Genomic DNA, 111,829 nt, shown 5'->3' with positions numbered 1-111,829 from the left:
GCCGTGCGCACCTACAACATCATGATCGGCGAACGGCGGCGGGTTGCCGCCGCGCTGATCGCCGTGCCATGAGCAACCCGGCGCCGCCTCCCGACTCCTTTGTTTTTTGCGCCGATCTCGTGCGCAGTCATGACTTTCCGCGCTACGCCGCGACCCTGTTCGCGCCGGCCGCCGAGCGCCGCGCGTTACTGGCGATCTATGCCTTCAACGTCGAGATCGTTCGCGTCCGCGATCAGGTGAGCCAGCCCTTGCCCGGCGAGATCCGCCTGCAATGGTGGACCGACATGCTGTCGGGCCACGTCCATGGCAGCGCCGAAGGCAATCCGGTGGCGGCCGAGCTGCTTCGCGCGATCCGCGATTTCGAGCTGCCGGTCGAGCCGCTGTCGCTGCTTGCCGAGGAGCATCAATTCGATCTCTACAACGACCCGATGCCGACCATGGCCGCGCTGGAAGGTTACCTCGCGGCGACCTCATCGGCGCTGTTCGCCCTGGCAGCGCAAGTGTTGGGACCGCCTTCGGAGGCGGCCGAGCATGTCGCCCGCCATGCCGGGCTGGCGCAGGGTATTGTGCAGGTCATCGTCAATCTGCCGCGCGATGCCGCGCGCCGGCAATTGTTCGTGCCGCAGCAGGTGCTGGAGAAGCACGGTTGCAGCATGGAAGATGTCTTTGCCGGCAAGGAGACACCCAATCTCCATGCGGCGCTTGAGCAGCTCGCGGGTGAAGCCCGGCAGCATATGACTGCGGCTTCATCGCTGCTGGCGCAGCTGGCGCCGCCGTTGCGGCCGGCGTTTCTGCCGCTGCGCCAGGCGCAGGCCGATCTCGAGCGCCTGTCGCGCCCGGGACGCAATCCGTTTGGGTTGCAGCCGACCTCGCGGTTGCGCACGCTCTGGACGCTGTGGCGCGCCTCGCGATCGCGTGAATTTACCAAATAGACGCCGGCTTATCGCCTGGCCCGCCCAAATGCTCTATGCTGTCCTATGGCTGACATGTCCCAAAGTTCGTTCGATCTCAGCGGCCTTCCGGTCGCCCCTGAAGACATTCACGCCGCCGCCAAGACCATCCAAGGCGCCGTCGTCGAGACGCCTTGTAGCCATAGCCGGACGCTGAGCAGCATCTGCGGCTGCGACATCTGGCTCAAATTCGAGAATCTGCAGTTCACCTCCTCGTTCAAGGAGCGCGGCGCGCTCAACCGGCTCACCGCGCTGACGCCGGAAGAGCGCGCGCGGGGCGTGATCGCGATGTCCGCGGGCAACCACGCGCAAGGCGTTGCCTACCACGCCAAGCGGCTCGGCATTCCCGCCACCATCGTGATGCCGATCGGCACGCCCATGGTGAAGGTCGAGAACACCCGGCATCACGGCGCCGAGGTGGTGGTCACGGGCGCGACGCTGGAGGAGGCGGCCGCCTTTGCGCGCAGCCACGGTGAAGCGCACGGCATGGTCTTCGTCCATCCTTACGACGATCCGCTCGTCATCGCCGGGCAGGGCACGATCGGGCTGGAAGTGCTGAAGGCGGTCCCGGAGCTCGACACGCTGGTCGTCCCGATCGGCGGCGGCGGTCTGATCAGCGGGATTGCCATTGCCGCGAAGTCGATCAAGCCGTCGCTCAGGATACTGGGCGTCGAGGCCTGGCTCTATCCCTCGATGTACAACGCCATTCACGACGGCAATCTGCCGGCGCGCGGCGATACGCTCGCCGAGGGCATCGCGGTGAAATCACCGGGCAAGATCACCACCGAAATCGTTCGGCGCCTCGTCGACGATATTGCGCTCGTCAACGAAGCCGAGCTCGAGCGCGCAGTCGCGACCCTGATCTCGATCGAGAAGACCGTCGTCGAGGGCGCCGGTGCCGCCGGCCTCGCCGCGCTGATGTCCGATCCGTCCCGCTTTGCCGGCGAGAAGGTCGGCCTCGTGCTGAGTGGAGGCAATATCGACACGCGGCTGATCGCCTCCGTGCTCACCCGCGAGCTGGCGCGCGAGGGGCGGCTGACGCAATTGTCGCTCGATATCCCCGACAGGCCGGGGCAGCTCGCCGCGGTAGCGGCACTGCTGGCCGAGGCGGGTGCGAACATCATCGAGGTCTCGCACCAGCGGACCTTCTCCGACCTGCCGGCCAAGGCGACGCTTCTGCAGCTCGTCATCGAGACTCGCGATGCCGCGCATCTCGACGAGGTCATGGCCACGCTCAGTGCGTCCGGATTGAGCGCGCGCTGCACCTGAGCGCCCGCTAACGTGATGCCAAATCCGCGACGTGGTCGATCAGCCGGTCGATCTCGGCTTCGGTGTTGTAGTAATGCGGAGAAGCCCGCACGAGATGGGGCAGCGCGCGGATCTCGGCATCGATACGGGTGCTCGACGGATCTGAAGCGCCGATCGTGATGCCCGCCGCCGCCGCGCTGCTGACAATGGCCTCCGCTTCAAATCCATCCAAAGTGAAGCTGACGATGGCGCCAGGCGTGCGGCCAAGGTCGTGAATGGTGATGCCGCGAATGGAAGCGAGGCCGCTGCGAAGGCGGCCCGCGAGCAGCCGGCAGCGCTCCTCGATGGCATCCATGCCGATGTCGAGCGCATAGTCGACGGCAGCGCCGAGCCCAAGCCGGGCGGCGTAATTATTCTCCCATGTCTCGAAGCGGCGGGCATCGTCGCGGAGCCGATATTCATCGCGCGAGACCCAGGGCGCTGCAAAATGGTCGATCATCGGTGGCTCGAGCTGCTGCAGCAGCGCCCCGCGCACATAGAGAAAGCCGGTACCGCGCGGCCCCCGCAGGAATTTTCGTCCCGTGGCCGACAGCATGTCGCAGCCGATGGCCTCGACGTCGACCTCCATCTGGCCGACCGCCTGGCAGGCATCGAGCAGATAGGGGATGCCGTGTGCCCGCGCAATCCTGCCGATGGCCGCGGCGGGATTGACTAGCCCGCCATTGGTGGGGACCCAGGTGATGGCGATCAGCTTCACGCGTCGGTCGATCATACGCTCCAGCGCGTGCACGTCGAGCTCGCCGGTGGGATCGCTCGGCACGACCTCGATGGTCGCGCCGGTTCGTTTCGCGACCTGAAGAAACGCAACATAATTGGCGGCGTACTCAGCCTCGGCGGTCAGGATGCGGTCGCCCTTGCGAAACGGAAGCGAATAGAATGCCATCTGCCAGGCAACCGTCGCGTTCTCCACGAGCGCGATCTCGTCGGGTGCGGCATTCAGCAGGCGCGCGACCGAGCCATAGACCGCATCTAACCGCTGGGCTTCGCGGTCAGCGGCGGCATAGCCTCCGATCTCGCTTTCGAGGTCGATATGCTGCTTCATTGCAGCGACAACGGGGGTCGGCATCAGCGCCGCGCCGGCGTTGTGGAGATAGGCGAGCCGGCTGGTGGCTGGCGTGTCGGCACGTATCCGGTCGAGGTCGATCACTCACGCCCTCCGCGTCTTGCGATGTCGTCCATGAATTAGGCGCGTTGCCGAGCGCGAGCAAGATAGGCTGGCGCGCCTCAGATGCAGAGGCCGAGCAGCTTGACGTGACAATTGCTGGACTTCGGCTTGCTTGCGGGCGCGGGCTCGCGCTTCACGGCAACGACGGGCTCCTTGTCCTTTTTCTTGCCTTTGCCCTTCTCGTAGTCGCCGGCGATCACCATGGCCCAATAGGTGCGCTTTCCACTCGCATTCTTCGCGCTGGCAATCCCGACGCGGGAGGCGTTGCGAAGCAACAGGTTCTTGCGGTGCCCGGAGGAATCGATCCACTGGCCCAGCGTCTTCTCGAAACTGTCGTAGCCGTAGGCGATATTCTCGGCGGCGCGGCCCGCGCCGGCCGGTGCGACACGGCGGTTGAACGGGCCGAGTGCGTCGTGGCTGAGGTCGTCCTTCGCCGCCATCGCGCGGGCCTGATCCATGGCGATGCGATCGAGGGTGGCGTCGCGGACGACGCGGGCCTCACCATGCTTGAGACGGAAGCTGGAGATCAGCTCCACCGGTGAGTCGGCCAGCGCAGGCGCCCCTGCCAGCAGCACAAGGCCGGCGATGGTTCCGCCAACCATACGATGCATCATCGTCCCCCGAGCGCCCATGATCTCTGCCAACCCTGCGTGATCCAAGCGCTTCTCGATCGCCATTGTGGAGGCTTCAAGGCGCGGATTCCGCGCTAGCTCGTCGGGAGCTTCGCCTCGAAATTGAAGCGGTCGCGCAGGTTCTTGCGCTGCTCCAGGATATCCTTGAGGAAGGCGCGATCCTGCTCGTTCTTCATCATCGGCTCGATCAGGTCGAGCTGGTTCATGGCGACCAGTTGCAGGACCTCGATGCGCGGCTTGCCGCTGGTGTTGCGTGGCAGGGCGTGCACGACCTGGATGTGCTCCGGCGGCTTCGGTCCCTTGGCGGCGGCAAGCTCGCTGCGGAGCTGGCCCTCGAGCGCGGCCTGATCGGCTTCGACGAAGGCGTAAAGCCCGACGCCGGAGCGACGGTCGGCAAAGGCGACGATGGCGGCGTCGCGCACGGCGGGATTCCGCCGGATCAGCTCGGCCAGCACCGGCGCGTCGTTGACGAGCCGACGGCCGCCGCCCTCGCGGTCGGTGAAGTTGAACAGGCCGCGGGTGATGGCGCGATAGACCTTCTTGCCGGTGGCGAGCCACAGGCTCGCGGCGAACGACTTCCTCGCCAGGATCTTTAGCTCTCGCGGCGTCAGCGCCTCGGGCGCGTAAGAGCGCTTGTGCTTGAGCAGATGCCGGAGGTCTTCATAGGCGAGGATGCGATAGAGCCGGCCGCGGCGCTTGAAACACGCGGCGAGCTGGAAGTCGGTGACATAGGCGCGGCCGTCGCGGCCGACCAGCCAGTTCTGCTCCTTGGCGAGATCGTTGTGGCAGATGCCGGCGCGGCGCAGCCGGCGCAGTGCGGCCTTGGCGGAGCGGAAATAGGCGAGATCGCCATGCGGCTTTGCCAGATGCAGCGCCACGCCGTCGACGAAGCCGCGCACCAGGGCGCGGCGCCCGGCCCACAGCAGCTCGGGGCCGACGTCGAGGCCTTTGGCCCGCACCAGGGCCTGCTTCTCGCGGGCGAACAGGTGGCGTGCCAGCAGGAGCGACCACCATGGCACCTCGTCGAGCCGGCGCAGCACCGCGTCGATCTCGCCGCTTTCGCTGCGGAAACGGCCGCGCTCGACGGTCGAGAACACGTCGCGCTTGAGCATCACGCCTTCGGTCCAGCGCGCCGACAGCTCTGCGGCGTCGTCTTTGGGCAAGCTCATTGCAAACTCACGCGGCGGCGGCAATGCGCAGGTGATCGGCGATCCAGCGATCGAGATCGGCGAGCGCCCGTGCGCTCAGCGCCTGCTTCTTGGCCACCGTCTTCTCGTTGCCGCGCAGCCGCGTGCCGTCGGGCTTCTTCGTTGGCACGCTCGTGAGCGGTGGAAACAAGCCGAAATTGATGTTCATCGGCTGGAACGAGCGCGTGCCCGGCTCGATGGTCTCGATATGGCCGCCGGTGATGTGACCGAGCAGCGATCCCAGTGCGGTCGTAGCCGGCGGGCTGACAAGCGTCTCGCCGCGCGCTTCCGCGGCTGCATAGAGACCCGCGATCAAGCCGACGCTGGCGGATTCCACATAGCCTTCGCAGCCCGTCATCTGGCCGGCGAAGCGCAGCCGCGTCTGTGCGCGCAGCCGCAGCTGGCCGTCGAGCAGCTTCGGCGAGTTCAGGAAGGTGTTGCGGTGCAGGCCGCCGAGGCGGGCGAATTCGGCGTTCTCCAGCCCCGGGATGGTGCGGAAGATGCGCTGCTGCTCGCCATACTTCAGCTTGGTCTGGAAGCCGACGATGTTGTAAAGCGTACCGAGCTTGTTGTCCTGGCGCAGCTGAACGATCGCGTAGGGTTTCGTGGTGGGATCGTGCGGATTGGTGAGGCCGACCGGCTTCATGGGACCATGGCGCAGCGTCTCGGGGCCGCGCTCCGCCATCACCTCGATCGGCAGGCAGCCGTCGAAATAGGGCGTGTTGGTCTCCCATTCCTTGAACTCGGTCTTCTCGCCGGCGATCAGCGCGGCGACGAAGCCCTCATACTGCTCCTTGGTCATGGGGCAGTTGATGTAGTCGGCACCGTTGCCGCCAGGGCCGACCTTGTCGTAGCGCGATTGGAACCAGGCTACCGACATGTCGATGGATTCGCGGTGCACGATCGGCGCGATGGCGTCGAAGAAGGCGAGGGCGTTCTCGTCGGTCAGCTCGCGGATGGCGTCGGCCAGCGGCGCGGAGGTGAGGGGGCCGGTGGCGACGATGACGCTGCTCCACGCGGCCGGCGGCAGGCCCGCGACCTCGCCGCGCGCGATCTCGATCAGGGGATGATCGTTCAGGGCCTTGGTGACGGCAGCGGAGAAGCCGTCACGATCGACCGCGAGTGCGCCGCCGGCGGGCACCTGGTTGGCGTCGGCCGCGCGCATGATCAGCGAGCCGAGGCGGCGCATCTCCGCATGCAGCAGGCCGACGGCGTTGTTGGCGGCGTCATCCGAGCGGAACGAGTTGGAGCAGACGAGCTCGGCAAGTCCGTCGGTGCGGTGCGCCTCGGTCATGCGGGTCGGCCGCATCTCGTGCAGCACCACGGGCACGCCGGACTTCGCAATCTGCCAGGCAGCTTCCGAACCGGCGAGGCCGGCACCGATCACGTGGACGAGGTTGGATTGGGGTCCTGTCATGGGGCGGACAGGTAGCGCTTTTCGGCGGAGAGTGGAATCGCCGAGATCGAGTTTTCTGCCACCAGATGCGACAACGCCCGCACGAGGCGGGCGCTATCGGTCCGTTCTAGTGAAGGGCTGAAGGATATCAGCCCTGATACTGGCCGGCGGCAACGCGCGGGATGTCCGAGCGATCGAGGCCGATATCGGCCAATTCGCGATCGCTGAGCTGGGACAGCTCGGCAACATTGCGCTGATAGTCCCGGAAGGCCTGGATCATGCGGATGAGCGAGAGCAGCATTGGTAGTCTCCTGTAGTTCGATTCAGCCTTTGCTTGAGGCCTCATCGTTGAAATGAATATAGGTGAGAGTGGTGCAGTGCGAAAGTTCCGATGTTGCGATGCAGCTAAGCGCTGTGCGCATATCGATCGTAACCAACGATTAACTGACAAGCGCTCCTGCTCGTCCGCCGGGCAATACGTCCGGTCGTGGACGACAAATCACCGTGAAGTCACGGGCTTATGCTAAGATCCTAGACGTGCCATGCACCCGTGAACATAGGGCGCTTTTCACAGTGCGCTAGCGAGCATGGTAGCGCCTAGACCCAAAGCACGTATGCATGATTCGCATGCATCCAAAATCTTAAAAGTGAGCATTGATTCATTCAATAGTCGTTCGGTACCGATGCTGTGCATCGGCGCAAATGAAGAACGAATTTCTGCATGCTGCTCTGTGCCGAGTGCAACATCACGCAGTTCTCGCGAGGAGTTGATTGCGGCAAGTTGCCGCGCCCTGAGAAAAGTCGTGCTGCAGATTCCGGCAATTTCGCTGGTCTGCCTCATCACAAGAAGGAAGTAACGTCATGACGAAGTTACTCGGGGTCATCGCAGTCGCCGCTGTTGCATTCGCCATCGCGCCCGCCCAGGCCGCCAAGCACGCCATGGGCGGTTGCAGCGGGGCCAATCTGGAGAAAACGGAAACCGCGATCGAGAACATGGCCGACGGCGACAGCAAGTTCGTCGCGCAGAAAGAGATCGCTGCGGCTCAGGACTCGCTGCTCAACGGCAAAATGGGTACGTGCGGCGCGCATCTGAACAAGGCGATGCATGCCACCATGGGCAAGTAAACGCACCCAAGTAAATTCACCCAAGAGGGCCGGTCGCCTTGCGATCGGCCCAAGCGTTTTGACGAGTTAGTCTAAGGGGCGCGTGCGAGCTGGGCGGCAAAATAGGCCACGGTCTTGGAGTAGACCTCGCTCTTGTTCCACTGCTTGAGCACCTCAAAGTTCGGGCTGCCCGGCTGCCAGTCCTTGCCCTTCTGCCAGCCATAGCCGACCAGATAATTGGCCGTGGAGGCGAGCACGTCGGGCACGTTATGCAGAAGATCGCGCTTGCCGTTGCCGTCGAAGTCGATGGCATATTTCATCCAGGATGACGGCATGAATTGGGTCTGGCCGAGCTCCCCGGCCCAGGCGCCTTTCATGTCGGCGGGCGCAAGATCGCCGCGCTGGACGATGCGCAGCGCATCCAACAGCTCGGCGCGAAACTGCTCGGAGCGACGGCAATCGTAAGCGAGCGTTGCAAGCGAGCGGATGGTTGCGAATTTGCCGGTGTTGACGCCGAAATCGGTCTCCAGGCCCCAGATCGCGACCAGGACTTCGCCCGGCACGCCATAGGCCTGCTCGATGCGCGACAGCACCGAGCCGTATTGCTTCATCCTATTGGAGCCGCGCTCCAAGCGTGGCGGCACCATGCGGCCGGAGAACTCCTCGAAGCTCTGGGTGAAGACCTTTTGCGAGCGGTCGCGGTTGAGCACGCTCTGGTCGAGCGTGACGCCGGCAAGTCCGGCAGCGATGGTCTGCTGCGAGATCCCCTTCGCCGCAGCGTCGGTTTTGAAATCAGCCAGCCAAGCGTCGAAATTGCCCGAGTCGCAGGCAACCGCGGCGGGCGCTGGCTGGACTGAGAGAAGGGACGCGGAGACGGCCAAGGCTGCGAGAGCAAGACGAGAAATCGTCGGAGTCATCAGATGAAATGGATTTCCGTGAATTGACCTGACCGGCAACATAATCTCGGCTGTAACCGCGGCCAAAGCAAGGCGTGCGGCCCTGTCCGAACCGGCCAGGGCCGCACGTCACGAGATTGTCAGACGTCAGTCCGATTCCGCCACGGGAAAAGGTTGGCCGGGAAGTCGGCGGCCGGCTTGCGCGGCCGATGCGGCGGAGGCGGGACCGGACGTGCGCCCGGATCGGACGCGATCACCTTGCGGTAAAGGTGCCACGTAGCGTGCCCGAGCAGCGGGACCACAACGGCGAGGCCGAGGAAGGCCGGGATTGTGCCGAGCGCGAGCAGCACCGCCACGATCAGGCCCCAGGCCGCCATCGGCACCGGGTTTTTCGCCACCACGCGCAGCGAGGTGCTCATCGCCTCGAACGCACCGGCATGGCGGTCCAGCATCAAGGGGAACGACACGGCACTGAGAGAGAGCGCGGCGAGCGCGAACAGGAATCCGGTGCCGCAGCCAACCACGATCAGCCACCAGCCTTGCTGCGTTGTCAGCACGCGCATCATGAAGTCCGAGAATCCGGTGACGCCCTCGTAGCCGAACGCCGCGACATAGATCGCCTGCGCGGTCGCCACCCAGGTGACGAACAGGGCGAACAGCAACGTACCGAGGCCGAGCATCGCGCCGAACGACGGCGATCGCAGCACCTCCATGGCATCCCAGGCGCTGGCCGGTTCATAGCGCTCGCGCCGGCTGGAAAGCTCGTAGAGCCCGAGCGCAGCGAAGGGCCCGATCAGCGCGAAGCCCGCGGCGAGCGGAAACAGCAGCGGCAGCACCGAATAGCCCATTACCACACGGGCGAGCACGAGGCCGAGCACCGGGTAGATCACGCAGAGGATGATGGCGTGGCTCGGAACGGCCTTGAAATCCTCCCAGCCGCGCCTGAGCGCGTCGTGCAGATCGGACAATTGAATGGTTCGGATCACCGGTCCAGCCGCATCCGTGGGCTGGGCCATCGTGGGGACATTGCCCTGGTAGAGTGTGGCCATGGTCGTCGCTAGCTCCCTTGCCAAGCAGCTGCACCCGGCGCCGGCAAACGGCGCAAGCGGCCGCCCATTCTCTTGAAATCCCGCGATCCCGACCAGACGCGAATTCCGGATGGCATCGCGAGCTGAACGGCAACCATACTCCCAAGTCCGAGTCCTGTCCCTCACGCTTGGGTGAAATTTCGATGCCGCGACGCAATCAATGCGGCGTCATTCTGTCGTCATTTCGCCGCAGATAAGCTGATGCTGCTGTCCGCTCGCGGAACTTCGCGGGCGCGGCGCACCAACTTCGTCTATAAGTGCCACGCAAGGCCCTTCCAACGGATTCCTTTTCGGGGAGCAGACATGAGCATTTTCGGGAAAATCATCAGCGCGATCTTCGGCGGCCAGCCGGCCTCCGCTGCGCCGGCCGGTGGCGCCGCTTCGCCGGGCGCCCCCGCAGGGTCGGCAAGTCCTTCGACGCCGGCCGCCGCACCCATGGCTGCGGTCGACGTTGCGGCGATCGTCGACAAGGCGGCCGCCGCGCACAAGGGCGAGAAGCTGGAATGGCGTACCTCCATCGTCGATCTCATGAAGGCGCTCGACATCGATTCCAGCCTCGCTGCGCGCAAGGATCTCGCCAAGGAGCTGGGCTACAGCGGCGACATGAACGACTCGGCGAGCATGAACGTCTGGCTGCACAAGCAGGTGATGTCCAAGCTCGCCGCTAATGGCGGCAAGCTGCCGCCGGAGATCAAGCACTGACCGGACCTGGGGTCGTGCCGCAGGGGCCCGCGATCACCGCGGGCCCTTTTGCATTCAGGCGACCAGATCCGCATCCTCCGGATGCCGGTCGAGATAGTCGACGACGAAGCCGCAGCCGGCGATCACCTTCTTGCCGTCGCGCCGGATCAGGTCGAGCGCTCCCTTGACCAGCTCGGAGCCGATGCCGCGCCCGCGCAACGCGCGCGGCGTCTCGGTGTGGGTGATGATTACGGCCGACGGCGTCAGCCGGTAATTGGCGAAGGCGATGTCGTCGCCGACATCGAGCTCGAAGCGGCTCCTGTCCTTGTTGTTGCGTACCGAAGCCGCCATGCGGGATCCCTCCGAACTGCAGATGCCTCCTGATCTAGGAGGCTGACACGGCCCTTGCCAAGGTGAGACCAGGGGAGATTGGCGCAGACGAGATATCTGCAAATGCGCGCCGCCCTGACCGCACTGCGGTATGGCAATGGCGCCCGGCGAGTATGGTCCCGCGGCTCGGCAAATAATTTCCGATACCGCTCTTGCAAGCCGGAGTTAGGTTCCCACGTCCTGGAAAGGACATACGCCCGAATGCGGCCGGCAGGGTCGCTAGACATTCGGAGTGTCATGATCGCCAGCCGCAGACGTATGCCTCTTTTGCAGGAGGGTACGATGTCGGACTCTGGTTTCTTGAATACTCATCGAACATGGGAAGACTGGTGTGGGATGCTGCTGGGCGCGGTGATCGTGGCCTCGCCGTGGTTCCCGATCCAGGATCAGGCGATCTCCGGTCACCAGACGGCCATCCTGAACACCGTTGCGATTGGTCTCGTCGTATTTGGCATCAGCCAGCTCGAATACGTCGCCTTGCAGCGCTGGCAGGAGGTGATGACGATCCTGGCCGGACTGTGGCTCATCGCCTCGCCATACGTGATCGGCTATTCAGGTGAAGGATTTCTCCGCATCTATCACACGACCCTCGGGGCGGTAGTGGTGCTGCTCGGCATTCTCCAGCTGTGGCAGGACTGGGATATGAATGACCAGGACTTGCTCAAGCACGGACAATAGATCCTAAGTTACGGCAGGCCCGCCGGCCACGAGCGGCGGGCCTGTGCACTCACCGTGTCACGAGATCCGCATAGTCCGGGTGCTTGTCGATCCACGCCTTCACGAACGGGCATTGCGGGATCAGCTTCAATCCCGCGGCGCGGACTTGGTCGAGCGCGCCTTGCACCAGCTTCGAGCCAATGCCCTTGCCGCCAAGCTCCTTCGGCACGTCGGTGTGCTCGAAGGTGATGACATCGCCGTCGAGCTTGTAGTGCTCGGTCGCAAGATGACCCTCCACATCGAGCTCATAGCGGTGATGGGCCTTGTTGTTGATGACGTCGCTCATATCGTTGCCTTGCAGCTGCCGGCCTCGCGCACGAGATCGTAACGCACGGTCCGGCCGGGGTTTCCAATCCGAAGCTGTTCCGTTCAATCGGTCGCGTTGGCGAGCCTGGAATCTTCGGCCTGTGGCTGCGGGCGGAGGCAGCCCTGGCAGATGACCAGGGAGCGGTTGACCTTGGCGTCCTGTTCGGCCTCGATGCCATCCTTGGCCTGCCACCATTCCCTAGAATAGGGCTGAGCCTCGGCTTGCGACCTATTGGGCTCGGAGCGGCCGGCAGTTCGCGTCGGCTGCGAGGCGGCGCGCGGCCGGTTGGGATCCTCGCCGGCGCCATCCCAGGCATAGCGCGCAGGCTTGAACGCGGTATCGGACGCCAGATGCGCTTGCGGAGTCGCGGCACATCCGGCGAGCGCCAGCGACAACAGGAGGAGGGCAGGCGCTTTGACCATGATGCGGTACTCTGTACACGAGAACTGAGCGAGGTTGCGTCGATCATGTTTAAGATTCTCTGAACGATAGCGGTTGTGGTTGCGACCAACGACCATGCGATATCTGATCCTTCTGCTCAGCTTGCTCGTGACCGGCGCGCGTGCCGACGACGCAAAGCCGTTCAATCCGGCCGATTATCCGCCCGGCGTGCAGAAGGCTGTGCGCTTTGCCAATGAGGAATGCGAGAGCCAGCAAGGCGGCGAGGTGACCTTCGCGCATGATACGGTGCGCAGGATCGACCTGACCGGCGATGGCCGCGAGGACTACATCGTCGATTTCCAGGACACCAAATGCGGCGACCGCGAGACGACCTATTGCGGAACCGGCGGCTGCGTCGTGAAGATCCTGGTGACGCTGCCGGACGGCAGCGTGCGCGAGGTGTTCGACGGCTACGTGCTCCGCTATAAGATCATGGCCCCGCCGGTGAAGCGCGGCGCCGCGCGCACGATCCGCTTCGATCTGCATGGCAGTTTCTGCGGCGGCTTTGGTCCGCAGGTCTGCTGGAAGACCAGGGCCATCACCGCGACGCCGTTTGCGTTCAAGCAGCCATAGGGCTGGTCCGCGGTAGCCGGCCTTGCGGGGGCAACGGCGATGGCGATAAATGGGCTGCAATGAACGGACGGCTTGCGTGCCGCCCGTCGCCCACGAGGAAGCCCGATGCAGCCCCTGCGTATGTCCCGCCGCGTCATGAATCTCGCCTATATGCTGACCCAGAATGCGCGGCGGCATGGCGCGCGTCCCGGCTTCGTCTGGGGGGACAAATCCTGGACCTGGCGCGAGATCGATGCGCAGGTCTCCGCCTTGGCCGCGGCGCTTGCCGCGCGCGGCATAGCCAAGGGCGACCGCATCCTCGTCCATGCCAAGAACGGCGATGAGATGTTCTTCTCGATGTTCGCCGCGTTTCGGCTCGGCGCGGTCTGGGTGCCCACCAATTTCCGTCTGATGCCGGATGAGGTCAGCTATCTCGCGCAGGCCTCCGGCGCCAAGGCGTTCCTGTGCCATGTCGATTTCCCCGAGCACGCCGCGGCGGTGAAGGACGGTGCGCTGGAGTTCACCTGGAGCGTCGACGGCAAGGCCGCGTTCGGCGAGCGCTCGGTGGCCGATGCGATCGCCTCGCATGCGGGCGCCGTTGTGGAGAATGTCGCCGTCGAGCATGACGATCCCTGCTGGTTCTTCTTCACCTCCGGCACCACCGGACGCTCCAAGGCGGCCGTGCTCACCCACGGCCAGATGGGATTCGTCGTCACCAATCATCTCGCCGATCTGACGCCCGGCACGACCGAGCAGGATGCCTCGCTGGTGGTGGCGCCGTTGTCGCACGGTGCCGGCGTGCATCAGCTGATGCAAACCGCGCGCGGCGCGCGCACCGTGCTGCTGCCGACCGAGAAATTCGACATCAACGAGGCGTTCCGCCTGATCGAGGCGCATCGCGTCAGCAATCTCTTCACGGTGCCGACCATCCTGAAGATGATGGTCGAGCATCCCGCCGCCGACAAATACGACCATTCCTCGCTGCGCTACGTCATCTATGCGGGCGCGCCGATGTATCGCGAGGACCAGAAGGCGGCGTTGAAGAAGCTCGGCAAGGTGATCGTGCAGTATTTTGGCCTCGGCGAGGTCACCGGCAACATCACGGTGCTGCCGGCGGCGTTGCACGATCCGGAGGACGGCCCGCACGCCAGGATCGGCACCTGCGGCTTCGAGCGTACCGGCATGCAGGTGTCGATTCAGGATGACGAGGGCCGCGAGCTCAAGGCTAACCAGAGCGGTGAGATCTGCGTGATCGGTCCTGCGGTGTTCGCCGGCTATTACGACAACCCCGAAGCCAACGCGAAGGCGTTTCGCAACGGCTGGTTCCGCACCGGCGATCTCGGCCACATGGACGAGGAGGGGTTTGTGTACATCACAGGACGTGCGTCGGACATGTACATCTCGGGCGGCTCCAATATCTATCCGCGCGAGATCGAGGAGAAGATCCTGACCCATCCCGGGATCGGCGAGGTCGCCGTGCTCGGCGTGCCCGACGCGACCTGGGGCGAGGTCGGCGTCGCCGTCTGCGTCGTCCGAGAAGGCGCGAAGGCGGTGACCGAAGCCGAGATGGCGGCGTTCCTGTCGCCGAAAGTGCCGCGCTACAAGATGCCGAAGCGCTTCTTCTTCTGGGATGCGCTGCCGAAATCCGGCTATGGCAAGGTGCCGAAGCGCATGGTGCGCGACGAGCTCGAGGCGCGCGGGTTGCTCGACCTCGACAAAGCCAGGACGGGCTGAGCGCACCAGATGCGGAGTATCAAGCAGCCGGGGGCGCCGCCTCCCGAACGTATTCAATGGGTGGAGGCGAGGGGGCGCGCCTTTTCCTTCACGCTTCAGGCCGGCATGCCGCTGCTGGAGGCAGCGCGGCGCGGCTTTGCGTCGGAGGGCTTTGCCGGCGGCGTGCTGAACTTCCGCCGCGGCGCGCTGGGGCCGTTCGCTTATGTCATGCCGGCGCTGTCGAAGACCGGTGAGAATGCGGCATTCTACAGCGATACGTTCCGGCCCGCCGGCGTGACGCGTTTGAGACTCGGCAGCATGACGCTCGGCACGCGCGACGGTGCGCCGTTCTTTCATTGCCACGGACTGTGGACGGAGGCTGACGGCAAGACGAGCGGCGGCCACATGATGCCGGACGAGACCGTCGTCGCCGAGCCGTTCGAGGTCGAGGCCTTCGGTCTGGACGGTGCGATGTTCACGGCCGAGCCGGATGCGGAGACCAATTTCAAGCTGTTCGGACCGGTCGCGGTTGCAAGCACCGGCGCGCGCACGACGAGCCGCGCCTTCGCGCTGCGGCTGCGGCCGAACCAGGATTTTGCCGGCGGCCTCGAAGCGTTCTGCCGCGCCCACGGCATCGCGCGTGCGAAGATCCATGGCGGCGTCGGCTCGACCATCGGCGCGCACTTTAGCCATGGCGGCGTGACCGAGCCGTTTGCGACGGAGCTGGCGATTACGGCAGGGACAATCGCGCCCGGCGCCTCCGGCGCGCTGGAAGCTGCGCTCGATGTCGCCCTGATCGACTATACCGGCGGCGTTGCGGAGGGGCGTCTGATCCGTGGCGACAATCCGGTGCTGATGACGATGGAGCTGGTGCTGGAGGCAGGGGCTAGCTCGTGAGCCGTGACGTGGCGGGTGCAAGATAGCGCTTTTGCAATCCGAATGTTCCGGTTATGTTCCGTTGCGGATGGGAGCAGCGGCAGGAAGTCATGGCACGAAGAGGCAATCGAACGATCAACCTGCCAGCGCCGTATCTGAAGCGGGTATGGCTCGACCCGTCGCAGGTTCGCGACCGCGAGGTCTATCCGTTTTGCTTGCCCATCTTCCCTGATGATTTCGAGCTTAGCTTCGATGCCGCCATCACGATCATCGTCGGAGAGAACGGCACCGGGAAATCGACCATCCTCGAGGGCATCGCTGCGCTGGCCGGCTATGACGATGCCGGCGGCGGCAAGGGCTACAGGCCGGTCGATCATTCCGAAGCGCGCGAGGAGATGGGCGGCCAACTCTCCGAAGCGCTGCGCGCAAGCTGGCTGCCGAAGATTACCAACGGTTGGTTCTTTCGTGCGGAGAGCTTTTTCTCGGTCGCGCGATATCTGGACAAGGCTGCGCGCGACGCCGGCCAAGTCGGCCCCGATTTCCTGTCGCACTCCCATGGCGAAGGTTTTCTGCGTTTCTTCGAGGAGCGTTGCCAGCGTCAAGGCATCTTCATCTTCGACGAGCCGGAATCGGCGCTGTCGCCGGCGCGTCAGATCGAGTTCCTGAAGCTGCTGCGGCGCATGGAAGAGTCCCGCATCTGCCAGGTCATCATGGCAACGCATTCGCCGATGCTGATGGCCTATCCCAACGCGCGGCTGCTGCGGCTCGGCAAATACGGCCTCGAGCCGGTCACGGTGGAGCAGACCGACCATTACCGGCTGATGCGCGAGTTTTGCGCTGATCCGCGCGGGTTCGTGGAGGCGACGCTGGCAGATTAGTTGACTGCAATCGTCACACTCTCCCGTCGTCATTGCGAGCGGAGCGAAGCAATCCAGAATCTCTCCGCGGTGGCAGTCTCGCGGTGGCAAGGCCGGCATAAAACTGCTTCAGATCAGTGCGGCCGTACTCCTCCGGCGCCAGCTCGCCGGCTCGGTGGAGCGTTCGGGGATGCGCAGGCCCCGGATGTCAACGGTCGCGTTCTGCGCCGGCGCCACGTCGAGCGTGACGATGAGTTCGCGGCCGGCAGCGCGCCGAGGCCGGAACGGCGGGCGTCACCGTGTATTGCGAGGGGTCGAGCGTCGCGGCGAAATCGTCGCCGGGATTGGTGATCCGCACCGAGACGTCGGCAATATCCCAGATGACGAACGGGACGGGCCCGTAAACCGTCTGGCCCAGCCCGGCCTGGTAGGTGACCTCGCGGGTGCCCCGCGGCAGCGGATAGGCGATGCTCATGGCCCGGAAGATGGGCCAGAGGTGCGGCGTTAAGTGAGCGCGCTCGGCGCAAGGCGCCGATGCGCGACCTGACGGCCCGTTAGGCCAGCAGGTACGGCCGATGCGAAGCGCCGCGCCATATGCGCGGTACAAAGATGCCGATTAAGGGTATCGCAAAAAAACACTAGCAACGGTTGTCTGTCGGCCCGTGGCATGGCAGATTTCTGACGAAATGGGGGTTGGTCCGTGCGTGTGATGGGTGAAGAGGCCAAAGAAAAGCGCGAAGAAGACGACTGGCGCATCGTTCTGAAGTTCTTCGCCCTGTTCGCGCTCTTCGCCGGCGTGATCAGGCTCGGCGCCGAGGTGATCTATCTTCAGCAAGATGTCAAACAAGCTCAATGCCGCGCCGCTTACTGGTACGGCCGAGCCAACGGCGAACCCAAGACCTACTTCCCACCAGGATGCTGGACGTGGTGATCAGCTCAACGGTCCCGCCGGCGCCCGCCGCGGCAGCACGTCGCCCGGCGCCCAGCAATAGCCCTGCCTGAACGAGCCCTTCGGCTGCGTGCCCACGAAGAACGAGCGCGAGCGCGCCGTCGACACCGCGCGCTCGGTCTGCGGCAGGATCGCTTCGAGATATTGCTCGGCAATCCGTCGCACGCCGGCCGCGGTCTGCTCGGCCGCAGTCGCCCGGTCGGTCGTGTCGATGCCGAGCAGCTTCTGCACCTTCGGCATAGCCGGGCCCTCGGCGAGGCTAGCGACGTCGATGGGGCGCAGGAAGCCGGCGCCGCCTTCGGGCGCGTGCGCCAGCGTCGACCGGATCACGTCCCATGCCGTGCGGTCGATGCCGAGGCTTCGTCGCAAGGGCGCCTCGCAATGACGAAGTGTGGAGTGGCAACACTTTCCACTCTCGCGTCCCCGACCAGCTGCAACGCATGAAACGCTGCGCTACTTACTTGGCACGACAGTCAAAATTTATCTCGCATTGCTACCCGCACATGCGCGGCTTCGCATTCTCGCGGCAGATCATGCCCGAGCTTTGCTTCAATCATTGCCCTCGAAAGTGCCGAGGGCACAGGGAAGGCCGGGTGCCGGCCGGGCACCCACGGTCCACTGTGCGAAGCGTGTGCTTGAAAAAGCTGCACAGCGGCATACAGGTGAAGCCAAACATCCGGCCTTCCCTGCGCAGTGGGTTGACGGCTTATGTCGTGCTCTCCCCGGGGAGCGATGCACTATTGCCCCCGTCGCCTTGCGGATGACTGACGGTGCGGGCCCGGTCGGGCCGCAACGTCACCGCAAGCCTTGGCGCACAGACCCCGGGCGCCAGGACCACACGATTTTGCCGTACGCAGACTGCGCCCGTCGTGTGCGCGCCTCGCCTGCTCACGGAGTGATCCGCCCGGCAAACCGCTTGCGCGCGACGCTGCCTGCGTCCACCACCTCCCATCCCGCGTTCGTGACGATCGCGATGCGCCCCTCGGCCCGGGTTGGGGTGGCCGCAACATGCGATAATTCCGAATTCGCGTAAAGCGAATTATTTCAGCTTGGCCGGGTTGACCCCGGTCTGGTGTTTTGCCCATCCGCCAACCCAATCAATGGTGTGCATTGGCTTTGCCACCGCCGTGCCACGAACGGGTCTCCCCATGGCCCAAAAATGCGCTAGCATGACCTCAGCGCGCGTTCCAAGTCGCGCAGATTGAGAAACGAGGAAACGAGATGAGGATGAGAAGCGGACCGGCGATCGCCGGGGTGGCGGCGCTGGCGGTGGCGGGGATGGCTCTGATGACCGCCTTCGAGCCGGTCTGGGCCCATGGGCCGACGCGACAGAAGGTGAGGGAATCCATCGAGATCAACGCGGCCCCCGCCAAGGTGTGGGCGGTGATCGGCAATTTTCAGGACATGAGCTGGCTTCAGCCGGTCACCAAGACCGAAGGCGAGAAGGGCAACGAGATCGGCGCCACGCGCAAGCTGACCCTGACGGGCGGCGCCACGGTCGAGGAGGAGCTCTACAAATACGAGCCCGACATGCAGAGCTATTCGTACCGGATCACCAAGGTGGACGTGAAGGTGCTGCCGGTGACCAATTATTCCTCGACGCTGACGGTCTCGCCCGCGCCTGATGGCAAGGCCAAGCTGGAATGGGCCGGCGCGTTCTATCGCGGCTATCCCAACAACGACCCGCCGCCGGAGCTGAGCGACGAGGCCGCGATCAAGGCCGTGAGCGGGCTGTACAAGGCCGGGCTCGAGGCGCTCAAGAAGAAGATCGAGAGCGGCAGCTGATCGTGCGGGCGCTGGTTCTGGCGGCGCTCGCCGCCAGCCTTTGTCACGCCGGCTTTGGAAGCGCGCGCGCCGACGAGGCGTTCGTCACCAACCAGCTCAGCGAAGATCTGATGGTCGTGGATATCGCTGGCGCGCGCAGCGTTGCGACCATCCCGATCGGCGGCAAGCCGGCCGGCGTCGCCGTCAGCGCCGACGGGCGCTTTGCCTATGTCACGAGCCCGGATGCCAAGGCGGTGACGGTGGTCGACGCTGCCACGCGGCAGGTCGCCGGCCACGTCGAGGTCGGCGGCGGGCCGCTCGGCATTGCCGTGGCGCCCGATGGCAAGACGGTCTATGTCGCCGATTGGTACGCGGCCGCGGTGCGGGTGATCGATACGGCCTCACGCAGCGTTGTCGCCAGCATCGCGGTCGGCGCCTCGCCGTCGGGCCTTGCGGTGACGCCCGACGGCAAGCTGCTGCTCTCGGCGGACCGCGACGACGACAGCGTCTCGGTGGTGGACACGGCGACGCGCCAACGCAAGGCCGTGATCAAGGTCGGCACTCGTCCATTCGGCGTCACCATCGATGTCGAGGGCAAGCGCGCCTACACCGCCAATGTCGGCTCCGACGATGTTTCCGTGATCGATATCGCGGAAGGCCGCGAGATCGGCCGCGTGCAAGCGGGGATGCGCCCCTATGCGGTGGCGCTGACGCAAGGCCGAGGCTTCGTCACCGACCAATATGGCGGCACCGTCAGCGTGTTCGACCTGGCAAGCCTCAAGCCGGTCAAGCGCATCCATGTCGGCGACTACCCCGAAGGCATCGCGGCGACCGCCGACGGCAAGCGCGTCATCGTCGCCTGCTGGGAAAGCAACACGCTTCATATCATCGATGCGGCGGAGCTCAAGGTGATCGGCGAGATCAAGACCGGCGACGGCCCGCGCGCGTTCGGGGCATTCTTGCGCAGGACGGAGTAGGGGGACGGCCCCATCGAACCGGATAACGCGTCGCGGCGACAAACGCTTTCCAGGATATATGGGTGCGCAATATGCGCGCCGCGTGGAGCCGGTTGCAATGAATAATTGGGTCGAACTTGCAGTGGCGTGGGTGCCGTTTGTGGTGCTGCTTGGGCTATGGTTCTGGCTTTCGCGGCGGAACGGCATGCAGGCTCGCGGATCGTCAGGCGCGACCCTGATTGAGCTCTACGAACAGCAGGTAGCCGAGACCCGGCGCATGAACGGCTTTCTGGAGCGGATCGCGCGGTCGATGGAAAAGCACGAGCCTCCGCGCCGCGCTTCGTAGCCCGCAAGAGCGTAGCGACGTGCGGGCAGGTGGTCCTCATTCACTGACGCTCCCGGATGTCGCTTCGCTCATCCGGGCTACGGCATGGGGCAGAGCGTCGATGCAATCTCGTCCATGCCCTCGAACACATGATCCGGCCCCAGCGCCCGCAGTGCCGCCGGCGCCGCATAGCCCCAGCACACCGCCCCGCAGGCAATGCCGACGGCTCGCGCTGCCTCGATGTCGCGGACCTCGTCGCCGATCGAGATGACCTTGCCAGGCTCGACGCCCGCGCGCCGGATGACCCGGCGGAATTTTGCGGCCTTGCCGAACAGCGACGCGGAGCAATCGAAATGCGCGAACAGCGCCGCGGCAGGCCCAAGCTTCTCGCGCGCATTGGCCTCGCTGTCGGACGTCACCAGCGCCAGCTGCACGCCGTTCTCGGCCAGCGTCTGCAGCATCGCCTCGACGCCCGCAAACAGCGGAATCTCAGCTGCCGCCTCCGCCTTCAGCCGCCGTGCATGCCGCGCGATCGCCGGCAGCTTCCACGAGGGCACCTCCAGTCGGGCGAGGATCTCGCGGCTCGACGCATGCCGCAGCTCTTCGACATCCCCATCCCTTACGCGGCGAAAGCCGAAGCGATCGGCGACATCGTTGATGGTGCGCAGGAACCAGGGGAAGCTGTCGGCGAGCGTGCCGTCCAGATCGAAGATGGCGAGAGCGTAGGGCATGAGGAGACGGAAGCACCGGGGGCCGGCACGTCGTGTCCAGCCGGCGACGCGCTGACAGATGTGATTGGAAATGCTGTATTGAGATCCAGAGGTGACAGATGTCGGAGCTACTGGCAAGGATTACGGTCGATCCGCAGCGTATGCATGGACGCCCCTGTATTCGCGATCTGCGCATTCCGGTCGCCGACATTCTGGGATTGCTGTCCGCGGGACAGTCGAGCGAGAGTATTCTCGAGGATTATCCATATTTGGAAGAGGCCGACATCGACGCGGTGCTCGCCTACGCCGCCCGTCAGGTCGACCAACCAATTATAGCGGCCAAATAGCTTGCCATACTTGATCGATGCTCAGCTTCCTCCGGCACTCGCGGAAGCCATGCGTCGCGCCGGATACGACGCGGTTATGTGGCCGAGTTCGGGGTGGCAAATGCGATCGACGGGGTGATCTGGAACGAAGCCATTTCTCGATCGGCTGTTCTCGTCACCAAGGATCGCGACTTTTCGCTCCTCCGCGTTGCAAAGGGTCAGGGACCGATCGTGCTATGGGTGCGCGTGGGCAACATCGATAATCGCGCGCTGATCCGCCAGTTTCTAGCCGCCATGCCTCAAATTGCCGAAGCCGTCGCGCGGGGCGAGGCGGTGATTGAATTCGTCGGAAGCTGCCAGCGGCCATCCTGCGCCCGGGCACCACTGACATTGGCCAGCTTCAGGCACCGCCATTGCGGCAGCGGTCCGCTGCTTTCGCCTGCAAACTGCCAGGCCAGCACGGCTTCCTCGCCGGACTTGTTGGTGCCAATGATATGCGGACAGAGCTCGCGACGGCGGCCCTCGTAGACGCAAATCACCTGTTGCTCGGCGAGGATCGCGTTGCGGAAGAGTTTGTAGGTCCGGCTGGGCATTGCTCCCTCCAGATCGCCTCATCTGGCCTTGTCGAACGCTCAAGTGTAAAAGTGCGGGACTGGAAGGGAAACCATGCCGATTAGTGACACCCAGCTCAGCAAATTTCTGAGCCTCATCCTGCGCCACCAGCCGGAAACGATCGGGTTGGTGTTGGATTCGCATGGTTGGGCTGGCATCGATGACCTCGTCGCCAAGGCAAATGCCGCCGGCACAAAGTTTGGCCGCGACGATCTGCTGCGCGTCGTCGCAGAGAGCGACAAGAAGCGTTTCTCGCTATCCCCTGAAACTGATCGCATTCGCGCCGCGCAAGGACATTCCGTCTCGGTTGAACTTGGCTTGGCGCCGCAGGAGCCGCCATCGATCCTGTATCATGGCACGGCGACACGGTTTGTCGAGGCGATCCTGTCCGAGGGCCTGAAGCCGCAGGCGCGCCAGCAGGTGCACCTGTCCTCCGACGAGGCAACGGCGCAGCGTGTCGGTCAGCGCCACGGCAAGCCGCACATCTTCAAGGTCGATGCCGGCAGCATGCATGCCAAGGGATTCAAGTTTTTTCGCGCAGAGAACGGTGTGTGGTTGACCGACCATGTGCCGCCGGAGTTCCTGGCGTAGCTTACGTCCTGGATTTCCAAACAGTCTCCTCGGTCCAGCCGAGTTCGGCGAATTCGGCGACCCGCAGCGGCGCTTCGCCTTCCGCGAAGAACTCGTCGAGCTGCGGGGGCGCGACGTCCGTTTCGCACAGCATGGCATGCGCCTGTCCGCGATGATGAATTTGATGCTGGAAGAGATGCATGAGCAGTCGGTCGCAGCGTTCGGTCTGCACGGTCGTGTCGCGGTTGATCCGGACGAAGGCGTCGAGCCGTTCAGCTGTCAGCGTATCGCAGATCGCAATCAGGCGGTTGTCCATTGCGGCCTGGGCAGCTTTGAGCTCGGCTAACGAGGGGTACGGCACCTCGTTCTTCCAGGCTGACGGTCCGAGCCAGCCCCCCTCAAGCGCATCGATGTACAAGAGGTCGATGATGTAGATGTGGTTCAGCGTACGCTGCAGGCTTGGAAAGAAGCCGGTGCGGTGGGCTTCGAATTCCGTCTGAGATAGCGCGGTGCAGGCGGTAAGCAGGCGATGGTTCGCCCAAGCGTTGTTGTGGGCGAAGGCGCGGTAGGTTTGGACGAGTCCAGCGGACATGTCGGTTTTTTCCCGATCGAATAGTGGCGGATTACACTCCGCTAATCCGCCCTACAGCCCTGTGGCTTCGATGCAGCGCAATCTACTCCGCCGCCTCGCTGGCCGCACGCCTCCGCTTCGGCTTTCGCGCCTTCTCCAGCACCGGGGCCAGGAACTTGCCCGTATAGCTCCGCGGCGCCTTGGCGATGTCCTCCGGCGGGCCCCAGGCGACGATCTCGCCGCCGCCGTCGCCGCCTTCGGGCCCGAGATCGATGACCCAGTCGGCGGTCTTGATGACTTCGAGATTGTGCTCGATGACGACGACCGTGTTTCCTTGCGCGACCAGCTCGTGCAGCACCTCCAGGAGCTTCTTGACGTCATGGAAGTGCAGGCCGGTGGTGGGCTCGTCGAGGATGTAGAGCGTGCGGCCGGTGGCGCGTTTTGACAATTCCTTGGCCAGCTTGACGCGCTGGGCTTCGCCGCCCGAGAGCGTCGTCGCTTGCTGTCCGACGTGGATGTAGTCGAGGCCGACGCGGTGCAATGTCTGAAATGTCTCGCGGACGCGCGGCACCGCCTTGAAGAACTCGGCGGCCTCCTCGACGGTCATGTCGAGCACGTCGGCGATGCTCTTGCCCTTGAACAGGACCTCGAGCGTCTCGCGGTTGTAGCGCTTGCCCTTGCAGACGTCGCAGGTGACGTAGACGTCGGGCAGGAAGTGCATCTCGATCTTGATGACGCCATCGCCCTGGCAGGCCTCGCAGCGGCCGCCCTTGACGTTGAAGGAGAAGCGGCCGGGTTCGTAGCCGCGCGCCTTCGCTTCCGGCAGGCCGGCGAACCATTCGCGGATCGGCGTGAACGCGCCGGTATAGGTCGCCGGATTCGACCGCGGGGTGCGGCCGATCGGCGACTGGTCGATGTCGATGATCTTGTCGATGTGCTCGAGGCCCTCGATGCGGTCGTGCGGGGCGGCGCCTTCGCTGGCATTGTTCAGCTTGCGCGCGATGGCGCGGTAGAGCGTATCGATCAGCAGCGTCGACTTGCCGCCGCCGGAGACGCCGGTGACGCAGGTGAACAGGCCGAGCGGAATTTCCGCCGTGACGTTCTTGAGGTTATTGCCGCGCGCGTTCACCACCTTGATGGTACGGCGGTGGTTCGGCGGACGCCGCTCCGGCACCTCGACCTCGAGCTCGCCGGTCAGGTACTTGCCGGTCAGCGATTTCGGGTTGCGCATGATCTCGGCGGGCGTGCCTTCGGCGACGATGTTGCCGCCGTGCATGCCGGCGCCGGGGCCGATGTCGAGCACGTAGTCGGCGAGGCGGATGGCGTCCTCGTCATGCTCGACCACGACCACGGTGTTGCCGAGGTCGCGCAGCCGCTTCAGCGTATCGAGCAGGCGGGCGTTGTCGCGCTGGTGCAGGCCGATCGAAGGCTCGTCCAGCACGTAGAGCACGCCTGTGAGCCCCGAGCCGATCTGCGAGGCGAGGCGGATGCGCTGGCTCTCGCCGCCGGACAGCGTGCCGGAGGAGCGGGACAGCGTCAGATAATTGAGGCCGACGTCGAGCAGGAAGGTGAGGCGCTCGCGGATCTCCTTCAGGATGCGGCCGGCGATCTCGTTCTGCTGCGCGTTCAGCGCCTCTGGCACGGTCTCGAACCACGCGCCGGCGCCCTTCACGGACAGCTCCGAGATTTCGCCGATATGCTTGCCGCCGACCTTGACGCAGAGCGCCTCGGGCTTGAGCCGAAAGCCCTTGCAGCCCTCGCAGGGGACGTCGTGGAAATATTTCGCCAGCTCCTCGCGGGCCCACTCGCTCTCGGTCTCGCGGTAGCGGCGGTTGATGTTGGTGATGACGCCCTCGAACGGCTTCTTGGTGTCGTAGGAGCGCACCCCGTCCTCGTAGGAGAACTTGATCTCGTCCTCGCCCGAGCCGTAAAGGAGCGCGTTTTGCGTCTTCTTCGGCAGATCCTTCCACTTGGTGTCGAGCGTGAACTTGTAGTGCTTGCCGAGCGCGGTCAGCGTCTGCACGTAATAGGGCGACGACGACTTGGCCCAGGGCGCGATCGCGCCCTTGCGCAGTGTCAGATCCTTCTCGGGGATGACGAGGTCTTCGTCGACATGCTGCTCGACGCCGAGGCCGCCGCAGGCGGGGCAGGCGCCGTAGGGATTGTTGAAGGAGAACAGGCGCGGCTCGATCTCGGGGATGGTGAAGCCGGAGACCGGACAGGCGAACTTTTCCGAGAACAGGATGCGCTCGGGGCCGCTCTTGTCGTGGATTTTCGCGGTCTTCTTCTTTTCCTCCGCAGGCGCGGCCGCCGCGGCCGCATCGGCGAACTCGACGACGGCAAGGCCTTCGGCGAGCTTCAGCGCGGTCTCAAAGCTCTCGGCGAGGCGCTGGCCGATATCGGCACGCACCACGATGCGATCGACCACCACGTCGATGTCGTGCGGGAATTTCTTGTCGAGGCTGGGAGCTTCCGCCAGCTCGTGGAAGGTGCCGTCGATCTTGACGCGCTGAAAGCCCTTCTTGAGCCATTCGGCGAGCTCCTTCCTGTACTCGCCCTTGCGGCCGCGCACGACGGGGGCGAGCAGATAGAGGCGGGTGCCCTCGGGCAGCGCCAGCACGCGGTCGACCATCTGCGAGACGGTCTGGCTCTCGATCGGCAGGCCCGTGGCCGGCGAATAGGGCACGCCGACGCGGGCCCAGAGCAGGCGCATGTAGTCGTAGATCTCGGTGACGGTGCCGACGGTCGAGCGCGGGTTCTTCGACGTCGTCTTCTGCTCGATCGAGATTGCCGGCGACAGGCCGTCGATCTGGTCGACGTCGGGCTTCTGCATCATCTCCAGGAACTGGCGGGCATAGGCCGACAGCGATTCGACGTAGCGGCGCTGGCCCTCGGCATAGATGGTGTCGAAAGCGAGCGAGGATTTGCCGGAGCCGGATAGCCCGGTGAACACCACCAGCTTGTCGCGGGGAATCTCGACGTCGATATTCTTGAGGTTGTGCTCGCGCGCGCCGCGGATCGTAATTGCGCGCAGGCTGGAGCCCGCGTTCTGTTGTTGGCGCTTCGCCTTGATCACTTCATCCATCCGAGTTGCCCTCAAGGAAGCCCAAAGGTGCGCGATCGCGCCAACAAAAAAGGCGCGCTGCGCCCGGAACCGGGATCGGCGCCGATGGGTATGGCAGCGAACGTAGGAAGAACGGCGGCGGATTTCCAGTGGGACTTGCGAATCGTCAACGGATTGTTGGCGTGCTGGCGGGATCTGGCAGCAGGAACGCGCGGAACCGATCCCGGAGCACCCAGCCAAAACAAAAAGGCCGGCGCGAGGCCGGCCTTTCGTGACGATGATGCGTCAGAGACGAAGCTCAGTACTTCGCGACGACCGGGCCACCGAACGTGTAGTTGAGGCGAACGGTAGCCATGTCCACGTCCTGCTTGATGCTGTCGGTGCGGGTGGTCACGCCGAGGAAGGTGAAGGTCTCGTTGTGCCTGCCCATGAACAGGTGGTTGTATTCGACACCGACCGACCAGTTCGGGGCGAAGCCGAATTCTATGCCGGTGCCGACGGTACCGCCCCAGCGCGTTTCGTTCGCGGTGTCGAGCGTAACGCCGCCAAAACTGCCACTGTACTTGTTGTGAGTGACGGCAGCGCCGCCCTTCACGTACCAAAGCACGTTGTTCCAGGCATAACCGACCTGGCCAGTGAAGAGGCCGATGGCGTCGATCCTGGTCTCGTTCACCAGCGGCGCGAGCGCGGCAGGCGAGCTGATGTTCGAACCCTTCAGGTCAGCCCAGTCGCCCTGGGCTTCGAGACCGAATACCCAGTTAGCGGACTGCCAGCGATAACCGATCTGGCCGCCGACGAGTGCGCCGGTCGCATTGTGACAACCTTCAGCCACCGCCGGAGCGATCACGATGGGGCCGACACTGGTGAGATCCCAACAGTTGCGGCTCCAGCCACCGCCGGCGTTGGCGCCGAGGTAGAAACCGCTCCAGTTGTAAACCGCAACCGGCGCCACCGGAGCCTTGGCGTAGGGGCGGGCTGCCAAATCGGCCGCCGAGGCCGGTGCCAACGCGCTGAGTGCGAACAAGCTGGCCGAAGCCAGCAAAAGCTTCTTCATATCCATTCCCCCCTTCCATTTCTCATTCCGGTCTTCCGGAGAGCGGAAGAGCAGCGGACCTTATGACCCAAGCAACATCGTTCCTTTACACCATTGAAGCCAAAGGTTGTGTCACCCAGCGGCCACATCCGTCCGAAAACGCGAGCGAACGGGCGGCCGCAACAAAACAAAAAAGGCCGGCGCGAGGCCGGCCTTTCGTGACGATGTGACGTCGGTCGTGATCAGTACTTTAGATCAGTACTTGGCGACGACCGGGCCGCCGAAGTGATAGTTCACGCCAACCTGCACGGTGTGGAAGTTGAGCGTGCCGGAGGGCACGGCGCCCGAGAAGTAGGTCTCGCCGCCGAGGCTGCGATAGAGGTACTCCCCCTTGACCGACCAGTTCGGAGCGAAGAACGCCTCGACGCCAGCACCGACGGTCCAACCTGAGTGGAACTTGCTCTCGGAGATGGTCGCGCCGAGCGCGGTGAAGCTGAGCTTGTTGTCGATCCAAGCGTAACCACCGGTGCCGTAGAGCAGCACGTTGTTGACCGCCCAGCCGATGCGGCCACGTACGGTGCCCATCGCGTCGGTCTTCGAGCTAGCCGTCGCCGCAACCGCGCCGACGCCGGGAACGAAAACGACGCCAGTGGCCGAAGCGCTGACATCAGCCCACGCGCCGTCAGCCTCAATGCCGAATACCACGTTGCCGGTCTGCCAATTGTAACCGGCAGTGCCGCCGACGAAGCCACCCTGCATCTTCGGGTCGCCCGAAGAGGCTTCCCAAGCGCCGCCGCCGACGATACCGAGGTAGAAGCCGGTCCAGTTGTAGACCGAGGCAACGGCCACAGGAGCCTTGGTGTAGGGGCGGGCTGCCAGATCAGCAGCCGAAGCGGGGGCAGCAAGAGCGAACAAACAGGCCGAAGCCAACAAAACCTTCTTCATTTTCAACTTAATCCCAGTCCCAGTTTCTGTTGTTGCCTTCCGTGACGGAAGGGCATCGGACTCAACGGCCCAACTGATGCTGCATTTACACCACCAAAGCCGCAAGTTGTGTCTCCGAAAAGCCACAACAGCCGAAAAGGTGATGGTTACTGACTTATTTAGGTCCAGCGTCGTGCCGCTAAAAAAAAGAAGGGCCGGCGCTGGGGCCGGCCCTTCGATTCGTTCACGAAGTCAGAGGGAATCAGTACCTTGCGACCAGCGGGCCGCCGAAGCGATAGTTCAACCGGACCAGACCCATGTCCACGTCCTGATAGATGCGATCGGATCCGAAGAAGGCACCGCCGGGCGTCGTGAAGTCCCGGGTCTGGTGGCCCAGGAAGAGGTGGTTGTACTCGACGCCGAGCGTCCAGTTCGGAGCAAATCCGAACTCCAGGCCGGCGCCGACCGTGCCGCCCCATCGGGTGTTATCGGCCGAGGCGAGCAAGGTGCCCGCACCGGGCGTGCCTGGCGCCGCGTAGACGTCGAACTGGTCGCTGACGACGGCGGCGCCGCCCTTGACGTAGACCAGGACGTTGTTCCAGGCATAGCCGACCTGGCCGGTGATCAGGCCGAAGGCATCGATCTGAGACCGGTTGCGTGTGCCGGTGACGAGCGCGGAGCCCGGGAAGACGAGGCTGACATTGTCGCCGGAGAAGTCGGCCCAGTTGCCCTGGCCTTCGACGCCGAACACCCAGTTAGCGGACTGCCAGCGGTAGCCGATCTGGCCACCGACCGTGCCTCCGGTCGCGTTGTGACATCCTTCACCGACGAGGGTGCCGGCGGCGCCGGTGACGAGGCCCGTGGTGTCGACGAAATCCCAGCACTTACGGCTCGTGCCGCCGCCGCCGTTGATACCGATGTAGAAGCCGCTCCAGTCGTAAACGGTAGCGACAGGGGCCGGAGCCTTTGTGTAGGGACGCGCAGCAAGATCCGCTGCACTTGCCGGCCCCGACAGCCCCAACGCCATTGCACCGATTGCACCAAACAGAACCTTGTTCATTACAGTCTCCCCAGTTTCGTCCGCTTCTTGAAACTCCCCGAAGCGGCTGATCAGGCGCGACGCCCATATGAATCAATTCCAAGGCGAAGGTAGCCTAAGAATAGAGCAGAGTCCGTCTCCGGAATGCCACACTCGCCACCCAAGTGAAATGGAACAAGTTGATGAATGTTAAACGGTTTTTCCTTGCTCGCGGAACCTAAAAAGGTTCCATCGGAGTGCTGCTCACTATTTTGGCAATGGGCCAGAATGGTTGCCCTATTGCGATGAAGAACAAATCTGGAACAAAATGGGAGGGGATGCTATATATGGGGATAACCCCGGGGGTGGCGGGCTGACCGGGGCCTGCAAGCGTATAGGGTCGCCCTAGCGGGCGCAGAGGAACGCGGGCAGCGGGATTCGCCCTTTTGAAATCAGTGGCATTCGGAGTGGAGAGCGGCGATGGCGGGAAGCGTCAACAAGGTCATTCTGGTTGGAAATCTCGGCAAGGATCCGGAAATCCGCCGCACCCAGGACGGGCGGCCGATCGCGAATCTGAGCATCGCCACCTCGGAGACCTGGCGCGACAAGAACACCGGCGAGCGCAAGGAAAAGACCGAGTGGCATCGCGTCGTGATCTTCTCCGAGCCGCTTTGCAAGATCGTCGAACAATATCTGAAGAAGGGCGCAAAGGTTTACATCGAAGGCGCGCTCCAGACCCGCAAGTACACCGACCAGAGCGGCGTCGAGAAATACTCGACCGAGGTCGTGCTGCAGGGATTCAACTCGACGCTGACGATGCTCGACGGCCGCGGTGGTGGCGGCGGCGGAGGCGGCAGCTTCGGCGATGAGCCCGGCGGCGACTTCGGCTCCTCCGGACCCGTCAGCAGCGCGCCGCGCCGTCCCGTTGCCGCCGGCGGAGGCCGCAACAGCGACATGGACGACGATATCCCGTTCTGAGGCCGGGGAGAGTCGGCTAGTCCCGGTGCAGATAACGGCCAACTCTGTTTTCAAGGATCTGGACCAAGACGGGATCCATGAATTCATAGTCGTCCGGAATGTCGAGGCAGATAACCCGCTTCTTATTCAAGCTGGCGCGGAATTTCCGATTGAGCTTGTTTCGGTGGGTTTTCTCCATGACGAAGATGAGGTCGGCCCACTCGATCTGTTCTGCGGACAGCAAGACGTCCGCGCCGTTCGAAATGCCGGCCGAGTCGGTCTCGTTGAGAACACCTGTTCGGCTGTAGGGCTGCGGAGGCGATTGGCGCTGCAGACGAAAAGAATGTTGGTCACATTACTGCTCTCCTCGATGATCGATCAGGCGTCCGCGGGAACGATCGGTTGATGCCTCTCAAGAAAGCTTCCAAGATTCTTGCTACATAAATCCCGGCCGGCGGTCGATGGAATCGACGCGTTCCCGTTTGACGCCAGATGGGGGAAGCTGCTGCATGAGTCTTGGACCACTGTTTGACGCTGCGCCGGCGATCCCGCTGCATGCCTTCGCCGCGATGGCCGCTTTCGTCCTTGGGATCGTCCAACTGACCGCCCCCAAGGGCACGCTGCCGCACCGGGCTCTGGGCTGGGTCTGGGTAGTGCTGATGCTTGTCGTGGCGCTCACCTCGTTCTGGATTCACGAGATCCGTCTGGTCGGTCCGTGGAGCCCGATCCATCTGCTCTCGATCTTTTCCTTGGCGATGCTCGTGCTGGGGGTGATGGCTGCGAGAGGTCACAATGTTCGCCGCCACAAGATCACGATGACCTCGATCTTCTTCGGTGCACTCGTCATTGCCGGGCTGTTCACCTTCATGCCCGGCCGGATCATGCACGCGGTGGTTTTCGGGCCTTGAGCAGGGCGAAATTCACTCTCCGGCGCAGGGGTCGCCGACGCCCGAAGGCGGTCCGGAAATGACTTCCAGTCATCGCGGTAAGTCCATGAAAAAACGAACGGAAAAAGCGCTCCCTGAGGCCCGCCAAGGGTGGTTATCAGGGGGGCGATGCGCTATATGATTCCCAGACAAAAATTCACCGGATTCCCCCTTGGCTGACGACGACAAAAAGCCCGGCGACCAGCCGGCGCAACCCTCGGACATTCGCCCCGTTTCCATCTACGAGGAGATGAAGAAGTCCTACCTCGATTACGCCATGAGCGTGATCGTGTCGCGTGCGCTGCCCGATGCGCGCGACGGGTTGAAGCCGGTCCACCGCCGCATCCTGTTCTCGATGAACGAGGAAGGCTACACGCCCGACAAGAAGCACAAGAAGTCGGCCGGTATCGTCGGCGATGTCATGGGCCAATACCATCCGCACGGCGACCAGGCGATCTATGATGCGCTGGTGCGCATGGCGCAGCCCTTCTCGATGCGTGAGCTGCTGGTGGACGGCCAGGGCAATTTCGGCTCCGTTGACGGCGATCCGCCCGCGGCCATGCGCTATACCGAGTCGCGTCTGACCAAGATCGCGCTGAAGCTTCTCGACGACATCGACAACGAGACGGTCGACTTTCAGGACAACTACGACGGCTCCACCAAGGAGCCGGTGGTTCTGCCGGCCCGGTTCCCGAATCTGCTGGTCAACGGGGCCGGCGGCATCGCGGTTGGCATGGCCACCAACATCCCGCCGCACAATCTGGGTGAGGTCATCGACGCCTGCCTGGCCCTGGTCGACAATCCCTCGCTGACCATCGACGAGCTCAATGCCATCATTCCGGGCCCGGATTTCCCGACCGGCGGCATCATTCTCGGACGGCAAGGCATTCGCAGCGCCTACCATCTCGGCCGCGGCTCGATCGTGATGCGCGGCAAGGTCACCTTCGAAACCATCCGCAAGGAGCGCGAGGCGATCGTCATCACCGAGCTGCCGTATCAGGTGAACAAGGCGACGATGGTCGAGCGCATCGCCGAGCTCTACAAGGAAAAGAAGATCGAGGGCATCTCCGATCTGCGCGACGAGTCCGACCGCGACGGCTACCGGGTCGTGATCGAGCTCAAGCGCGATGCGGTTCCCGATGTGGTGCTGAACCAGCTCTACAAGTTCACGCCGCTGCAGACATCGTTCGGCGTCAACGCTGTCGCGCTCGATAGCGGCCGTCCGCAGACGATGAACTTGAAGGACATGCTGACGATCTTCGTCGGCTTCCGCGAGCAGGTCGTCACCCGCCGGACCAAGTACAAGCTGCGCAAGGCCCGCGAGCGCGCGCATGAGCAGGTCGGTCTTGCCATCGCCGTCGCCAATATCGACGAGATCATCAAGGTGATCCGGCACTCGCCGACGCCGGCTGTGGCGCGCGAGACCCTGATGACGCGCGACTGGCCCGCGCGCGACGTCGAGGACATCATCACGCTGATCGACGATCCGCGCCATCGGCTCAATGCCGACGGCACCATCCGCCTGTCACTGGATCAGGCAAAGGCCATCCTCGAGCTGCGCTTGGCGCGGCTCACGGCGCTGGGGCGCGACGAGATCGGCGAAGAGCTCGCAAAGCTCGCCGGCGAGATCGGCGAGTATCTCGCGATCCTGCACTCGCGCGCCCGCATCCTCGACATCATCAAGACCGAGCTTGCCGAGGTGAAGGCCGAGTTCGCCTCGCCCCGCCGCACCGTGATCATGGAGCAGGAGGGCGAGGTTGAGGACGAGGACCTGATCCAGCGCGAGGACATGGTCGTCACGGTCTCGCATGCCGGCTACGTCAAGCGCGTGCCGCTGTCGGCCTATCGGGCCCAGCGCCGCGGCGGCAAGGGCCGCTCCGGCATGCAGACCCGCGACGAGGATTTCGTCAGCCGGCTCTTTGTCGCCTCGACCCATACGCCGGTGCTGTTCTTCTCCTCGCGCGGCCAGGTCTACAAGGAAAAGGTCTGGCGGCTGCCCATGGCCGCGCCGAACGCGCGCGGCAAGGCCATGATCAACATCCTTCCGCTGGAACAGGGCGAGCGCATCACCACCATCATGCCGCTGCCGGAGGATGAATCGACCTGGGGCCAGCTCGACGTGATGTTCGCCACCACGGGCGGCAACGTCCGCCGCAACAAGCTGTCCGACTTCGTCGACGTCCGCCGCTCCGGCATCATCGCCATGAAGCTCGACGACAACGAGGCGATCGTCGACGTGCAGATCTGCACCGAGCGCGACGACGTGCTGCTGACCGCCGCCGGCGGCCAGTGCATCCGCTTCCCCGTCACCGACGTGCGCGTGTTCACCGGGCGCACCTCGATGGGCGTGCGCGGCATCGCGCTCGGCGAAGGTGACAAGGTGATTTCGCTGGCGATCCTGCGCCACGTCGACACCACCTCGGACGAGCGCTCGGCCTATTTGAAGATGCGCCGCGCGGTCGCGGGCGAAGCCGCCGCAGACGAGGCGCCGGCCGATGCCGAGGCCGAGGAGACCTCGGGCAGCTTCCAGCTCCCGCAGGAGCGCTATGTCGAGATGTCGGCGCAGGAGCAGGTCGTGCTGACCGTCTCCGTCAACGGCTACGGCAAGCGGACCTCGTCCTACGAGTACCGCACCACCGGCCGCGGCGGCAAAGGCATCGTCGCCATGAGCGTCAACAACCGAAACGGCAACCTCGTCGCCTCGTTCCCCGTGGAGGAGGCGGATCAGATCATGCTGGTCACCGACAAGGGCCAGCTGATCCGCTGCCCGGTCGAAGGCATCCGCATCGCCGGCCGCTCGACGCAAGGCGTGATCGTGTTCGACACCGCCGAGGACGAGCACGTCGTCTCGGTCGAGCACATCACCGAAGAGGCCGAGAACGGCAACGGCGCGAACGGGGAGTAGCACCGGTCTTTCGGATGTCGTCCGAGTGACGGTGGCGACCAATCGAACAGGGCCGCGTGGTCGCGACGCGCCAAGATCTATGATCTTGGAGTGCGCGAGCCCGATGCCTTCCAGCCGAGCACGGCCAACGGAATTGCCAACGCCGCCCAGGACAGCGCGTCCCAGCCGTCGTCTCCGAACAGCGCGGACGCCAGCCCGACGACGGTGAGCGCGCCGAGAAGGCACGGCCAGCGGAAGGTTTCGTCCGTGGTGTGGCGCTCGCGCTTCATGGAGGAATCCCTGACGTCGCTGCGACAGGGGAGCGGTCCTGCGCGCCCGTGGCGAGGCGAGGCGATCTGCGCTTGCCGAGCCAGAGATAGATGCCGCTCGCGAGCACGATGATGGCGGCGAGGTCGAGCAGCGCCCAGATGATCTTGAGCGGCAGGCCGCCGTAATCCCCGAAATGCAGCGGGCGTGATACCTGCAACGCCCTGAGATACCAGGGCAGGCCGCGCGCGGTGACGAGCTGTCCGGTCTCGGCGTCCAGCATCGCGGGCGTGAATAGGCGCGCGGTGATCGGCGTCGATCCCTTGGTCCAGACGATGAAGTGCCGTGGTGTGCCGAACCGTGCTACCGTCGGGAAAATGATGCTGGTCGGCGTATTGTCCTCGAGTGCCCGGCGTGCGGCGGCAACGACGTCGTCGACGTCGGCCCATCCCGCAGGCGGCGGCTTGCCCAGATGCGGCGCGATCAACTCCGGCATCACCTCCGCGCGCCAAGCCGAGAACAGTGGCAAGGATATCGTGTTGATGACGCCGGTGACACCGACCGCAAGCAGCCACACCAGCGTCACCGCACCAGCCAGGTTGTGCAAATCGAGCCATTTGACGCGGGGCGCGCCGTCGCGACGGACCGTGCCGAATCTGAGCCGGCGCATGAAGGGGGCGTAAAGTACGACGCCGGAGACGAGGGCTGCGACGAACAGCAGTCCCATGAAGCCGAGAAACAGCTCGCCCGGCAACCCCAGCAGCATGTCGCGATGGAAGATGCGGATGGTGCGCATCAGATTCCCGTCTTGCTGCGCATCCTCACCGATCAGTTCGGCCGTCCTGGAATCGAACGACAGCTTCAGAAAGCGTTCTCCCGGCGGCGCTTCCGGGGTCTTCGACAGGAATACGTTGACGATGTTGGCACGATCATCGTCCCATCCGAGCACCTGGACGTAGCGCTGAGGATGGCGCGTCCTGGCCGCTTCGATCAGTCGGCTCAGGGGCGCCTGCGGGGTGTCGACGGGAAGGTCGCGCGCCGAGACTTCGGACTTGAAGAGTTCGTCGATCTCGTCATGGAAAATCAGCGGCAGTCCGGTGATGCACAACATCAGCAGGAACAGCGTGCAGATCAGGCTCGTCCATTTGTGGACGAGCGCCCACCATTTGACGGAACGCGCCGTCATCCCCTCACCACCGGTAGGTCAGCGTGGCCAAGACCGTGCGCCCGAGCGCCCAGCGGCAACCGCCGCCCGTGCAGAACGAGACATAGGTCTTGTCGAACACGTTGTTGACGTTCACCGCCGCGCTGAGGCCCTTCCACTGCCGATACCGCATCCCGAAATCGTAGGACATCGCCGCATCGAACACGGTGCTGGCCGGAACCGTGGCGGCGGGCAGGAAGACGCCCGGCGCGATGGTCGGGACCGTCAGGTTGTTGGCGTCGGTCGTGTACATCTCGTGAATGTAACGCACGCCGCCGCCGAAGCCGAAGCCGATTGCAGGTCCGTCTTGCACCACGTAGTTGGCCCACAGCGAAGCGGTGTGCATCGGGGTGTTGGCGAGCCGCTTTCCGAAATTGACGTCCGGGGCGAACTGATCCGGTTGTCGAGATAGGAGTACTGCCCGCGCAGGCTCAGGCCGGGCAGGGGGCTGCCGACGACGGATCCTTCGAACCCGCGCGAGCTGACCTCGCCAACCTGCGCCGTCGTGTTGGGCGGAATGCCGGGGCCGCTGATGACCGTCGCCACGTTTTGCCGCTTGAGGTCGTACACCGCGGCCGTGAACAGCAGATTGGTTCCGACCGGCTGATACTTCACGCCGCCTTCGTACTGCTCGCCGGTGGTCGGCTTGTACGGCTGGCCGTTGAGCAGCGTTCCGACCGAGGTCGGCTGGAAGGAGGTCGAGTAGCTGACATAGGGTGCGATGCCGTTGTCGAAATTGTAGATCGCGCCGATGCGCCCGGTTGGCTTCTGGTCGTCGTTCAGGACGCGAACACCGGTGTTTTGGGCCAGAGTGTTGCCCTCGGCCCAGTCGTAGCGGAATCCGCCAAGCACGGTGAGCCGACCGAGCCTCGCCTCGTCCTGGATGTAGAGGCCGCGCTGCGACAGATGCTGGTCGAGGTTCTGGAACGTCGACGCGGGGACGGCGATGTTCTGCGTGTAGTTCGGCGCCAGGATATCGAGCGTGTTGGTGGGGGCAAAGCGGGCAAGATTGTTGAAGTCGAACCGCTGGTAGTCCAACCCTGCAAGCACCGTATGCTGCAATGGGCCCATGTTGAACTTGGCCTGAAGCTGGTTGTCGGCCGCGAAAGTATCGAGGTTCTCGTTGGTCGAGAAGTAGTTCCGGTTGATGGTGCGGCCGTTGACCAGCCGGAGGGTGGCGCCGGCGCCTGTCGTCGTGAACCCGCTTGGCTGCACTTCGACGTAGCTGAGCTCATTGTGCAGGTAGCGCAGGTTCTGGCGCACCGTGAAGACGTCGTCGAAACGATGCTCGAATTCGTACCCGGCGGTCGCCTGCTTGTATTTGAGGGTCTCGTAGTTGAGATCGCCGGCAAAGAAATTCCGAGGGATCTGGCCGAAGGTGCCCGGCACCAGCGTGCCCTGGATCGGCAACAGCGCGAACGCACCACCCTTCGGGTCCTGCCGGTAGCTCGTCAGGAACGTGATGGTGGTGTCGATATCCGGACGCCAGGTCCAGGCCGGTGCGATCGAAAACCTCTGCTCGCCGATATTGTCGACCTGGGTGTTGGCGTCGAGGCCGATCCCGGTGACGCGATAAAGCAGCGTCTTGTCCTTGTCGACGGGCCCGCCGACATCGAACGCTCCCTGGATCCGGTCGAACGAGCCGGTTTGCAGCGAGACTTCGCCGAACGGATTTTCGGTCGGGCGCTTGCTGACGAGGTTGAGGATGCCGCCCGGCGAGGCAGCGCCGTAAAGAACGGATGCCGGCCCGGTGATCACCTCGGCTCGCTCGAGCAGGTAGGGATCGACCCGCGGCGCACCGAACGGTCCGCCCTGGAGCCGCAGCCCGTCCAGATATGTTTCGACGGCGAAGCCGCGGGCGCTGACGTTCTGAAAGCGGAAATCGGTGTCGTTGCTGAAATAGATGCCCGGCGCGTAGCGCAGCAGGTCGCGGATGCTCTGAGCGCGCCGCACGTCCATTTCTTCCCGGGTGATGACGGCAACCGAAGCCGGCGTCGAGATGAGCGGTGAATCCGTCTTGGTCGCGCCGGAGGCTCGCGTTGCGAGGAAGCCTTTGGTCCCGGCATTGACGCGTGCTGCGGTCCCCACCAGTGGGGAAGGCACAGGCTGCTGCGATGAGCTGGTCTGCTGGGCGGGTCGCCGGCTTGCATTGCCTCGCGCCGTGGCGTCGCGGCGCGGCTGGACCGGACGTTGTGCGCGTTGAACGGGAGCGTCGACCGTCACCGGCGGCAAGGTGGATGCACCGGACGGGCCGGTGTTCTGCGCGTTGCCAGGCGTGACCGCCATCAGCAAGCAGCCGAGTGCGAGCAAGCTCGTGGTGTTCTTGAAAATGTTGCTTGAAAGATGATCCGCACGACCATGCAGGTCGCGTTCAGCGCAGTCCATGTCAGCACCCCATCCGGCGATCGCCGCGCCGGCGGGATGATCATTCTGATCTCACGCGACCTCGCACCCACGCGCGTGTTAGATGGCCGACATCGGGAGTGTCGAGGCGATCGAACTTTGAATCGCTCGAAACGTCACAATTGGAAGCATTCTTAGAATTTCTAAAAAAGCGAAGCTAACTGATCGACACAACGTTGGATTTGTTGCTGCGCATGTCTGGTGGCGGAGCCAGAAACGATTCAGGTGCGCTCGAATGTCGCACACGCTTAGGACGCCGTCCCGTGGAGCTCTATCTGTCGGTGCTGAGTATCCGACACGCCTTTGCGTGAAGCCACATGCCCGGAAAGTCCTCGTTCGGGATGATGGTCTCGCGGCCGACGTAGCAGGTGATGTCGGAGAGATCGATGTCGGGCGGCTCGCCCTGGCGGCCCCGATCGGATCGTACCCGACGGGGCCATGACGTCGCAAATATCAGGGGCCCAGCATGGGCGAGCTGCCCAAATTTGACCGACCCGGCTACGGCGTACGATTGGCGGTCACGAGGCGCGCCTCGCGGACATTGGCCTTGCTGTCGGCGCGGCGCAGGCAGGACGCCTCGAAATGCGGCCAGGCCTGCTGCGAGCAGTCACGGCCGATCGTGCGGATGTCGAGGCGGTCGCTCTTGGCGAGCGGCTGCGGCACGCTGGCTTCGACCTTCGGGGCAAAGCCGGGCAGGAGGGTGAGGGCCGCGGCAACACACGCAGACAGAGCGATCGCTGAAAGAGCCTTGATCATTGACAGTCCCCTGTGATGCGGCCGCCTACGCCCAGTGTGCGGCCCGTCATTCGTTGGCTGGATTAGTAACCATGGCCAGTTTCCGGACGTCTTCGCCGATGCGGGAAATGGTTTCGTTCGCGGTCCGTTTTGTTTCGTGGCGGTCCCGAGGACGAAACAAACCCGCTGCTGCCGACGCCCGGCGGGACATTTTCGGAGGGGCTGGACCGGAAACGGGCAAGGAACCTACCCGGCTTGCCGGCCCGGGCGGGGCGCGGTAGGACGGGGCCATGCCGCGCATCGCCTTCTACCCAGGTTCCTTCGACCCCATCACCAACGGCCATCTGGACGTGGTCCGGCACAGCGTTTCCTTGTGCGACAGGCTGGTGGTCGCGATCGGGGTGCATCCCGGCAAGAAGCCGCTGTTCTCGACCGAGGAGCGCCTCAAGATGCTCGAGGACGTCTGCGGTCCGATCGCGGCGCAGGCCGGCTGCGTGCTGGAGGCGACGACGTTCGACGATCTGTCGGTCACCGCAGCGCGCAAGCACGGCGCGACCATCATGATTCGGGGCCTGCGCGACGGCACTGACCTCGATTACGAGATGCAGCTCGCCGGCATGAACGAGGCCATGGCTCCCGAGGTGCATACGGTCTTCCTGCCGGCCTCTCCCATGGTCCGCCCGATCACCGCCACTTTGGTGCGCCAGATCGCCGGCATGGGCGGGGACGTCTCGGCCTTCGTCCCGCCGCAGGTCGCGGCACAGCTCAAGGCCAAATACGCCTGAAAACGGCGCGCTTCCTCTACTCTGATCCGGAGTTGTCATGATCCGAATTCTCGCAATTCTTGCCGCGCTTCTGTTCGCGGTGCCGGCGGTGGCGCAGCAATTGCCGGCAAATCTCGACAAGGCCAACGCCATCGTCATCGACAGCACCAAGGGCCGTATCGTCATCAAGCTCAGGACCGACATCGCGCCCCAGCATGCCGAGCGCATCAAGCAGCTCGCGCGCGAGGGCTTCTACAACAACGTGCCGTTCCACCGCGTCATGGACGGCTTCATGGCACAGACCGGCGACGGCCAGAACGGCAACGGCACCGGCGGCTCGAAATACCCGAACCTGAAGCAGGAATTCTCCAAGGTGCATTTTGCCCGCGGCATCGTCGGCATGGCCCGACGCGGCGACAGCGTCGACAGCGCCAACTCGCAGTTCTTCATCATGTTCGCCGACGGCGGCAGCCTCGACGGCCAGTACACCGTGATCGGCGAGGTGGTGCAGGGCATGGATGTCGTCGACAAGCTCAAGAAGGCGCCCCCCGGCTCGCCCGGCGGCTCCGTCACCGACCCCGACAAGATGGTGAAGGTGCAGGTCGCCTCCGACATCAAATAGGCGGGGGCCATGGCGCGGCGCGGTGGCAGGCTCTTGCTGGTTGCCGCGATGCTGCTGCTCGGCACCTCCCGTGCCGCGGTGGAGGCCGCCGAGGTCGACACGATCCAGGACGTCTTCCGGCACCTGCGCAGCTGCTGGAGACCGCCGTCGCCGGCGAGGGCCCGCCCACTCGACATCACCGTCCTGGTGAGCTTTAACCGGGCCGGAAACATTCTGGGCCATCCGAGGATTACCTATGAATCCGCGGAGGCCTCCGACAATGACCGGCTGCAATACCGGATCGCGGTGATGGAGGCGTTGCAACGCTGCACGCCGGTGCCATTTACCGATGCAATGGCCGGCGCCGCCGCGGGACGTCCATTCGCGATCCAGTTCCGCAGCCGCAAGACGTCACCCGACAAGACTTCACCCCCAACGCAAGAGAGACGAGCATGAGCGTCACCGAAAACACCCTGATCCTCGAGACCACGCAGGGCCCCGTCACCATCGAGATGCGACCCGATCTCGCGCCGAACCACGTCGCTCGCATCAAGGAGCTGGTGCGCGACGGCTTCTACGACGGCATCGTGTTTCACCGCGTGATCGAGGGATTCATGGCGCAGACCGGCTGCCCGCACGGCACCGGCACGGGCGGCTCCGGCAAGAAGCTGAAGGCCGAGTTCAACAAGGAGCCGCATGTGCGCGGCACCACCTCGATGGCCCGCGCCGCCAATCCGGATTCCGGCGACAGCCAGTTCTTCATCTGCTTCGACGACGCCCGCTTCCTCGACAACCAGTACACGGTTTGGGGCAAGGTCACCGAGGGCATGGAGAACGTCGACAAGATCAAGCGCGGCGAGCCGGTGCAGAACCCCGACAAGATCGTCAAGGCGCGGATGGCCGCGGACAAGGAATAGTCACCTTGTCATTCCGGGCGCGCCTGGGTGCGAATCCGGAATCTCGCGCCACACTCTCGGGATTCCGGATCGCCGCGCTTGAGGCGCGGCGTCCGGAATGACTGTGCTAGTGAGACATGCGCACCGAGCTCTTCGATTTCGATCTGCCGCCCGAGCGCATCGCGCTGCGCCCGGCGAGCCCGCGCGATTCCGCGAGGATGCTGGTCGTCGAGAATGGCGCGCTGCGCGACCAGATCATTTCCGACCTGCCGCAATGGCTGAGGCCGGGCGACCAACTCGTCGTCAACGACACCAAGGTGATTGCGGCGCAATTGAAGGGTCGCCGCATCGGCCGCGACACCGAGCCGAAGATCGAGGCGACACTGATCAAGCGTCTCGACGGCTCGCGTTGGCAGGCGCTGGTGAAGCCGGCCAAGAAGCTCGCCCCCGGCGACCGCATCCGCTTCGGCAACGACGGCAAGGTCTGCCTGCTCGGTCATCTCGACGCCGAGGTCGAGGCCAAGGGCACCGAAGGCGAGGTCACGCTGTCGTTCTCGTTCCACGGCCCGGCGCTGGACCAGGCCATCGCCGATCTCGGCAGCCCGCCGCTGCCGCCCTACATCGCCTCCAAGCGCACGCCAGACGATCAGGACCTCGCCGATTACCAGACCATGTTCGCGGCGAACGAGGGCGCTGTCGCGGCCCCGACCGCCGGGCTGCATTTCACGCCGGCGCTGGAGCAGGCGCTGCGCGCGCGGGGCGTCGGCCTCAACCGCGTGACGCTGCATGTCGGGGCAGGGACGTTCCTGCCGGTGAAGGTCGACGACACCGAAACCCACAAGATGCATGCCGAGTGGGGCACAATCTCGGCCGCAACGGCGGCGCGGCTCAACGCTGCGCGGAAGAACGGCGGCCGTATCGTTGCCGTCGGCACCACGTCGTTGCGGCTGCTCGAAAGCGCCGCGAGCGAGGACGGCACGATCCAGCCATTCGCCGCCGAGACGTCGATCTTCATCACGCCCGGCTATCGCTTCCGCGCGATCGACATTCTGATGACGAATTTCCACCTCCCGAAGTCGACGCTGTTCATGCTGGTGTCGGCTTTCTCGGGGCTGGAGACGATGAAGCAGGCCTATGCGCACGCGATCGCACAGGGCTATCGCTTCTATTCGTATGGCGACGCGTGCTTGCTGTTTCGGGCCGAGCGGTAGGGTGGGTTAGCCGCAAGGCGTAACCCACCACTGCTCGTCTCCGCGGAAGCACAAGAGGTGGATTACGCCTTCGGCTAATCCACCCTACGCAACCTTCGTTACGCCATCACCCGCTGCGGCAACAGCTCCGCGATCTGCACCGCATTCAGCGCCGCGCCCTTGAGCAACTGATCCGCCGCCACGAACATCGAGATCGAATGGCCGGTGGGATCGCTGAGATCCTTGCGGATGCGGCCGACCAGGACGTCGTCCTGGCCCGAGGCGTCGATCGGCATCGGGAAGTAGTTCTTGGCGCGGTCGTCGACCACCTTGACGCCGGGCGCCTGCGCCATGATGGCACGGACCTGGTCCTCGCTGATCGGCTTCTCGCATTCGAAGGTGATGGCTTCGCAATGGGCGCGCAGCACCGGCACGCGCACGCAGGTGACGCCGACGGCGATGCTGTCGTCTTCGAAGATCTTGCGGGTCTCCTTGATGACCTTGGTCTCTTCGTCGTTGTAGCCGGTCTCGGGGTCGATGGCGGTGTTGTGGTTGAACAGGTTGAAGGCGTAGGGGTGCGGCATCACCTTGGGCGTATGGACCTGCCCGTTGAGGTTGGCGCGGGTGGACTTCACCAGCTCCTCCATCGCGGCGGCGCCGGCGCCGCTGGCCGCCTGATAGGTCGAGATGATCACGCGCTTGATGCGGTTCTTCTGGTGGATCGGCCACAGCGGCACCAGCGCGGTGATCGCGGCGCAGTTCGGGTTCGCAATGATGCCCTTGTGGTCGCGGATGCGGCTCGCGTTGATCTCGGGGATCACCAGCGGCACGTTCGGATCCATGCGGAAGGCCGAGGAGTTGTCGACCACGACGGCACCCGCCTTGACCGCGATGGGGGCGAACTTCTTGGAGATGCTGCCGCCGGCGGAGAAAAGGGCGATGTCGACGCCGTCGAAGGAGCGCTCGGTCAACTCCTCGATGGCCACGCTCTGCCCGCGGAACGACACCGTCTTGCCGGCCGAGCGGGCGCTCGCCAGTGCCTTGAGCTTGCCGACGCGAAAGCCGCGCTTGTCCATGGTGGCGATGAATTCGGCGCCCACCGCACCGGTGACGCCGACAATCGCGACGACGGGATCGTTACTCACTTTGTCCTCCGTTGCATTGAGAATTTAGACAACAAAAAAGCCCCGGACCATCGAGGGCGGGGCTTGCCGTAGAGCTGATGCGTTTAAGTCGACGACTTACGCGCGCACGCCTCCCCGGGCCCCTTCGGCCGTGGTGGTTTTGGTCGTGCGTTTGGTGGTCGTGAACATGGCGGCGACTTATGCGGGAGAGTTTTGCGGCCGTCAATGGCTTTTCGGCCCGGCCGATGCCGGGGGCAGACTGCCGCTATTTGGCACCCGCTATTTTCTCTTGGCGCCCGGCGGCTCCAGGGTGACCTCCTTGAGGTCGTCGCCGCTGACGACGACGATCGAGAAGTTCAGCCGGCCGCGTTCACGGACCAGCCCGCCGCTGATGGCCTTGCCCGCGGCGGCACGCTCGGCGACGCGCACGGCGTCGGAGAGGCGGTGCCTGATCGCACCCAAAGCTGCGAGGTTGCTGCGGTCCTCGCGGTCGAGCTCGGCGAGGGGTAGGGCGGCTTCCCCGCCGACCAGTTCGCCGGTCGAAGCATTGATGGTGTGGCGCCAGATCCGGTCGTTGTGCAGGGTCTTCACCCGGTAGACCGGCACGCTCGAGCCGCCGTCGAAGCTCACATCGGCGGTGGTGGCGCCGGCATGGCGGGCTTCGGCAATCGCCATGGCCTGACTGATCGTGATCGAGGAGCTGCGGAATCGCTCTATTTCGCGGCTGACTGCCTGGCGGTCCGCTTCGGCATCACCTTCTGTGTCGCTGTGAAGCGCGGTCGGCGTGCTCGCGGTCACGACAGCCTGTACCGGTGCGGCGATGAGCAGCGCGGGCAATGCGATCGCAAGCAGGTGCAAGGTCCATCGTTTGGCAGTCGTCATGCTCGAACCCTCGGCCAGCGAGTGTGCCGGATGATCGTAAAGAATTCGCGGCCGGCCTTGGGCATCGGCCGGCCGCGGAGCGCCGTGGCAGGGCTGTACCCGTCGCGGCGATCGAAGCGGGTCCGGACCTCTTTGGGGCTGGTGAAAAAAGCGGCCCGAACCGACTGTAATGAAACCATACCGTATCGTTTTATTTCGGTCAATGACGCCGCATCGTCGCCCCCTGGGGAAAGCAGGCAAGCTCACGGAATTGTCAGCGGGAGGAGCGGCGCCGTGGCGCGAGTTTCGAGGTGTCCTGGACGCGGTCGGCAGGCCCCAGCGCGCCGGCGAGGAACAGTTTGATCGCCGCACGCATGCGCTTTTCCGCGGCCTTCGGCTCCAGCGCCGTTCCGAACGTCGCCATGCGGTGGGTGTGACCGACGACGACGTCGAGGAACACCTCGGCTGCGATGGTGGTGTCGTCGACATCGAGCGCACCTTGCGCCACCAGATGGTCGAAGAAGCGAGCCGTGGTGGCGACGGCCTTGAGCCAGCCTTCCTCCTTGCCGAGCTTGGCGACGTCGGGGAAGTTGATGGCCTGCGCCGTCATCATGCGGCTGAAGGCGACAGCATCCGGGCCGCAGGTGAAGGTCAGCATCTCGCGTCCGATCTCGACCAGCCGCTGCTCGACCGGGATGTTCGAGGCGCTGGAGAGCTGCGTCTCCGCCGCCGCCGACAGCGGCGCAAGCCAGCGCTCGATCTCGCGCCTCAGCACGGCCGCGAACAGGCCGCGCTTGTCGCCATAGCGGGAATAGACGGTGGGCTTGCTGACCCGCGCAGCTTCCGCGACCGCATCGAGCGAGGTCGCATCGAAGCCGCGATCAAGGAACAGGCGGGTGGCGACCTCGATCAGCCGCAGATCGCGCTCGATCGCAGCGGTCTTCGTCGGCCGGCCACCGCGGGATTTCGGCACCTCGCGCCGTGGCGCTGCCGGTCTTGTCCTGGTCGCAGTCAATCCCATGCCCAATGATTCCTGCGCGGTCGTGATATCGGTCATTCGCTCTATATCGCGCAGGAGCGGAGGCGTCATCGCGAATCTGGCCGAATTGGCCATATCGTCAACGGTTTCGGTATTGCCTCGTTCCGTCGCGAGGGATCACGGCAGCGTCGAGGTCCAGGCCTGGCCGAATGCAGCCTTCTCGTATCCGTACTGATACAGCGCCCGCATATAGCCGGTATCGAACCCTTCCGACGGCGGGGCGGGATAGTCGCGCGCGATGTAGGAGAGATGGAAGCCCAGCCGGTTACGCTTAGCGAAATCGTAGGTCGAGAAGATGATCGAGCGCGTCTGCGATTGGGTGATCGCCGACAGGCTGCGCGAGGCGACGTCGATGGTGCCGTTGGAGACGAGCTCGAAGTTGCGTTCGATCTTCTTGTTGACGAGGATGTAGATGTCCATCTTCGCATCGCCGGGCAGACGGCCGCTCTGGAACAGCAGAGCTTCGGGCAAGGTCAGCACCGGCGCGGTCACGCCGCCATCGACATGCATCTCCTGAAACTTGCGGCCCCCGCCTTCGGCATCGATCATGATGGGCGGAAACACCAGGGGAATGCTGGCGGAGGCCGCCATCACGTCGCGAAACAGCTTGAGCGCCTCGGGCGTTCCGACCGTGGCAATCCTGCCCATGTCCCAGATCGCGGTGCGCTGCGTGTCGAGGTCGGTCGTCACCACGAGCAGCCTGCGGCCCTTGGCATGCTCGCGCGCGACCTGCGCCATGATCTCGGGCCCGACATAGCGAGCGACGAGCTCGCGCAGCCTGGTGTTGCCGAACAGGCCGGATCCGAATAGCACGCGCATGATGCTGGGGTCGTTCAGGAGGCTCTCCGCGATGCCGCTGGTGTAGACCTCCTTCAGCGTGTCGTCATATTGCGGTCCGAGAAACGCGAACGGCGCGATCAGGCCGCCGGTGCTGACGCCCGAGACGACCGAGAAGCTGGGGCGCGTTCTCGCTGCGCTCCAGCCGTTGAGCACGCCGACGCCATAGGCGCCGTCAGCGCCGCCGCCGGAGAGCGCCAAATAGGTTCTCGTCGCAGTGTTGTTGTCCTTCTCGAAGCTGAACTTGGTGACCGGCTCGTCGGCGTAGCGCCTGAGCCCATCGATATCCAGCACGCGCGAGGCGCTGGCTTCGGCGGCCGTGTAGGGCGTGCGGGGCAGGGAGGTGCAGGCGCCGAGCGCCAGGCTGCAGATCAGGACCACCAATCGGATCAGGCTGACGCCAGTCTGCCTGATCCGGTCACGCGAGGAGACGGATGCGTCGGTCGAACACGAAGGGTACGGCATTGTCGGTGGCTGGCGATCACGCATCTACCGCCGCCGGCAAGTTCGCCGCGGCATCTCGTCCAGCCCCCAAGGACAAAACTACACTGTATCGTTTCGTTTGGCAAGGGCGCGCATCAATCCTTGTGTCGGTCGGTGTCCCAGTCTGATGCACAAACCGGCCCGGGCGCGGTCGGCGGGTTGATCAGCCTGCTCCGACACGCAATAAGCACCGCCATGAATCCCGACAATGACCTTCCCAATCACTTTGAGTTGCTCGCCACCGACGGGGCCGCGCGCACCGGGCGGCTGACCACCCCGCATGGCGTGGTGCGGACCCCGGCCTTCATGCCGGTCGGCACCGCCGGTGCCATGAAGGGCATGCACTGGCGCGAGGTGCGCGATGCCGGCGCCGACATCGTGCTCGGCAACACCTACCATCTGATGCTGCGTCCAAGCGCCGAGCGGATCGCGGCGCTCGGCGGCTTGCAGACGTTCACAGGCTGGAACGGACCGATGTTGACCGATTCCGGCGGCTTCCAGGTGATGTCGCTGGCGGATTTGCGCAAGGTCAGCGAGCACGCCGTCACGTTCCGCTCGCACATCGACGGCGCCAAGGTCGAGCTGTCGCCGGAGCGCTCGATCGAGGTGCAGCGCTTGCTCGGCTCCGACATTGCCATGCAGATGGACGAATGCGTGCGGCTTCCGGCCGAGCGCGCCGACATCGAGCGCGCGATGCAATTGTCGCTGCGCTGGGCCGAAAGAAGCAAGCGCGCCTTCGCGAGCGCCCCGGATGGCTACATGCTGTTCGGCATCGTGCAGGGCGGCGACGTGCCCGAGCTGCGCCATGCGAGCGCGCAGGGCCTGGTCGAGATCGGCTTCCACGGCTATGCGATCGGCGGGCTCGCCGTCGGCGAACCGCAGGCGGTCATGCTGGCGATGATCGACGAGACCGCGCCGCTGCTGCCGAAGCAGCGGCCACGCTATCTGATGGGCGTCGGCACGCCCGACGACATCCTCGAAGCGGTGAAGCGCGGCATCGACATGTTCGACTGCGTGATGCCGACCCGCAACGGCCGGCACGGCGTCGCCTTCACGCGCTACGGCCAGGTCAATTTGCGCAACGCGCGCCATGCCGACGATCCGCGGCCGCTCGATGAAGAGAGCTCATGGCCGTCGACGCGGAACTGCGCGCGCGCCTATCTCCATCATCTCGTCAAGGCGGGCGAGACGCTGGGCGCGATGCTGCTGTCCGAGATCAATGTCGCCTACTATCAGTGCCTGATGCAGGGCATCAGGGACGCGGTCGCGCGCGGGACGTTCGACGAGTTCTATCAGAAGACGCGCGAGGATTGGGCGGGGGGTGATATCGCCCCGCGCTGATCAATTGCGCAACCTCAATTGCACACGATCCGCCGCTTCACAGCGTGCTTGGTCACGAAGCCATACCCGCAATTGTCGCAGGTCCAGAGGTAGCTGATCATGTGGTCCGAGACGTAAGCGGAAGCTTCGGCGGCGACCATGGAGTCGGCGCAGACCGGACAGGTAGGCAACTCGCTGCAGCGCGGATCACGCCTTAGCGCTACGGTCGACATCACTTCAGCAACCGCTGACATCGTGGTGACCTCCCTGCTTTGAGACCTAAGTCTAACATAAGCAGAATCAGTTGACGAGGTCGCAACACAAATGCGTTGGTTTTCTGCTAATTAAAGCTCACGCGATTTTGCGATGCAGCGTATTTAACATGTGCTGCATTGCCGCTTGCGTGTCGCCGCAAGCTGTCCGTAACTGCGCAAGGCCGCGACAGACGTGCAGATCGTCGCCACAGGGAGTTCATCATGGACGCATCGTCCAACACGGGTGCAGCGCACCAACCCGGCCGCGGCCGGATTTACGACTCGATCGTCGATGCCTTCGGCAACACGCCCATCGTGCGCTTGCGCCGGCTGCCCGGCATGCAGGACGTGAACGCGACCATTTTGGCAAAACTTGAATATTTCAATCCTGCCGCAAGCGTCAAAGACCGCATCGGCGCGGCCATGATCATCGCGATGGAGAAGGCGGGCATCGTCAAGCCCGACACCGTGCTGATCGAGCCGACCTCCGGCAATACCGGCATTGCGCTCGCTTTCGTGGCGGCCTCCCGCGGCTACCGGCTCAAGCTGGTGATGCCGGAATCGATGTCGATCGAGCGACGCAAGATGCTGGCCTTTCTCGGCGCCGAGCTGGTGCTGACGCCGGCGGCGCAGGGCATGAAGGGCGCGATCGCGGCCGCCGAGGAGCTCTTGAAGACGACGCCGAATTCGGTGATGCCGCAGCAGTTCAAGAACCTCGCCAATCCGGAGGTGCACCGCCGCACCACCGCGGAGGAGATCTGGAACGACACCGGCGGCAGCATCGACTTCTTCGTGGCCGGCGTCGGCACCGGCGGCACGATCACCGGCGTCGGCCAGGTGCTCAAGCCGCGCAAGCCGGGCTTGCGTGTGGTCGCGGTCGAGCCGGAGGAGAGCCCGGTGCTCTCGGGGGGACAGCATACTCCGCACAAGATCCAAGGTATCGGTGCCGGCTTCGTCCCTGACATCCTCGACCGCTCCGTGATCGATGAGATCGTGAAGATCAACTCGACCACGGCGATCGAGACCTCGCGCGCGCTGGCGCGGCATGAGGGCATTCCGGGCGGCATCTCATCCGGCGCCGCGATCGCCGCTGCACTCGAGATCGGCAAGCGGCCGGAAGCTTCCGGGAAGACCATCCTGGCGATCGTGCCGTCCTTCTCCGAGCGGTATCTTTCGACGGCTCTGTTCGAGGGGATCTAGAACATGGCGGATCAACCGAGGCGGCCGCGCACGTTGGGCGATGCCAGGACCGAGGCCGAGGCGGCGTTCAAGAAGGTGACAGCGAAGGTCGCCGCGGCGCCACCCAAGCCGAACGCTGTTCCCGGCGTCAAGGAGCAGGTCACGCTGCGCATCGATCAGGACGTGCTGGAGTTCTTCCAGGAGGGCGGTCCCGGCTGGCAGGATCGCATCAACGAGGCGCTGCGGAAAGCTGCGGGGAAGTAGGAGAACTCGTCATTGCGAGCGTAGCGAAGCAATCCAGAATCTTTCCGCGGTGACAGTCCTGGATTGCTTCCTCGCAAGAGCTCCTCGCAATGACGGAGTATGCGGCGCCACCGTCGCATTAAAAAAGCCCGGCGCGAGCCGGGCTTTTCTCGTCTGATATCCATCTCGCTCTCAGCGGCGGAACATGCCGCCCATCATGCCGCCGACGACGCCGCCGACGAAGGCCGCACCGGCAGCATCGCCGGGATTGCTGCGCGGCTGGGGAGCCGGCGCGCTGCTCTGAGCCGGGGCGGTGGCGGCGCGCCGAGCCGGCTTCTGGCTGCCGTCGCTCGCCGTCGCCGGAGCAGCCACGATTTCCGAGAGCAGGGCCTTGTGCTGATGCTTGTTCAGATAGCCTGACGACGGGTAGCCGCGCGCCGTCTGCCAGCGCTTGAGCACGGCGCGCGTTTCGTCGTTGAATACGCCGGTCTGGTTGGTGTCGAAGCCGAGTGCCGTCAGTCGACGCTGCACGTCGCGACGCTTGTTCTTGTCGAGACCGATTTGGTCCTCGGTCACTTGGGTAGCCTCATCCGTGAAGGTGGCGGGATCGACGCCGGCATTGAGCGTGCGGGTCGCGGTCGAGGGGCCGCTCTTGATCGCCGCCAGCCGCGCCAGCGCCAGCGCCTTGAACTGGCCGTTCGGGTAAGCGGTGAGGTAGGCGTTGAGCTCCTCGGCCTTGTTGGACTCCTTGACCGAGCGCCAGTATTCGAGCTCGACACCGTCCGAGCTTCCGGTCGCCGCCGGCACGATGCCGGTCGCGGTCGGGGCCGCGGCGGCGACCTGGGTGGTCGGCGCCTGATTGAGATAGACGGAGCCGGTCAGGTTGGTGTGGCCCCAGGGCAGCTGGCCCTTGCGGGTCTCTTCATTGACCTGAGCGCGCACCGACGTCATGGCCTGCTGGATCTCGACGCCGGGCCTGGTGATGTTGTCGATCAACGCCCGCGTGAACGGGCTGTTGTTGCCCTCCTGGCCGTCGAGTGCGGTCTGGCCCGGGCCGGTGGCGAACGCGATCAGCGTGCCTTCGCCGGACTTCATCTCGGCGAGGCCGCTCTGGACGTTGACGCTGCGAGTCGCCGAATTCGACTTGATCTTGGCGGCGAACGGGTTGTCGCGGCAGGCATCGAGGAAGACGAGCTTGACCTTGGCATCGCCCATGGTCTGCTCGAGAGTCAGGTCGATGTTGATGGCGGCGCCTAGCTTGACGTCCATCTCCGACTTGATGTCGGCGTCGACGGGCAGCAGGTAATTGGTGCCGCTGACGGCGATGCCGTGGCCGGCATAATAGAACAGCGCGATATCGGAGCCTTGCGCCTTGCGGCCGAAATCAAGCAGCTTCTCGGTCATCTGGTCGCGGCTGAGATTGGAGCCTTCGATCACCTCGAAGCCGACATTGCGCAGCGTGGCCGCCATCGCCTTGGCGTCGATCGGCGGGTTCGGCAATTGCGCGACGTTCTTGTAGGAGCCGTTGCCGACGACGAAGGCGACGCGGCGGTCAGCCTTGGCGGCACTGATCGACAGCGCCATGCACATCAGCGAAGCGAGGAGGGTGAGATAGCGCATTCTGAAATCCCCAGAATCGAATTGCAGGCAGCAACAAATCGACAACGAACCTACACGAAGTGCCCGACTTCGCGCCACCAAAACGGCAGTCCGTTGCGTTCAACCCGCTGCTGTGTGGCCGAATGTGCACGATGGAGTGTCGCTCCAACGTGATCCAAATCACACGGCCACTTGGTTTTGTCGCGCGAGGCGGCGCGAGGTTCACCTAGCCCGGGCGGGAACCGACGAAGCGGGCTTCAAATTGAGTAAATTGCCAAACAGGATCAGCGCGGCGCCGAGCACGGTCCAGGCGTCGAGCCGCTCGGAATACAACAGCCAACCGGCAGTTGCAGTCAGTGGAACCCGCAGGAAGTCCATCGGAACCACGATCGTCGCGTCGGCGTAGCGCATCGCACTGGCCAAGCAATAATGTGAGAACGTGCCGCAGACGGCGATCACGCCGACCCAGGCCCAGACATAGAGCGACGGCCAGGTCCAGACCAACAGCGTCGGAATAAAGCCGGCAACCGACTGCACCACCAGCATCCAGAACAGGATCGAGAGCGCGCTCTCGGTGCGGGTCAGCGATTTCACCAGCGCCATCGCGACGCCAAATCCCATGGCGGCGCCAAGCGCGATGAGCTGCCCCGGATTGATCTCCCCGGTCGAGGGGCGGACAATGACGATAACGCCGACGAGGCCGAGCACGATGGCGGCGATCTTCCATGGCGTCATCCGCTCGGACAGGAAGCTCGCCGCGAGGACGGCCGTCCAGATCGGCATGGTGAACTCGATTGCCACCACCTGTCCGATCGGGATCAGTGTCAGTGCGAAGAACCAGCCGAGCTGGGCAACATAGTGCACCAAATTGCGGCCGACATGCTGCGGCAGGCGCGAGGTCTTGAGCACCTTCCAGCCGCCGGCGCGGTAGATGATCGGTGAGAGCAAGACGAAGCCGGCCAGCGACCTCATTTCCATGATCTGAAAAACATTCAGCTCGCGCGTGGTCTCGCGCCCGGCCACCGCCATGATCAGCATCAGCGACAGCCAGCCGGCCATCCACAGTGCAGCCATCATTTTCGACGGTGTGGTGCTCATCTGCGGCGGATGCGGAAAGGGATGGATCAAGGAGGGGCGGCCGGTATCGGCGACATTGCCGCCGTTTGCAACGGCCAAATCTGCGGATGCAGCGATGCTGGGCGGCATGCTAAGGCATCAGCGAACAACGACAAAGACCGGGAGACATTGCCCATGCGCATCTTGCAGCCGGCCGAGTGGAAAAAACCGCGCGGCTTTTCCCACGGCGTCGTGACCGAGGGGCCGGGCCGGTGGGTGGTACTCGCCGGCCAAACCGGGGGCGACGAGGCCGGCAGTTACGATCCCGACATGGCAGCCCAGGTCGCGACGGCGCTGAAGCGGATCGTCAAGCTGCTGGGCGACGCCGGCGCCGGCCCCGAGCACATCGTCCGCCTGACCTGGTACCTGACCAGCCGCGCCGAGTACGAAGCCGCAGGTGCCGGCATTGGCGCGGCCTGGAAGGAAACGCTCGGTCGTAATTTTCCGCCCTCGACGCTGCTCTATATCGGAGGTCTCGTGGACGAGCGTGCCAAGGTCGAGATCGAGGTCACCGCGTACGTGCCCGGCCCATAAAAAAATCGATCCGGCGCGGGCGCCGGATCGATTGTCGCGTGAACTTGCGTCTTATTTCGACATCGAGATGTTCGCGCCGCGGAACTGACTGTCCGCGCGCATCGTGACGTTCTGCTTGTTGCCGGACGTCCTGAGAGAGATGTTGGCGTTGAAGCCCGCGGTGGAGGCCACCAGCTCGTAGCTTCCGCCGCTGCCGCGGCCCTGGAGCGAGCCGGAGATGTTGCGGCTGGTCTCGGACCAACTGCCTGCAATGGCGCCGCCTTCGGCCTTCACGTTGGCGCCGAGGTTGAATTTGTAGGCATCGCTGGCGCAGGTCAGCGACATCTCCATGGTCGGTCCGATCGGAGCGTATTTGGCCCGGCAGCGGATCCGCTCGGTCGAGCCGTCATCCAGCGTGACCGTGCCACTACCGCTCCAGCTGCCCGCCAGCGGGGCGAACGGGCCGGACTGGGCCTTGCTTTGGGTGGTGACGATCCCCGCAGCAAACCAAACGGTGGCCGCGATCAGCAGCCGCCGATTCCGGGCGCGGGCCTCAATTGGTTTATTGGCGCGATGCTTCCCACCGCCCGCTGCACGGTATGCCTGCAGATGCTCCATTCCATTTCCCCGATCCGGCGTTGCCGCTGAGTTGACCGTTGGCATATGCACCATTGATCGAAACTTTCACAAGTCCCCCGCTACCGATGGTGCCGGAAACGTTAGCGCCGGGCGCGGTGATCTTGCCGTCGGCAACCGTCAGCATCGAGCTTGCGGTCGGCTCGCACGAACCGCTCTTGGTCACGATGGTGACTTGCCAATTGCCGTCATAGGGATTTTGGGCAAAGGCGGGGGCGGCGAGGGTGCCAGCGAGAACTGGGGCGGCACAGAACACCGCAATGCGACCAAAACGCATGAATTCGTCCTTGAATGTGTCTGAGACGCTGACGCTTATTCGGACGAAATGTGACGGAAATTTGTTGCGATGCCAAAGCGAAAATTGTTCCTTTGGGAACAATGGTTTATTTGCGCTTTTGGCTTCAATTTCCGAAGCAGAATCAAGGGCGCCGCACGTTAAGGGTAAACGTCAGGACGACTCGGAAATGCTCCAGGAGACTTTGGCGCAGAGGGCTGGTTCAGAGGGGCTTGGCTCAGGAGAGGCTCGGCGCGGAGGTCGCGAACTGCTCGTCCTGGGCTTTGGCGGGTAGCGCCTTGTGGACCTTGGCGTAATCGATCACGTCGGCCAGCAGCTTGAGCCCGAGCGGCGCCAGCGCGCGCTCCCAAAGCTCTCGTGCGGTCTCGCCCTTCTTGACGAAGCACCAGTCCTGGGCGGCGATCGCGCCGGCATCCATGCGGTCGGCGAGATGGTAGATCGTGCCGCCGGCGATCGGGTCGCCTTCCTTGATGGTCCATTCCACCGCGGCCTTGCCGCGGTGGCGCGGCAGCAGCGAGGGATGATAGCCGATCCCGCCGAACCTGGCGGCGGCGAGCGCATCCTTGCCGATCCTGGCATGGCTGTGCGCTGTGATGATCAGATCGGTGTCCGGGGCGATCTCGGAGGCCACCACCAGCTTGGGATTGGCTTGCACCTGCACCTCGATGCCCGCCGCCTTGGCCGCCGCAGCGAGGCGGTCGTCGGCGTCGGCCACCACGACCTGGGCGACCGAGACGCCGTGCTCCCGCAGCATGTTCAGGGTGGTCACGCCAAAATGGCGGGAGCCGACGAGGGTAATGCGCATGGGTGTCCGATCTGTCTCGCAACTGCGTCATCCCCCGATAACACGTCCGCATGCCCTGTCACCACCCGCGCAGCGTTTGCGTGGGTTATCAACAATGCGCCGGGCGCGGCTTGCGCGAACTTCAGGATTGCGCCGTCAAGCTCTGCGGCATCGGGTTTTCGGTCGCGATACTGATGGCGGCCACCTCGGCCTGAGCTGGAGGGCCTTACCCGGCGGTTCCGCCCGAGACCGTCGTCGTCCCATCAGTGGCGCCGACCTGCAAATTGCGGGTTCCTGTGTTTCGTTCCTGACAGAGATGGCTCGGATCAGCTGATAACGTGCGCCCAACCGGGGCTGGCGACATTTCAATCCGCATCCGTTTTCGAACCCGGCTTTGGCCGTCGGCTTGACCGCCGGCGGCCTTTTCATGCGACATCATCGGACGGTAACACGATCTCAACCAGATTGGCGTATCGACGAATCCGTCGCGGATTTGTATTGCGTACCGCGACACCGATATCGTCCGCCGGCGTGGACGCGCCGCCGGGCCTTTTTCGCCGGGACAGATCCCATGCCCAACGCGATCGAGCAGATCGTCGATGCCTATGTGCGTCTGAAGAACCGCCGTGGACTCGACGAGCTGATGATGCACAGGCAGCGGCTCGCGGTCGATCTGAAGAGCCGGTCCGGCTATGATTTCAGCCTGCCGATCGGTCAGATCGACGAGGAGATCGCGATCATCGAGGCGGGGCTCAGCCGGCTCAAGGCGGACAATTCCACGATCTAGATGTCGGCATCGTGCGCGGGCTTGGCGTTGTCGCATTGTCGCAGTCCGAGCCCGGTTCATGCGGGGTTCAGGCCAGCCTCGCCTCAATTGTCATGTCGTTTCGTGGGACGCGAATCCTGATAGGCTTGTCCACGTGATTTGGAGGAATCGTTATGATCGAGCTTGCGCTAGCCGGTTTGCTCGCGTTTGCAACCGTGCCTGCGGGACCGACAGCGCCCATGGTTGAGCAGGTACAGTTCAGGGGCGGTCCGGGCGGGCAATGTCCGCACGGCTACGATTACAACCACTCGAACGGCCGCTGCTATCCCAACGACCATCACGCGCCCGGTGTGTACACCCGGGATCCCGGCCCGGGCTATGGGCGCCGTGGCGGCCTGTGCCCGCACGGTTACGACTATAATTACTCGACAGGCGAGTGCTATCCGAATCGTGCACGCGCGCCCGGCGCTTACGGTCGCCCTCAATATTATGGAGGGCATGGCGGGCTCTGTCCGCACGGCTATGATTACAATTACTCGCAGGGACAGTGCTACCCGAATGGCGCACGTGCGCCGGGCATGTATGGGCGGTAATTATCGCCGTGCTGAGGCGGGCGCTCAGTCCCGCCGGCCGCCGTCGATTACCGTGAACAGCGGCCGCGCCGGGGTGGGTTCGACCAGCAATTCCTCGACCAGTGCGGTTGCCGCATCGACATATTTTCGGGTTGGCTTGTCGAGCGGGCGCTTGGCCTCGTCGTCGAGCGCGACTTTTGCGGCCTCGACCAGCTTGCGCATGCGCGCGGCATGGTCGTCGCCCGCGGTCAATGTCGCGCGCGCCAGCGAGCGCAGCACGAACAGCTCGCCCTCAAGGCGCAGCAGACGGTCGTTGAGCCTGGTCAGGACGGCGTTGAGGTCGGCCATGGCGTTCGAAGCTGAGGTTCCGTCCTGATCTAGGCGCGATCGGTGAACGGAGTGCAAACGGCGCCGGCGCAATTCGGCGGATCCGGCGTCACCGCAGGCGGCTTACCATTCGACGCCGGCCCAGCGCCGCCCGAACACGGGCGGCCTCGTCTTCACGGCCTGCCAGCCGAAGAAGTGGTGCTTGCCGGACCAGGCATGCACGATGCCGCTGCAGATGCCGCATTTGAAGCTGCCGCTGTGAGCCTCGCTGTGCTCCTCTCTGGTCGCAGTGTAGTTCATACCGCAACTCGCACAGGTGAACTGTTCGATCGTCCAGATGCTGTTGGCCATGGTCCAGAATGCACTTCGGTGACTACGGATGGAAGGTAGTCACCAGCATTTGCAGCGGCGTAAACCGGCGCGGGGAAATCCGGTTAACCCGCGTTAGCCAAGCCGGGTTGGGGCGGGCGATGCGGTATCCGGCAGCCGGTCGTCTTGACGCCAGATGCGTTGCTGGCAATAACGGCTGAGCCCGCAAGCGCGGAAGTTGCGTTCATGCCGCAAGGAAAGCTGTGCCCGTGAAAAGCCTCCGTCAGTTGCTGACGGGCGAGGACGTCATCCAGCTCGTGATCCGCCTCGGCCTGCTCGCCCTGCTGATCATCTGGACCTTCCTGATCATCCGCCCATTCGTGCCGATCCTGGCCTGGAGCGGCGTGCTGGCGGTCGCGTTCTATCCGGCATTCAGCTTGGTTGCCAAGATCCTGGGCGGCCGGCCCAAAACCGCAGCAGCAATCCTGACCCTGATCACGCTGGGTATCGTCATCGGTCCGGCGACCTGGCTCGGCATCAGCGCGGTGGATGGCGTGCGTGAGCTGGCGCACCAGCTCGGCACCGGCGACCTCGTGCTCCAATCGGCCCCGGAGCAGCTCAAGTCCTGGCCGCTGGTCGGCCCCTGGCTCTACGAGCTCTGGGATCAGGCCTACAACAACGTTCGGACGGCGGTGCGCGAGGTGGCGCCGTATCTTCAGCCGCTGGCCGGCCCGCTGCTCTCGCTCGCGGGCGACGCCGGCCTTGGCACGCTCCAGTTTCTCGTCTCCGTGTTCGTGGCCGGCTTCCTGTTTCCGCATGGGCCGCGCCTGGTCGCGGCCGGCCGCAACTTCCTGTTTCGCATCGTGCCGGAGCAAAGCGAGCATTTCCTCTCGCTCGCCGGTGCGACCATCCGCGCCGTGGCGCAGGGCGTCATTGGCGTGGCGATCGTCCAGGCGCTGCTCGCCGGAATCGGCTTCAAGCTCGCCTCGGTGCCGAGCGCGGGCCTGCTTGCCTTCATCGTGCTGCTGCTCTCGATCGTGCAGATCGGTGCTTTCCTGGTGCTGCTGCCGGTGATCATCTGGATCTGGACCGCCAAGGACGTCACCACGGCGCTGCTGCTCACCGTATTCTTCGTCCTGGTCGGATTCATCGACACCATGCTGAAGCCGCTCGTCATGGGCCGTGGCCTGACCACCCCGACCATCGTGATCTTCGTCGGCGTGATCGGCGGTACGCTGGCCCACGGCATCGTCGGACTGTTCATCGGACCGATCATCCTGTCGGTGGCCTGGGAAATGATGATGGCCTGGATCAGGACCGAGGACCGGGCGGAGACGGGGAAGGGGTGATCTCGCGCCCGCCAGCGCGCGGTCTGCCCGCCACGCCGCACCGGGATCGGGTACGGCTCGGCCTGTGATCAAGCTGCGCCGCTAACTTGTCTGTTCGACTAGACAAGTTACCATTGGGTCGATTCTGTTTTCGACAACGGCAGCAATGGCAAAGTCTTCCAAGCTGGTTGCCGCCAGGCGCGGCAAGGTATTGTTGGTCAGACGCCGGTCGGACGGCCTGTGGATGTTTCCGGGCGGCCGCAAGCGTGCGCGCGAGTCGGAGAAGGACTGCCTGCGGCGGGAGATCAAGGAGGAATTGCCCAAGCTGAAGCTCGGCAGGATCAGCCTCTGGAAGGAAGTGAAGGCGAGGAACAAGCGCTCCGGCCGCAAGATGAGCGACGCGATCTTCATCGCCAAGTCCGCCAAGGGCAGGCTGGCGATCGGCGACAAGAAGGAGATCGACCGCGCCGCCTGGCACAAGCCCCGCGGCATCCGCCTAACGGCGACCTCGCGCTACATCCGCGACCGCCTGTTTCCGCGCAAGCGGCGGCGAAGCTGAGCCGCTAGTCCTCCCGCGTCGCCGATCGCGTCCTGCCGGCAAATCTCCTCGACTGCGCCACGTCCGGCTCGGGTGCGGCGAGCTTCGCCGCCTGGCGCTCCCGCATCTCCTTGCGGGCCTGGCGCGCACTGCGCATCGCCCGCTTGATGAAAGGATGCTGCGAGTCCTCGGCGAAGAACAGCACGACTTCGCAGCTCGGACATTGCCTGGAATAGCCGTCCTGCAACCGCCCGGCGCGATCGCGAAACACGTTCTTGCACCGCGTGCACTGAACCTGGACCGAACTCATGCGCGGATGACAATCACTTTGGAATGGATCGTCAGCTGATCCGAAATGTCTGAAGAAAGCTTGAATGCCGGCGTGGCTGGATGCCGCCAGATATCGCCGAGCCAACAAGGCGTGTGAACCAGTTCACAGGCGGGCGGCGAAACCGCTGCTATGAAGACGTCATTGCTTAACCGATTCATTTCGAACGAAACGCCCCAGCGTGGCTCCAAGCGCTGGGGCTTTTTCGTGCCTCCATTCTCACAGCCAAGAGCAGATCGAAAGGGATCGCGCCGCCGCCCCGAACGTTGTCGAGGAGGGGTGCGTTCGCAGGGCAAATCCCATATGCATGGCGGCGAGCCGCCGATTCGAGGGGCAAGGCGGCTCGCATTCAGTTTGCGGCGGTTCAAGAGCAGAAACGGGTCCAAGTGAGGCTTTCCAGGAAGGCAAGGGTGGCCAAGAAGCCGCCGAAGAAGAGCAAAGGATCGCAGCGCGTCACGATCTCGTCTTCGTCGCCCCTCGGCATGATGGCCCTTCATCTGCTTGGACAATGGAAGCAGTCCGGACGCAGCGGCATCGTCTTCCTCGCCGAAAGCGAGAACAGGGCGGAGCGGCTCGGCAGCGTCATTCACGCGCTCGACCCCGCCTGCGAGGTGCTGGTGTTTCCGCGCTTGAACACCTTGCCGTTCGATCAACTGGAGCCCTCGCACGAGCTCGCGGGGCGCAGAGCCTCCGTGCTGAGGCGCCTTGCGAAATCCAAGAAGCCGGTGTTTCTCGTATCGACGGCGGAAGCGGTGATGGAGCGGATGCCGCCGCCGGCCAGCCTGTCGCGCCTGAGCCTGAGCTTGAAAGTGGGCGGCACGTTCTCCGAGCACGAGCTCGAGACCCGCCTCCAATCCCTCGGTTACGATCTCGACGATGAGCCGGATTATCCGGGCGGGGCGCTGTTCCACGGCCAGACCTTCGAAATCTTTCCCGCAGGCGCGCTGGGGCCGTTCCGGATCGAGCATTCGCAGCACACGATCAAACGGATCGTGGCCTTCGACCCGCATGAGCACAGGATCATCTTCGAGACCAGGGAGCTGCTCGTCGATCCCATGTCGGAGCGGCTCGGCCTTGCCGGCAAAGGCGGCAAGCGCGCGAGCCTGTTCGACTATTGCACGGGAGCCAAATGGATCGCCGATGCAGGCGTCCCTTCGCACGCCGACGGATGGCTCGATACCATCGAGGAGGCCGCGCCCCGCAGCGAGCGGGAGCGCGAATATCTCGGGCGCAGCGATTGGAAGCGGCTCTCCAAGGGCATCAAGGTGCTGCCGCGGACGGCGCCGTTCCAGGCCATCCCGGAGTTTTCGAAGCTGACATCCTCCCGCAAGGCGTTGCGTGGCTTCGTCGAGGAGACGCGCCGAGCCGGGTCGCGGCTGATCCTCGTCGCCGCGCATGAGGACGATCTGCGCGTGATGGAGCGGATGAGCGGCGTCAGGGCGGAGCGCTGCGAAGACTGGGAGGAGGCCGCGCGCGGGCGGGGCGGTGAGATGGCGCTGCTCGCCGATCTCGATGCCGGTTTCGTCGTGCCGGCGAAGAAGCCTCTGGTCGTGGTGACGGCGTCCGACGTGCTCGGCAGCCGCGCGCATCATCCGCAGCCGATGGCGCGCGCCTGGAGCGCGGCCTTCGACCATGCCGATGCGCCGGAGCAGGGCACGGTGGTCGTTCATCTCCAGCGCGGCCTTGCCGTTCTCGACGGCCTGCAGACCGTCAATACCGGCGGGGGCGCGATGCGCGAGATGATCCGCCTGAAGTTCGCCGGCGACAATGCGGTGCTGGTGCCGCCGCCCGATCTCGCCTTGATGTGGCCTTACGCCGCCGAGCTCGGCAGGCTTTCGCTCGACAAGGCGGACGGCAGCACGTGGTGGGCGCGCCGCAGCGAGGCCGAGCGCGAGATCCAGATCGCCGGCAAGGCGCTCGCCAAGCACATCAGCCAGCGCCGGCGGCGGCGCGGCGAAAAGCTGGTGCCGCCGGGATCGGCCTACGAGAAGTTCGTCGCGCGTTTTCCCTACTTCACGACGATCGACCAGGCCCAGGCGATCCGGGACGTGCTGGACGATCTCGCATCCGGCCATCCGATGGATCGGGTGATCTGCGGCGACGTCGGCTTCGGCAAGACCGAGGTCGCGCTGCGCGCGGCGGCCGCGGTGGTGCTGTCGGGCAAGCAGGTGGCGGTCGCAGTGCCGACGACGGTGCTGGCCCGCCAGCACGTCGCGACGTTCCAGAAGCGCTTTGCGCCGTTCGGCATCGAGGTCGGCAACCTCTCGCGCGCGACCTCGGGCGCGGCGCTGCGGGAGACCAGGGAGGGTCTGCGCAGCGGCCGGATCAAGGTCGTGATCGGCACGCAGGCGCTCACCGGCAAGGACGTCAGGTTCGACGATCTCGGCCTCGTCATCGTCGACGAGGAGCAGCATTTTGGCGCGGCGGAGAAGGCCAAGCTCGCCGGGCTCGCCAAGAACGTCCACGTGCTGATGATGAGCGCGACGCCGATCCCGCGCACGCTGGCAGCCGGCCTTGCCGGCTTCCGCGATCTCAGCGTGATCGCTTCGCCCCCGGTGCACCGGCTTCCGGTCGCGACGAGGATCGCGCCGCTGTCGGACGCGGCGATCGCCTCGGCGCTGCTGCGCGAGCAGCGCCGCCACGGCCAAAGCTTCCTGATCTGCCCGCGCATCCAGGATCTCGATCCCATGCTGGCGCGGGTGCGGGCCGTGGCGCCGGACCTGCGCATCGTCTGCCTGCACGGCAGGCTGGCGGCTGACGAGATCGACGACCGCATGATGAGCTTCGTCGAAGGCCATGCCGACGTCCTGCTCGCGACCAACATCGTCGAGAGCGGCCTCGACATTCCCCGCGCCAACACCATCGTGGTGTGCTGGCCGGAGAAATTCGGCCTCGCTCAGCTGCACCAGCTGCGCGGACGCGTCGGCCGCGGCGGCATCCGCGCCTTCGCGCATCTGTTGACCGAGACGGAGTCCGGACAATCCGAGAAGCGCCTCGCCGTGCTCGAGGAGTTCAGCCGGCCGGGGGCGGGCTTTGCCATCAGCGAGCGCGACCTGGACCTGCGAGGCGCGGGCGATTTGTTCTCGGAGCAGCAATCCGGCCACGTCCAGGTGTTCGGGCCCGTGCTCTACAGCCACCTCTTGAAAATGGCCTCGGAGAAGAGTGACGAGCAGCAGGCTGCACTGTGGGTGCCCGACCTCAACCTGCCGGTCGGGGACATGCTGCCCGAGAGCTACGTGCAGTCCGAGCCGGTGCGGCTCGAGCTCTATGCCCGCGCCGCACGATGCAACGACGAGGACGATCTCGACGACCTCGAGGAGGAAACCTCCCGCCGCTTCGGACCGTTACCGAAGCTCGCGCGCGACTTCTTCGCCGCGGCCAAGCTCAGGATCGAATGCAAGCGACGCGGGATCATCCGCCTCGACGTCGGCCCGGAAGCTGCGGCCGCGACGTTTCTGCCCGGACGCTTGCGCAAGTCGCGGGGCAAGTCGCTGCAACGCGACGGCGACCGCGTCGTCTATCACAGCCCGATGCGCGATGCGCCGTTTGAGCGGGTGGAGGAGCTGTTCGAGCTGCTGGACGAGGGGTAGGGGCTTGCGCGCTCGTCAGCGCGCACAACTGCGAATTCGTAGCGGAAACCCTGCTTCACCATTATGGTTAATTTGGGCGTGGCGAAGGAGATCGTCCGATGTCACATGCCATTCGTCCAGTGATTGCCACGATTGTCGCAAGCTCATGTCTGTTGGCCCTGGTGCAAGCAGGCGGCGCAAATGCCGGCTCCGCCGGAGCGGGCGTGGGAACGGGGCAGGGTAGCTCTGGCGGCTCGGCGCCTTCCGGAATGGGGACGAGTGCGGGCAATGCAGGTCCCTCAGCACCCCCAGGGATGGGGACGAAGGACACCGCGCCCGGCGGAGATCTGCGCACCAACAGCGGAGCGACCAATCCGAACGTCCAGCCCGCCACGCCTGCGAGGTCGCGGGCGGCAGCTCAGGCCGCGAGAAATGCCGGGGCTGGTCGCGCTCAAAATGGCCTGCCGATCGGCGCGATTGGCAGCGGCACGAGCAATGAAGATCAAAAGGCCGCTGGTTCGGCGTTCTCCCAAAGCAGATTCCGACCGGCAACACAGGCTCAAGGAAACGCCAGTGTTGGTTCAAATGCTCTGTCAGGGAGAGGCTCGAGCCTTTCGGACCAGATCAGTCGGCCGCGAGCGGCACGAGCGGGAGACAAGGTGCTGGATGCCAAGGCCCAGGTCCAGCGACGAACGACTGTGTCGCCCAAACGCGTTGAGAGCCCGATAGGACCAAGTTTGTAATCTGCGAGCGACGGGGAACAGGTCGACTCGGTGCATCGCGCCCCACTACAGCCCGATGCGCGATGCGCCGTTCGAGCGGGTGGAGGCGGTGTTCGAGCTGCTGGACAAGGGGGCACATCAAAAGTGCGAAAACAACCCCCATGCACAGTAGCTAAGTCATCGTGCGGTCATGCGTCCTGCACCGGAGACGACGGACCCCGACGTTTGAGCCTTGATCCGTCGGGCAAAACAGTGGCATGATGCTAAACTTCGGAAAATCCGCTGCTGGCATGACCGTTGCCGGATGCTCGCCGAGGAGATTGCACAGGATCCGTAATCGGCCGGGGGCACCGGGCCGTTTGCCGGCCTGGCCGCTAACGTGGAATTAATCCGAAAAGCTCACAATTTTAGACAGTTGTGTCGATGGGTGCTGCGTAAGGGAGGCGTCGCGAGGACGTTCCGGCGACGGCTTCCTGTCGCTCGCTCATTGGGGTCAAGCACGTGACCACGTCCTTCGAAACAGCAAGCTTCGCCGAAGAGCTCGACGCCGTCGCCCTTGCAGCCGCTGCAGGCGCGCAGGAACCCGCAGGCCTGGAAGCTGAACCGCCGCCGATCACGCCCCGCCGCAAAACGATCCTGCCGCTGGCGGTGTGTGCGCTCGCCATCAACGGCGCGGCGGCCATCTATACGTCGCCCTCCGGCATGCCCTCACTGGATGTTGCCAGCCTGGCTGGGCTGCTGCCGCGGCAGGAGGCACCGGCGCCGAAACCGGATCCGGTCGTCACCGCGCTGAAGGAGATACAGTCGGCGCAGCAGCAGCACACGGCTTCGCTGCAGGAGAACAACCAGACCCTGCAGCAAAATGCAGCCCTGCTGCAGCAGGATTCACTCTTGCTGCTGTCGCTGCGGCAGAGCATCACGGATGAGCGGGTCGACGTGAAGAAGATCTCGTCGCAGCTCTCCACGCTGATCGCCAAGGTCGACTCGCTGCAGAACGTGATGATGTCGGACGTGACATCGTCCGTTCGCAGAGCGAATGCGCGCTACGGACTGTCCGCCGCGATGCGCAAGCGGCTGGTGCGTGAGCCCAAGCCTCTGGGGCCTCTGGGCCCGGTGTCGATCGGAGGGGCGCCGTTGAGCGTGCCGGCTGCGGTGGCGGGGCCGGAGAGCTGAGGATGCGTCCTAGCTAGGCCGCTTCCTCCTCGAACGAGGTATAGACCCGGCCTGTGGGATCAACGACCTGAACGTCCCAGCACCCGTCCTCGACCAGCTCCCTGGCCTTTTTGAGGGCCGCGGCGAGTGAGGACCGCTTGAGATTGACGACGCCCGCCGTGTCGAAACCGTTGATTTCAAACATGCCGTTCCTCCGGTTTTGGGGAATCCTACACGTTTCCGGCGCGATGTCAGCGGGTTTGTCAAAGTTTCAGTTGCTGGGCCTTGGCCTCCAACCGTATTCCTGATGGGAAATCGTGGCGGTGATGTCGGCCTCTTTGTCTGCGGAGAGGCGCCAGGCCGCCACTCCGAAGCACAACGTCAGGACCAGGGCCGTCGCAAGCAGAAGTATCGAGACGAAATGGCTCACGCGCGTCACCAGCGGTTGGAAGCTAGGAGAGAGCGAACACGGGTTCCCGATTCGGAAAATACAGACGGGCTGACCTAAAGCCCTGGTTTCCACATCAAGTCAAACAGGACCAAAGGCGCTCACGATTCCGATCGCGATCGGGACCAGCGCGATGATCGTCCATAAGGCGGGCGAGCTGGACGACAGGCCGGCGAAAAAGATCAAGAGACCGAAGCCCACAAGGGCCGCCGAGATGGCATAGGCGAGTGCTTTTTCCATCGTTCGATCCACGAGGAAACGGGACGGATTGCGCCTGTAGGACTCACCGCCGATCGAAACGTTCCCATGCTGATCTGGATTGGCGGTGCATCAGCATCTCTGCAGCTCCGCTCAGCATGTCGACCACCACTGCGGCTCCGACTGTCGAACACTTCGCGCTTGGCTGGATCGGTAGCCAAGTCGCGGATCAGGGCGCGTTCAGCCGCATCTTTGCGAAGTTTCTCGATCTGCGCCAGATAGTCCTTCATTGGCAACTGGCTCCGTTCTGCGCGAACGAAACGTACAAGCAATGTGCGAAAGCGAGCAGAAGTGATTGCCGATTTTTCCTAGTCTTCGGTGGCTTTGGCCTTCCCCAAAGGTCCAAGCACCTCCAGCGGCCCCGGCCTCACACCCCAAAAGCCCCCACGGTCGGGGCCGTCATCGGCGCTGGGCGCGATTTGCGATCGTAGCCGTGACGCCTGCCACTGAGCGTTCGCGGATGGAGGAGCCCAGTCGCATCGCACGAACTGCGACAACGGCGCAGCACTCTTCAAAGGAACTGGCTCCACGCCTCTGCATTCCTCGATTGCATGATTTTCCCACTTGTCGGTCGGCTCGGGTGACGGAGGGGGCGTACATGGGCACTTTCGATCGCACCGCTGTTCTGAAGCAGCGTTTCGATGAGCTTGCTTCTGGGCTTTCCGAATTGGAAGACCTGCGCTCGCGCGTAGTCGCAGCCGAGCAAATGCAAGAGAGGCACATTCACGAGGGCAAGCCGCCCCCGAAAATTCGCAAGGGTGGCAACCCTAAATCGCGATCCGCAGAAGCCGATCGGCCAAAGAGGCGCTAGGCCGCTCTGGAACAGCGGCCCTGCGGAGCATTGACCGCGGCTGGCTGCAGCTAATCGCCCGCGAGCGACTGCATCGCTTCCAAGAGGCGTTCAAGCCCGAACGGCTTCTGGAGCATGATGCTCCCGGACACCGGACGCGGAGCGGCGTGCGTGTAGCCGGTCGCGTAGATCACAGGCATGCGCGGATTGGATTGCCTGCACTGGATGGCAACATCCCAGCCCGTCAGCGAACCTGCCAACCTGATGTCGGTGAACAAGAGATCAGGCGCGGCTTCGGCACATAGTTGAAGCGCACGCTCACCGCTGGCAGCTTGCATGACCTCGTGCCCGTGCGTCTCCAGGATGTCGACCACCACGTCTCGGATCAGGTCTTCGTCTTCGGCTACTAGAACCCGCAAGTCGTCCTCCGGTCGCGCTCTTCGTCCACGACGTGAGGACCCATGCGCAAAAAACGTGGTGTCGGCTGGTCGGGGCCGCCTCCGCCAACTCGGCCGACGAGCCAGCGAGACTAACAAGCTAGAGCAGGGGCCTTTGTTCCTGCCCACCTGCTGAGCCGGACGGCATTTCAATTCTTGCTACCTGATTTTAGTGGTGAGCGCGCTGGGGCTCGAACCCAGGACCCCGTGATTAAAAGAAAGGTGGCCCCAACAATTTATCTAGCGATGTCAATGGGTGAAGTTTACAACTTCGCCTGAAAGTTGAGCTGAAACGAGCCGTAAGAAGCGGGGTTTGTAAACCGTCCTCACTGTCTTCAGGCCTTCTAGTCCATGCTCAAGCGATTCACACCATAGCGCCCGCTTAAGCTTGGCCCGAGTTGGAAGCCGCACAGCCGCTGTTTGCAACTCCGCAGAGCCTATCGACGTTGAAGGAAGCCTTTTCACTCACTGTAGCTCCCGGATCGGCGATCCGTTGAGCCACGCTTCGATATCTTCAACCGCTTCGCCAGAAAATATTCTGTAATTGCTCTCGGAGACGTAGCCGAGGTGCGGTAACGCCAAAACGTTCGGCAGTTTTCGGAAGGGGTGATCCGCTGGAAGCGGCTCCTGCTCGAAGACGTCAAGCCCGGCGCCCGCAATCCAGCCCTCTCCAAGGGCTTTCACGAGCGCCGTTTGATCGACGATGGCAGCGCGCGAAGTATTGATCAGAAAGGCGCTCCTGCGCATGCGGCGCAGGTCATTCTCGCCAAGAAGTCCTCGCGTCGTAGGTCCGAGGACCAAGTGAATGGTGATGAAGAGCAAGCTGAAAGAGGCTTCCGCTGGGGCGTGTTAGACGATGGAAGATCCTGTTATGGCGGCAATCCGCGAGCAATGCTGCGGACTCGTCGATACGGATCGGCGGCGACGGTTGCCAACCATTCCCTAAGCGATTAATCTGTAAAGCGAATTTCTCGGAATAGCTTTTCCGCAAAGAGGCGCAGGTCGTGGATGTCGGGTACGGATAGCAGGCATCCAGCCAACGCTCGCGCAGCGACAAACCACGAACCAGAGGTCGCCTCGTTTGGCCCATTCTCACTTAGGACGCGGCTGCTCGAGAAGAACGGCGTGCCTGTCAAGCTGGGCGGTCGGGCAACGGATATCTTGCGGCTGCTGCTGAGCCGCGCGGGAGAGGTAATTCCAAAGGAGGAAATTCTAGCCTTTGCCTGGTCGGGCCTTGTCGTCGAGGAAATCAGCCTGCGGGTCCACATCGCCGAGCTGCGCAAGGCGCTCGGAGACGGCAAGGACGGCGCACGCTACATCACCAACGTCCCAAGTCGGGGATATTGCTTTGTCGCTCCCGTCCAGCGCAGCGTGCCGACCCTGACCCCGGCGCTGCACTCTCGTCCATTGGCGAACACTGCCCCGGAGAAACCGACACCGATCTCGCTGCCGCATCGGCTGGAGCGGATAGTTGGAAGGGAGGACATTCTCAAGGATTTGTCGGCGCGCATGCTGCGCGATCGCTTCGTCACGCTGAGAGGTCCAGGCGGAATTGGCAAGACGACCGTCGCCATCGCGCTGGCCCATGACATGCTGGCGGCATTCGAAGGCCATGTCTATTTTCTTGACCTCGGTCCTCTGAAGGACGCGACGCTTGTGGCGAGCAGCGTCGCTGCGGCGCTCGGCCTTGTGGTGCACCACGCTGACCCGACCGACAGTATCATTGCGTTTCTGCGCGATCGTCGTCTCCTGCTAGTGCTCGACGGCTGCGAGCACGTCATCGACGTCGTCGCAGGGCTTGCTGAAAACATCCACCAGCGGGCACCCAACGTCAGCATCCTTGCGACCAGCCGAGAGTCGCTGTTGGTGCAGGGTGAGCAGATTTTCGAGCTTGTTCCGCTGCAAGCGCCGCCTCAGGGAACTGGGCTGAGTGTCAGCGAGGCACTGAGCTATCCGGCCGTACGGCTGTTCATGGAGCGGGCTACAGCCGCAGGTCATCGTGCCGACCTTACCGACGACGATGCGGACGTATTGGCGGAGATTTGCGGCAAGCTCGATGGCATTGCGCTGGCGATCGAACTCGCCGCGGTCCGTGTCGGTGTTCACGGATTGCGAGAGGTCGCAACGCTGCTCGATGGCCGCCTGAAGCTGGAATGGCGTGGAAGGCGAACCGCGCCGCCGCGGCATCAGACGCTCGGGGCCACGCTGGATTGGAGCTATGGTCTGATCGACGAGAGCGAGCGGACGGCACTGCGGCGTCTGGCTGTTTTCGCCGGCCAGTTCACGCTGCAAGGCGCGCTTGCCGTGGCGGGCGATGGGCGCGCGCCGGCGGATCAAGTCGTCGACGCGCTCGGGCAACTCGTTGCCAAGTCGCTGGTCTCGGCGCGGCCAGATGGCGGCTCAACACGCTATCGTCTGCTCGACACCACCAAGGCTTATGCCATGCAGAAGCTGGTCGATTGCGGCGACGCGCCGGACACGCTTCGCCGGCATGCCGGCTACGTTCAGCAGGTCCTTGAGGCAACCATGGCCGAAGCGAGCGGAGGCGGCCAGGCATCTCGTGCGCAGGAGCGCGCGAGTCTGCTCGCCGACGCCCGGGCCGCGTTGAGCTGGGTCTATGCCAATGACGACGGCGCGGACCTCCGCGTGCCGCTGGCGGGTGCCTGCGCCAGACTGTTTGTCGAACTCAATCTGCTGAACGAGGGACGTATCTGGTGCAGTCGCGCGCTCGCGGATCTCGATGACAGCAGTCGCGGAACCGCATGGGAGCTAGAACTCCAGTCGACGCTGGGTCATGCCTTCATGTTCACCGAGCGCAACAGCGAGCAGGCCGAGGGGGCGCTCCGCCGCGGTCTCGAGATTGCGGAAGGTCTCGATGACTTGTCCCACAAGTTCAGACTGCTTGCACGGCTGAACATGTTCTATCGCCGGACTGGCGAGTATCAGCATCTGCTGCCGGTGGCCCTCGAAGCCGAGAAGGTTGCGCGGGCGATCGGCGACCCTGCCGGGCTCGCGGGCGCCAAGGCTTTGGTCGGTGTTTCCTACCACCTTGTCGGTAATCAGACGGAAGCGCAGGTCCATCTGGATGAAGGCGTGCAGGGAGATGCCGCGCTGCGCAGCGCCCAGCCGGGGCATTTTGCCTACGCCAGAACGCCACAAATTCCGCTCGCGCGGGTACTGTGGTTGCGCGGCTTTCCCGACCGGGCAGTAGAATGCGTTCGACCGCTGACGGGCACAGCGACACCGCGTGATGTCGTGATGCACAGCATCGCATTGTGCTGGTCCGCATCCCTGTACGGATGGGTTGGCGACTGGGAGGCGGTCGAATCCCTGGCCGGCCGGCTGTCCGCCCATGCCGGCATTCACGGCCTGACACCCTATCAGGCCGTCGCCGCGGGGTTCCGCGGACAGATCATGATTGCGCGCGGTGAGCTGAAGGCCGGCATCGAGCTGTTGCAGTCCTCGCTGCCGCGCCTGCATGCCGACCGCTACGAACTCTATGCATCCGCTTTTGTTGCGGATCTGTCGCAGGGGCTCGCGGCATTGGGCCGGTTGCCGGAAGCTCTCAAGGTGCTGAACGAGACCCTCGCGCGCGTCGAGTCCGAGGGAGCGGCCTTCGACATGCCCGAGCTGTTGCGTTTGCGTGGCGAACTCGAAGCGCGCGCCGGCGATATCGAGGCTGCAGAATCCTGCTTTGCGGCATCTGTCGCGTTGGCAGAGCAGCAGGGGGCATTGTCCTGGCGGCTGCGAACGGAGATGTCGCTTGCCCGGTTCCGGCGTCGGAAAGGTCTTCCGGATGCGCTGACGGGCGTGGCTGAAACCTATGCCCGGTTCTCCGAAGGCTTTGAGACCGCCGACCTGAAAGCCGCGCGGCTCATGCTGGATGAGACGCCTGCGCGATAGCGGCGACTCAGCCGAAGCGAAAGCCTGAGAGATCGATCGACACCATCAAGGTATCCAGCATCGGCATCAAATTTTCATCGCGCAGGTAGACTCTCCGCCTGGTCGGAATCTTGATGCCGTCGATACTCACCAATTCAGAGATGTATTGGGCAGCCGAAAAGTTCCCAGCGATTTCCACGTGGTAATCATGCCGGCGAATGAGCATGTCTGGTCCGAAATAGAAATCCTGCTCAGTGCTATGGCTTGCGATCGCGGCAGGAAAGGTCGCTCGGAGGCCGCGCCAGATCTCCGAGCCTTCGCACCATGGTTCGATCTCCCGGATCTGAAATCCTTCCATCGCCAGCAGAAAGGGCGTAGTCAGGCAGGTCCACAGCGCGTAGCCGTTGAAATAGCCGCGATGCAGCGGATCCCAATGCGTGCGCATATCATGCTGTGCAAATGACGCGCGCGGGCTGTTTCTTTCCGCGATGACGCGCTCGTCTTCGGTGACGAGGGCGATGTGTCCCGGCGTGAAATCCATGCGCTGACCGGGTCGTCCGAACGGTGCGATGGATGCCGACTCACGATGCAAATCAATCCGGATCGTTCGCGGCGTTTGATCCTGCTCGATTCCCTTCAGCGCCCACAAATCACCTCCGCACCTGATCGTCGCCTCGAGATGGTTGTGCGTCTTCCATTGGTGCAGCCCACCATGGGCCTCGATCGCATCTGCCAATAATGGAATCATCGGCTTTACCTTGTGCATGGGTTGCCTTCGCCCACTGAGGTAAGCTCAAATGACGGCAATCGCTCGTTAAGCGTTGTTATCCGCTGTTGTATTTGCCAGCTAAGTCCGTAAAAACACGGGCAAAACGCCGTCTTCATTTGCCTCGACGCTCGTCGCGGAGGGTTTGAGCGGAGGTCTTGCCGTACGGATAGAACCGCTCTTTGCCGCCCTGCTGCCACGCCGCCTTCAGCTCGGCTGTCATGATGTCCCAGTCCAGCCGGCATTTCCTGGTGACGGCGCGCAGGTCCTGCCGGAGTTCCTCGACGGTCGGACGACCGAAGAACCAGTAGCCGTTGTAGATCTTGTGAATGACGAGGCCCGGCTCCAGCACAATCACATGCGGGATTATCGGGTCGTGAACGGGATCGGTGTATTCGGCGATGTCGAGATCCTTCTGAACGATGCGCCGGGAGTCGGAGAGAAAGGTCCAGTGCGCGTCACCGTCCAGGTTGAGACGGCGGGCCATCCGCGGCCCGTCGACCGGCGTCTTCCAGATGCCGGTGTGCACCGTTTTGCCCTGCCAAACGATGTCCCGCGGCAGACCAACATTGACTGAAACCAATCGTGCCATCACAGCCGGCCCTATCCGAACAGGAATGATGGCGCAAACTGAATCAGTGCGACCAGAACGATCGCAACCAATGCCGCGATTGTGGCTACCCTGCGCATTCTTGTTCTCCCTTACTGGCGCCAGGCAACCTGCGGGCCGCGACTGGCCAGCCCGCAGGTCCCGCTCTGGCGTCCCGTCAGCTGTTGGCGACGACGTCGATGATGGCCTCCGCGAATGGGCGGGGCGCTTCCTGCGGCAGGTTGTGCCCGATGCCACCCTTGATGGTCCGATGCGCGTACTTGCCGGTGAACTTCTTGGCGTAGGCCGCGGGCTCGGGATGCGGTGCGCCGTTGGCGTCGCCCTCCATGGTGATGGTGGGAACACCGATGACCGGAGCGTCGGCAAGTTGCTTCTCAAGCGCGTCGTATTTTGCTTCCCCTTCGGCAAGGCCTTGCCGCCAGCGATAATTGTGAATCACGACCGCGACGTGATCCGGATTGTCGAAGGCTTTTGCGGTGCGCTCGAAAGTGGCGTCATCAAAATTCCATTTCGGTGAGGCGAGCTGCCAGATCAGTTTTGAGAACTCGCGACGATACATCTCGTAGCCGGCCCGGCCACGCTCTGTCGCGAAATAGAACTGATACCACCATTGCAGCTCGGCTTTCGGCGGCAACGGCTTCTTGCCGGCTTCCTGGCTGCCGATCAGATATCCGCTCACCGAGACCAGCGCCTGGCATCGCTGCGGCCAAAGCGCCGCCATGATGTCGGCTGTTCGCGCGCCCCAGTCGAAGCCGGCAAGGGTCGCCTTCTGAATATTGAGGGCATCCATCAGCGCGATGATGTCGGTTGCGATTGCCAATGGCTGTCCGTTCCGCGGCGTCGCATCGGAGAGAAAGCGGGTGGTGCCGTGGCCGCGCAGGAACGGAGTGATGACGCGGTAGCCTTCCGCCGCGAGTAGGGGGGCAACGTCGACAAAACTGTAGATGTCATAGGGCCATCCGTGCAGCAGGATCACCGCCGGCCCTTCCGCTGGACCAGCTTCGGCATAGCCGACACTGAGCACGCCGGCGTCGATCTGCTTCAGTGGCGCGAACGACGTGTGCGTGCCCGGCTTGACCGGCCCCATGTTCGCCGGCTTCGCTTTTGATAGTTGGGCTTCGGCTGCGCCGCTGAGCGCGAACTGGCTGGTGACGAAGGTCAAAGCTGCAGCGCCGACCAGGCGGCGGCGATCGTGGTTGATTTCATTGGACATAGGTCTCTCCTGCGATTTTGGGCTGAAGCAAAGCGGCGCCGCCGGGCACGTCGCTCAAGCCTTCCTTTCGATGCCGGGTTTGAGGGCGGACGCCCCCCGGACCACATTCGTCAGTTCCGGGGTAAAGCTTGTATCGCCTGGCGCGATGTGTCCGGTCAGTCGCGCGGTGACCTCCTGGAATACCCAAGCATTGCCGTCGGGATCGCTGTATGAGGCGTAGGAAGCGTAGCTCTTCCGCTCCGGGTTTGGGCCGCTGCGCAGGTCTTTCGAAACGGCATGATGGAACACGCCGCCAGCGTCATGGAACAGCTCGCTGATGGCGACGCCACGACGGAGCAGGTCGCGACGGGTGGCCTCGATGTCGGACACGATCAGATGCAGGCCCGTCGCCGAGCCCGGCGCCGCGGTCGTGACGTTGGTGCCGAAGATGATCGAGCAGCCGGATCCAGGCGGCGTGAATTGAATCACCCGATAGTCGTTACCCGTCGCGTAATCGATATCGAGCCTCCAACCAAGGCCGCCGTAGAACCGCTTGGCGCGATCGACGTCGGAGACCGGAATCACGACGACTTCGAGTGTCATGTCCGGAATGCGCGCGGCGGCGGGCTCGCGGAGACCCGCTTCCAGTATCTCGACATCCTGGTCGACGGTGCCCCCGCTGACGCCCACGCCCGCCACCAATTGGCCGTCGACCTTGAGCGGCGCGCCGCCGCCCATCGAAAAATACTTTCCGCCGGATACCGACATCATCGGGAACAGGGGTTGTCCGGGTTGGACCAGCGGCGACATGTCAGCAGTTCGAATTCCGACCAGCGCGGACGTATAGGCCTTGCGCTCCGACAGGTCGGCGGCGAACACCGGTGCGCCGTTCATGCGGTGCTTGAGGATGATGTTGCCGTGAACGTCGATAATCGAGATGGCAACCAGGACATTGACGCGCGCCGCCTGCGCTTCGATGCGGCTTGAGATGTCTTTTGCGTAAGCGAGCAAGTCCATGAGATGTTTCCCTTCCGAAAAATTGTCCGATTTAAAGAGGGATAGGTTCGTACGGTTCGATCGCCTCAACCGCTCCGGCCGAGTCGCTCCAGATAAGATCAAGGCCTCCCTTCGGCATCGCCAGGCTTGTGGAAGCCTTGTTCGAACAGCGCCTTGATTCTCGCTTGCGCCGCCGGGCGTCTCCATTGTGATGGCTCTGAATTCGCGTTTTGGGCGGAGAGGCGCCGGTTTGCATGCACCTCTCCAGCGATTTCGGCTGCGGCTGCAATGTCCGCTCGATCTTGGCACTCAGGCAGCCGACCTGACGCGCTGCTTCACAGCGGCGAGCAGGGTGTGCGCAGCCGGACCCGACGAGTGCGGGTTTTGACCGGTGATCAGCAAGCCGTCGCTGACGACATGGACTCCCCAGTTTGCCGTTTTCGAAAAGACGGCGCCGAGCTTCAGCATCTCGTCTTCGACAAGGAACGGGACTACCTTGGTAAGGCCGACATCTTCTTCTTCGCCGTTGGTGAAGCCGGTGACTTCCTTGCCTTGCACCAGGGGCTTCCCGTCGGGAGTCTTGACGTGGCGGAGCGCACCGGTCGAATGACACACGACAGCGATCGTCTTGCCGGCGGCAAGGAAGGACTCGATCAATTTGACCGAGTCATTGTCCTCGGCGAGATCCCACATCGGGCCGTGACCGCCCGGATAGAACACCGTGTCGAAGTCTTCCTGCTTGACGCTGTCGAGGCGAACGGTCTGGTCGAGTTGCGCTTCCGCCTCTTCGTCGTTTTCGAAGCGGAGCGTGAGTTCGGTGCGGTTTTCAGGCTCGTTGCTCTTGGGGTCGATTGGCGGCCGGCCACCCTTCGGTGATGCCAGCGTGATCTCGACGCCGGAGTCCTTGAAAACGTAGTAGGGAGCCGCGAGCTCTTCGAGCCAGAAGCCGGTCTTCCGTCCGGTGTTACCCAGTTGGTCGTGGGAAGTGATAACCATCAGCACCTTCATGATTGCCTCCTTTGTTTGCGTCGTTGAGTGAAACGCCGCTCCTGATCTTTGTTGAGTAGTGTCGGCGCAATCCCGTTCGAGCTCGTGCATTCGGCCGTTGCCCGCGAAGACACCCTGTACCCAAACGCCGCCGTTGGCTCGTTAGGCGTTGTTAGGCGTTGCAAGTGGGCGCGAGGATAGTGTGAGGAAGAGCAGGAGCGACCGCGACGCTAATCGAACGCGGCGTCCAGGACTTCCACGTCGAGCAGGATCGGTTTGGCGGTGGCAGCTCCATCGGGCCGCAATGCGAGCGAGCGCCGGAGCGTGGGAACGATGACACCGCTGAAGGCTCGATGCGCCCAGGAATAATCCGCGACCTGAGTGCCGAGGAGATCGTGGTCGACCCGCCGCTGCAGGCTGTCCTCATCGAAATAGAAAATCTGTTCCGGAGATGACGTGACGATTTCCGGTGGGAAGCGTGCACGCAGCCGCCGCCACGCCTGGTCGTTCTCCTTCCAGGCAGGCAACTCCTCCAACGTCACGTCCGGGCGCGCCAGAAGAAAAGGCGTCGTCAGATAGTTCCAGATCGAGATGCCGCAGAAGTAGACCAGATGCAGATCGTCGGCGAGCGGATCATTACCGTGATCCAGGAATTGCAGGCTTGGGTTCAGCCATGTCCGCAGCACCTGGCCATCTGGATTCTCGATCGTGACTGAATCCGGCTGATAGGTACCGCTCTTCTCGCCGCGCGTCAGACCCGTGAAGCGTACCGATTGGGTTCGCGTCGCGCCCTCTGCAACGAGATCCTTGAACTGACGAGTCCGCCGGGCGCGTGAAAACAGCGTTCCCCCGATTGATAAATGCAGGGTGAAGCGCTGCAGCCTGTTCCAGCGTGCCATGCCACCGCTGGCTTCAATCGCGTCGTCGAGGAGTGCCATGCTCTGTCAAGTCCGTCACGCAGCGGGGTCACCATGACGCGATCTAGACGGCTTGGCGCGTTAGATGTTGTTAGGATTTGCGAGGGCCATTCGGTTGCTGCATCTCATTGAAAAAGCAGCAAAATTGACTAGTCGAGAAATTCCATCCCTCGGTCAGTAGGGGTCGATCGCTTGGTGTTGAGGCGTCAGGCCGCAACCAATGCTGGTGCATCACCGAAAGAAAGCGAACGCGGTCTAGGCGGAGAGCCGTAGGAGAATTGTCGTTACTGCCCGCATTTAGGGCAGCTTCCAGGTCGTTTCTTTTGGGATTGTGATGTATTAACGGCCCGCATCAGAACAAGAAATATTTGACCTGTGGCGAACCGCGGCGGACCAGGGCCATCGATTGCGGCCGAGGGGATCCCGGAGGCATTTTCCTTCGGGCCATTCTGCGTTTTTCCGAACGCTCGCCGGCTGGAACGCGACGGCACGCGGACCCAGCTCGGTGGTCGGGCATTCGACATTCTCTGCATCTTGATCAGCCGCCAGGGTGAGGTCGTCAGCAAGGCGGAGCTGATGGAGAAGGCCTGGTCCGGCCTGACCGTGGAAGACAGCAGCTTGCGATTCCATATCGCTCAGTTGCGGCGGGTGCTGGGTGACGGTGAGGGCGGCGAATCCTATGTCACGAATGTCGCTGGGCGGGGCTACTGCTTCGTCGCACCGGTGAATCGTACGGCATCGCCGGCTAAGCGCGCCGACTCCGTCGATGAAACGCCCCACCCCAATCTTCCCCCGCGGCCGACACGGATCATCGGACGGGAACAGGATGTCCTGGCGGTAGCGGATCATCTCGTCGGCCGTCGCTTCGTCACGCTTCGCGGACCTGGTGGCATCGGCAAGACGACGCTCGCGATCGACCTTGCCTATAGGATGGCGGCCCGCTTCCCGGATGGGGCGCGATTTCTCGACCTCGGCAGCCTCAAGGAGCCGAACCTCGTTGCGATCGCCGTGGCATCGGCGCTTGGCCTGCTCATCCCCGTTGGCGACCCGACGCCGCGGCTCATTGAATCGCTCCGTGACCAGCAGATGCTGTTGGTGTTGGACAGTTGCGAGCACGTCATTGAGGCCGTCTCGCACCTCGCCGAGCAGATCTACGGGCACGCTCCCGGCGTCTCGCTCCTGGCCACGAGCCGCGAATCGCTCGATGCGGAAGGCGAGTCCGTGTTTGAGCTGGCCTCGCTCGGGCTTCCACCGGACAATGTCGCGAGTGAAGTCGAACTCGGCAAATACTCGTCCACCCGCCTCTTCATGGAGTGCGCCGTTGCCGCAGGCTATAGCGCAGACATCACCGACACCGACGCCGAGATCATAGGGCGGATCTGCCGCAAGCTCGATGGCATGCCGCTGGCGATCGAGCTGGTCGCCAGCCGGCTCTCGGCGCACGGACTGCTCGAGATCGACGAGCTTATTGGCGGAAGGCTTCGCTTGGCGTGGCGCGGGCGCCGCACCGCGCTGCCGCGTCATCAATCGCTGAGTGCGGCGCTGGATTGGAGCTATGAGCTGATCGCGCCGGAAGAGCGAACCCTTCTGGAGTATCTGAGCATCTTTCCCGGTCCGTTCACGCTACAGGGCGCCCGCGCGCTCGCAGGCGATCTTGATGATCCGGACGCAGTCCCCATTCGTCTCGAACAACTCGTCACCAAATCACTGGTCGCGAGCAGTCCCAGGAGTGCACAGACCTCGTTCCGCCTGCTGGAGACGACAAGGGCTTATGCGATCGAAAAACTCGCGGCCTCGGGAGCATCCAGCGCAGCGGCCTTGAAGCACGCAAGCTACGTGTTGCAGGCCCTGAAACCGCGATCCTACGAACCGGGGGGAGAGCGTCCGGGCGGCTGGGCCCATCGCGGCGATCTCCTTAGCGATGCCAGGGCGGCGCTCGTATGGGTCTATTCCGACGCGGGCGACACAGATTTGCGGATTCCTCTTGCTGCTGCCTGCGCACGGCTGTTCGTGGAGCGTAATCTGCTTGAGGAATGCCGGCTCTGGGCCATGCGTGCGCTGGCCTTGCCGGAAAATGCGCCCGGCGATCGGACAGCGAGAGTAGAACTGCTGTGGGCGTTCGGCCACGCAGCGATGTTTACAGAACGGAACAGCCAGGAATGCGAAGCTGCGCTCAGGCGTGGTTTGGCATTGGCGCAGGAAGTCGGCGACCTGGAGAATCAGTTTCGCCTGCTGAGCCGTCTGCATGCATTGTACCGCCGTACGTACGAGCGAAGGAAATTGCTGGAGGTGGCCCAGCTTGCCGATGCAGTCGCGACCGAGATCGGACATCCGGCCGCGCTCGCCCGTGCGCACACCTATCTCGGGGTGGCCCGCCATTTAAGTGGCGATCAGCGGCTTGCCCGGGAAAGGCTGCAGGCGGGCGAAGCTGGTGACGCTGCAATTCCCGCCTTGCCGGTTGACCATTTTGCAAGCCCGCGCGGCACGCACATCATGTCGTGCACCAACCTTTGGCTCCTTGGGTTGCCCGATCAGGCCGTCTCGGTGGCAAATGGCCTCATGGATATCGGATCGAACCCCGATCTTGCGATGTATTGCGCGGGATTGTGTTTTGCGGCCCGGGTCTACCGCTGGGTAGGCGATACCAACGCTCTGGAAGAGGCCGCTGCCCGACTGGCTGACCATGCGCGCAAGCATGGCTTCGGACCATTTTACAATGTTTCGCTCGCACTAAAGGGAGAGTTGCAGGTCACAACAGGGGCGGTAGACGAAGGGATTGAATTGCTTCAGCAATCCTTGCCCCGGATGATCGCCGATCGCCTTGAACTCTACAGCGGGGCTGCCGCCGTCGCATTGGTCGAAGGTCTGGCAATCCGGCAGCGGCTGGATGATGCGCTCGACGCGATACAGACTGAAATCAAGTCCGTCGCTGACCAGGGCGATAGCTGGGAAATGCCGGAACTCCTTCGCGTTCGCGGGGAGCTTCGCGCACGCAGCGGTGACCGTTCCGGCGCAGAACAGGATTTCGGCGTTGCCATGGCATTGGCGGAACAGCAGTCCGCCTTGTCATGGAGTCTGCGGATTGCCGCGAGCCGCTTGCGTCTAGCGACCGAGCCGAAGGCAAGGGCTGCCGCCGTCTCCGATCTGAAACGCATTTACGCGCGTTTCGGAGAAGGATTCGACACCGCCGATCTGCGCCATGTCCGCGAAATCCTTCAACAATTCTGATTGCGCGGCCTGAAAAGGCAGCACGGGCCGGTGCGTTGTTCATCGCAACCGGACACTTTCATCGCTCGCAACGGCTAACGCCCCCTAACAACCCATAACGAGCTATTTCGCGACCGCTGCGCGAGTGTGACGGCGCACCAATCAGCCGGGTTTTGGACCCGGTCGCCGCAACACCAGCACGGAGGAGGTTGTTATGACGATGACTGAAGAGCGCAGCGAAGCCGCGGTCAGGATACCCGCGCGGGCGATCGACATGAAGCTTGAGATCGTTGTGATTCCGGTTTCGGACGTCGATCGCGCGAAGGCGTTTTATGCGAGCCTTGGATGGAGGCTCGACGCCGACTTTACCGCGGATGACGACTATCGCGTGATCCAGTTCACGCCACCCGGCTCCGGCTGCTCGGTGATCTTCGGCAAGAACGTAACCACGGCGGCACCGGGCTCCGCGCAGGGACTGTATCTGATCGTGTCCGACATAGAGGCCGCTCGCAACGATCTGGTTCGTCGCGGTGTCCAGGTCAGCGAAGCGTTTCACGGCGCGGTCGATGTCTATGCCGGAACCGACGAGCCGTACTTGTTTGGCCGGATTCGGGTCCCTGGCCCGGACCCCAAGCACGGCAGCTATCGTTCGTTCGCCTCGTTCAATGATCCGGACGGCAACGGCTGGCTGTTCCAGGAGATCACGACGCGATTGCCGGGACGAGTTGAAGGCGACACGACTTTCACTTCCGCAGCTGATCTCGCGAGCGCGCTGCGGCGTGCGGCGACTGCGCATGGCGAGCATGAAAAACGTTCGGGTGGCCAGCACGATGAAAACTGGCCCGACTGGTACGCCGAATACATCGTCCGCGAGCAGGCCGGCAAGCCACCGCTTTCATAGAGTTACGGATCCAGCGCTCAAGGGGGAGGTCGACATGAAGAAAACACGGCTGACGATTTTTCGAACCGCGGTATCGGCGACGCTGGTCGTCGGAAGCCTATTCGTTCAGCACGTCGCGCGCGAACAGGAGCCGCAACACAGGTATGCCGGCCTGCAGCTCCGCGACAGCGTCGGCGACGAAGTTGCGGATTACATCGTCGAAAGCGGCAAGGCGTTCTTCACGTTGATGAGGTGACCAGGTCTCGCGCGTGTCGTGCGAAACGTCGACACCAGGCATCACTCGCAACGGCTAACGCCGCATAACAACCCATAACGAGCTATCTCGAAGACCTTGAGACAGTATCAATTAGCAGCAAGTGCAACGCCCGGCGCAGCCCGGACAATCATCGAAACAGGGAGATCCAACATGTCCACGAAGTCAGTATCCGAAGTCATCGATCACGACCGCCGTCAGCTTCTGAGCAACGCAGCGATGGGAATTGCCGCGGCGGGTGCCGCTAGCATCTTTCCGACGTTCAAATCGAATGCAGCGCCAAGTGCCGAGATTCGCCCGTTCCGCGTCCATTTTCCGGAAGCGGAGCTGGTCGATCTGCGCAAGCGGGTCAACGCGACGAAGTGGCCGAGCCAGGAAATCGTCAAGGATGCAACGCAGGGCGTGCAACTCGCAACCATGCAGAAGCTGGCACGGTACTGGGCGACCGATTACGATTGGCGCAAGATCGAGGCCAAACTGAATGCCCTGCCGCAGTTCGTCACCGAGATCGATGGCCTCGACATACATTTCATTCATGTTCGCTCGAAGCACGAGAACGCATTGCCGATGATCGTGACGCATGGATGGCCGGGTTCGATCATCGAGCAATTGAAGATCGTCGATCCGCTGACCAACCCCACGGCTCACGGCGCGAGCGCTTCGGATGCTTTCCACCTGGTGATCCCGTCGCTCCCCGGCTACGGCTTTTCGGGCAAGCCGACCACAACGGGTTGGGATCCAATCCGCATCGCCCGCACCTGGGGCGTGCTGATGCAACGCCTCGGATACACGCGATATGTGGCGCAAGGCGGTGATTGGGGAAATGCGGTCACCGAGCAGTTGGCCCTGCAGCGACCTGCGGGTTTGGTCGCCATTCACACCAACATGCCTGCGACCGTACCAGCTGATATCGACAAGCTGGCCTTTGCCAACGCTCCAGCACCGTCAGGCCTCTCAGCCGACGAGAAGCAGGCGTACGATCAACTCAGTCATTTCTACAAGACCGGCCTGGGCTATGCCCAGGAGATGGCAGCTCGGCCACAGACGTTATATGGCATCGAGGACTCGCCTGTCGGCCTTGCTGCGTGGATGATCGACCACGACGAGCGTAGTTACGCGCTTATCGCGCGTGTGTTCGACGGTAGAGCCGAGGGTCTTACGCGTGAGGACATCGTCGACAACATCACCCTCTATTGGTTGACGAAGACCGCCATTTCTTCGGCTCGCCTTTATTGGGAGAGCAAGCTTGCCTTTTTTGCACCGAAGGGCATCACCCTTCCGGTCGCTGTGAGCGCCTATCCGGACGAGTTGTATCAGGCGCCGCGGAGTTGGGCGGAAAAGGCCTATCCCAAGCTCATTCACTACAACAGGCTCGACAAGGGCGGTCACTTCGCTGCCTGGGAGCAACCGGCGTCGTTCAGTGCCGAGATGCGCGCCGCGTTCAAGTCGCTGCGCCAGTCAAGCTGACGCCAATCGGGCGCGCAGTTACGTGCGCGTCCCATCCCCAGAAATCGTCGGAGTGTCCCATGAACCGCCCTGAGAAGACCTTTAGCGCCACGCAAATTCACCTCGAGCGGCGTCTGCCGTCCTACTGGCGCGTGACGTTCGATCATCCACCGCTCAATATCTTTGGCCCGGAGACGATTCCGCAGCTGGACGAGATCATCACGGCACTAGAGACCGACGCGCAGGTGAAGGTCGTCGTGTTCGACAGCGCGGTGAATGGCTTCTTCCTGACGCATTATGATTTTTTTGCGCCGCTGGAAGAATCCACGCGCATCCCGCCCGGAACCACTGGGTTGCAGGCGCTTCCGGACATGCTGGCCCGTCTCAGCCGCGCACCAATTGCATCGATCGCCTCGATCCGCGGGCGCGCCACAGGCGTAGGCAGCGAACTTGCGCTGGCAAGCGATATGCGGTTCGCAAGCCGCGAGAAGGCGATCCTGTCGCAATGGGAAGTCGGCGCCGGCCTGGTGCCGGGCGGCGGGCCGATGGCCCGGCTCCCGCGCCTGATCGGCCGCGGTCGCGCATTAGAGGTGCTGCTTGGCGCCGATGATATCAACGGCGAACTCGCCGAGCGCTATGGCTACGTCAACCGCAGCCTGCCGGATGCCGAACTCGACGGCTTCGTCGACGCGCTGGCGATGCGGATCGCCTCGTTCGACAAACAGGCGATCGCGGAGACCAAACGCCTCGTCAATGCGGCAAGCCTGCCGTCAGATGCCGAGATCGCTCCGGAATGGGATGCGTTCCTCGCTTCCGTGCAGCGGCCCGCCAGCCAGAACCGGATCCAAAAACTGATGGAACGCGGTTTCCACCGGGCCGGCGACGTCGAAAACCGGCTCGGCTTCCACGTCGGTCAATTGGGCGGTTGAGCTGGTCTGAAACTGCGTGGCTTGCGGCATGGTGCAGGTCACGACTGGCAACGAGAGGAATGATACATGGCCTTCACCATCAGCATCAACGGAAGCCCGCACAGCATCGACGTCGATGGCGATACGCCACTGCTTTGGGTTCTGCGGGACGTACTCGGCATGACCGGCACCAAATTCGGTTGCGGCGCGGCGCTGTGCGGTGCCTGCACGGTGCATATCGATGGCGTTGCGACACGGTCATGCATCACGTCGATCGACAGCATCGAAAAATCGGCTGTCACGACGGTAGAAGCGATCGGCACGACAGCGTCGGGCGCAAGAATCCAGAAGGCCTGGCTCGATCATGAAGTCGTGCAGTGTGGCTACTGCCAGTCCGGGCAGATCATGTCGGCGTCGGCGCTGCTTGCGAGCAATTCGAATCCCACGGATGCCGATATCGATGACGCCATGAGCGGGAATATCTGCCGCTGCGGGACCTATGTACGCATTCGCGAAGCTATCAAGCTTGCCGCGCAGACGAACACAAAGGGAGGCTGAGATGATGGTCGATCGTATTGCCTCGCGTTCCAATGAGACCAGCCTGTCGCGCCGGGGTTTTCTGGCCAGCGCAGCTGCGTTTGGTGGAGGACTGGTGCTAAGCTTGAACCTGCCGTTCGGTCAAAGCGAGGCCGCGGCTCCCGGGGAGTTCGGACCGAACGCCTTCATCCGCATCGGTAGCGACGGCCAGGTTGTCCTGACCATGCCCTATGTCGAGATGGGGCAGGGTACCTACACCTCGATCCCGATGCTGATCGCTGAAGAACTCGAAGTGAACCTGAAACAGGTGCGCCTTGAGCACGCCCCGCCGAACGAAAAACTCTACGCCAATCCATTGCTGGGCGTGCAGGCGACGGGAAATTCAAACGCGATGCGGGGTGGCTGGAAGCCGCTGCGCGAGGCCGGCGCAACGGCGCGGATAATGCTGGTTGCCGCGGCAGCGAAGCGCTGGAGCGTGGATCCGAAATCCTGCCGCGCACAGGATGGTGAGGTGATCCATGACGCGTCCGGGCGGCGCCTGAAATACGGCGAGCTGGCTGCCGACGCGGCGCAGATGGCGGTGCCTGAAAGAGTCACATTGAAGCGGCCGGAGGATTTCAAGCTGATTGGCACGCCGGCAAAGCGCCTCGACGTATCCGGCAAGGTGAATGGCACGGCCCGCTATGGCATCGATGCGCGCCCGCCCGGTGTGAAGGTTGCAACATTGGCGCAATCGCCGGCATTCGGCGGCCGGGTCATGAGCCTCGATGATACTGCGGCCACGGCTGTCAAGGGTGTGCGCCAGATCGTCCGGCTCGATGATGCCGTTGCGGTCGTGGCCGATCATATGGGCGCGGCCAAGAAAGGTTTAGCAGCGCTCAAGATCGAATGGGATGACGGTCCGCATGCCGGCCTTTCCTCGGAGACGGTCGCACGCGAACTGGAGCAAGCAACCCTCGGGTCGGGCGCGGTGGCGCAAAACATTGGTGACGCCGACAAGGCCATTGCAGAAGCCGCCATCAGGGTTGAGGCGGCGTACCACCTTCCATTCCTCGCCCACGCCACGATGGAGCCGATGAACTGTACGGTGCACTTCCGCGACGGTGAGTGCGAAATCTGGATCGGGACCCAGGCGATCGCGCGAGTCCAGACGATGGCCGCGGAGGCTGCCGGCCTGCCGCCCGCGAAGGTCATCGTCCACAATCATTTGCTCGGCGGCGGCTTTGGCCGGCGGCTGGAGGCTGACTGCGCGGTTCGCGCGGTCCAGATCGCCAGACATGTCGAAGGTCCCGTGAAGGTGGTGTGGACCCGTGAGGAGGACATCCAGCACGACATGTACCGACCCTATTGGTTCGACCGCATTTCAGCGGGGCTCGACGGGCAGGGCAGGCCGGTGGCCTGGAAGAACCGTTTTGCAGGCCCTTCGGTGATCGCGCGATGGCTGCCGCCGGGTTTCAAGGACGGCCTCGATCCCGACTCGACGGAAGGTGCGATCGATCTGGTCTATGACCTTCCGAATTTCCATGTGCAGTTTACGCGCGTGGAGCCTCCCGGGATCCCGACCGGCTTCTGGCGTAGTGTCGGGCCATCGCACAATGTGTTCGTCACGGAAAGCTTTGTCGACGAACTCGCAGCAACGGCAAAGCAGGATGCGGTGGCTTATCGTCGTGCATTGCTCGGCAAGTCGCCGCGCGCCAAAGCCGTGCTCGATCTTGCCGCGGAAAAGTCCGGCTGGGGCCAGGCCTTGCCCAAGGGCAGGGGCCGCGGGGTCGCCCTGCAATTCGCATTCGGCAGCTACATGGCGCAGGTGGCCGAGGTCGAGGTTTCCAAAGATGGAAATGTCCGGGTTCATCGGGTCGTCTGCGCCATGGACTGCGGTACGGTCGTCAATCCCGACACGGTGCAAGCGCAGCTGCAGAGCGGTGTCATTTTCGGCACGACCGCAGCGCTCTATGGCGAGATTACGCTGAAGAACGGGCGCGTCGAACAAGCAAACTTCGATACCTACCAGATGCTGCGCATGAACGAAGCGCCGGCGATTGACGTGCACATAGTTAAAAGTGCGGAGCCGCCTGGCGGAATGGGTGAGACGGGAACGTCATTGATCGTTCCGGCGATCGCCAACGCGATCTTCGCCGCCACCGGCAGACGCCTGCGCAAGATGCCGGTCGATAGTAATGTGCTGAAGCAACCGGCCTGACTGGAGACAGTGAAGCGGTCTCACACAATTCCGTGCGGGGATGCTGGCAGAATTAAAAGGGAGAACGACAATGATCCGCAAGGCAAAGGCAGTTTGGTACGGTACCGGGCGCGCGGGGAGCGGCCAGCTCACGAGCGATTCAGCTGTACTCGACGCCACCCCGTATTCCTTCAAGACCCGCTTCGAGAACGAGAAGGGCACCAATCCGGAAGAGCTGATCGCGGTCGCCCATGCCGGCTGCTTGGCATTGGCGTTCGGCTTGCAGGCTGCCGGGTTCAACCCGACAGAGCTCTCCACCGAGGCTGGGGTGACGTTGGATCCGGATGGCCCGGGATTCAAGATCAGCAAGTCGGCTCTCACCTTGCGGGGCAAGGTGCCCAACCTTGATGACGCCGACTTTGCCCGCATTGCCGGAGAGGCCGAGAGAAACTGCCCTGTATCGAAGGTGCTCAACGCCACGATCACGCTGGACGCCAAGCTCGTCTAGTCGGCCGGCAAAAAGGAGACAGCGTCATGGCTCGCAATCACCAACCAGACCAATCGACGTTCAGGGCAGTTCTCCCTGAGGATATCAATTGGGAACCGTTCCCTGCGTTTCCGCCCGGCGCGCGCTTGGCCGTGATGGTCGGTCATCCCGCCGAGGCCGGACCCTATGTGGTCCGTGTCAAGGTGCCCGGTGACACCAGACTGATGCCGCATAAACACCCGGAGGATCGCATCTACACGGTCATGTCGGGCGTCTTCTATATCGGGCTCGGCGAAACTTTCGACGGCGATAACGTGACGGCCTATCCGCCCGGTAGTGTCATCGTGCTGCCCGGCGAGACCTGGCACTTTCATTGGGCGAAGTCCGGCGAATACGTCACCCAGGTCTCGGCAATCGGCCCGCTCGGCCTCGAATATCACGATGCGCACGATGATCCGCGTGGACAACCTGCGTAAGAGCGGCACTCGCGATTGAAGCGTCTCTATTGAAGGCGCACAACACGGAGAAATATCATGACGGCACGATTGACCGAGGTGACAGGGCGCGAGGCGCGCAGTCACAATGGGGATGCACTTGATGCACTGATCGATTTTTACAGAGCCTTCAACGCACGGGATCTTAACGGTCTAGAGGCGAACTGGGAGCAGGGGGACGCACCCAGCATGGACAACCCAATGGGCGGCATCCGGCGCGGTTGGCAGTCCATCAGTGAAGGCTATTTGAAGCTGTTCGGAGGGCCGGCGATCGTCCAGGTAACCTTCCACGATTTCACCAGCCAGGGCGGCGACGATTGGCATCTGTTCGTCGGTCGGGAAAAAGGTACGTGTGTCACCCTCGAGGCGAATATGGAGGTCCGCTTCCGTACGACGCGCTGGTTCACGCGGCGTGGGGGTGTCTGGCGGCAGCTGCACCACCATGGCTCGATCGAGGAGCCCGGCTTGCTCGCCGCGTACCAGAAGACAATTCTCGGGGCTGCGTTGGGCCAAGTTGCGCCAACGAACGCATGCTGAACGACGTTTGTAAACTTCGGCTCAAACTTATAAACCAGAGCGGGCTGGGCGCTCGCGCTATTCGAAAGATGAGCTTTAATTTCAAAAGCTTCGTGGTGAGCGCGCTGGGGCTCGAACCCAGGACCCCGTGATTAAAAGTCACGTGCTCTACCGGCTGAGCTACGCGCTCCCATGGCCGCTGATGGCTCGAAGAGATCGCCATCGTGTTCGGACATTCGAGAGGCATGTCTTGCCGCTTCGCCTAGAGATCGCGTTGCGGGGAAAACCGGCTGTTTCCGGATCATGCCTTCGGCCCGCGCTGTGTAGGGGGAGTGGCTGCGGAGGTCAATAGTGCGGGTGGTTGCCGAAGATCGCGGCAGCAGCGGGGATTTGCTTGGGCTATCCGTCGCTTAGGCTGGAATTTTCACCTCAATTGGCGGCCGGTCATCCACGCCGAAGACCTCGTAACTTCAAAGCTCGAGGTCCAAACACCGGCGTGGAGCCGGATCAGTTCGTCTCGCGCCGCACCTCGCTCGGCACCGGCTGCGGCGTACCGGTCGGGTGGGGCAGCGCGACCGGGCGCAGGCCGATCAGCTCGGCGGTGCGGATCGCGCTGTCGCGCCAGAACTGGAACGAGTTGATGCGGCTGAGCTCGAGGATGGCAATCGCAACCGCGGCGAGGAACGGCAGGCTCTGCAGCACCAGGACGCCGGCGAAGATGTAGATCTCGGTGATCTGCTTGTAGCTGTTGGTGGCGATCAGCACGCCGGCGCCGACCAGCAGCAGGGTGCCGATCACGGCCTCCCAGAACGCCTGGAACTCGATCGACATGCGGGACAGGCCGCCTTTGGAGGTGCGGGCGAAGGCGATGTGCTCGGTGATCAGGCCCTGCGCCACTGCGCGCGACACCGTCCATTGCACGCTCATCGCCGCGATCATGGCGCCCAGCATCTGGCCGGGCTTGATGGCGACGCGGGCGCGGTACATCGACAGAAAGTGCACCAGCGAGACGATGAAGGCGCCGATGATCGGCAGCGTCAGGATCTTGTCGGGAATGGCGATGTCGGCGAAGGCGACGATCGGCACCCAGATGAGGTTGAGCAGCGCCACGACCACGCCGAGGCTTTCGGCGCCCAGCCAGTTCAGCCAGCCGAGGCCATATTCGCGCTTCTGGTCGGGCGTCAGCCGGCTCGCGCCGGGCAGGAAGCGGCGCCAGTGCTTCTTGACGATCTGCAGACCGCCATAGGCCCAGCGGTGCCGCTGCTTCTTGAAGGCCTCGTAGGTGTCCGGCAGCAGGCCTGCGCCGTAGCGGGTGTTGGTGTAGTGGGTGGTCCAGCCGAGCTCCTGGATCGCAAGGCCGAGATCCGAATCCTCGCAGATCGTGTCGGACGACCAGCCGCCGGCCATGTCCATCGCGGCGCGGCGGATCAGGCACATCGTGCCGTGCACGATGATGGCGTTGGTCTCGTTGCGCTGGACCATGCCGATGTCAAAGAAGCCGGCATATTCGCCGTTCATGATGTAGTGCATGATCGACAGGTCGCCGTCGCGGTGCTCCTGCGGCGCCTGCACGAGGCCGACGCGCGGATCGGCGAAGGCCGGCACGAGGTCCTTGAGCCAGTCGGGCTCGACGACATAGTCGGCATCGAGGATGCCGATGATCTCGGCATCGGCGGCGGTGCGGTCCATCGCGATCCGGAGCGCGCCGGCCTTGAAGCCCTGCACCTTCTCGGCGTTGATGAACTTGAAGCGTTCACCGAGCGCGCGGCAATGGTCCTGGATCGGCTGCCAGAAGGCGGGATCCGGCGTGTTGTTGATGATGACCACGCATTCGTAGTTCGGGTAGTTCAGCCGCGACAGCGCATCCAGCGTCTGCTTCAGCATCTCGACGGGCTCGAAATAAGCGGGGATATGGATCGAGACTTTCGGGCAGTATTCCTCGGGCACGTTCTCGACCGGCTTGTCCTTCGTGATCAGCCGCTGTGGCGCCCGGCCGAAGGCGACCGCGGCGATCTCGTCGATGCGCGCCATCGCGATGAGGACCAGCGGAACAAGGAGGATCATGCCGAGCGTCAGCGCGAAGGCCGAGCCGAACAGGAAGTAGTGGCCGTTCCAATAGGCGAACACGGTCGCGGCCCAGGCGCCGACGCCGTTGGCGGTCGCCGACAGCAGGAAGGCTTGCGTCGCGGTCGCCTTCTCGATCCGCAGGATCGGCAGCGACAGCAGCACGCCGACCAGCAGCGCGATGCCCATCAGCTTCCAATAGTCGGGGTTCTCGACCGGGCCGGTCCAGGCGAATTTCGGCTCGCCGCTGGCATTGAGGACGCCCCAATACGGACCGACGCCGCCTTCGAAGAATTTCCAGGGCCGATCGAGGGCTTCGACGATGTTGTAGTCCATGCCGAGCGCTTCGGCGCGGGTGACGAAGTTGCGCAAGGTCAGCGCCTGCTGGAACGGACCTGGGTCTGCGTTGCGCAAATTATAGCCTGCGCTCGGCCAGCCGAACTCGGCGATCACGATGCGCTTGCCCGGGAACTGATTGCGCAGGAGGTTATAGCGGTCCACGGCCTGGTCGACGGCCTGATCCGAACGGAAATTTTCCCAATAGGGCAGCACGTGCGCGGCGATGAAGTCGACGCTCGAGGCGAGGTCCGGAAAATCGCGCCAGATGTTCCAGATCTCGCCCGTCGTCACGGGAACACGGACCGCGCTCTTGACCTTCTTGATCTTGCTGATGAGGTCCTCGACCTTCATCTCGCCGCGGTAGATCACCTCGTTGCCGACCACGATGCCGATCACGTTGCTGTTCTTGCGGGCGAGCTCGATGGCGGCCTTGATCTCCCGCTCGTTGCGATCCTCGTCCTTGTCGATCCACGCGCCGATCGTGACCTTGAGGCCGAACTCGGCCGCGATCGGCGGCACCAGCTCGCTGCCTTCCGTCGCGGTGTAGGACCGGATCGCTCGCGTGAGGGTCGAGAGCTTCTTCAAGTCCGCGCGAATCTTGTCGGGGTCGGCGTTGAGGTCGACGACATGGCCCGGCTCGAACGGCGTATAGGACAGGCTCGGCACCAGGCCCTTGAAGTCCGGCGCAGGTTCCCTGTCGCGCAGGACTCCCCAGATGCCTGCGTGGAGCGCAGACACGAGCAACAGAACGGCGGCGACAACGCGCATCGCGGCTAAACCAATAGGGGCTGAGGTGGCAGGGAAGCGGATCCGACCCCGAGATCCGACCGTGTCCGCGGCAAGGGAAGCATATCTCTGCCACGCGGTTCCACAACTGTCATGGCCTCATGTCCTTATGAGGGCATGGCCTTTTCGAACGACGCGCGGCAGTGCCAACCGTCTCTATGGCCGATCGTTCCTGAACGGCAGCTGAAACGACCGGGGCTATTTTGGCTTGGGCTATTTCGCCGGCGTGGGGGACGGGCTTGCGGCAGGCGAGGGGCTCGCGGCCGGCTGCGGCTGCGCATTGGCGGCCGGCGCTGCCGGCTGGGCGGCCGCGGCCGCCGCCTGCTGCGGCTGGGCGGCCGGGTTGATCCAGCACGCGTGCACACGGCTATCCAGGGTTTCCGCCACCTTGGGATCGATCTGGCCGCCGAAGCGGGTCAGGCAGCGGAACGCGGCCTGGATGTGGCCGCCGGGGCAGCCGAAGCGGTCGTAGAGGTCCAGATGGCGGAACGCGGTATCGAGGTCATCCCGCCACATCAGCCGCACCACGCGCCGGCCGAGCCAGACGCATTCGGGATTGCCGGCCGGGCCGTTGATGACCTGGGCGGCTTCCGCGAACTCGTCGGTGCGGCGCTGATTCTGGGCGGCGTCCTTGGCGGCGTCGGCGGGCTGGGCGGCCGCCTTGCCCTGTTCGGGTCCCGGGGGACCGCTCTGCGCGGAGGCGCCGCCAGCACCGGTCAGAACGAGCAGGCAGGAGACGGCCAAGGTGGCGGCGAACTGCCGCAGGACCGCATTTCGTGACTCGAACACCCGTTGCCGCATGAATTCCCCAATGTATCCGCTGGCCGTCCGCGTCAGGAGCCCCGCGGACGCGCTAGCTGATGGCGTCCAAATGGGTCTCCAATGCGGCGGAAAAGTCTTTCGGAGTCCATGACCTGTATTTCGAATTTTGTCCAGCAAAGTCACGATCCTAGATCACGGTTGAACCGGCACAGTTAAATTCCTTTGGGGGCGCAAGGGATCCGCCGGACGTGCCCCCTTGGCAGACGGCGTGCGAGAAGGTAATCGACGGCCCTTCGCGGAGGACGGAACCGATTTCTCTTCGTACGCCACTGGCGCTTCTGCTCGTCTCACTGGGTGCGATCGCTGCCGTGTGGTGGTGGCTTGCCACGCCAATCACGCTCGCGCGCGCCCCGATCGACCCCGCCGACAAGGTTCAATGCGTCTCCTACGCGCCGTTCCGCGGCGAGCAGTCGCCGCTGGAGGCATGGACCCATATCGAGGCAGACCAGATCGAGCAGGACCTGCGCCAGCTCAAGGAGATCACCGACTGCGTCCGCACCTATTCGATGGAGAACGGGCTCGACCAGGTGCCGGCGATCGCCGCCAAGGTCGGCGGGATGAAGGTGCTGCAGGGCATCTGGCTCTCGAGCAACCGCACCAAGAATTACGAGCAGGCCGGGCTCGCCATTCGCCTCATCAAGCAATTCCCTGACGTCATCACCTCCGTCATCGTCGGCAACGAGGTGCTGCTGCGCGGTGAGATGACGACGGCGGACCTCGTCGCTCTCATCCGCCTGGTGAAGACCCAGGTCGGCGTGCCCGTCACCTATGCCGATGTGTGGGAATATTGGCTGAAGAACCGCGAGGTGTATGACGCCGTCGACTTCGTCACGATTCATATCCTGCCCTATTGGGAGGATTTCCCGATCAAGGCAAAGTTCGCTGCCGCCCATGTCGAACAGATCCGCGAGCGCATGGCGGTGGCGTTTCCCGGCAAGGAGATCCTGATCGGCGAAACCGGCTGGCCGAGCGCGGGCCGCATGCGCGACGGCGCGCTGCCCTCGCGCACCAATCAGGCGCGTGTCGTCTCGGAAATCCTGAGCCTTGCGAAGGCGCAGAAGTTCCGCGTCAACCTGATCGAGTCCTACGACCAGCCGTGGAAGCGCAGGCTGGAAGGCACCGTCGGAGGCTATTGGGGCCTCTACGACTCGGTGCGCCGGAGCCTGAAATATCCGCCGGGACAGCCGATCAGCAATTTCCCGTACTGGAAATGGTACATGGGCGCCGGCATGGGGCTTTCCGTGCTGGTGTTCGCGGTCGCGCTGATCACGCTGCGCCGCCGGCCGTGGACGCCGCGCTTCCCGGCCTGGCTCGGCGTCGGCATCTCGGCGACGACCGCCGGAATCCTGCTCGGGATCGGCGCCGACAAGATGTATTACGAGAGCTTCGGGATCGGCGGCTGGCTGCTCTGGGGCGCGTTGCTGCTGGCCGGCATCCTGTCGCCGATCTTCTGCGCGCAGGCGATGGTGATCGGCCGCAGCCTGCCGACCTTCCTCGACCTGCTCGGCCCGCGCGAGGGCCGGAAATGGTCGAAGCTCACGGCGGTGCTCGGCCTGACGCTGGCGGTGACCGCGGTGATCGCTTCTGCGACCGCGCTCGGCTTCGTGTTCGATCCGCGTTACAAGGATTTTCCTTACGCCGCGCTGACGATGGCTGTGGTGCCGTTTGCGCTTCTGATGCTGAACCGGCCGCAGATCGGCCAGCGTCCGATCGCCGAAGCGGTGTTCGCGGGGGTGCTGGCGCTGTCCGCCGTGTACGTGCTGTTCAACGAAGGCCGCGACAATTGGCAGTCGCTATGGACCTGCGCGATCTATCTGTTGTTCGCGCTCACGCTGTGGCGGGCGCGGGCCGAGCAAAGCCAAGAATAAGCAGGCCGATCGCAAGGCCCGACAGCACGACATTGTAGAGCACGATGCCGAGGCCGGCGGCGATAAGGCCGACGGTCAGCAGCACGATCGACGGTCGCATCAGGTTCAGCGTCGCAACCACCAGCGCCACGATGCCGAATACCGAATTCTTGAACAGCACGGTCGAGACCGAGCGCGACTTGCAGACCAGGGTCTGAAGCCCGGCGTCGCAGGCGAGCGCGACCTGCGAAAACTCGATCGCGAGATAGCGCACGTAGAGCGCGCAGCCGACGGTGACGAATCCGACCACGAGCAGGAACTGCACCTGGTAGGGCGTGAGGCGGAAGGGCTTCTTGGTCATGGCCGCAATATGGTCGGGAAGGCGCGGCCAGGCAACAGGGCAGGCGAGGTTTCTGTTGATCCGGCACGCCCGAGCACTCTCCAGGAACACGCGAGCCTCCCGCTGGTTCTCAACATTGTGTTGCCAACACCGCCTAGGAGTGAGGCATGGAGAAGCCGACGCAGGAGCAGCTGAGCGAGCTCAAGAGGCTGAGCAGGGAGGCGCGGGTCGAGGATTGGTCGGAGATCGTCCGCTCGAAGGACGAGGCGGAGATGCGCATCCGCGATCTGAAGGAAAAGGCGCGCATGGAATAGGTCATCGCCTGCGCCAAGGACGATCAGCGGGCGATCAGCTGCGACCTTGCGTGTTCCGGCTCTGCTCCGCCAGCCGGCGCTCGTATTTTTCGGCCAAGGCGAGCAGTCGCTTTCTGATGTGGGGATCGGCCCGCTCGGCCAGTTCGCGGATCAACGCGAGTTGCTCCCGCAGAAAGTTCGCGTCCGTCATCGCCGCTCCGAATCAAGTCGGGTGCGGAGTGTGCCGTGTCAGGTTGGTCTCGTTCGTATCATTTGGTACTTGGGCGGAGGCATGAAGCCGCTCACCGGCCGTGTGCGACTACCAGACTTACTTCAACCCCAGGCGACGTTCGAGCCAGCTGAGCGCGAACAGCACGAATAACGTGACTGCGATGGCGGCGCCCACCAGCAGCCAGGCGCCCAGCGCGCAGGCGATGCCAAGACCGGCAGCGATCCAGACAGTCGCCGCCGTAGTGAGGCCATGAACCGTCTTGGCCTTGACGTCGTGTAGGATGACGCCCGCACCGATGAAGCCGACGCCGCTCAGCACGCCGGTAACAATGCCTTGGACCACCCTCGAGACTGCATCCGGGTGGTCGCGCAAATTCTGAAACTCGATCACGGAAATCGAGATCAGCGCAGAGCCCAAGGCCACCAGCGCCAGGGTGCGCATGCCCACCGGCTTGTCGTTCATGTCGCGGTCGATGCCGATCACGAGGCCCGTAGCCGCCGCGACGAGTAGCCTCAGCACATCATCCAGTTCGTTCATCAAGACCCGCGTTTCTGGAGGGACGACGCTTCGCGCACGTCGACATGGACCTGCGAACTTGCTGCCAAGCGCGGCCGAGGTCCAAGCGTCCGTTGGTCGCATGCTGGCTGCGTGCGCGCAGGGACCGAGGCGTCATGGCCGCCTGAAGAACGACGACAGCGTCGATCCCGCGGACGACGCTGCCGCCTCCGGTTTCGCCGGCGCTGGTGCCGGCTGCGCGGCGGGAGCGGGGGCGGGCTCCTCGCGCTTGGTGCGTTTTGAGGAGTAGCTGCGGCGGCGTTGCGGCTTTTCAGGCTTCGCGCTCGACACAGGCGCCGTTTCGGCTGCAGGGCCAGCGTCCTGGCTCGTCTCCGAACCCTTGTCCGGGACTCTGTCCTGAGTCTTCTCTTGCGTCTTGTCGGAGCCACGCATCGACAGGCGCTGGCCGTCGAACACGGTGGTCTCGCAAGGGCGGCCGTTCTCGACGAGACCCGCGCAGAATTTTGCGGCGGCGGCGGCATTGACCAGGGGGCCGGCGCCCAGGCGGAGCTGCATGCCGAGGCCGGTGTTGCCTTCCTTGATCATGATGATCGGCCGCAGCGCTGCGATCTCCGGGTTGGACTTGGTCACGCCGCGCCAGAGCGCGCGCAGGCCGTCGATCGAGTTGGCGCCGCCGAGATCGATCGCAAAGCGCGTCTGCTGAACGGCGATGGCAGGGGATTCGCTCTCGGCGGCGTCCTGCGGCTTGGTTGCTGCCGCCACGATTTCGGCCGCAACGGGCGCCGGCTCGGCCTTCTGCTCGGCTGCCTCAGGTTGAATCAGTTTCGATGCGGCCGGATCAGGTGGCGCCATGAGCGACTTGGCGGGCACCAGCGGAATGGTCGGCAGCGCCGAAGTCATGGCTGGGGTCTGTTGCACGAGGGAGGCTGCGGCCGCGGTCTGCGGCGGCGGGCTCGGCGGCTCCTTCAACGTTTCCTTCTGAGCATCCTTTGGCGAATCCTTCTGAGCGTCCTTTTGACCATCCTTTTGACCATCCTTGGCGGCTTCGCTGCGCGGCTTCTCGCTCGTCGCCGTCGGCGTCGAGGCGACCGGCGCGACATTGGGAGCCGCGGGTGCTGCGTCCTGGGGCTTCGCGCCCGGCGGCGGCGTGGCCGCTTGCTTGGCAATGGCGCCGGTGACGGAATCGAGCCCTTGCTCCAGCACCGTGACGCGCGAATACAGCCGGTCGCGGTCGCTGTTCAGCGTCTCGATCGCGGCGGCGAGCCGGCGCGCTTCGTTCTGGCTCTCCTTGGTCAGCAATTGCAGCCGGTCGGCCTGGCGCACGAGATCGGCGGACGCAACCTGGTCGCGCCGCCAGCCGAGCTGGGCCTGGTTGGCCATCACGGCAATGACGACGGCGCCGACGGCCGCCACGGCCCACGAGCCCAGCCGCCACATCATGCGCCGGTCGGAGGCGCTTTCCTCGGCCAAAAGTCCGGAGAACAGTCCGCCGGTCTCCTTGGTGGAGAAGGCGTCCGCCAGTGGGTCGGAATCCTTTGCCATGAATATTAAGCGCCCAGCCCCGTCCGGCTTCCCCGAATCAATCAGGGAACATTAACAGGAAAAGCGCGCCGCACTTGAATTCCGGGCGTTTGCGGGGGTAGCAAGGCGATAGCTTCCGAGGGCGTTGCCGCCCGTCCGCGCCAATTTGATTCGGCCATAGCTGTCAGGATTTCGATGACCGCCCGTTCCAGCCTCACGATCGTGCTCGCCGCCGGCGAAGGCACGCGCATGCGATCGAGCCTGCCGAAGGTGCTGCATCCGGTCGCGCACCGGAGTCTGCTCGCGCATGTGCTCGCCGCCGCACCCAAGGGAACCGGCACCTCGCTTGCGGTCGTGATCGGCCCCGATCATCAGGCAGTGGCGGATGAAGCCAAGCGCATCCGCCCCGACGCGCTGACCTTCGTGCAAGCCGAGCGGCTCGGCACCGCGCATGCGGTACTGGCGGCGCGCGAGGCGATCGCGCGCGGCGCCGACGATCTCCTGATCGCGTTCGGCGATACGCCGCTGATCTCGGCCGAGACCTTTGCGCGGCTGCGTGCGCCGCTCGCCCGCGGCGCCGCGATTGCCGCGCTCGGCTTTCGGGCCGCCGATCCGACCGGCTACGGCCGCTTCATCGTCGAGGGCGACCGCCTGGTTGCGATCCGCGAGCAAGCCGACGCCAGCGAGCACGAGCGCAAGATCGATCTGTGCAATGCCGGCGTGATGGCGATCGACGGCCGCCGTGCGCTCGACATTCTCGGGCAGATCGGCAATGCCAATTCCAAGGGCGAATATTATCTGACGGATGCGGTCGAAATCGTCCGCAGGCAGGGATGGGAGTCGGTGGTGATCGAAACCAGCGAGGACGAGGTGCGCGGCATCAACACCAAGGCGCAGCTCGCCGAGGCGGAAAGCGCGATGCAGACGCGTTTGCGCAAGGCGGCGATGGAGGCCGGCGTCACGCTGATCGCGCCGGAGACGGTGTATCTGTCCACTGACACCGTGTTCGGCAAGGACGTGACGATCGAGCCGTTCGTGGTGATCGGCCCCGGTGTGTCGATCGCGGACGGCGCGGTGATCCACTCGTTCTCGCACATCGTCGAGACCACGCTCGGCAAGAAGGTCTCGATCGGACCCTATGCGCGGCTGCGGCCCGGCACCTCGCTCGGCGACGGCGCACGCATCGGCAATTTCGTGGAGACCAAGGCGGCGACGCTGGAGGCCGGCGTCAAGGTCAATCACCTCTCCTATATCGGCGATGCCACCGTCGGCGCCAATTCCAACATCGGCGCCGGCACCATCACCTGCAACTACGATGGCTTCAAGAAGCACAAGACGGTGATCGGGCAGGGCGCCTTCGTCGGCACCAACTCCTCGCTGGTCGCCCCGGTGACGATCGGCAACGGCGCCTATATCGGCTCGGGCTCGGTGATCACGAAGGACGTACCCGACGACGCGATGGCGCTGGAGCGCAGCCCGCAGACGATCCGCGAAGGCGGCGCGGCGCGCTATCGCGAGATGAAGACCGGCGGCAAGAAGCCGGAGACGTGAGCGGCGCTATTCTTCGTCGGCGAATTCGGAGAAGATTGCGCGGGTCAGGCGCCAGCCGCGCGGCTTGGCGCGCTTCACCGGCTCGCCTTCGGGATGCTTGATGAAGAGGGGCTTGTTCTCTTTGCCGCGCAGCGGCGGCGGCCAATGCGCAAGGTGCGTGCCCGTGGTCTCGCTGGCGCGCAGATACATCGACGACAGACCCTTGCGGTCGGATGAGCCTTTCATGGCCTGGTTCTCCTGACCGGAATCGTTGGCCAAATGTGTTGACAACAAGTTAACGGGTGCGGTTTAAGCCCGGCCAATTCGACGCAGGCGAAGCAGCGGTCGCGAGCCGGTGCTGTCTCAATCAGCAATAATTATTGAGTATCTGGTTCCCTGCGATTTTCGCTAAAAACCGGGCGCGTCGTTTAGGCGATTTTTCGACGATTTGGGGGATAGTGATCCGCATGTGCGGGATTGTCGGCATTCTCGGGCGCGAGCCGGTTGCAGAGCAATTGGTGGATTCGCTCAAACGCCTCGAATATCGCGGCTACGATTCCGCGGGCGTGGCCACGCTCGAAGGCAAGCACCTGGAGCGCCGCCGCGCCGAGGGCAAACTGAAGAATCTCGAGAAGCGGCTGGAGGCCGAGCCGCTCAAGGGTACGACCGGCATCGGTCACACCCGCTGGGCCACCCACGGCAAGCCGACCGTCAACAACGCGCACCCGCACGCGACCGAGCGCGTCGCCGTGGTCCACAACGGCATCATCGAGAATTTCCGCGAGCTGCGCGAGGAGCTCGAAAAGAAGGGCACGGTGTTCCACACCGAGACCGACACCGAGATCGTGCTGCATCTCGTCGACGATTTGCTCACGCGCGGCAGTAAGCCCGTGGAAGCGGTGAAGCTAACGCTGGCGCGCCTGCGCGGCGCCTTCGCGCTCGGCTTCATCTTCGCCGGCGACAACGACCTCATGATCGGCGCCCGCAACGGCCCGCCGCTGGCGATCGGCTACGGCGACGGCGAGATGTATCTCGGCTCGGACGCCATCGCGCTCGGCCCGTTCACCGACACGATCAGCTATCTTGAGGACGGCGACTGGGTGGTGCTGACCCGCAAGAGCGCCGCGATCTTCGACAAGGACGGCCATGCCGTCCAGCGCGACAAGATCAGGCACGCCGCCTCGACCTCGCTGGTCGACAAGGCCAATTACCGTCACTTCATGGCCAAGGAGATCCACGAGCAGCCGGAGGTGGTCGGCCACACGCTGGCGCGCTACGTCGACATGGCAACCGAGCGCGTCGCGCTGCCGGTCGCGCTGCCGTTCGACTTCAAGAACATCCAGCGCATCAACATCACTGCCTGCGGCACCGCGAGCTACGCCGGATTCGTCGCAAAGTACTGGTTCGAGCGCTTCGCGCGCCTGCCGGTCGAAGTCGACGTCGCCTCCGAATTCCGCTACCGCGAGGCCCCCTTGCGCAAGGGCGATCTCGCCATCTTCATCTCGCAATCCGGCGAGACCGCCGACACGCTGGCGGCGCTGCGCTATGCCAAGGCCGAGGGCGTGCACACGATCGCGGTCGTCAATGTGCCGACCTCGACGATCGCGCGCGAGAGCGAGACGGTGCTGCAGACGCTGGCGGGACCCGAGATCGGCGTCGCCTCGACCAAGGCGTTCACGTGCCAGCTCATGGTGCTGGCAAACCTTGCGATCGCGGCCGGCAAGGCGCGCGGCGAATTGTCGGACGAGGACGAGACCAAGCTGGTCCACGGGCTCGTCGAGGTTCCGCGCCTGATGGCCGATGCGCTCACGAGCGAGCTCCAGATCGAGAAGCTGGCGCACCGGATCGCCAAGTCGCGCGACGTGCTCTATCTCGGCCGTGGCACCAGCTTCCCGCTGGCGCTCGAAGGCGCGCTCAAGCTGAAGGAGATCTCCTACATCCACGCCGAGGGCTATGCCGCCGGCGAGCTCAAGCACGGCCCGATCGCGCTGATCGACGAGACCATGCCGGTCGTCGTCATCGCCCCACATGACCGCGTGTTCGAGAAGACCGTCTCCAACATGCAGGAGGTCGCTGCGCGCGGCGGCAACATCATCCTGATGACCGATGCCAAGGGCGCGGCGGAGGCGACCGTCGAGTCCCTCGTCACCATCGTCATGCCCGATATGGCAGCAGCCTTCACGCCGATGGTTTATGCCGTCCCGGTGCAGCTGCTCGCCTATCACACGGCCGTCGTGATGGGGACCGACGTCGACCAGCCGCGCAACCTCGCAAAATCGGTGACCGTGGAATAGGCAATCGGGATATCGGTCGTAGTCTTCCAAAACCTGCTAGAAGACCTTAGCTTGTTGGCAGCGACCGACCTGGAACCCGAATGACCCCCCGCGACGACGCGCCTGCGCCTCTTGATCCCGTTCCGGAACCGCATACCGGCCTGATGGGCCGTTTCCGCAATTATTTCCTGACCGGCCTTGTGGTGACCGGGCCGATCGCGATCACCCTCTATCTGGTCTGGTGGTTCGTCACCTGGGTCGACGGCGTGGTGCGGCCGTTCGTGCCGCTGGCCTACCGGCCGGAAACCTATCTTCCCTACGTCATTCCCGGCTGGGGACTGATTGTCGCATTCTTCACGCTGACGCTGGTCGGCTTCCTCGCGGCCAATCTGATCGGCCGCACGCTGGTCGATGTCGGCGAGACCTTTCTCGGCCGGATCCCGGCGGTGCGCGCGATCTATCGCGGCCTGAAGCAGGTGTTCGAGACGCTGTTCTCGGGCAAGGGCTCGAGCTTCCGGAAAGTGGGCCTTGTCGAGTTTCCTTCGCCGGGCATGTGGTCGATCGTGCTGATCTCGCAGTCGCCGAACGAGGACATCTCGCGCAGCCTGCCGGGGCAGGAGGAGCACGTGTCGGTGTTCCTGCCGTGCTCGCCGAACCCGACCACCGGATTCTTCTTCTATGTCCCCAAGAGCAAGATCATCGAGGTCGATCTCACCGCCGAGGACGCCGCGACGCTGATCATGTCGGCCGGCGTGGTGCAGCCGGGCTCGTCGCCCGATCCGAAGAAGGCCGCCGCGCTTGCGGGCATGGCGAATGCTGCGCGGATCGCCAATGCCTCCACGCTCCGGCCCGAGCCTGCGAAGGCGGAGTAGGGCCATTCCGCCGCGGGATGCTCGCGTTCGCGCGGGCGCACTCGTCCTCTGCTAGTCTCAGGTCGACCGAGCGTGCCGCTCGGAATTCGACTGGAGTGCACGATGTCCAAAACCATTGCGATCCTCGCGCCCGGCGCCATGGGCAGCGCCGTGGCCCTCCGTCTCAGCGAGAACGGTGCGCGCGTGCTGACGTCGCTGCAGGGACGGAGCGAGGCGACGCGCAAGCGCGCGGAGGATGCCGGCATGGTCGGCGCCGAGGACGACGCGATCGCGGAGGCCGACATCATCCTCTCGATCGTGCCGCCGGGCGAAGCCGTGGCGCTGGCCGAACGGCTGGCCGCGTTGATCGTCAGGCGCGAGAAGAAGCCGGTCGTGGTCGATTGCAACGCCGTCAATGTCGATACCGTGCAAAGAATCGAGGAGATCATCGGCTCGGCGCAGGCGCCGTTCGTCGATGCCGGCATCATCGGCTTTCCGCCGCAGCCAGGGGGCAAGAGCCCGGCCTTCTACATGTCGGGCGAGCACGCCAAGGACGTCGCCGTGCTTGGGGATCTCGGCCTCGACGTGCGGATCGTCCAAGGCCCGGTCGGCGCGGCGTCCGCGTTGAAAATGTCCTATGCCGGCATCGTCAAGGGCCTCGCCGGCATCGGATCGGCGATGGTGATCGCAGCCACGAAGGCGGGCGCGGCCGATGCGCTGCGCGACGAGCTCGCGCTGAGCCAGCCCGCCATCCTGGCGCGGCTCGAAGTCGCGCTCCCCGACATGATCCCGAAGGCCTATCGCTGGGTCGCCGAGATGCGGGAGATTTCCGGCTTCCTCGGGCCCGATCATCCGGCCAGCCAGATCTACGAGGGCTTTGCGCGGTGGTTCGAGCATCTGGCGGAGGATGCGAAGGGGGAGGCTGTGGATGCGGAGCTGATGAAGGCGTTTGCGGCGAGCATCGCGCGGAAGAAGGCCTGATCGGCAGCCTCGGCGCCGGATTTGAAAGTCGAAGTCTCTCCATGCGTCATTGCGAGCGCAGCGAAGCAATCCAGAGTCCCACCGAGGAAAGATTCTGGATTGCTTCGCTGCGCTCGCAATGACGCGGTGAAGACACTGCGTCCAACGGCTAACCGGCCCCAATCAGCGGGATCGCTTCGTCGCGTTCATACAGATACAGCAGGCATCGCAGCGCCTCGCCGCGCTCGCCTTTCAGCTTGGGATCCTCTTTAAGAATCCGCAGCGCCTCGTCTCTGGCCTGGGCGATCAACTGGCCGTGCACCTCCGGGCGCGCGATGCGGTAGCCGGGCAGGCCGCTCTGGCGCACGCCCAGCACGTCGCCTTCGCCGCGTAGCTTCAAATCCTCCTCGGCGATGCGGAAGCCGTCGGTGGTCTCGCGGATCACCTTCAGCCGGGCCTTCGACATCTCGCCGAGCGGCTCGCCATAGAGCAGGATGCAGGTCGAGGCTTCCGAGCCGCGTCCGATGCGGCCGCGCAGCTGGTGCAGCTGGGCAAGGCCGAAGCGCTCGGCGTTCTCGATCACCATGATGGTCGCGGCCGGGACGTCGACGCCGACCTCGACCACGGTGGTGGCGACCAGGAGGCCGATCTCGTGCGCGGCGAACTGGCCCATGACGCGGTCCTTCTCGGCGCCCTTCATCTGGCCGTGGACGAGGCCGACGCGATCGCCGAAGCGCTTTTGCAGGGTCTCGAAACGCTTGGTGGCGTTGGTGAGATGCTCGGTGCCCTCAGCCTCGGACTCCTCGACCAGCGGGCAGATCCAGTAGACCAGCTTGCCGGCTTCGAGCGCGCGGCCGACGCCTTCCATGACCTCGCTGATGCGGCTCATCGGCACGGCGCGGGTATCGATCGGCTGGCGGCCGGCCGGCTTTTCGCGCAACTCGGAAATGTCCATGTCGCCGAAATAGGTCAGCACCAGCGTGCGCGGGATCGGCGTTGCGCTCAGCACCAGCACGTCGACGGCCTCGCCCTTGGACGTCAGCGCGAGGCGCTCGCGCACGCCGAAACGGTGCTGCTCGTCGACGATGGCGAGCGCGAGATCTCCGAAGACGACATCGTCCTGGATCACCGCATGGGTGCCGACGAGCAGGTCGATCCCGCCCTCGGCGAGCTCAGTGATGATCTCGCGCCGCTCCTTGCCCTTCTCTCGGCCGGTGAGGATGGCAACGCGCATGCCGGCGCGCTCGGCAAGCGGGGCGATGGTCTTGATGTGCTGGCGCGCCAGGATCTCGGTCGGGGCCATCAACGCGGCCTGCTTGCCGACCTCGGCGACCGCGGCGGCCGCGAGCAGCGCCACCACCGTCTTGCCGGAGCCGACGTCGCCTTGCAGCAGGCGCAGCATGCGCAGCGGCTGCTTGAGGTCTTCGGCAATCGCCGCCGCAGCATTGCGCTGTGACGGTGTGAGCGCGTAAGGAAGGGCGTCGATGATCTTGTTGCGCAGATGCCCGTCGCCGGCATTGCGCACGCCGGCGGGGCGGCGCAGCTGCGCGCGGATCAGGGCAAGCGCGAGCTGGCCGGCCAAGAGCTCGTCGAAGGCGAGGCGCGACCAGAACGGCCTGTCGGGCAAGATGTCGGTGAGCTCGACCGGCTGGTGCACGCGATTGAGCGCTTCCGAGATCGGCGGGAAGTCGCAGCGGCGCAGCACCTCCGGGCTCATCCATTCCGGCAGCGCGGGAAGCTTTTGCAGCGCCTGCGCGATCGCACGGCGGAGCGAACCGAGCGCGAGGCCTTCCGTCAGCGGATAGACCGGGTCGATCCCCGACAGCTTCGAGATCGCCTCCTCGTCGAGCACGCGATCGGGATGCACGATCTGCGGGATGCCGTCATACATCTGCAGCGTGCCGGAGACGTAGCGCTTCTCACCGACCGGCAGCAGCTTCTCGACATAGCCCGGCTTGGCGCGGAAGAAGGTCAGCACCACGTCGCCGGTATCGTCGCTGGCATAGACCAGATACGGCGCGCGCGAATTGCGCGGCGGCGGCGGCCGGTGGCGATCGACGGTGACCTCCAACGTCACCATGGTTCCAACGGCCGCGTCGCGGATCTTCGGCCGGGCCCGGCGGTCGATCACCTGGCTCGGCAGATGAAGCAGCAGGTCAACCAGCCGCGGCGTCTCGCTGCGGCTGAGCAGGTACTGCAACAGCTTGTCCTGCTTCGGACCGACGCCGGGCAGGCTGGTCACGGGAGCAAACAGCGGATTGAGCAGGCTGGGGCGCATTTGTGCAGCAATCGTCATGCGCGGGCTCGACCCGCGCATCCATCTATTCAAGAGGATGGATTGCCGGGTCAAGCCCGGCAATGACGAGCATAAACAATTGCAACAACAAAGGGCTGACATGGCCGCTTCGAGTGGCTATATCACCCCCGCCCGGCACGTCCGGGCTTTCTGCGTTTGACTGGATTTGAGACATGACGGGAACGACACGATCGAGCAGCGGGCTGGATGACCGCCGCAAGCGGCTTCTGTTCCGCTGCTGGCACCGCGGCACGCGCGAGATGGACCTGATCCTCGGCCGCTTCGCGGATGCCGAGATCGGCAATCTGTCCGATGACGAGCTGAGCCAGCTCGAGACCTTGCTCGAGGTCAACGATCCCGATCTCTATGCCGCCATCACCGGCGACAAGGTGCTGCCGGCCGACGTCGCCGGCGCGCTGTTTGCCCGCATCAAGGCGTTTCCGATCGCGGACGGCAACGCATGAAGCCGGGCATGAAATCTCCGGCCGAGCTGCTCGCGCCCGGCCGCGCGCTGACGCTCGCCAGTGTCGCGGAAGGCGCCGAAGGCCTCGTCGTCTCCGATCTCGCGCGCGCCATCGCGGCGCGGCCGAAGAAGCCGGCGGTCAGCCTTGCGGTCGTCTGCCGCGACGGCGGGCGCATGCAGTCGCTCGAACGCGCACTTAGGTTCTTCGCGCCCGATCTGCCGGTGCTGACCTTTCCGGCCTGGGATTGCCAACCCTATGACCGCGTCTCGCCGCATGGCGGCGTTCTCGCCCAGCGCCTGACCACGCTGGCGCGGCTGGCCTCGCTCACCGGCAGCGACAAGCCGCTGATCGTGCTGACCACCGTGAACGCGGTGGTGCAGCGCGTGCCCGCGCGCGAGCTGGTCGCCGCGCAGGCGCTGTCGGTCGCGCCGGGCAATGTCGTGCCGATGGACACCGTCGTCGCCTGGCTCGAGCACAACGGCTACAACCGCTCCTCCACCGTGCGCGAGCCCGGCGAATACGCCGTGCGCGGCGGCATTTTGGATCTGTTTCCGGCCGGCCTCGAGCAGCCGGTGCGGTTCGACTTCTTCGGGGACAGCCTGGAATCGATCCGCTCCTTCGACGCGGAGACCCAACGCACGCTGCTCGACATGCGCTCGCTCGACCTCGTGCCGGTCTCCGAGTTTCAGCTCGTCACCGACACCATCCGCCGTTTCCGCATGGGCTATGTCGCCGAGTTCGGCGCGCCCGAGCGCGACGATGCGCTGTATGAAGCGGTCAGCGAAGGGCGCCGCCATCCCGGCATGGAGCACTGGCTGCCGCTGTTCCAGGACCGGATGGACACGCTGTTCGATTATCTGCAAGGCGCGGCGATCGCGATCGAGCCGCAGGCCGAGGATGCCGTGCGCGAGCGATTCAAGCAGATCCTCGATTATTACGAGGCCAGGCGCGAGGCGATGGAGCATCCCGGCGGCGGCGCGATCTACAAGCCGCTGCCGCCCGACCGGCTGTATCTGACCGAGGAGGAATGGAGCAAGCGCCTCGGCGCGATCCCGTTGGCGCGGCTGACGCCGTTCTCGGTGCCGACCGACGGCAGCAGCGTCGTCGATGCCGGCGCGCGCAAGGGCCGCGATTTCGCCCCGGAGCGCAACGACACCAAGGTCAACGTGTTCGAATCCGTCGTCGCGCATGTGATGGCCCTGCAGGCGCAGCGCAAGAAGGTCGTGATCGCGCTGTGGACCGAAGGCTCGCGCGACCGCATGACATCGATGCTGCGCGACCACAAGCTGGCCCACACGACCAGCGTCAACAGCTGGCGGACGGTGCAGGCGACCCCGCGCAACGAGACCATGCTCGCGGTGCTCGGCCTCGAAAGCGGCTTCGAGACCGACGAGATCGCCATTATCAGCGAGCAGGATATCCTCGGCGATCGCCTGGTGCGGCCGCGCAAGGCCAGCCGCAAGCTCGACAATTTCATCTCGGAGGTGACGAGCCTCACCGCGGGCGACATCGTCGTCCACGTCGACCACGGCATCGGTCGCTTCATCGGCCTGCAGACGCTGGACGTCGCCGGCGCGCCGCATGACTGCCTCGAGCTACATTATGCCGCCGAGACCAAGCTGTTCCTGCCGGTCGAGAACATCGAGCTGCTGTCGCGTTACGGCTCTGATCAAACCACGGTCGAGCTCGACCGCCTCGGTGGCTCGGGCTGGCAGACACGAAAAGCAAAACTGAAGAACCGCATCCGCGAGATCGCGGGCGAGCTGATCAAGATCGCGGCCGAACGCATGCTGCACGAGGCGCCGAAGCTGCCAGTGCAGCAGGGCGTCTATGACGAGTTCTGCGCACGCTTCCCCTATGACGAGACCGAGGACCAGCTGGGCGCGATCGAGTCCACGCTGAAGGATCTCGAAAAGGGCCGCCCGATGGATCGCCTGATCTGCGGCGACGTCGGCTTCGGCAAGACCGAGGTGGCGCTGCGCGCCGCCTTCGCCGTGGCGCTCGACGGCAAGCAGGTCGCGGTCGTGGTGCCGACCACGCTGCTCGCGCGCCAGCACTACCGGACCTTTAGCGAGCGCTTCAAAGGCTTCCCCGTGAATGTCGCACAGGCCTCGCGCCTGATCCCCACAAAACAGCTCAACGAGGTCAAGAAGGGTATCGCCGACGGCTCGGTCGACATCGTCGTCGGCACCCATGCGCTGCTCGGCAAGGCGATCAAATTCCGCGACCTTGGCCTGCTCATCGTCGACGAGGAGCAGCATTTCGGCGTCAGCCACAAGGAGCGGTTGAAGGCGCTGCGCGCCGAGGTGCACGTGCTGACGCTGTCGGCAACCCCGATCCCGCGCACGCTCCAATTGGCACTGACCGGCGTCCGCGAGCTCTCGATCATTGCCTCGCCCCCGGTGGATCGCTTGGCGGTGCGCACCTTCGTCGCCCCGCACGATCCCCTGATGATCCGCGAAGCCTTGCTGCGCGAGCGCTATCGCGGCGGCCAGGCGTTCTACGTCGTGCCGCGCATCGACGATCTCGCCGAGGTCAAGGACTTCCTCGACAAGAACGTGCCCGAGATGAAGGTCGCGGTCGCGCACGGCCAGATGCCGCCCGCGGTGATCGAGGATATTATGACCGCGTTCTACGACGGCAAGTTCGACGTTCTGTTGTCGACCACGATCGTCGAGTCCGGCCTCGACATTCCCAACGCCAACACGCTGATCGTGCACCGCGCCGACATGTTCGGTCTCGCCCAGCTCTACCAGCTGCGCGGCCGCGTCGGCCGCTCCAAGCTGCGGGCCTATGCGCTGTTCACGCTGCCGGCGCAGCAGAAGATCACGGCGCAGGCCGAGCGCCGGCTCACCGTGCTGCAATCGCTGGAGACGCTGGGCGCCGGCTTCCAGCTCGCCTCCCACGACCTCGACATCCGCGGTGCCGGCAATTTGCTCGGCGAGGAGCAGTCCGGCCACATCAAGGAGGTCGGCTTCGAGCTCTATCAGTCGATGCTGGAGGAGGCGATCGTCAACCTCAAGGCCGGCGTCTCCGAGCCCGCCGCCGACCGCTGGTCGCCGCAGATCACCATCGGCATGCCCGTGCTGATTCCGGAGGACTATGTCAGCGACCTCTCGGTGCGGCTGTCGCTGTACCGGCGCCTGGCCGACCTCGACACCGAGGAGGAGATCGAGAATTTCGGCGCCGAGATGCGCGACCGCTTCGGCGTGCTGCCGGACGAGGTGCGCTATCTGTTCAAGGTCGCCGCGATCAAGGCGTTCTGCCGCAGGGCCAATGTCGAGAAGATCGACGCGGGTCCAAAGGGCGCCGTCATCGTCTTCCGCGACAATTCCTTCGCCTATCCGGATCGCCTCGTGAGCTTCATCCGCAGCTATGGCCAGGCCGCCAAGGTGCGCCCCGACATGAAGGTGGTGTTCCTGCAGGACTGGGAAACGCCGGAGGAGCGGCTCGCGGGCACGACGGAGATCATGCGGCAGCTGGCGCAGCTCGCAGAGAGCAAGAAGGCGGCGTAGAGGCACCAGCCTCACCGCGTCATTGCGAGGAGCCCTTGCGACGGAAGCAATCCAGAGTCTCTGTGCGGAGACAGTCTGGATTGCTTCGCTCCGCTCGCAATGACGGTGGTTGTTGCGGCAGCCTGCGAGAAAGCTACGACGCCGCCCTCGACGCATCCGCCGACAGCCGCGCCAGCAGCGAGCGTGCCGTATCCGACGGCGACAGCGAGTCCACGCTGACCACGGGGTCGCTGCGCATCTCGTGCTTGCCATTGGACGTGTGCCGCATCACCGCCGACAGGCGGCGGGCGATCATGTGCGCTGTGCGGAAGTCGGTCTCGGCGAACACGACGATGACTGAGCCGTCCTTCTGCGCGGCGCCAAAATCCATCTGCCGCATCAGGCGGCTGAGGATGCGGGCGGCGTCGAGCTGGGCGCGGGGATTGTTGGGATCGAAGGCGAAGCGCGCGACCGAGAGGCCGCCGCCGCGGGCCAGCGTCTGCTCGACCGCCTTGGCGAAATCGCGGGCGAAGGCTTCCACCGTGAGCAGGCCGCTGCGTGGATCGAGCCAGCCGCCGGCATCGATCGAGCGCAGCGTGCGGCTCAGCTGCGCTTCCATGGCGTGCTGGCGGATCAAGGGCAGCGCGTTGGCCGCGATCCTCACGGGCTCGCCGGTGATCAGCTCGAGATTGGGCAGGTCGTAGCTCTGGGCGAGCTGGTGGGCGGTGACGACCACGGGCAGGCTGCGGAAGCGGGTGTCCTCGGCGAGCACGGTCAGAAACGCATCGGTCACGCGCGCGGTAAAACCTTCGGCGAGCACGACGCCGTCGAGATCGCGGGTGTTGAGGTGTTTCGCGGCAGCCTCGATCGAGAGTGCACCGACCACGCCGACGCGTTCGCCGAACGCGACGGAGAGCGCAGGGTAAGCCGCGCCGCGGCCGATCAGGAGCACGGTGGCATCGCGTGCGGGATCGCCCTGCGGCAGCGCGATTTTCACTTCGGGCAGCCGGCGCAGAACCGTTGCGTGCAATGTCCGCACGCGCAGCGCCGCCCGGAGCCGCGCGATCAGCCGGTCGGGATTGCCGCCGCGCGAGGAGAAGGGCAGGGCGTTGTGCGGCAGTGCGCCCGCCGCATCCAGGGTCACGAAGGGCAGGTAGGGCGATTGAGCGGCGATCTTCTGAGCAAGCCGCGTCACATGCGGCTCGTGTTCGGCATGGACCGCAGCGAGAACCGCGGCCGGCTGCACCTCTTCGACCGCGCGCGGCGCGCTGGTCCAGTCGGTGTCGACGACGGGAAAGAGCCGGGCCTCGTCCAGCGCCGCCACGAAGGCGGGGCGTTCGGCATCGGACACAAACAGGATCGGGCCCGCCTGGGACATGTAAAAACTCTGATCGCGCAACAATTTGCCGCCGCAATCTAGTTTGGCCGCCTTAATGCTGCGTCAACGCGGGCGCTGAAACCGCGCCTAGACCGGCCCGGAGCGGTCGCGAAAAGCCTCGACCATCAGGGGGTTAAGCCCGAGCTCGCTGAGCGCCTCGCGGGCGCGGGCATTGTCCTGGGCGCGCCCGGCGAGCCGGTGGCCGGAGAGGCGGTCGGGCAGCGCCGTGAGCAGCGCGCCCTGGCCGAGCCGGCGCGCCCATTCCTGCAGGTCGTTGGAGAGGAAGCGATAGCCGCCGACGGCCATGATGCCGGAGGGCGGCGCGGTGATGCAGATCGCGCCGCTCGGGCGATCGAGCCGCGCGGCATAGCCGGTGTCGACATAGTCACGCGGCGGCTGCGCCGTGAGCGTCTCGCCAACCGGCTGCGGCGGGGCGTAGGCCGCGATCGGCACCATCGCGCCGCGCAGGCCAAGCGTGCCCTTCGGCGTCACCAGGATCTCGCCGGCGATGGAGGAGCCGGACTGCTCGCGCGGAGCGCCGTGCGGCCCCGGCATCACCGGCACCGGCATGCCGTCCTCGCCGCGACGGGCGCCGAACAATCCGGCCTCGCCGAACAGGTAGACGTCGGTCAGCGGCGCATGCGGCGCGATCCAGGCATCGCTCGCCGCGACCTGCTCGGGCGCGCGCCACAGGCCGATGACGTTGCGCAAAGTGGGCATCCGCGCCGCGAGGTCGGCATCGCCGAGCCGCAGCGCGAGCTGCGCCGGCGCGATCAGCACCTCGCATTCGTGCTCGTTGATCTGCTGCTCCAGCACATCGTTTTCGAACGGATGATGCAGCGCCATCGTGCCGCCCGAGAGCAGCCACACCGCGAGCGAGGAGGCGAGCCCTGCGAACGACATCGGCGTGAACGCCGCCATCACCGTCGCGCCCTGCTTGATGTCGGCTTCGAGCGACATCGCAAGGCCGCCCGCGATCAGGCTGAAATGCGGGCGCGGCACCGGCCGGAAGCCCTCCGCCGTGACGTCGAAGGAGATCATGGCCGCCTTGCGGCCGTCCTGGATCACGGCGCGCGTGGTGCCGGGCGGACGCGCCAGGACGTCGTCGAGCGAAGCCATGCCTTCGGGCAGGTCGCTTCCGAAGCCGAAGACGTGCCGGATCGAGAACGCCTCGGCCGCGGCGTGCATGGCCAGATCGGCATAGCTGACGCCGTCGACCGTGCTCATGGTGACGATGGCGCGCGCGGCGGTGCGGTTGAGCGCTGCGGTCAGTTCCGCATGGCGCCAGAGCAGCGGCAGCACGGCGACAACGAGGCCGGCGCGATGGGCGGCGAGCACGGTCAGCACGAACTCGACCGTGTTGGGCAACTGGATCGCGATCACGGAATTGGCCGGCAGGCCCGATTCGACGAAATGCGCCGACAGCGCCTCGATGGCGGTATCGGCCTCGGTATAGGTCATCCGCCGCGGCTGGTGCCCGGTGATGCGCGCCTTGTTGAGCGGATCGAGCAGGGCGGTCGCGTGCGGCTGCCGCATCAGCGTGCGCTGAAACAATGTGTCGAGCGTCGGCGATATTGCTGGCTGGTTCACGGCGTCACTTCGCTTGATGAGCTTGCGGCTGCCCCTTCGACCACCAGGTCTCCGGCAAATAGCCCGAGAGCGAGGTGGTCTCTGGCCGTTCTATCCGATTCCAGCGCGCGATCCATTGCTCCGATACGTTAAACAGCGGGATTGTGTAGAAGCCCGCGATCAGGGCGCGGTCGAGCGCGCGCACCGCCGAAACGAAATCCGTGTGTTCACGGGCCTCGAGCAGGGCGGCGATCATGGCATCGACGGCGGGATCCCTGGCGCCCGTGTAGTTGCGGGTGCCCGGATTGTCCGCGGCCGCGCTGCCCCAATAGAAATATTGCTCGTTGCCGGGCGACAGCGACTGGTCCCAGCGGTTCTGGATCATGTCGAACTCGTAGGCGAGCCGGCGCTGGTCGAATTGCACGGGATCGACCGAGCGCACGCTGGCCTCGATGCCGGCGCGTCTGAGGTCGCGCTGGAAGGCGAGCGCGATGCGCTCCTGGTCGCGCGTCGTGACCATGATCTCGAAGGTGAAGGGGCTCTTGGTCGCGCGATTGCGCAGCACGGTGCCGTCGAGATCGTAGCCGGCCTCCGACAGCAGCTTCAGCGCGGCGCGCAGCGTGGTGCGGTCGCGGCCCGATCCGTCAGTGACCGGCAGGCGGTAGCTGCCGTCCAGGATGTCGGGCGGGATCCGTGCGGCGAACGGCTTGAGCAGCTCACGCTCGCGCGCATCCGCCGGCTTGCCATAGGCCGACAGCTCCGAGCCGGCGAAATAGCCGGCCACGCGCGAATAGAGCCCGAAGAAATAGCTGCGGTTCACCAGCTCGAAATCGAGCAGCAGCGTCAGAGCCTGCCGCACGCGGATGTCGGCGAAGACCGGACGGCGGGTGTTGAACACCAGGAATTCGGACGGCTGCGGCAGGCCGGGCTTGACGGTGTCGCGGATCACCTCGCCGCTCTTGGCGGCCGGGAATTCATAGCCGTCGTGCCAGCGCAGCGGTTCGTGCTCGACGCGGAAATCGTAGAGGCCCCGCTTGAAGGCCTCGAACTGGCCGTTGGCCTCGCGAAAATAGTCGAGCCTGACCTCGTCGAAATTGTAGAGCCCGCGATTGATGGCAAGGTCGCGGCCCCAATAATCAGGATTGCGCGCAAGCGTCACGCTCGCGCCGGGCTTCACCGCGGTGACGCGATAGGGGCCCGAGCCGAGCGGCGCGGTCAGCGTCGTCTCCTCGAAAGTCGCAACGTCGACGGCGTGCTTCGGCAGGATCGGCATCAGGCCCAGAATGAGCGGCAGCTCGCGGTCGTTGGCGCCTGTCAGGTCGAATCGGACGGTGAGAGGATCGGGCGCTTCGGCCTTGGCGACCTTGCCGTAGTACTGCCGGTGATTGGGGCGGCCGCGGTGGCGCAGCAGCTGCCAGGAGAACAGCACGTCCTCGGCCGTGACCTGCTTGCCGTCGGAGAAGCGAGCGCTGGGATCGAGACGGAAGGTGACGAAGCTTCGCTCGTCATTGGTTTCGACGGTCCTGGCGAGCAGGCCGTAAAGCGTGAACGGCTCGTCCTGTCCGCGCGCCAGCAGGCTCTCGACCACGTAGTTGCGGACCGGCTGCACCGCCAATCCCCTCACGATGAAGGGATTGAGGCTGTCGAAGGTGCCGAGAATGCCCCAGGTCAGGCGACCGCCCTTGGGGGCATCGGGGTTGGCGTAAGGCATGTGGCTGAAGTCGGCGGGCATCGCCGGCTTGCCGTGCATGGCGATCGCATGGGCCTCCTCGGCCGCGGCAGCGCCCGCCGACAGCATCCCGGCAAGCGCAAGGGCAATCGTATAGAGGCGGAGGCCGGGGCCCTCGAAGAGGCGCTGGAACATGAACATCGACACAAGGTGATTCGAGGACCGTCGGGGGAATCTTATCACAGGGAATTTGGTGGGGCTTTCGCGCCAGACCGGCCAAAGGCGCTTGTCGGCATTGATCTTTTCGTCGGCCACGTTAAGAAGGCACCCAATCGCGCAAGAGCGTCGAGCCCGTCACTTATCCGCCTCAATTGACGGGGAGAGAGCCGCGCCCAAGGCGGCCAGGTTCGGCGCTTCGGAGCGGTTCGGGCACTTCCCGTTCAGAAAGGGTTTTCCGCAATGAATTTCCGTTACTTGGCCGCGTCCGTCCGGCCGCGCGGGCGACTTCTCGCCCTGTTGACGGCGACGGCGTTGGCCGTTCCGTTTGCCGCCGAGGCCCAGACCCCAGCGC

At 64.3% G+C, this 111,829-nt stretch carries 110 protein-coding genes, 1 tRNA gene and 4 pseudogenes (1 of these 115 cut by a window edge); 56 read left to right on the top strand and 59 right to left on the bottom strand.

Annotated features, from left to right (window positions below):
- The 3 genes in view from P0R31_RS03360 to P0R31_RS03350 are tightly spaced (at most 45 nt apart) and all read left to right on the top strand, a layout consistent with a single transcriptional unit that may run on beyond the window.
- Positions 1-72, top strand: the 3' end of a protein-coding gene (locus P0R31_RS03360) for an Mth938-like domain-containing protein (protein WP_128261560.1). 312 nt of this gene lie to the left of the window's left edge; the window shows 72 of its 384 coding nt (coding positions 313-384); its start codon lies off the left edge, out of view; it ends in the stop codon at positions 70-72.
- Entirely contained in the window at positions 69-932 is an 864-nt protein-coding gene (locus tag P0R31_RS03355) for a phytoene/squalene synthase family protein (protein ID WP_275512847.1), read from the top strand. Before P0R31_RS03360 ends, P0R31_RS03355 begins: the two co-directional genes overlap by 4 nt.
- A gap of 45 nt (positions 933-977) precedes the next feature.
- Positions 978-2,219 carry a threonine ammonia-lyase gene (locus P0R31_RS03350; protein ID WP_275512846.1) on the top strand — a complete coding sequence of 414 codons (1,242 nt, stop codon included), beginning with the start codon at positions 978-980 and terminating at the stop codon, positions 2,217-2,219.
- A gap of 7 nt (positions 2,220-2,226) precedes the next feature.
- Here P0R31_RS03350 and P0R31_RS03345 read toward each other — a convergent pair whose 3' ends face one another.
- From P0R31_RS03345 to P0R31_RS03325, 5 genes are all read right to left on the bottom strand, one after another.
- A complete protein-coding gene (locus P0R31_RS03345) occupies positions 2,227-3,405 on the bottom strand; it encodes an aminotransferase class V-fold PLP-dependent enzyme (RefSeq protein ID WP_275512845.1) in 1,179 nt (392 codons plus the stop codon).
- A gap of 77 nt (positions 3,406-3,482) precedes the next feature.
- Positions 3,483-4,034: a CAP domain-containing protein gene (locus P0R31_RS03340; protein WP_275512844.1), complete on the bottom strand. Its 552-nt coding sequence runs from the start codon at positions 4,032-4,034 to the stop codon at positions 3,483-3,485.
- A gap of 95 nt (positions 4,035-4,129) precedes the next feature.
- Entirely contained in the window at positions 4,130-5,224 is a 1,095-nt protein-coding gene (locus P0R31_RS03335; protein ID WP_275512843.1) for an AMP-binding enzyme, read from the bottom strand.
- A 7-nt stretch (positions 5,225-5,231) separates the two neighbouring features.
- The gene (gene trmFO, locus P0R31_RS03330) at positions 5,232-6,659 is read right to left on the bottom strand and encodes a methylenetetrahydrofolate--tRNA-(uracil(54)-C(5))-methyltransferase (FADH(2)-oxidizing) TrmFO (RefSeq protein WP_275512842.1); all 1,428 of its coding nucleotides are present in this window, start codon (positions 6,657-6,659) and stop codon (positions 5,232-5,234) included.
- A 127-nt stretch (positions 6,660-6,786) separates the two neighbouring features.
- Positions 6,787-6,939 (bottom strand): DUF1127 domain-containing protein, encoded by a 153-nt coding sequence (locus P0R31_RS03325; protein WP_007590701.1) that lies wholly within the window; start codon positions 6,937-6,939, stop codon positions 6,787-6,789.
- A gap of 560 nt (positions 6,940-7,499) precedes the next feature.
- On the opposite strand from P0R31_RS03325, the gene P0R31_RS03320 reads away from it, so the two are divergent.
- Positions 7,500-7,763: a hypothetical protein gene (locus P0R31_RS03320; RefSeq protein ID WP_275512841.1), complete on the top strand. Its 264-nt coding sequence runs from the start codon at positions 7,500-7,502 to the stop codon at positions 7,761-7,763.
- A gap of 71 nt (positions 7,764-7,834) precedes the next feature.
- Here P0R31_RS03320 and P0R31_RS03315 read toward each other — a convergent pair whose 3' ends face one another.
- Positions 7,835-8,659: a lytic murein transglycosylase gene (locus P0R31_RS03315; RefSeq protein ID WP_275512840.1), complete on the bottom strand. Its 825-nt coding sequence runs from the start codon at positions 8,657-8,659 to the stop codon at positions 7,835-7,837.
- A 119-nt stretch (positions 8,660-8,778) separates the two neighbouring features.
- Positions 8,779-9,687, bottom strand: coding sequence for a DUF2189 domain-containing protein (locus P0R31_RS03310; RefSeq protein WP_275512839.1), 909 nt, complete (start codon positions 9,685-9,687; stop codon positions 8,779-8,781).
- A gap of 342 nt (positions 9,688-10,029) precedes the next feature.
- Here P0R31_RS03310 and P0R31_RS03305 point away from each other — a divergent pair, with 342 nt between their 5' ends.
- Entirely contained in the window at positions 10,030-10,428 is a 399-nt protein-coding gene (locus P0R31_RS03305) for a DUF3597 domain-containing protein (protein ID WP_275512838.1), read from the top strand.
- Between the two features lie 54 nt (positions 10,429-10,482).
- Here the strand turns inward: P0R31_RS03305 and P0R31_RS03300 are convergent, their stop codons facing one another.
- Positions 10,483-10,758: a GNAT family N-acetyltransferase gene (locus P0R31_RS03300; protein ID WP_275512837.1), complete on the bottom strand. Its 276-nt coding sequence runs from the start codon at positions 10,756-10,758 to the stop codon at positions 10,483-10,485.
- Between the two features lie 321 nt (positions 10,759-11,079).
- On the opposite strand from P0R31_RS03300, the gene P0R31_RS03295 reads away from it, so the two are divergent.
- On the top strand, positions 11,080-11,475 hold the full coding sequence (locus P0R31_RS03295) for an SPW repeat protein (protein ID WP_057029358.1): 396 nt from the start codon (positions 11,080-11,082) through the stop codon (positions 11,473-11,475).
- Positions 11,476-11,524: 49 nt separating this feature from the next.
- On the opposite strand, the gene P0R31_RS03290 is transcribed toward P0R31_RS03295, so the two are convergent.
- The gene (locus P0R31_RS03290; RefSeq protein ID WP_275512836.1) at positions 11,525-11,800 is read right to left on the bottom strand and encodes a GNAT family N-acetyltransferase; all 276 of its coding nucleotides are present in this window, start codon (positions 11,798-11,800) and stop codon (positions 11,525-11,527) included.
- 83 nt (positions 11,801-11,883) lie between these two features.
- Entirely contained in the window at positions 11,884-12,243 is a 360-nt protein-coding gene (locus P0R31_RS03285; RefSeq protein WP_275512835.1) for a hypothetical protein, read from the bottom strand.
- A 94-nt stretch (positions 12,244-12,337) separates the two neighbouring features.
- Between P0R31_RS03285 and P0R31_RS03280 the strand changes: the two genes are divergently transcribed.
- From P0R31_RS03280 to P0R31_RS03265, 4 genes are all read left to right on the top strand, one after another.
- Positions 12,338-12,835: a hypothetical protein gene (locus P0R31_RS03280; protein ID WP_275512834.1), complete on the top strand. Its 498-nt coding sequence runs from the start codon at positions 12,338-12,340 to the stop codon at positions 12,833-12,835.
- A gap of 105 nt (positions 12,836-12,940) precedes the next feature.
- The gene (locus tag P0R31_RS03275; protein WP_275512833.1) at positions 12,941-14,548 is read left to right on the top strand and encodes an acyl-CoA synthetase; all 1,608 of its coding nucleotides are present in this window, start codon (positions 12,941-12,943) and stop codon (positions 14,546-14,548) included.
- Between the two features lie 9 nt (positions 14,549-14,557).
- Positions 14,558-15,424, top strand: a complete 867-nt coding sequence (locus P0R31_RS03270) for a PCC domain-containing protein (RefSeq protein WP_275512832.1) — start codon at positions 14,558-14,560, stop codon at positions 15,422-15,424.
- An 89-nt stretch (positions 15,425-15,513) separates the two neighbouring features.
- Positions 15,514-16,281 carry an AAA family ATPase gene (locus P0R31_RS03265; RefSeq protein WP_275512831.1) on the top strand — a complete coding sequence of 256 codons (768 nt, stop codon included), beginning with the start codon at positions 15,514-15,516 and terminating at the stop codon, positions 16,279-16,281.
- A gap of 187 nt (positions 16,282-16,468) precedes the next feature.
- Here the strand turns inward: P0R31_RS03265 and P0R31_RS03260 are convergent, their stop codons facing one another.
- Positions 16,469-16,735 (bottom strand): hypothetical protein, encoded by a 267-nt coding sequence (locus tag P0R31_RS03260; protein WP_275512830.1) that lies wholly within the window; start codon positions 16,733-16,735, stop codon positions 16,469-16,471.
- Positions 16,736-16,969: 234 nt separating this feature from the next.
- Here P0R31_RS03260 and P0R31_RS03255 point away from each other — a divergent pair, with 234 nt between their 5' ends.
- Positions 16,970-17,191: a hypothetical protein gene (locus tag P0R31_RS03255; protein WP_275512829.1), complete on the top strand. Its 222-nt coding sequence runs from the start codon at positions 16,970-16,972 to the stop codon at positions 17,189-17,191.
- Here the strand turns inward: P0R31_RS03255 and P0R31_RS03250 are convergent, their stop codons facing one another.
- Complete coding sequence (locus P0R31_RS03250) at positions 17,192-17,578, bottom strand: hypothetical protein (protein WP_275512828.1); 387 nt, start codon at positions 17,576-17,578, stop codon at positions 17,192-17,194.
- 852 nt (positions 17,579-18,430) lie between these two features.
- Here P0R31_RS03250 and P0R31_RS03245 point away from each other — a divergent pair.
- Genes P0R31_RS03245 through P0R31_RS03235 form a run of 3 tightly spaced genes read left to right on the top strand, consistent with a single transcriptional unit; the run spans position 18,431 to position 20,275 of the window.
- The gene (locus P0R31_RS03245; RefSeq protein WP_197952471.1) at positions 18,431-18,994 is read left to right on the top strand and encodes an SRPBCC family protein; all 564 of its coding nucleotides are present in this window, start codon (positions 18,431-18,433) and stop codon (positions 18,992-18,994) included.
- 2 nt (positions 18,995-18,996) lie between these two features.
- Positions 18,997-19,950: a cytochrome D1 domain-containing protein gene (locus tag P0R31_RS03240; RefSeq protein ID WP_275512827.1), complete on the top strand. Its 954-nt coding sequence runs from the start codon at positions 18,997-18,999 to the stop codon at positions 19,948-19,950.
- A gap of 58 nt (positions 19,951-20,008) precedes the next feature.
- Positions 20,009-20,275 carry a hypothetical protein gene (locus tag P0R31_RS03235; RefSeq protein ID WP_275512826.1) on the top strand — a complete coding sequence of 89 codons (267 nt, stop codon included), beginning with the start codon at positions 20,009-20,011 and terminating at the stop codon, positions 20,273-20,275.
- Between the two features lie 77 nt (positions 20,276-20,352).
- Here the strand turns inward: P0R31_RS03235 and P0R31_RS03230 are convergent, their stop codons facing one another.
- The gene (locus tag P0R31_RS03230) at positions 20,353-20,985 is read right to left on the bottom strand and encodes an HAD family hydrolase (protein ID WP_275512825.1); all 633 of its coding nucleotides are present in this window, start codon (positions 20,983-20,985) and stop codon (positions 20,353-20,355) included.
- Between the two features lie 98 nt (positions 20,986-21,083).
- Between P0R31_RS03230 and P0R31_RS03225 the strand changes: the two genes are divergently transcribed.
- Entirely contained in the window at positions 21,084-21,311 is a 228-nt protein-coding gene (locus tag P0R31_RS03225; RefSeq protein ID WP_275512824.1) for a DUF433 domain-containing protein, read from the top strand.
- A 78-nt stretch (positions 21,312-21,389) separates the two neighbouring features.
- Positions 21,390-21,563 (top strand): annotated as a pseudogene (locus P0R31_RS40995) (DUF5615 family PIN-like protein); the annotation flags it as partial.
- Between the two features lie 26 nt (positions 21,564-21,589).
- Here P0R31_RS40995 and P0R31_RS03220 read toward each other — a convergent pair.
- A complete protein-coding gene (locus P0R31_RS03220) occupies positions 21,590-21,883 on the bottom strand; it encodes a hypothetical protein (protein WP_275512823.1) in 294 nt (97 codons plus the stop codon).
- A gap of 73 nt (positions 21,884-21,956) precedes the next feature.
- Between P0R31_RS03220 and P0R31_RS03215 the strand changes: the two genes are divergently transcribed.
- The gene (locus P0R31_RS03215; protein WP_275512822.1) at positions 21,957-22,493 is read left to right on the top strand and encodes an RNA 2'-phosphotransferase; all 537 of its coding nucleotides are present in this window, start codon (positions 21,957-21,959) and stop codon (positions 22,491-22,493) included.
- A gap of 1 nt (position 22,494) precedes the next feature.
- Here P0R31_RS03215 and P0R31_RS03210 read toward each other — a convergent pair whose 3' ends face one another.
- The 5 genes from P0R31_RS03210 to P0R31_RS03190 form a co-directional block, all read right to left on the bottom strand.
- Positions 22,495-23,064, bottom strand: coding sequence for a DinB family protein (locus tag P0R31_RS03210; protein ID WP_275512821.1), 570 nt, complete (start codon positions 23,062-23,064; stop codon positions 22,495-22,497).
- Positions 23,065-23,146: 82 nt separating this feature from the next.
- Positions 23,147-26,128 (bottom strand): excinuclease ABC subunit UvrA, encoded by a 2,982-nt coding sequence (gene uvrA / locus P0R31_RS03205; protein WP_275512820.1) that lies wholly within the window; start codon positions 26,126-26,128, stop codon positions 23,147-23,149.
- Between the two features lie 277 nt (positions 26,129-26,405).
- Positions 26,406-27,161, bottom strand: coding sequence for an outer membrane protein (locus P0R31_RS03200; RefSeq protein ID WP_275513083.1), 756 nt, complete (start codon positions 27,159-27,161; stop codon positions 26,406-26,408).
- Between the two features lie 234 nt (positions 27,162-27,395).
- Entirely contained in the window at positions 27,396-28,085 is a 690-nt protein-coding gene (locus tag P0R31_RS03195) for an outer membrane protein (RefSeq protein ID WP_275512819.1), read from the bottom strand.
- A 241-nt stretch (positions 28,086-28,326) separates the two neighbouring features.
- A complete protein-coding gene (locus tag P0R31_RS03190; protein ID WP_275512818.1) occupies positions 28,327-29,124 on the bottom strand; it encodes an outer membrane protein in 798 nt (265 codons plus the stop codon).
- Positions 29,125-29,562: 438 nt separating this feature from the next.
- On the opposite strand from P0R31_RS03190, the gene P0R31_RS03185 reads away from it, so the two are divergent.
- Positions 29,563-30,060, top strand: coding sequence for a single-stranded DNA-binding protein (locus P0R31_RS03185; RefSeq protein ID WP_275512817.1), 498 nt, complete (start codon positions 29,563-29,565; stop codon positions 30,058-30,060).
- Between the two features lie 16 nt (positions 30,061-30,076).
- Here P0R31_RS03185 and P0R31_RS03180 read toward each other — a convergent pair.
- Positions 30,077-30,393 (bottom strand): annotated as a pseudogene (locus P0R31_RS03180) (low molecular weight protein tyrosine phosphatase family protein).
- Positions 30,394-30,548: 155 nt separating this feature from the next.
- On the opposite strand from P0R31_RS03180, the gene P0R31_RS03175 reads away from it, so the two are divergent.
- Positions 30,549-30,947 (top strand): DUF2306 domain-containing protein, encoded by a 399-nt coding sequence (locus P0R31_RS03175; protein ID WP_275512816.1) that lies wholly within the window; start codon positions 30,549-30,551, stop codon positions 30,945-30,947.
- 190 nt (positions 30,948-31,137) lie between these two features.
- The gene (gene gyrA / locus P0R31_RS03170; RefSeq protein WP_275512815.1) at positions 31,138-33,870 is read left to right on the top strand and encodes a DNA gyrase subunit A; all 2,733 of its coding nucleotides are present in this window, start codon (positions 31,138-31,140) and stop codon (positions 33,868-33,870) included.
- Positions 33,871-33,947: 77 nt separating this feature from the next.
- On the opposite strand, the gene P0R31_RS03165 is transcribed toward gyrA, so the two are convergent.
- The 4 genes and pseudogenes from P0R31_RS03165 to P0R31_RS03150 form a co-directional block, all read right to left on the bottom strand.
- On the bottom strand, positions 33,948-34,139 hold the full coding sequence (locus tag P0R31_RS03165) for a hypothetical protein (RefSeq protein ID WP_275512814.1): 192 nt from the start codon (positions 34,137-34,139) through the stop codon (positions 33,948-33,950).
- Positions 34,136-35,302 carry a PepSY-associated TM helix domain-containing protein gene (locus P0R31_RS03160; protein ID WP_275512813.1) on the bottom strand — a complete coding sequence of 389 codons (1,167 nt, stop codon included), beginning with the start codon at positions 35,300-35,302 and terminating at the stop codon, positions 34,136-34,138. Before P0R31_RS03160 ends, P0R31_RS03165 begins: the two co-directional genes overlap by 4 nt.
- Positions 35,303-35,306: 4 nt before the next feature.
- Positions 35,307-37,606: pseudogene (locus tag P0R31_RS03155) on the bottom strand (TonB-dependent siderophore receptor).
- Positions 37,607-38,221: 615 nt separating this feature from the next.
- On the bottom strand, positions 38,222-38,479 hold the full coding sequence (locus tag P0R31_RS03150; RefSeq protein ID WP_275512812.1) for a hypothetical protein: 258 nt from the start codon (positions 38,477-38,479) through the stop codon (positions 38,222-38,224).
- A gap of 269 nt (positions 38,480-38,748) precedes the next feature.
- Here P0R31_RS03150 and coaD point away from each other — a divergent pair, with 269 nt between their 5' ends.
- The 5 genes from coaD (at position 38,749) to queA (ending at position 41,930) form a co-directional block, all read left to right on the top strand.
- On the top strand, positions 38,749-39,243 hold the full coding sequence (gene coaD, locus P0R31_RS03145) for a pantetheine-phosphate adenylyltransferase (RefSeq protein WP_275512811.1): 495 nt from the start codon (positions 38,749-38,751) through the stop codon (positions 39,241-39,243).
- Positions 39,244-39,280: 37 nt separating this feature from the next.
- Complete coding sequence (locus P0R31_RS03140; RefSeq protein WP_275512810.1) at positions 39,281-39,844, top strand: peptidylprolyl isomerase; 564 nt, start codon at positions 39,281-39,283, stop codon at positions 39,842-39,844.
- Between the two features lie 9 nt (positions 39,845-39,853).
- Positions 39,854-40,279 (top strand): hypothetical protein, encoded by a 426-nt coding sequence (locus P0R31_RS03135; RefSeq protein ID WP_275512809.1) that lies wholly within the window; start codon positions 39,854-39,856, stop codon positions 40,277-40,279.
- Positions 40,276-40,740 (top strand): peptidylprolyl isomerase, encoded by a 465-nt coding sequence (locus P0R31_RS03130; protein WP_275512808.1) that lies wholly within the window; start codon positions 40,276-40,278, stop codon positions 40,738-40,740. Before P0R31_RS03135 ends, P0R31_RS03130 begins: the two co-directional genes overlap by 4 nt.
- Before the next feature lie 116 nt (positions 40,741-40,856).
- Positions 40,857-41,930 (top strand): tRNA preQ1(34) S-adenosylmethionine ribosyltransferase-isomerase QueA, encoded by a 1,074-nt coding sequence (gene queA, locus P0R31_RS03125; RefSeq protein ID WP_275512807.1) that lies wholly within the window; start codon positions 40,857-40,859, stop codon positions 41,928-41,930.
- A 98-nt stretch (positions 41,931-42,028) separates the two neighbouring features.
- Here the strand turns inward: queA and P0R31_RS03120 are convergent, their stop codons facing one another.
- The 4 genes from P0R31_RS03120 to P0R31_RS03105 form a co-directional block, all read right to left on the bottom strand.
- The gene (locus P0R31_RS03120; protein ID WP_275512806.1) at positions 42,029-43,054 is read right to left on the bottom strand and encodes an aspartate-semialdehyde dehydrogenase; all 1,026 of its coding nucleotides are present in this window, start codon (positions 43,052-43,054) and stop codon (positions 42,029-42,031) included.
- Positions 43,055-43,312: 258 nt separating this feature from the next.
- Positions 43,313-43,915, bottom strand: coding sequence for a PepSY domain-containing protein (locus tag P0R31_RS03115; protein WP_343299296.1), 603 nt, complete (start codon positions 43,913-43,915; stop codon positions 43,313-43,315).
- Positions 43,916-44,168: 253 nt separating this feature from the next.
- On the bottom strand, positions 44,169-44,915 hold the full coding sequence (locus P0R31_RS03110) for a TetR/AcrR family transcriptional regulator (protein ID WP_275513082.1): 747 nt from the start codon (positions 44,913-44,915) through the stop codon (positions 44,169-44,171).
- Between the two features lie 135 nt (positions 44,916-45,050).
- Positions 45,051-46,235, bottom strand: coding sequence for a patatin-like phospholipase family protein (locus tag P0R31_RS03105; RefSeq protein ID WP_430516792.1), 1,185 nt, complete (start codon positions 46,233-46,235; stop codon positions 45,051-45,053).
- Positions 46,236-46,448: 213 nt separating this feature from the next.
- On the opposite strand from P0R31_RS03105, the gene tgt reads away from it, so the two are divergent.
- Entirely contained in the window at positions 46,449-47,594 is a 1,146-nt protein-coding gene (tgt, locus tag P0R31_RS03100; RefSeq protein ID WP_275512803.1) for a tRNA guanosine(34) transglycosylase Tgt, read from the top strand.
- A 14-nt stretch (positions 47,595-47,608) separates the two neighbouring features.
- Here tgt and P0R31_RS03095 read toward each other — a convergent pair whose 3' ends face one another.
- Positions 47,609-47,827 (bottom strand): hypothetical protein, encoded by a 219-nt coding sequence (locus tag P0R31_RS03095; protein ID WP_275512802.1) that lies wholly within the window; start codon positions 47,825-47,827, stop codon positions 47,609-47,611.
- Positions 47,828-48,049: 222 nt separating this feature from the next.
- Here P0R31_RS03095 and cysK point away from each other — a divergent pair, with 222 nt between their 5' ends.
- Together cysK and P0R31_RS03085 are read left to right on the top strand one after the other, a co-directional pair.
- On the top strand, positions 48,050-49,027 hold the full coding sequence (cysK, locus tag P0R31_RS03090; RefSeq protein ID WP_275512801.1) for a cysteine synthase A: 978 nt from the start codon (positions 48,050-48,052) through the stop codon (positions 49,025-49,027).
- Positions 49,028-49,030: 3 nt separating this feature from the next.
- Positions 49,031-49,270, top strand: a complete 240-nt coding sequence (locus tag P0R31_RS03085; RefSeq protein WP_275512800.1) for a BrnA antitoxin family protein — start codon at positions 49,031-49,033, stop codon at positions 49,268-49,270.
- Between the two features lie 171 nt (positions 49,271-49,441).
- Here the strand turns inward: P0R31_RS03085 and P0R31_RS03080 are convergent, their stop codons facing one another.
- Positions 49,442-50,869 carry a caspase family protein gene (locus P0R31_RS03080; RefSeq protein ID WP_275512799.1) on the bottom strand — a complete coding sequence of 476 codons (1,428 nt, stop codon included), beginning with the start codon at positions 50,867-50,869 and terminating at the stop codon, positions 49,442-49,444.
- Positions 50,870-51,070: 201 nt separating this feature from the next.
- Positions 51,071-51,946, bottom strand: a complete 876-nt coding sequence (locus P0R31_RS03075) for a DMT family transporter (RefSeq protein ID WP_275513081.1) — start codon at positions 51,944-51,946, stop codon at positions 51,071-51,073.
- 153 nt (positions 51,947-52,099) lie between these two features.
- Between P0R31_RS03075 and P0R31_RS03070 the strand changes: the two genes are divergently transcribed.
- Positions 52,100-52,498, top strand: coding sequence for a RidA family protein (locus P0R31_RS03070; protein WP_275512798.1), 399 nt, complete (start codon positions 52,100-52,102; stop codon positions 52,496-52,498).
- A gap of 51 nt (positions 52,499-52,549) precedes the next feature.
- Here P0R31_RS03070 and P0R31_RS03065 read toward each other — a convergent pair whose 3' ends face one another.
- The 3 genes from P0R31_RS03065 to P0R31_RS03055 all read right to left on the bottom strand — a co-directional run bounded on the left by P0R31_RS03065 (position 52,550) and on the right by P0R31_RS03055 (position 54,213).
- A complete protein-coding gene (locus P0R31_RS03065) occupies positions 52,550-53,095 on the bottom strand; it encodes a hypothetical protein (protein ID WP_275512797.1) in 546 nt (181 codons plus the stop codon).
- On the bottom strand, positions 53,040-53,390 hold the full coding sequence (locus P0R31_RS03060) for a hypothetical protein (RefSeq protein ID WP_197963953.1): 351 nt from the start codon (positions 53,388-53,390) through the stop codon (positions 53,040-53,042). The genes P0R31_RS03065 and P0R31_RS03060 overlap by 56 nt, the downstream gene beginning before the upstream one ends.
- A gap of 235 nt (positions 53,391-53,625) precedes the next feature.
- Complete coding sequence (locus tag P0R31_RS03055) at positions 53,626-54,213, bottom strand: formyltransferase family protein (protein WP_275512796.1); 588 nt, start codon at positions 54,211-54,213, stop codon at positions 53,626-53,628.
- A 550-nt stretch (positions 54,214-54,763) separates the two neighbouring features.
- Here P0R31_RS03055 and P0R31_RS03050 point away from each other — a divergent pair.
- Together P0R31_RS03050 and P0R31_RS03045 are read left to right on the top strand one after the other, a co-directional pair.
- Positions 54,764-54,979, top strand: coding sequence for a hypothetical protein (locus P0R31_RS03050; protein WP_275512795.1), 216 nt, complete (start codon positions 54,764-54,766; stop codon positions 54,977-54,979).
- A gap of 218 nt (positions 54,980-55,197) precedes the next feature.
- On the top strand, positions 55,198-55,551 hold the full coding sequence (locus P0R31_RS03045) for a hypothetical protein (RefSeq protein ID WP_275512794.1): 354 nt from the start codon (positions 55,198-55,200) through the stop codon (positions 55,549-55,551).
- A 24-nt stretch (positions 55,552-55,575) separates the two neighbouring features.
- Here P0R31_RS03045 and P0R31_RS03040 read toward each other — a convergent pair whose 3' ends face one another.
- Both P0R31_RS03040 and P0R31_RS03035 read right to left on the bottom strand, forming a co-directional pair.
- A complete protein-coding gene (locus P0R31_RS03040) occupies positions 55,576-55,878 on the bottom strand; it encodes a hypothetical protein (RefSeq protein WP_027575377.1) in 303 nt (100 codons plus the stop codon).
- A 102-nt stretch (positions 55,879-55,980) separates the two neighbouring features.
- Entirely contained in the window at positions 55,981-56,208 is a 228-nt protein-coding gene (locus P0R31_RS03035) for a hypothetical protein (protein WP_157286041.1), read from the bottom strand.
- A 227-nt stretch (positions 56,209-56,435) separates the two neighbouring features.
- Between P0R31_RS03035 and P0R31_RS03030 the strand changes: the two genes are divergently transcribed.
- Positions 56,436-57,515 (top strand): AI-2E family transporter, encoded by a 1,080-nt coding sequence (locus P0R31_RS03030; RefSeq protein ID WP_430516791.1) that lies wholly within the window; start codon positions 56,436-56,438, stop codon positions 57,513-57,515.
- A 145-nt stretch (positions 57,516-57,660) separates the two neighbouring features.
- Positions 57,661-58,053 carry an NUDIX hydrolase gene (locus P0R31_RS03025; RefSeq protein WP_157286040.1) on the top strand — a complete coding sequence of 131 codons (393 nt, stop codon included), beginning with the start codon at positions 57,661-57,663 and terminating at the stop codon, positions 58,051-58,053.
- Positions 58,054-58,057: 4 nt separating this feature from the next.
- On the opposite strand, the gene P0R31_RS03020 is transcribed toward P0R31_RS03025, so the two are convergent.
- Entirely contained in the window at positions 58,058-58,303 is a 246-nt protein-coding gene (locus tag P0R31_RS03020) for a hypothetical protein (protein ID WP_430516790.1), read from the bottom strand.
- A gap of 539 nt (positions 58,304-58,842) precedes the next feature.
- On the opposite strand from P0R31_RS03020, the gene P0R31_RS03015 reads away from it, so the two are divergent.
- A complete protein-coding gene (locus tag P0R31_RS03015; RefSeq protein ID WP_275513080.1) occupies positions 58,843-61,950 on the top strand; it encodes a DEAD/DEAH box helicase in 3,108 nt (1,035 codons plus the stop codon).
- A 1,202-nt stretch (positions 61,951-63,152) separates the two neighbouring features.
- Positions 63,153-63,824, top strand: a complete 672-nt coding sequence (locus tag P0R31_RS03010; protein ID WP_275512791.1) for a hypothetical protein — start codon at positions 63,153-63,155, stop codon at positions 63,822-63,824.
- A 13-nt stretch (positions 63,825-63,837) separates the two neighbouring features.
- Here P0R31_RS03010 and P0R31_RS03005 read toward each other — a convergent pair whose 3' ends face one another.
- Complete coding sequence (locus tag P0R31_RS03005) at positions 63,838-64,008, bottom strand: hypothetical protein (protein ID WP_167361663.1); 171 nt, start codon at positions 64,006-64,008, stop codon at positions 63,838-63,840.
- Between the two features lie 324 nt (positions 64,009-64,332).
- Positions 64,333-64,491 (bottom strand): hypothetical protein, encoded by a 159-nt coding sequence (locus P0R31_RS03000; protein WP_275512790.1) that lies wholly within the window; start codon positions 64,489-64,491, stop codon positions 64,333-64,335.
- A 616-nt stretch (positions 64,492-65,107) separates the two neighbouring features.
- Between P0R31_RS03000 and P0R31_RS02995 the strand changes: the two genes are divergently transcribed.
- Complete coding sequence (locus P0R31_RS02995) at positions 65,108-65,320, top strand: hypothetical protein (protein ID WP_275512789.1); 213 nt, start codon at positions 65,108-65,110, stop codon at positions 65,318-65,320.
- A 50-nt stretch (positions 65,321-65,370) separates the two neighbouring features.
- Here P0R31_RS02995 and P0R31_RS02990 read toward each other — a convergent pair whose 3' ends face one another.
- Together P0R31_RS02990 and P0R31_RS02985 are read right to left on the bottom strand one after the other, a co-directional pair.
- Entirely contained in the window at positions 65,371-65,718 is a 348-nt protein-coding gene (locus P0R31_RS02990) for a response regulator (protein WP_275512788.1), read from the bottom strand.
- A gap of 483 nt (positions 65,719-66,201) precedes the next feature.
- A complete protein-coding gene (locus P0R31_RS02985) occupies positions 66,202-66,558 on the bottom strand; it encodes an NAD(P)-dependent oxidoreductase (protein ID WP_275512787.1) in 357 nt (118 codons plus the stop codon).
- A 186-nt stretch (positions 66,559-66,744) separates the two neighbouring features.
- On the opposite strand from P0R31_RS02985, the gene P0R31_RS02980 reads away from it, so the two are divergent.
- Positions 66,745-69,639: an ATP-binding protein gene (locus P0R31_RS02980; RefSeq protein WP_430516789.1), complete on the top strand. Its 2,895-nt coding sequence runs from the start codon at positions 66,745-66,747 to the stop codon at positions 69,637-69,639.
- 7 nt (positions 69,640-69,646) lie between these two features.
- Here P0R31_RS02980 and P0R31_RS02975 read toward each other — a convergent pair whose 3' ends face one another.
- The 6 genes from P0R31_RS02975 to P0R31_RS02945 form a co-directional block, all read right to left on the bottom strand.
- Positions 69,647-70,384, bottom strand: a complete 738-nt coding sequence (locus P0R31_RS02975) for a hypothetical protein (protein WP_275512785.1) — start codon at positions 70,382-70,384, stop codon at positions 69,647-69,649.
- A gap of 115 nt (positions 70,385-70,499) precedes the next feature.
- Positions 70,500-70,976 carry a hypothetical protein gene (locus P0R31_RS02970; protein WP_275512784.1) on the bottom strand — a complete coding sequence of 159 codons (477 nt, stop codon included), beginning with the start codon at positions 70,974-70,976 and terminating at the stop codon, positions 70,500-70,502.
- 175 nt (positions 70,977-71,151) lie between these two features.
- Complete coding sequence (locus tag P0R31_RS02965; protein ID WP_275512783.1) at positions 71,152-72,207, bottom strand: alpha/beta fold hydrolase; 1,056 nt, start codon at positions 72,205-72,207, stop codon at positions 71,152-71,154.
- A gap of 54 nt (positions 72,208-72,261) precedes the next feature.
- Positions 72,262-73,203: a heme-binding protein gene (locus P0R31_RS40990; protein WP_430516797.1), complete on the bottom strand. Its 942-nt coding sequence runs from the start codon at positions 73,201-73,203 to the stop codon at positions 72,262-72,264.
- Between the two features lie 288 nt (positions 73,204-73,491).
- Positions 73,492-74,190: a type 1 glutamine amidotransferase domain-containing protein gene (locus P0R31_RS02950; protein ID WP_275512782.1), complete on the bottom strand. Its 699-nt coding sequence runs from the start codon at positions 74,188-74,190 to the stop codon at positions 73,492-73,494.
- A 209-nt stretch (positions 74,191-74,399) separates the two neighbouring features.
- Complete coding sequence (locus tag P0R31_RS02945) at positions 74,400-75,107, bottom strand: hypothetical protein (RefSeq protein WP_275512781.1); 708 nt, start codon at positions 75,105-75,107, stop codon at positions 74,400-74,402.
- A gap of 354 nt (positions 75,108-75,461) precedes the next feature.
- Between P0R31_RS02945 and P0R31_RS02940 the strand changes: the two genes are divergently transcribed.
- The 10 genes from P0R31_RS02940 (at position 75,462) to P0R31_RS02895 (ending at position 86,035) form a co-directional block, all read left to right on the top strand.
- Complete coding sequence (locus P0R31_RS02940; RefSeq protein ID WP_275512780.1) at positions 75,462-78,314, top strand: ATP-binding protein; 2,853 nt, start codon at positions 75,462-75,464, stop codon at positions 78,312-78,314.
- A 199-nt stretch (positions 78,315-78,513) separates the two neighbouring features.
- Positions 78,514-79,194, top strand: a complete 681-nt coding sequence (locus P0R31_RS02935) for a VOC family protein (protein WP_430516796.1) — start codon at positions 78,514-78,516, stop codon at positions 79,192-79,194.
- A 34-nt stretch (positions 79,195-79,228) separates the two neighbouring features.
- Entirely contained in the window at positions 79,229-79,429 is a 201-nt protein-coding gene (locus tag P0R31_RS02930) for a hypothetical protein (RefSeq protein ID WP_275512778.1), read from the top strand.
- Between the two features lie 171 nt (positions 79,430-79,600).
- A complete protein-coding gene (locus tag P0R31_RS02925; RefSeq protein ID WP_275512777.1) occupies positions 79,601-80,914 on the top strand; it encodes an epoxide hydrolase family protein in 1,314 nt (437 codons plus the stop codon).
- Between the two features lie 59 nt (positions 80,915-80,973).
- The gene (locus P0R31_RS02920) at positions 80,974-81,822 is read left to right on the top strand and encodes an enoyl-CoA hydratase/isomerase family protein (protein WP_275512776.1); all 849 of its coding nucleotides are present in this window, start codon (positions 80,974-80,976) and stop codon (positions 81,820-81,822) included.
- A 66-nt stretch (positions 81,823-81,888) separates the two neighbouring features.
- Positions 81,889-82,359, top strand: coding sequence for a (2Fe-2S)-binding protein (locus P0R31_RS02915; RefSeq protein ID WP_275512775.1), 471 nt, complete (start codon positions 81,889-81,891; stop codon positions 82,357-82,359).
- Between the two features lies 1 nt (position 82,360).
- On the top strand, positions 82,361-84,538 hold the full coding sequence (locus tag P0R31_RS02910; protein ID WP_275512774.1) for a xanthine dehydrogenase family protein molybdopterin-binding subunit: 2,178 nt from the start codon (positions 82,361-82,363) through the stop codon (positions 84,536-84,538).
- A gap of 70 nt (positions 84,539-84,608) precedes the next feature.
- The gene (locus tag P0R31_RS02905; RefSeq protein WP_275512773.1) at positions 84,609-85,025 is read left to right on the top strand and encodes an OsmC family protein; all 417 of its coding nucleotides are present in this window, start codon (positions 84,609-84,611) and stop codon (positions 85,023-85,025) included.
- A 26-nt stretch (positions 85,026-85,051) separates the two neighbouring features.
- Entirely contained in the window at positions 85,052-85,480 is a 429-nt protein-coding gene (locus P0R31_RS02900) for a cupin domain-containing protein (protein WP_275512772.1), read from the top strand.
- A 57-nt stretch (positions 85,481-85,537) separates the two neighbouring features.
- Positions 85,538-86,035: a YybH family protein gene (locus P0R31_RS02895; protein ID WP_275512771.1), complete on the top strand. Its 498-nt coding sequence runs from the start codon at positions 85,538-85,540 to the stop codon at positions 86,033-86,035.
- Positions 86,036-86,128: 93 nt separating this feature from the next.
- Here the strand turns inward: P0R31_RS02895 and P0R31_RS02890 are convergent.
- From P0R31_RS02890 to P0R31_RS02880, 3 genes are all read right to left on the bottom strand, one after another.
- Positions 86,129-86,204 (bottom strand) — tRNA-Lys (locus P0R31_RS02890).
- A gap of 317 nt (positions 86,205-86,521) precedes the next feature.
- A complete protein-coding gene (locus P0R31_RS02885; protein WP_275512770.1) occupies positions 86,522-89,185 on the bottom strand; it encodes a glycosyltransferase in 2,664 nt (887 codons plus the stop codon).
- Between the two features lie 231 nt (positions 89,186-89,416).
- Positions 89,417-90,004 carry a hypothetical protein gene (locus P0R31_RS02880; protein WP_036012549.1) on the bottom strand — a complete coding sequence of 196 codons (588 nt, stop codon included), beginning with the start codon at positions 90,002-90,004 and terminating at the stop codon, positions 89,417-89,419.
- Between the two features lie 329 nt (positions 90,005-90,333).
- Between P0R31_RS02880 and P0R31_RS02875 the strand changes: the two genes are divergently transcribed.
- A complete protein-coding gene (locus P0R31_RS02875) occupies positions 90,334-91,893 on the top strand; it encodes a beta-(1-6) glucans synthase (RefSeq protein ID WP_275512769.1) in 1,560 nt (519 codons plus the stop codon).
- On the opposite strand, the gene P0R31_RS02870 is transcribed toward P0R31_RS02875, so the two are convergent.
- Positions 91,853-92,233, bottom strand: coding sequence for a hypothetical protein (locus tag P0R31_RS02870; protein ID WP_036012544.1), 381 nt, complete (start codon positions 92,231-92,233; stop codon positions 91,853-91,855). The two genes, P0R31_RS02875 and P0R31_RS02870, sit on opposite strands and share 41 nt — an antisense overlap.
- A gap of 146 nt (positions 92,234-92,379) precedes the next feature.
- On the opposite strand from P0R31_RS02870, the gene P0R31_RS02865 reads away from it, so the two are divergent.
- The gene (locus P0R31_RS02865; RefSeq protein WP_157286031.1) at positions 92,380-92,526 is read left to right on the top strand and encodes a hypothetical protein; all 147 of its coding nucleotides are present in this window, start codon (positions 92,380-92,382) and stop codon (positions 92,524-92,526) included.
- A 34-nt stretch (positions 92,527-92,560) separates the two neighbouring features.
- On the opposite strand, the gene P0R31_RS02860 is transcribed toward P0R31_RS02865, so the two are convergent.
- From P0R31_RS02860 to P0R31_RS02850, 3 genes are all read right to left on the bottom strand, one after another.
- Positions 92,561-92,716, bottom strand: coding sequence for a hypothetical protein (locus tag P0R31_RS02860; protein WP_225156856.1), 156 nt, complete (start codon positions 92,714-92,716; stop codon positions 92,561-92,563).
- 117 nt (positions 92,717-92,833) lie between these two features.
- Entirely contained in the window at positions 92,834-93,274 is a 441-nt protein-coding gene (locus P0R31_RS02855; RefSeq protein ID WP_036012541.1) for an MgtC/SapB family protein, read from the bottom strand.
- Positions 93,275-93,406: 132 nt separating this feature from the next.
- Positions 93,407-94,795 (bottom strand): hypothetical protein, encoded by a 1,389-nt coding sequence (locus P0R31_RS02850; protein WP_275512768.1) that lies wholly within the window; start codon positions 94,793-94,795, stop codon positions 93,407-93,409.
- A gap of 174 nt (positions 94,796-94,969) precedes the next feature.
- On the opposite strand from P0R31_RS02850, the gene glmU reads away from it, so the two are divergent.
- Positions 94,970-96,325: a bifunctional UDP-N-acetylglucosamine diphosphorylase/glucosamine-1-phosphate N-acetyltransferase GlmU gene (gene glmU / locus P0R31_RS02845; RefSeq protein ID WP_275512767.1), complete on the top strand. Its 1,356-nt coding sequence runs from the start codon at positions 94,970-94,972 to the stop codon at positions 96,323-96,325.
- A 6-nt stretch (positions 96,326-96,331) separates the two neighbouring features.
- Here glmU and P0R31_RS02840 read toward each other — a convergent pair whose 3' ends face one another.
- On the bottom strand, positions 96,332-96,550 hold the full coding sequence (locus P0R31_RS02840; protein WP_036012532.1) for a hypothetical protein: 219 nt from the start codon (positions 96,548-96,550) through the stop codon (positions 96,332-96,334).
- A gap of 221 nt (positions 96,551-96,771) precedes the next feature.
- Here P0R31_RS02840 and glmS point away from each other — a divergent pair, with 221 nt between their 5' ends.
- From glmS to P0R31_RS02825, 3 genes are all read left to right on the top strand, one after another.
- Positions 96,772-98,598, top strand: a complete 1,827-nt coding sequence (gene glmS, locus P0R31_RS02835) for a glutamine--fructose-6-phosphate transaminase (isomerizing) (protein WP_275512766.1) — start codon at positions 96,772-96,774, stop codon at positions 98,596-98,598.
- Positions 98,599-98,678: 80 nt separating this feature from the next.
- Positions 98,679-99,449: a DUF502 domain-containing protein gene (locus P0R31_RS02830; RefSeq protein WP_036012517.1), complete on the top strand. Its 771-nt coding sequence runs from the start codon at positions 98,679-98,681 to the stop codon at positions 99,447-99,449.
- Positions 99,450-99,551: 102 nt separating this feature from the next.
- Positions 99,552-100,409 carry an NAD(P)-dependent oxidoreductase gene (locus P0R31_RS02825; RefSeq protein WP_275512765.1) on the top strand — a complete coding sequence of 286 codons (858 nt, stop codon included), beginning with the start codon at positions 99,552-99,554 and terminating at the stop codon, positions 100,407-100,409.
- Positions 100,410-100,557: 148 nt separating this feature from the next.
- Here P0R31_RS02825 and recG read toward each other — a convergent pair whose 3' ends face one another.
- Positions 100,558-102,666, bottom strand: a complete 2,109-nt coding sequence (gene recG, locus P0R31_RS02820) for an ATP-dependent DNA helicase RecG (protein ID WP_275513078.1) — start codon at positions 102,664-102,666, stop codon at positions 100,558-100,560.
- A 191-nt stretch (positions 102,667-102,857) separates the two neighbouring features.
- Here recG and P0R31_RS02815 point away from each other — a divergent pair, with 191 nt between their 5' ends.
- Both P0R31_RS02815 and mfd read left to right on the top strand, forming a co-directional pair.
- Positions 102,858-103,148 carry a succinate dehydrogenase assembly factor 2 gene (locus P0R31_RS02815; protein WP_036012510.1) on the top strand — a complete coding sequence of 97 codons (291 nt, stop codon included), beginning with the start codon at positions 102,858-102,860 and terminating at the stop codon, positions 103,146-103,148.
- Positions 103,145-106,663: a transcription-repair coupling factor gene (mfd, locus tag P0R31_RS02810; protein ID WP_275512764.1), complete on the top strand. Its 3,519-nt coding sequence runs from the start codon at positions 103,145-103,147 to the stop codon at positions 106,661-106,663. Before P0R31_RS02815 ends, mfd begins: the two co-directional genes overlap by 4 nt.
- A gap of 133 nt (positions 106,664-106,796) precedes the next feature.
- Here the strand turns inward: mfd and P0R31_RS02805 are convergent, their stop codons facing one another.
- The 3 genes from P0R31_RS02805 to P0R31_RS02795 form a co-directional block, all read right to left on the bottom strand.
- Complete coding sequence (locus P0R31_RS02805) at positions 106,797-108,020, bottom strand: GGDEF domain-containing protein (RefSeq protein ID WP_275512763.1); 1,224 nt, start codon at positions 108,018-108,020, stop codon at positions 106,797-106,799.
- 87 nt (positions 108,021-108,107) lie between these two features.
- A complete protein-coding gene (locus P0R31_RS02800; protein WP_275512762.1) occupies positions 108,108-109,610 on the bottom strand; it encodes a class I adenylate-forming enzyme family protein in 1,503 nt (500 codons plus the stop codon).
- A 4-nt stretch (positions 109,611-109,614) separates the two neighbouring features.
- A complete protein-coding gene (locus P0R31_RS02795) occupies positions 109,615-111,459 on the bottom strand; it encodes an extracellular solute-binding protein (RefSeq protein WP_275513077.1) in 1,845 nt (614 codons plus the stop codon).
- A 258-nt stretch (positions 111,460-111,717) separates the two neighbouring features.
- On the opposite strand from P0R31_RS02795, the pseudogene P0R31_RS02790 reads away from it, so the two are divergent.
- Positions 111,718-111,829: pseudogene (locus tag P0R31_RS02790) on the top strand (invasion associated locus B family protein); the annotation flags it as partial.

This window comes from Bradyrhizobium yuanmingense (assembly GCF_029167105.1).
Classification (GTDB): Bacteria; Pseudomonadota; Alphaproteobacteria; order Rhizobiales; family Xanthobacteraceae; genus Bradyrhizobium; species Bradyrhizobium yuanmingense_A.
Note: the sequence above shows the minus strand (reverse complement) of the source record. Positions and strands in the feature narration are given on the sequence as shown.

Bases quoted from the DNA above. Each gene is read 5' to 3' on its own strand.
- P0R31_RS03140 (WP_275512810.1), top strand. From the start codon at position 39,281: ATGATCCGAATTCTCGCAATTCTTGCCGCGCTTCTGTTCGCGGTGCCG.
- P0R31_RS03185 (WP_275512817.1), top strand. From the start codon at position 29,563: ATGGCGGGAAGCGTCAACAAGGTCATTCTGGTTGGAAATCTCGGCAAG.
- P0R31_RS03235 (WP_275512826.1), top strand. From the start codon at position 20,009: ATGGGTGCGCAATATGCGCGCCGCGTGGAGCCGGTTGCAATGAATAAT.
- P0R31_RS03315 (WP_275512840.1), bottom strand. From the start codon at position 8,659: ATGACTCCGACGATTTCTCGTCTTGCTCTCGCAGCCTTGGCCGTCTCC.
- P0R31_RS02920 (WP_275512776.1), top strand. From the start codon at position 80,974: ATGAACCGCCCTGAGAAGACCTTTAGCGCCACGCAAATTCACCTCGAG.
- P0R31_RS03335 (WP_275512843.1), bottom strand. From the start codon at position 5,224: ATGAGCTTGCCCAAAGACGACGCCGCAGAGCTGTCGGCGCGCTGGACC.
- P0R31_RS03210 (WP_275512821.1), bottom strand. From the start codon at position 23,064: ATGTCCGCTGGACTCGTCCAAACCTACCGCGCCTTCGCCCACAACAAC.
- P0R31_RS40990 (WP_430516797.1), bottom strand. From the start codon at position 73,203: ATGGACTTGCTCGCTTACGCAAAAGACATCTCAAGCCGCATCGAAGCG.
- P0R31_RS02885 (WP_275512770.1), bottom strand. From the start codon at position 89,185: ATGCGCGTTGTCGCCGCCGTTCTGTTGCTCGTGTCTGCGCTCCACGCA.
- P0R31_RS03110 (WP_275513082.1), bottom strand. From the start codon at position 44,915: ATGGGATTGACTGCGACCAGGACAAGACCGGCAGCGCCACGGCGCGAG.
- P0R31_RS03165 (WP_275512814.1), bottom strand. From the start codon at position 34,139: ATGAAGCGCGAGCGCCACACCACGGACGAAACCTTCCGCTGGCCGTGC.
- P0R31_RS03295 (WP_057029358.1), top strand. From the start codon at position 11,080: ATGTCGGACTCTGGTTTCTTGAATACTCATCGAACATGGGAAGACTGG.
- P0R31_RS02980 (WP_430516789.1), top strand. From the start codon at position 66,745: ATGTCGGGTACGGATAGCAGGCATCCAGCCAACGCTCGCGCAGCGACA.
- P0R31_RS03115 (WP_343299296.1), bottom strand. From the start codon at position 43,915: ATGACGACTGCCAAACGATGGACCTTGCACCTGCTTGCGATCGCATTG.
- P0R31_RS02865 (WP_157286031.1), top strand. From the start codon at position 92,380: ATGGAGAAGCCGACGCAGGAGCAGCTGAGCGAGCTCAAGAGGCTGAGC.
- P0R31_RS03085 (WP_275512800.1), top strand. From the start codon at position 49,031: ATGGCGGATCAACCGAGGCGGCCGCGCACGTTGGGCGATGCCAGGACC.
- P0R31_RS03150 (WP_275512812.1), bottom strand. From the start codon at position 38,479: ATGATCAAGGCTCTTTCAGCGATCGCTCTGTCTGCGTGTGTTGCCGCG.
- P0R31_RS02825 (WP_275512765.1), top strand. From the start codon at position 99,552: ATGTCCAAAACCATTGCGATCCTCGCGCCCGGCGCCATGGGCAGCGCC.
- P0R31_RS03105 (WP_430516792.1), bottom strand. From the start codon at position 46,235: ATGCCGTACCCTTCGTGTTCGACCGACGCATCCGTCTCCTCGCGTGAC.
- P0R31_RS03040 (WP_027575377.1), bottom strand. From the start codon at position 55,878: ATGGCCGACCTCAACGCCGTCCTGACCAGGCTCAACGACCGTCTGCTG.
- P0R31_RS03275 (WP_275512833.1), top strand. From the start codon at position 12,941: ATGCAGCCCCTGCGTATGTCCCGCCGCGTCATGAATCTCGCCTATATG.
- P0R31_RS03245 (WP_197952471.1), top strand. From the start codon at position 18,431: ATGAGGATGAGAAGCGGACCGGCGATCGCCGGGGTGGCGGCGCTGGCG.
- P0R31_RS03305 (WP_275512838.1), top strand. From the start codon at position 10,030: ATGAGCATTTTCGGGAAAATCATCAGCGCGATCTTCGGCGGCCAGCCG.
- P0R31_RS02905 (WP_275512773.1), top strand. From the start codon at position 84,609: ATGATCCGCAAGGCAAAGGCAGTTTGGTACGGTACCGGGCGCGCGGGG.
- P0R31_RS02855 (WP_036012541.1), bottom strand. From the start codon at position 93,274: ATGAACGAACTGGATGATGTGCTGAGGCTACTCGTCGCGGCGGCTACG.
- P0R31_RS02910 (WP_275512774.1), top strand. From the start codon at position 82,361: ATGATGGTCGATCGTATTGCCTCGCGTTCCAATGAGACCAGCCTGTCG.
- glmU (WP_275512767.1), top strand. From the start codon at position 94,970: ATGACCGCCCGTTCCAGCCTCACGATCGTGCTCGCCGCCGGCGAAGGC.
- tgt (WP_275512803.1), top strand. From the start codon at position 46,449: ATGAATCCCGACAATGACCTTCCCAATCACTTTGAGTTGCTCGCCACC.
- P0R31_RS03225 (WP_275512824.1), top strand. From the start codon at position 21,084: ATGTCGGAGCTACTGGCAAGGATTACGGTCGATCCGCAGCGTATGCAT.
- P0R31_RS03265 (WP_275512831.1), top strand. From the start codon at position 15,514: ATGGCACGAAGAGGCAATCGAACGATCAACCTGCCAGCGCCGTATCTG.
- P0R31_RS03215 (WP_275512822.1), top strand. From the start codon at position 21,957: ATGCCGATTAGTGACACCCAGCTCAGCAAATTTCTGAGCCTCATCCTG.
- uvrA (WP_275512820.1), bottom strand. From the start codon at position 26,128: ATGGATGAAGTGATCAAGGCGAAGCGCCAACAACAGAACGCGGGCTCC.
- P0R31_RS03300 (WP_275512837.1), bottom strand. From the start codon at position 10,758: ATGGCGGCTTCGGTACGCAACAACAAGGACAGGAGCCGCTTCGAGCTC.
- P0R31_RS03070 (WP_275512798.1), top strand. From the start codon at position 52,100: ATGCGCATCTTGCAGCCGGCCGAGTGGAAAAAACCGCGCGGCTTTTCC.
- P0R31_RS02895 (WP_275512771.1), top strand. From the start codon at position 85,538: ATGACGGCACGATTGACCGAGGTGACAGGGCGCGAGGCGCGCAGTCAC.
- P0R31_RS02795 (WP_275513077.1), bottom strand. From the start codon at position 111,459: ATGTTCATGTTCCAGCGCCTCTTCGAGGGCCCCGGCCTCCGCCTCTAT.
- P0R31_RS03160 (WP_275512813.1), bottom strand. From the start codon at position 35,302: ATGACGGCGCGTTCCGTCAAATGGTGGGCGCTCGTCCACAAATGGACG.
- P0R31_RS02965 (WP_275512783.1), bottom strand. From the start codon at position 72,207: ATGTCCAATGAAATCAACCACGATCGCCGCCGCCTGGTCGGCGCTGCA.
- P0R31_RS02915 (WP_275512775.1), top strand. From the start codon at position 81,889: ATGGCCTTCACCATCAGCATCAACGGAAGCCCGCACAGCATCGACGTC.
- P0R31_RS03200 (WP_275513083.1), bottom strand. From the start codon at position 27,161: ATGAAGAAGCTTTTGCTGGCTTCGGCCAGCTTGTTCGCACTCAGCGCG.
- P0R31_RS03285 (WP_275512835.1), bottom strand. From the start codon at position 12,243: ATGGTCAAAGCGCCTGCCCTCCTCCTGTTGTCGCTGGCGCTCGCCGGA.
- P0R31_RS02830 (WP_036012517.1), top strand. From the start codon at position 98,679: ATGACCCCCCGCGACGACGCGCCTGCGCCTCTTGATCCCGTTCCGGAA.
- P0R31_RS03290 (WP_275512836.1), bottom strand. From the start codon at position 11,800: ATGAGCGACGTCATCAACAACAAGGCCCATCACCGCTATGAGCTCGAT.
- P0R31_RS03190 (WP_275512818.1), bottom strand. From the start codon at position 29,124: ATGAACAAGGTTCTGTTTGGTGCAATCGGTGCAATGGCGTTGGGGCTG.
- P0R31_RS03220 (WP_275512823.1), bottom strand. From the start codon at position 21,883: ATGCCCAGCCGGACCTACAAACTCTTCCGCAACGCGATCCTCGCCGAG.
- P0R31_RS02815 (WP_036012510.1), top strand. From the start codon at position 102,858: ATGACGGGAACGACACGATCGAGCAGCGGGCTGGATGACCGCCGCAAG.
- mfd (WP_275512764.1), top strand. From the start codon at position 103,145: ATGAAGCCGGGCATGAAATCTCCGGCCGAGCTGCTCGCGCCCGGCCGC.
- P0R31_RS02950 (WP_275512782.1), bottom strand. From the start codon at position 74,190: ATGAAGGTGCTGATGGTTATCACTTCCCACGACCAACTGGGTAACACC.
- P0R31_RS03255 (WP_275512829.1), top strand. From the start codon at position 16,970: ATGGGTGAAGAGGCCAAAGAAAAGCGCGAAGAAGACGACTGGCGCATC.
- P0R31_RS03350 (WP_275512846.1), top strand. From the start codon at position 978: ATGGCTGACATGTCCCAAAGTTCGTTCGATCTCAGCGGCCTTCCGGTC.
- P0R31_RS03340 (WP_275512844.1), bottom strand. From the start codon at position 4,034: ATGCATCGTATGGTTGGCGGAACCATCGCCGGCCTTGTGCTGCTGGCA.
- P0R31_RS02995 (WP_275512789.1), top strand. From the start codon at position 65,108: ATGGGCACTTTCGATCGCACCGCTGTTCTGAAGCAGCGTTTCGATGAG.
- P0R31_RS03025 (WP_157286040.1), top strand. From the start codon at position 57,661: ATGGCAAAGTCTTCCAAGCTGGTTGCCGCCAGGCGCGGCAAGGTATTG.
- P0R31_RS03280 (WP_275512834.1), top strand. From the start codon at position 12,338: ATGCGATATCTGATCCTTCTGCTCAGCTTGCTCGTGACCGGCGCGCGT.
- P0R31_RS03095 (WP_275512802.1), bottom strand. From the start codon at position 47,827: ATGTCAGCGGTTGCTGAAGTGATGTCGACCGTAGCGCTAAGGCGTGAT.
- P0R31_RS02930 (WP_275512778.1), top strand. From the start codon at position 79,229: ATGAAGAAAACACGGCTGACGATTTTTCGAACCGCGGTATCGGCGACG.
- P0R31_RS03320 (WP_275512841.1), top strand. From the start codon at position 7,500: ATGACGAAGTTACTCGGGGTCATCGCAGTCGCCGCTGTTGCATTCGCC.
- P0R31_RS03270 (WP_275512832.1), top strand. From the start codon at position 14,558: ATGCGGAGTATCAAGCAGCCGGGGGCGCCGCCTCCCGAACGTATTCAA.
- P0R31_RS03000 (WP_275512790.1), bottom strand. From the start codon at position 64,491: ATGGAAAAAGCACTCGCCTATGCCATCTCGGCGGCCCTTGTGGGCTTC.
- P0R31_RS03035 (WP_157286041.1), bottom strand. From the start codon at position 56,208: ATGGCCAACAGCATCTGGACGATCGAACAGTTCACCTGTGCGAGTTGC.
- P0R31_RS02975 (WP_275512785.1), bottom strand. From the start codon at position 70,384: ATGCACAAGGTAAAGCCGATGATTCCATTATTGGCAGATGCGATCGAG.
- P0R31_RS03230 (WP_275512825.1), bottom strand. From the start codon at position 20,985: ATGCCCTACGCTCTCGCCATCTTCGATCTGGACGGCACGCTCGCCGAC.
- P0R31_RS03015 (WP_275513080.1), top strand. From the start codon at position 58,843: ATGATGGCCCTTCATCTGCTTGGACAATGGAAGCAGTCCGGACGCAGC.
- P0R31_RS03005 (WP_167361663.1), bottom strand. From the start codon at position 64,008: ATGTTTGAAATCAACGGTTTCGACACGGCGGGCGTCGTCAATCTCAAG.
- P0R31_RS03060 (WP_197963953.1), bottom strand. From the start codon at position 53,390: ATGCGTTTTGGTCGCATTGCGGTGTTCTGTGCCGCCCCAGTTCTCGCT.
- P0R31_RS03325 (WP_007590701.1), bottom strand. From the start codon at position 6,939: ATGCTGCTCTCGCTCATCCGCATGATCCAGGCCTTCCGGGACTATCAG.
- P0R31_RS02925 (WP_275512777.1), top strand. From the start codon at position 79,601: ATGTCCACGAAGTCAGTATCCGAAGTCATCGATCACGACCGCCGTCAG.
- P0R31_RS03135 (WP_275512809.1), top strand. From the start codon at position 39,854: ATGGCGCGGCGCGGTGGCAGGCTCTTGCTGGTTGCCGCGATGCTGCTG.
- P0R31_RS02870 (WP_036012544.1), bottom strand. From the start codon at position 92,233: ATGACCAAGAAGCCCTTCCGCCTCACGCCCTACCAGGTGCAGTTCCTG.
- P0R31_RS03065 (WP_275512797.1), bottom strand. From the start codon at position 53,095: ATGGAGCATCTGCAGGCATACCGTGCAGCGGGCGGTGGGAAGCATCGC.
- P0R31_RS02900 (WP_275512772.1), top strand. From the start codon at position 85,052: ATGGCTCGCAATCACCAACCAGACCAATCGACGTTCAGGGCAGTTCTC.
- P0R31_RS03130 (WP_275512808.1), top strand. From the start codon at position 40,276: ATGAGCGTCACCGAAAACACCCTGATCCTCGAGACCACGCAGGGCCCC.
- P0R31_RS02840 (WP_036012532.1), bottom strand. From the start codon at position 96,550: ATGAAAGGCTCATCCGACCGCAAGGGTCTGTCGTCGATGTATCTGCGC.
- trmFO (WP_275512842.1), bottom strand. From the start codon at position 6,659: ATGACAGGACCCCAATCCAACCTCGTCCACGTGATCGGTGCCGGCCTC.
- P0R31_RS03195 (WP_275512819.1), bottom strand. From the start codon at position 28,085: ATGAAGAAGGTTTTGTTGGCTTCGGCCTGTTTGTTCGCTCTTGCTGCC.
- P0R31_RS02805 (WP_275512763.1), bottom strand. From the start codon at position 108,020: ATGTCCCAGGCGGGCCCGATCCTGTTTGTGTCCGATGCCGAACGCCCC.
- P0R31_RS02945 (WP_275512781.1), bottom strand. From the start codon at position 75,107: ATGGCACTCCTCGACGACGCGATTGAAGCCAGCGGTGGCATGGCACGC.
- recG (WP_275513078.1), bottom strand. From the start codon at position 102,666: ATGCGCCCCAGCCTGCTCAATCCGCTGTTTGCTCCCGTGACCAGCCTG.
- P0R31_RS02860 (WP_225156856.1), bottom strand. From the start codon at position 92,716: ATGACGGACGCGAACTTTCTGCGGGAGCAACTCGCGTTGATCCGCGAA.
- P0R31_RS03355 (WP_275512847.1), top strand. From the start codon at position 69: ATGAGCAACCCGGCGCCGCCTCCCGACTCCTTTGTTTTTTGCGCCGAT.
- P0R31_RS02935 (WP_430516796.1), top strand. From the start codon at position 78,514: ATGACTGAAGAGCGCAGCGAAGCCGCGGTCAGGATACCCGCGCGGGCG.
- glmS (WP_275512766.1), top strand. From the start codon at position 96,772: ATGTGCGGGATTGTCGGCATTCTCGGGCGCGAGCCGGTTGCAGAGCAA.
- P0R31_RS03310 (WP_275512839.1), bottom strand. From the start codon at position 9,687: ATGGCCACACTCTACCAGGGCAATGTCCCCACGATGGCCCAGCCCACG.
- P0R31_RS03045 (WP_275512794.1), top strand. From the start codon at position 55,198: ATGGTTGAGCAGGTACAGTTCAGGGGCGGTCCGGGCGGGCAATGTCCG.
- P0R31_RS03080 (WP_275512799.1), bottom strand. From the start codon at position 50,869: ATGCGCTATCTCACCCTCCTCGCTTCGCTGATGTGCATGGCGCTGTCG.
- P0R31_RS03175 (WP_275512816.1), top strand. From the start codon at position 30,549: ATGAGTCTTGGACCACTGTTTGACGCTGCGCCGGCGATCCCGCTGCAT.
- cysK (WP_275512801.1), top strand. From the start codon at position 48,050: ATGGACGCATCGTCCAACACGGGTGCAGCGCACCAACCCGGCCGCGGC.
- P0R31_RS03075 (WP_275513081.1), bottom strand. From the start codon at position 51,946: ATGAGCACCACACCGTCGAAAATGATGGCTGCACTGTGGATGGCCGGC.
- P0R31_RS03055 (WP_275512796.1), bottom strand. From the start codon at position 54,213: ATGCGCATTACCCTCGTCGGCTCCCGCCATTTTGGCGTGACCACCCTG.
- queA (WP_275512807.1), top strand. From the start codon at position 40,857: ATGCGCACCGAGCTCTTCGATTTCGATCTGCCGCCCGAGCGCATCGCG.
- P0R31_RS03050 (WP_275512795.1), top strand. From the start codon at position 54,764: ATGCCCAACGCGATCGAGCAGATCGTCGATGCCTATGTGCGTCTGAAG.
- P0R31_RS02880 (WP_036012549.1), bottom strand. From the start codon at position 90,004: ATGCGGCAACGGGTGTTCGAGTCACGAAATGCGGTCCTGCGGCAGTTC.
- P0R31_RS02970 (WP_275512784.1), bottom strand. From the start codon at position 70,976: ATGGCACGATTGGTTTCAGTCAATGTTGGTCTGCCGCGGGACATCGTT.
- P0R31_RS03260 (WP_275512830.1), bottom strand. From the start codon at position 16,735: ATGAGCATCGCCTATCCGCTGCCGCGGGGCACCCGCGAGGTCACCTAC.
- coaD (WP_275512811.1), top strand. From the start codon at position 38,749: ATGCCGCGCATCGCCTTCTACCCAGGTTCCTTCGACCCCATCACCAAC.
- P0R31_RS02850 (WP_275512768.1), bottom strand. From the start codon at position 94,795: ATGGCAAAGGATTCCGACCCACTGGCGGACGCCTTCTCCACCAAGGAG.